Below are 95,949 nucleotides of genomic sequence, written 5' to 3'. Positions count from 1 at the left end.
TTTCGTCTTTTCATCGGTTCCCTGATGACATTATCTCGGGTTGTCAATAACGTTTACTATAACCATTTGGCTTGATCGAGTGAAACAAGATTTTTATTACGGGTTATTTGCGGTTTGTTGTACTAGACGTTTTTGTTGCAGGCAAGAACCAAAATTTTGGGAGTCTGACCTATGGCTGATAAAAGGCGAAGGATAACCGGGCGACGTTCAGGACATACATTTGCAGCCAAACCGCACAATATATTTAGAGCGGATTGTAAAAACAAGATTCCATCGGCTGCCTCTGTACTGAGCCATAAGGCCGCGCATTTACTCGACAATCTTATTGCTCAATATGATGGTAAGAATAACGGTGACTTATCAGCTGCCCCCAAAATCATGAAGCTGTATGGCTGGAGTTCGCAGGGTTCGGTATATAACGGGTTAGTTGAACTGTTAGGCTATGGCTTCATAGAACAAACAAGGCAGGGCGGCAAAAATCAGTGTTCACTTTATGCGGTAACTTGGCATGCAATTGATGAGTGCAACGGTAAGCTGGATGTGAATCCAACAAAGGTGGCCTCCAACTTATGGAAACCTGAAAATGCGGGAAAAATTGACCGGCGTTTTGTGGAGGCTTGGAATAAACAGCAGCAAAAGTCGCAGTTGAACACACCGCTAAAATTAAAAAGTGTTGACGTCATGAGGACAAATGATGTCGCCATTAGGACAAGTCATTAAATAGGGCGCATAAAATGTTAATGGTTTATTCGCTATTCGGACAAGTCACGGTATTTTCAAGCTGCTTTCATGTCGCTATTAGGACAGCTTTATAGATATACCATACATATAAAGAAGATAAATAGGAACTGACAAGGTAAGCGAAACTGTAAACATAATCTGCAAAGATAAATTGAGTCCAACTAAGACTCGAACTTCATTAACGATTAGAGGCAAATAATGGCAAAACGAAAGCAACAAAATTTACTCAAGGGCAATGCTACCCACAGGCGAACCGAAGGCGATTATATGTCCACCCTGCTCGACACGGTGACGTTGGATGATTGGCAGGATGTTGTTAGCAGCACCTTGACAGCAGCCAAACAAGGCGATGCTCAGGCGCGGGGGTGGCTGGCTCAGTATCTTGTCGGCAAGCCCGCAGGTAAAGCCCCAACGCCATTAACGGTAGTGGTTCAGCAACTTAATGGTGACAATCCATTGGTTAATCGCTTATCAAAAACAGTGATTGATCAGCACAAATACCCGTCTTTGCATGAAGATGATGCCTGGGAAGATCAAATTAAAGCCATTATCGCGGCGGAATTAGCGGAAAAAATACCTGAAATTAAAACCATCGTCAGCCCTCAACCAGCAAGGCTTTCAGCGGATTTAGACGGCAACCAAAGCAGTTGATTTGACTAATGATTTCGGAAAAAATAATAAAAGGGTGGCGATATGGGCGGTTTCGGTAGCGGTAGAAAATTTGGCGCTGACTGCACGGATGATTATCGGTCGATTGATGTCAGACGCTGGCAGCGTGATGGTTATCTGATGCCAGGGCAGCACCTTGATTGTCAATGGACGCGCAACGGTGAGAAGGTCGCTGCAATCAGCGTTAAGGTTGAAATTGGGCAGCTACGTTTGATTTATTCCTACCGAAGAAATGGCGACGACTGGGAAAGTCTGGATTATCCAGTATGCCTACAAACCACAGCTTGCAATTATGGAGGGGAACGCTACTGGTTCACCTGTCCGGCGGCTGGTTGCGGTCGGCGCGTGGCCGTGTTGTTTCTAGGCGGTAAAATCTTCGCTTGCCGACATTGTTACCGACTAGCCTATAAAAGCCAGCGGGAAGCATGCGATGATAGAGCCACCCGTAAAGCTGACAAAATCAGGGATAAACTAAATTGGGAACCGGGCATTCTAAATTTACCCGGCGACAAACCCAAAGGGATGCACTGGAAGACCTATCTTCGTCTGATGGAAGAATATAAGGATTATGCAAATCAGGCTTTGTTGGGGATGACTGCAAAAATGAGAATCGTGAATAACAGGCTGTGGGCTTTGTGTGACCGGCAGTGATGTGTTTCCAGTTGCCGCCCTAAGGCAGATGCAGGATATTTCTTGAAGCCAGGGGGCTTTAAGCCTACAATTCATTAAAAATTACGCCCTGGAAATCTGGCTTTTCCATCAGAAAAGTTGACGAAATCCGGGGTTTTTTATGGGCGAATCTCCCGCTTTTAGGGTATTGGCCGCTTGATTTAAACACTGAAATACCCTTAAAGAATTAGGAACTACCGTGGCTTATCTTGAAGACAAATTCAGCAAGTTCAGGACAAAACACTCCGGGATATTTTACTGGCGGAAGTAAAAAAGCTCAAGAAAGGGAAACAGTTCGGCTTGGTGTTTGAAGACCATGTACCGGAATTGGTTTCTGTTTATAGTGCACCTATTCGGCTTTGTTCTACAGTTGTCTTAAAGAATGGTGGCCTGTTTGAAACCTTCCGTGTCAAACGCATTAAGGAAGGTGATGCGCTTTTAAGCAGGAACGACGATGGCAGCGAATGCGTTTATACACTAGACAAGTTGGTGGTAGTGCAACGGTTCGCGCCGCGCTCTTCCATCATTTCATCAATATGTCGATAACTCAATGGATACGCTACGTTCCAGCGAATCCATATCATGGATGTGCATGGTGATATAGAGCTTAAAGGCGTTTCATCCGTTCGATTTTTTTAAGTCTACTGAATACGGCTTAAATCCATTTGTTGTCAGCCCTGATCCTCATTTTGGCGGCTTCAGGAAACGCGTCCAGGATTTCATTGCAACCATAAATGGCTGCCGGCCAATAGGTTCAAGGCAAGAAACCGTTATGCGCCACCTGATTACCGATCTTTACGCAGCCAATGGATTCTTTAGCAATAACCATAAATCATGGGTCATCAATGACGGCTTTACACGAAAGTATCCAAAAAATACCCCACTATGGATGATGCTTGCTGATACGCTTTTGCGAAACTCAAGCACACAATCATGGGTGGTGATACAAGGTCAGGTCGCGCCTTAGAAGAACTTAACAAAGTAACCACCAAAATCTATCGTATTTCCAAACAGCAAAGCATTCCTGGGGAGACGCCTGATCACGATCTCATGGAAAAAGCCATGACGCATCGAAGCGATGCCAAAAAATACTTCATGGAAACCATTGAAAACCTTGAAACCGGCAAAGAGCTGGAAGACTTCGTTAAGTATGAATCCAAAGAAGTGCCGTAGGGCGAATTAAATGAGTAAATCCGCCCAACCGTAATGGTTGTAAAGATGTTCCGTGCATCGTAATACGCATTTTCGGTGAACGCCGCAGTTGTCGGATTACGCCGCGCAGAGGACAAATAAGACGATATTCAGTGTGTTTGCGCGGCTAATCCGCCCTACATTTGATCCGTCTTACGGCCTTGTAGCGGTTGCTGCCATCGAGTATTTGGCTTTGGTACAGCCAGATCGGATCAATCAGGCCGTTGGAGGCAATGTCGTTTCTCAGCTCGGTGTATTCCGCCGGCTGCATCAGCCGAAACAGGGCCGGCAATGGTGGGCCTCTGAAGCTCAGCGCAACTCAGAAGATTAAAAAGTCCAGCCTAGATTGAGCTACTAAGAGATAGCGATTGCCAGAGAGTGAGCTTACTCTTAGGGTATGTTTATCCTAAAGCAGTCGCTGACATTTCCAGAAGTGCAAATGCTCAGAAAACATAATCCTGTTGCTCTCCCCATATTGTCGTATATAAGCTGTTTATCTTGCCGGGGAAAAGCTCCATGCCCTCCCATTCCGCACTGCTTTTCCGTTCAGTGTAATAGCCCTGAAAGTGACAAAATCTGCGGTTTTGATCAGGTTGGGAAGGATAGTGACGTCGTTATATGCCGTATAGGTCACGTAATAGGTAGCCTCATCGTTATCATCGACGAATCTTACAAAACGCGCATCTTCAATTTCGCTATGCTCACTTTCGGATGCCGGGAACAGTAGCGTTCGGAATTCTGTGGTCGGGGTTAAACTTAAATTCATAATTGGAATTAGCCAGCCATTTTATTATACCAACCTTATCGTTTTTTATTGTTGTCATCGCAATAGCGAGTGATGGATTCGCATAAATTGTCGAAAGTAAAGTTTTCAGATAATCCTTCCAATATTTCAGCGCCGGTTTTATCGGTTGCGTTAATTTTATTTAATTTCAATTGAAAAACGTGGCAGTCATAGACTGGACTCAGTTGCAGTTCAAGGTCTCTTGATTGCTCAAACGCCGCTCCTTCATGCTATCAAGGCGTATGGACACCTCCTTGAACGGGACTTTAACCTGTTAGCTAAATTACTGTTACTGCAATCGCCTGCCCTTTTTGGATTTTTCAGTGCAAATTCTAAATTAATCTATCCTTAAAACAGATTAATTAACAGAATCAAAGTGCGCCGATGTTGAAATCAGTTTTAAAAAAAGAAAATTACTATCCCCAGCCGTCATTAGACGAAACAATTTCGCCGGCCAAACAACCAGTAAACCAAGCAAAATTAAAGCCTAAGCAAAAAACAACATCGCCGTTACTCAATTTCCCAAGCGCACCAACGCTTCAAGTGGTATCCAGGCAACGAGTCGCTGATTATGGCGAGGTTTACACCAACCCGCGTGAAGTCAACGCAATGCTGGATTTGGTCAAACCTGAAACCGAGCGCCTGGATTCCACTTTTTTAGAGCCCGCTTGCGGCACGGGTAATTTTTTAGTGGAAATTCTTAGCCGCAAATTGGCCGTTGCCGCCAGGCAATATCAAAAATCGCAATTGGAATACGAGCGCGCTGCGGTTTTAGCGATAAGCAGCCTGTACGGCATAGACATACTGGCCGACAATGCGGCGGTTTGCCATGCCCGCTTATTTGAGGTGTTCAACAGCCAATACAACGCCCACTACAAAACTAAATGCAAACAAGCCTGCGGCAATACGGTGCGCCATATATTCAGGCGTAATATCTTGCAGGGCGATACGTTGAGCTTTAAAACCAGCGCTGGTAATCCCATTATCTTCTCGGAATGGAAATTTCCCTTTAACGACAGCCGCATCCAAAGGCGCGATTATCTGTTTGAACAAATGTGCCGCTCAGCAGACGGCTTGGCCCCGCCCGTTAAATCTTACTCGCCCAGCCATTTTCTGGAGTTGGGCGATGCGGAATAATCTACCGCCGTCTCGGGTTCGGCAACCGAGTGAAAAGCCGGGGCAGATGTTGTACGACTCGGCTACATCGATTCCTGATCGCCTGTCTATAGGACAGCCTCATATTGAATCTGTGGAAGAACGTCTTGTTGCATCCGTTCATTCTGAGCCTGTCGAAGAACAAACACCCAAAATAATCAACTACAACCCCGATGTGCTGACCTGTCTGGCTAACCTAAGTAACGATGAAGTTTTTACCCCGCCAGAGTTGGTGAATCAAATGCTGGATTTACTACCCAGGGAGCTATGGCAAAACCCGGATGCCAAATTTTTAGACCCCGTCACCAAATCCGGCGTATTTCTGCGTGAAATCGCCAAACGCCTGAATGCCGGTTTGGCAGAACATATCCCGGACCTGCAAACCAGGCTGAATCATATCTTCACTCAGCAACTATATGGCATTGCTATTACTGAACTCACATCGCTGTTGGCGCGGCGCAGCGTGTATTGCACTAAAAAAGCCAACAGCGCCTATTCCATTTGCACAACGTTTAATACGGAACAAGGCAATATCCTGTTCAGCCCTCTTGAACACACCTGGCGTAACGGCAAATGCACCTACTGCGGCGCCAGCCAGGAAGTGTATGCGCGTGATGCGGGCCTGGAAAGCCATGCCTACCAGTTTATTCATACCGAACAGCCAGCTTACCTATTTGGAAAAGACATGAAATTTGATGTGATTATTGGGAATCCGCCGTATCAGCTAGGCGATGGTGGAGCTGGGACTAGCGCTACGCCTATTTATCAATTATTTGTTAAGCAAGGTATTAAGTTAAATCCAAGATTTTTAATAATGATTACTCCTGCACGATGGTTTTCGGGCGGCAAAGGGTTGGATGATTTTAGAAAAGACATGCTAAATGATAGTCGCATACGAGAAATTCATGATTTTCCAGATTCTTCAGCCATTTTTCCTGGTGTGCAAATCAAGGGTGGAATTTGTTATTTTCTATGGGAAAGAGACCAGAATGGGTTTTGCCGTGTTTCTTCCTATGGCACTGAAAAGCTAGCTTCAGTGATGGAGAGGCCGCTACTAGAAAAAGGTGCTGATAGTTTTATACGATATAACGAGGCAATTTCCATAGTGAAGAAGCTAAAAGCGGTCAGTTGCGAATCAATAATGCCTCAAATTAGTTCAAGAAAACCTTTTGGTTTACCAACAACTTATAAAGGGAAAAGCCAACCTTTTGATGGCTCTATAAGACTTTATCAAAATGGTGGGCTTGGATATGTTGCAAAAGATGTCATAGCCACCAATATAGAAATCATAAATAAATTCAAAGTACTGATTCCAAGGGCGGGCAGCGGTAGTGATTCATTTCCACATCCAATATTGGGGAAGCCCTTTGTGGTCGAGCCAAATAGCGCATGTACTGAAACATATATTGTTGCTGGTAGCTATGATAATGAGATTCAAGCAAATAACCTTGCTTCGTATATAAAAACAAAATTCTTTCGGTTCATGGTGTTGCTAACAAAATCAACTCAAGATGCATCGTCAAAAGTTTACAAATTTGTACCAATCCAGAATTTTAGCGAAAGCTGGACAGACGAAAAACTCTATGCAAAATACGGCTTAACTACCGAAGAAATCGCCTTCATTGAATCCATGATCCGCCCAATGGTATTGGCTGATGAGTAATGTGTTATTTCCGCCGCTTAACCCACCCAAAATCTACGCCTACGCTGATAGCCGCTTTGCGGGCTGCCTGAAAGTGGGCTACACCACCAAGAGCGTACAGGAGCGGATTGCCGCGCAATATCCTGTATTGTTGCCTAATCAATCATACCAAATAGAATTGGATGATTGTGCCATACGGAATGATGGCAGTTTTTTTACCGACCACGATGTGCATCGTGTACTCACGCGCAAACAGATTCAGCGCAAAAATGGCGAATGGTTTGAATGTAGTCTGGATGCCGTTAAAGCCGCGATTGTTGAGGTAAAAACCGGCAAGCGCCATGAAGATAGCCGGACGTGGAAGTTTGGCATGCGCCCAGAGCAAGCCGCTGCTGTGGATAAGGCGATGGCTTATTTCAACAGCTTTAAACAGGATAAAGCAAACAAGGACAAAACGCCGCATTTTTTATGGAATGCCAAAATGCGATTCGGCAAAACCTTTGCCACCTATCAATTAGCGAAACTTATGGGCTGGAGAAAAATCCTCATCTTATATGCTTCGGTTCGTTTCAGGATTATTTGGGTAAAAACAAAGCTGGCGGCATTAAAGCTAAAAATGAATGGGTACATACCACCAATTGGGATTGTGTGGCCTTTGATGAATATCACTACGGCGCATGGCGGGAAACGGCCAAAGAATTGTTCGATGCGGAAAATGCCAATGAAATCGGCGAGGGGCTGGATTATTTCGACGAAGCCAATATGCCGATCACCACCAATGCCTATTTGTATTTATCCGGTACGCCATTTCGGGCGATTTCATCCGGTGAGTTTATAGAAGAGCAGATTTATAACTGGACCTATTCAGACGAACAACGCGCCAAGGAAAATTGGCAGGGCGATAAAAACCCTTATGCCGGTTTGCCGCGCATGGTGATGCTGACCTATCAACTGCCCGATACGATTCGAGATGTCGCCATGAAGGGTGAGTTTAATGAGTTCGACTTAAACGAGTTTTTTAAAGCGGAAGGTCAAGGCGTTCTCGCCAGATTCAAATACGAAAGCGAAGTGCAAAAATGGCTGGATTTAATCCGTGGTGCGTTTGCCGAAACTACGATTGATATTTTGAAGTTGGGCGCAGAAAAACCGCCCATGCCGTTTTCTGATGTGCGCTTGCTGAATGTGCTGTCGCATACATTCTGGTTTTTACCCACGGTGGCGGCGTGCCACGCCATGAATAATTTAATCGGGCAAAAGCATAACAAGTTTTATCAGGATTATGAAGTGATTGTGGCGGCGGGTACGGCTGCCGGGATAGGCGTGGCGGCGTTACCGCCGGTTAAAAAAGCCATGGGCAATCCGCTTAAAACCAAAACCATTACCTTATCTTGCGGCAAGCTCACCACCGGCGTATCGGTTGCGCCGTGGACGGGCATGCTGATGTTGCGTAACGTCACCAGCCCTGAAACTTATTTTCAGGCGGCTTTTCGGGTGCAAACACCGTGGATATTGCGTGGTCATGATGCCAATGATCCCAATAATGAGCTCATCGTTAAAAACGAATGTTATGTATTTGACTTTGCCCCGGATAGAGCTTTACGCCAGATTGCCGATTACAGTTGCCGTCTGAATGTGGATGAAAGCAACCCCGAAGCCAAAGTAGCCGAGTTTATCCACTTTTTACCGGTGCTGGCCTATGACGGCAGCTCCATGAAACAAATCAACGCCGCGGGCATTTTGGATATGGCCATGAGCGGCACCACGGCCACCTTATTGGCGCGGCGTTGGGAAAGCGCGTTGCTGGTCAATGTAGATAATGGTACGCTGGAAAAACTGATGCGAAACGAAGCAGCCATGAAAGCCTTAATGCATATTGAAGGTTTTCGTACCCTGAACCAGGATATTGAAACCATCATCAATAAATCCGAATCGGTAAAAAAGGCTAAGGCGGAAGCCAGCGAGCGCGATTTAACCAAGGAAGAAAAGAAACAAATGACGGATCAAGAAAAAGAATATAAATCCAAACGCAAGGAAATCCAGGAAAAACTCATTAAATTTGCCACCCGTATTCCGGTGTTTATGTACCTGACCGATTATCGTGAACGTAGTTTAAAAGATGTGATTACCCAGCTTGAACCTGACCTGTTCAGAAAAGTGACAGGGTTGACGCAAAAAGATTTTGAATTGTTGGTGAGTTTGGGTGTGTTTAATAGCGGGCTGATGAATGATGCGGTGTATAAATTCAAACGTTATGAAGATGCGAGTCTGGAATACACGGGGATTTCCAAACATGAACAGGCTGATGTCGGTTTATACGACACGGTTTTAAATGCAACGGATTATCAGGACAGTTTTGAGCCTTTGACGTTTTGAGGGTGTCCTGAATTTTGTGTAAACGGAATTCAGATTAACGTTCAGGCATCCTGCTGGAAACAAGATATTAAATGGATTAAGGGCCGCTTTCCGGTTTTGAACATGCTGACATCCGGCGATTCGGGCGATCTTCTGTCGCCTGACGAGGAAGATTCAAACGATCACCGGCCAATCTTTGATACATCGAACATTATTTCCGGAAAGCATGTGCTGTATGTAGGGCTTGATTCCTTGTCGGATTCCATTGTTTCGTCGGCTATTGGATCCATTGTATTGGCTGATTTCGCATCGGTCGCGGGCATGATTTACAACAGCGGCAAGAAATTTGGGCGCATCTCAATGTTCGTTGACGAGGCTGCGGAAGTGGTGAATTTGCCGTTTATCCAGATTCTCAACAAAGGTCGTGGCGCCGGATTCCAGGTCGTCATGGCGACGCAAACCTTGCCGGATATTGTGGCAAGACTGGGCGACGAGGCACGCGCACGGCAGGTTATCGGTAACTGCAATAATTTGATCACCTTGCGCATCAAGGACGGGGAAACACAAAAGTTTGTTGTTGAGACCTTGGGGCAAACGTACATTAAAACCGTTCAACAGAGCATTTCCAGCGGCGTGTGTGGGCCGAAAACTTTGCTCACTATTCCGGCAATAGCGGACAGTCATTAATGTTTAGCGAACACGATCTGTTTTCTCAGCACTTACTGGGACACCTCCCTAATTATCATTACATCGCATCAATATCTTCTGCTCGATAGTTAAGGCGACAGAACCGATTGAGTGGCGATCTTCTAACCGGAAGAATGAAGAGTAATACCTTAAAAATTAAGGCAGGGTAATACTGGCTTTTGTGTGCTGTGAATAGCTACTTTTGATGATATATTTTTTCAGATGTAACCCCGGCGTAACCCCGGAAATAAAAAAGCTCTTAGATTAAAATCTAAGAGCTTGATTTTATTGGAGCTGGCGATGGGAATCGAACCCGCGACCGGCTGATTACAAATCAGCTGCTCTACCGACTGAGCTACACCAGCAAAGAGCGCGTATTATACACAACAATTTTTCTTTGGCTAATTTTTTAGGTGTTATTTTTAGCTTTTCCTGCGCTATTTTCTCGGCCTGTAGGCTAATTGCTGGAACAATTATGCAAGCAAAACGGCGTAGTGGATATGAATGGATGAGTTGCAATAAGCTGTAAGTTTAGCGATGTGTAAAGAAAATGCTTATTAATTGCTGTGATGAGTTTTTTCCCATGCTTAAAGGGGATAGCTACAATGGCTAAGGCGTTTAATGAAATAGCTAAAAAATTCAGCTGGCGTAAAAAAATTAAAATTTTATTACTTCATGCAAAGTACTGGCATTATGTTTTTTGATATCCTTTAAAAAAGTCGGAAATTCAATCTGATATTTTTGCTCAAGGGCAAGGGCTCTTGTTCTTAAGTACTTCATTGAAAATAAAGGGAAATTTTCATTGAAAGCCAGGCAGATGATATTGCCCCGGCCCTGCACAGGCAGGAACAAGATTTTCCAGTTAAAAATGCGCCCTATCCATAAAGCGCAAGTTTGAAACAAGGGATTGCCGGCGCCTCCCCATAAATTGATTACCAGCAGGCCGTCTTTTTTTAACAAGAGTTTGCAGGCATCAAAAAAAGCTTCGCTACAAAGTGATTGAGCCATGCCGTCATGATCAAACGCATCGATCAACAGCAGGCTATATCGTTCCTGGTGGGTTTCGGTTCGTGGCCGTACATATTGGCCGCCATCGCCGATGATGATTTTCAGGCGCGGATCATACGGTAAGTTAAAGTAACTGCGCGCTATTTTAACCACGCTTTTCCGGGATTCTATTGCTTTTAAACGGCAGTCCGGGAAATGCTGCAGTAAATGTCTGGTTAAGGAGCCTCCGCCCAGACCGATAATCAACACCTCATCCGCTAACGAATCTTTAAATAATAACCAGCTGGTCATTGCCCGCACATACCCCAATACCAGTTTATCGGGATTGGTCAACAGCATGCTGCTTTGCCTGGAATCAGAGCCAAAGTGTAATGATCTGACGCCCTCAATCTCGACAATTTCTATGATTCCGTCCTCATCGTGGCTTTGGTGGACCACCCGGCCATTGTATTTGTGCATAAAAGGGTAAAAATTAAAACGTAACCTGAATTATACATGATGCCTGAGTTTAACTTGCCAGGCGTTTGCTGTCATTTTGGCTTTTTACATAACCGTTATTTAAGCAGGATTGAAAAATAGCTATAGTCCCGATTTTAGATTTATAAGCTTTAATATTCATTTGTAGCCAGTTCGAGTAAAATCCGCAATTAAATTCCGTTAACATAATTGAGGAGCACCATGAAACAGATTCTCTTCCTGGCAATTTTGCTGTCTGCTGCAGCGGCCTTCGCCAATGATCCGAAAAATGAATGGCATAACACCGTATTGACCGATGCCACGATTAAAAAAATTCAGGATGCCAAATATCAATATAAAAAGTGTGTGGGCGAAGAAATGCAAAAATCCATTTATCAGCAACAGGAAAGCCGGATGGCAACCGAAGCGATTATCAAGCAATGCGAGCCGGTTTTAGCGCAAATCCGGGCAGTCTATTTAGCTGAAAAGGTGCCGGATAGCGTTGCTGACCGTCATTTAAGACAAATGCGCGTCCAAGCTACGCGCAATGCCTTGCAGGGCTTGATGTTCGCGGAAGCCGCCCGTAAATCAGGACAACAATAGTCATTTCCCAAGGCCTATAATGAATACTCTTTACGCAGTTGATTTATCGCTAAGACCCACCACATTTGATTTCTGGCACGTCTGTTTGGCGGGCGCTGTGGTTTTGCTCTTATCGCTGTTAGTGGTGTTATTGCTGAGCATGGTAATCAGCTTGTCCCGCTCGAGAAAGAAAGCGGCTGAACAGGCTATTCAAAAAGCTGCGCGGCCTTTGGAGCCGGAAGTCAAAATAGTGGAAAAAATTGTTGAGGTTGAAAAAATTGTGCCTGCGCCCGCACCTGAACCTGTGGTATTAAAGGAAGCAACGCCCGATGCCGCGTTGCAATTGCTCGGCCTGTTGCAAAAAGAAGCCCGCTTTATCGATTTTATCAAGGAAGAGGTTTCAGCATACAGCGATGCCGATATTGGCATTGCCGCCCGTGTTGTTCATGAAGGCTGTAGTAAAGCCATCAATGAACATTTTAGCCTGGCGCCTGTTCGCTCGGAGCAGGAAGGCAGCAGAATAACCCTGCCGCAAGGCTTTGACGCTGCAACAGTCCGCCTGACAGGGAATATTGTCGGCGCAGCGCCTTTTACCGGAACACTTATTCACAAAGGCTGGCAGGTTACCGGTATCAGACTGCCGAAGCTGACAGCGGGCCATAATGCCAATATTGTCGCCCCGGCAGAGGTGGAGTTATGACGGATGAATTCAACCCTGAAAATCCGGCAGCATCAGACGAACTTGCACATCCGCAGGCCATGACTTCTGAAATTCAAGCTAACAGCAATGGGCCCCGGTTTTCTGTAGGTATTGACCTGGGCACCACGCATTGCGTGTTGTCCTATGCCGAGCTCGGTAACCTGGTCGATGATGAGCTCGCGCTGCAAGTGATGTCCATACCCCAGTTGACTTCACCGGGCATGGTTGAAGAACAATACCAGCTGCCGTCTTTTCTTTATCAGGCGCACGAAGCTGAACTTCCAGAAGGCTCGACGGCTTTACCGTGGGCAGCCAAACCGGATTATCTGGTCGGCGAAATAGCCCGCAATCTGGGCAGCAAAACCCCGATTCGTCTGGTCGCCAGCGCTAAAAGCTGGTTATGTCATGCGGGCGTGGACTGTAAAGCGCCTATTTTGCCGGCTGATGCGCCTGAAGAAGTTGAGCGCGTCTCGCCTTTCCAGGCAACCACAGCCTATTTGCAGCATATGCGCGATGCCTGGCAAAGCCTGCATCCTGCTGCGCCCTTAGAGCAGCAGGATGTCGTCATTACCGTGCCTGCATCATTTGATCCGGCCGCCCGCGAATTAACCGTTGAAGCAGCGCGCGTTGTGGGGCTTGGGCAAGCCATCCTTCTGGAAGAACCGCAGGCCGCGCTATACAGCTGGATCGAAAAAAGCGAGGGCGATTGGCGCAAACATGCAAAAGTGGGCGATATTATCCTGGTAATCGATATAGGCGGCGGCACTACCGATTTATCACTCATTGCCGTCACCGAAAAAGACGGTAATCTCGAATTGACTCGCGTCGCCGTCGGCGATCATATCTTGCTGGGCGGCGACAATATGGATTTGGCTTTGGCCTATACGGTTAGAGCCAAGCTTGAAAAAGAAGGCAAACGATTGGAACCCTGGCAAATCCAGGCATTAACGCATAGCTGCCGCGATGCCAAAGAAAAAATCTTCAGCAACGACGATATTGACACTATTCCCTTGATGGTCGCCAGCCGGGGCTCCTCCCTGATCGGCGGCACTTTGCGTACCGAATTAACGCGTGACGAAGTCAACCGGATACTGGTTGAAGGTTTTCTGCCTAAAGTTGCCGTCAGTGAAAGACCGGTAAGCCGCACCCGTACCGGCTTAAGAATCGCCGGTTTGCCGTATGCCCAGGATGCCGGAATTACGCGTCATTTGGCGGCTTTTCTGGCCAAACAGCAAAATGCCGCTGATGATCTCAAAGATATCAATCTGCCCGGGCATGCGAGCTTCCTGCATCCCACCGCCGTGTTGTTTAATGGCGGCGTATTAAAAGCCAACACCTTGGCTGAACGGTTGATGGAGGTTTTGAACTCATGGCTCACAGCAGAACAAGCGCCCGAAGCAAGATTGCTGGCAGGCGCCGATCTTGATTTGGCCGTGGCCAGAGGCGCTGCTTATTATGGCTTTGTACGCAAAGGCAAAGGCGTTCGTATAAGAGGCGGCACGGCGGCTTCCTACTATGTGGGCATTGAAAGCGCCATGCCCGCGGTGCCTGGTCTGGCGCCTGAAATCCAGGCCTTATGCATCGCTCCGTTTGGTATGGAGGAAGGCACTCGGGAGGAATTGCCCGATGATGAATTCGGTCTTGTTATCGGCGAGCCGGTACGTTTTCGCTTTTTTGCTTCCAATAGCCGGCGCGAGGATAAAGTGGGTATGCGTCTGGATTACTGGAGCGATGAAGAACTTACAGAACTGGATGAAATTGAAATTACCTTGCCGGAAGCAGGCCGAAAAGCTGGCGAAGTCGTACCCGTGCATCTGTGCGCCGCCGTAACCGAGGTGGGCACGCTGGAATTGCAAGCTGTTTCGCAAAAAGATGAAGGCCGCTGGAAAATTGAGTTCGATGTCAGAGCCGGTGAAGAGCCTGTTGAATAAGCGAAAGTAAGGAAGGCTCATTAGCTTGATATCGAAACCCGGAACTTGTGCTTTTTAAGCAGAAAAGACAATATCGTATTGTTTCATTAACCGGGCAACCTCTTTTCTCGAGAGCTCATGCACCGGCAGACACAAGTTGCCTGGGCTTAATCCCCGTTCCTGAAGAGATTCTGTTTCGATATAAATATCGTTAACTTCAACTATTTCCAGGGTTTTGAAAATAGCTGCGGTATCCTTCATGCCGCTGCTTGTCGGCTGCTGTCCTTTTTTTAGCTGAAACACGGCGTCATCCAGCAATAAAAGACTGACCGGCTGATCAAAGGCAGCAGTCGTCAAAATAATATCGAGCATTTCCTGAACCCGGGCGCCGCTATAAGGAGGTTTATGCACTACAAATAAATAGGTTTTCATGTCAGCTCAACCAAATACAATAAAACGGTCTGCTTCCAGAGTGGCTTCAACCAGCTGGCCCAAACCGGAAATACGGAAGCCCTCAGCCAGATCCTGGTCTTTTTTACCCTGCCTTTGAGCCTCATCAGAACATAATAATCCGCGTCTTTGGGCTGCAGAAATACATACCACCAAATCAATGCCATGGCCTCTCGCCAATTCACTCCACTGAGCTGTAAACTGAAGTTCATCATCCGGGGGCGTGGCATGCTTGAAAGCATGGTAAATTCCCTCATGATAAAAAAATACCCGGAATATTTCATGCCCCTGCCTCAAAGCCGCAGTAATAAACTGGTATGCAGTATGACCCGCATTTGCTCCATAAGGGCTGGTATTTATTTGAATGGCAAATTTCATTGGCTTGGATTGTTGCATTTTCCTGGTTGTGTTTATTGGCGATGATTTATAATTGATATTGGATATTTTATTACGACCTATTGGCGAGATGAATTTGTTGGAGTTTTAAATACAGATTTCTCACCCGGAAACATGCGCCTCTCCTATGATTTTATTTTTATAACAGCGTTAACTTCGCTGCCTTTATAGCCTTGAGGTCTAACGCTTGGCTCCCTTTACTATAAGCCTTCTGCCAAGCTTGTGCATGAATATGTTCAACGGCCCGGAGCAGGAACCCAGCCGGCCTTTTCAAGTCTTATCGCCATGAAAATTAAACGCTTAATTGTACCGTTGGCTTTGAGCCTTGCCCTTTTCCCCGCCTCCCGGCAGGCCGTTGAAAATACCAGAATCGAATTGCCCGACATGGGAGACTCCTCCGGCTCCCTGATTACACCGGCCGAAGAAAAAGAGTTTGGCGAGGCCTTTTTCCGGAGCCTGCACTCACAGGTTTCAATTAACCAGGATGCTGAAATTCAGCAGTATATTCAATCCATTGGGCAAAAGCTCGTCGCCAGCAGCGATGCCCCCGCCAACCCGTTCCATTTTTTTGTGGTTATGGAAAATGATATTAACGCTTTTGCCGGTCCTGGCGGCTATATTGGCGTTAATTCCGGATTGATTTTAATAACCGAAGCCGAAAGCGAATTGGCATCCGTTATGGCGCACGAAATTGCTCACGTTACCCAACGTCATTTATACCGCGCCTATGAAGCCAGCAGCCGCTTATCGATTCCTACGATGGCCGCAACCCTGGCGGCTATTTTATTGGGCACTCAATCTCCAGCCATGGGACAGGCTGCCTTGATAGCCATTCAGGCGGGCAGCGTTCAGTTTCAAATTAATTTCACCCGTGAAAATGAAGCGGAGGCTGACCGGGTCGGCATGCAAACCTTGGCAAGCTCCCATTATGATCCGCGCAGCATGCCCACTTTCTTCGAGCGCTTGCAGCAATCCAGCCGCTATTACGGCCAGAATATTCCCGAGTTTTTAAGAACTCACCCGGTTACTACCTCACGTATTTCAGACTCGCGCGGACGCGCCGAAAACTATCCTTATAAGCAATATCCTGACTCGCTCGCCTATCAATTGGCTAAAGCAAAAATTCGGGTTTTGACGGCCACCGATATTGCTGATGCTGTTAAATATTTTCAAGCGCGATTAACGCAGGGCACAACTGAACAACGCGCTGTGGCCCGCTACGGCCTTGGCTTGTGTGCGCTTAAATCGGAAAAATTCAAGGATGCCGAGACTATTTTTCAAAAGCTGGCAACTGCCTACCCCGACCAGGAACACTATGCGGCAGCGCTCGCCCATACCGCACTTGAATCCCGAAATTACACTACAGCTCTGGCCCGTTATAAAAATCTGGTTCAACAATTTCCGGATAACGAAGCCATTAAACTGGACTATATAACAGCACTGTTAAAAACCGCTAATCCTGAACAGGCCCGAAAAAACCTGCTCACCTTAACTTCCAAAACTAAACAGTTACCCGTCTATTCTCAACTGTTAGCCCAGATTTATAGCGATTTACATCAACCGGCTGAATCCCACCGCTATCTGGCTGAATATTACTATGCGACAGGACAAACTAAAGACGCCATATTACAAATAAGACTGGCTCAAAAATCAAAAGGTCTTAATTTTCATCTATCCTCTATTCTGGGTGAACGGCTCAGTTTTTTTATTGACGAGGAAGAACAAGCCCGACGAAATCAATAAAAAACCCGACTATGACGGCAAAGTCACATTCACATTCCTGAATATTAGCTGAATATATAATCCTAATAATGCACTTTTTGCCTGTAATTTCCTTTATTAGAAGTCACTAAAATAACTTAACAGTTTGTATTTAATACTTTTTTTTAAATTATATAATTTTTTTTTTGAAAATCGGCTTTTTTTATAGACACTGGTATTTTATTAGATATACAATGTGCCAGCTTTAAGGAGTGAGCCCGGTTTAATTACCGGCTAAGAGGAGGGTAGCCTACTAGGCTAATGCTGATAATAATAATAAAATGAGTAATACTGCTTGAGTTAAGTTGTACAGGCAACACTAAAAGTACAATGAAATAATAAAAATAATAAAACTCAACATGCCCGCTTTATGCGGGCTTTTTATTGCCGCGAATTTTATCGCAAGGGATGTGAAGGCTTGTTACCATTGCCAGAATTGAGCTTCCCTGCTCATCTTTAATACTTTAAATACTCAAGCGAATGCCAAGCCAGCCGGCTCTTGGCGCTCCCGGCGATACAAATCTGCCATTGTCAAAGCCGGGCAATACCTCAGCAGCATTTCCATAAACGCCGAATGAATTATAGTTTTTGTCGAAAATATTATCGAGTTTGCCGAATACGGCGAAATGCTTGTTCACCTTGTATTCTGCTGTCGCATTAAACAGCCAGTAGCCGGCTAAATGAGGGGTGGTATTGGCTTCATCGCCTCTAAAGAACTGATCGCCGTTATACATGCCGTTAATGCCCAGAGAAAAACTCCGCCATAAATCAACAGCTATCGAAGCCTTAAAGATGTGCTCCGGAATAGTGGGAATTCTGTCGCCTCTGGCAACATTTATCGTCTGTGAATTATCCAGCGGATTCTGGACTGCGAAACCATCCAGAAATCTGGCGTTTAAGTAAGTATAGTTTGCCGAAAAATGCCAGTCGTCAATGCGGCTGAATAACTGCGGGTAATTAACCGAGGCTCCGGCCTCTACGCCATAGCGCCGGGTTTGCCCGACATTGCTGAAAAAACCTTGGCTGGCAATGCCTCCCGCCCGGTGAAAAATAATGTCGTTATGGTTGACTGTATTGAAATAGCCGAGATTCCATTTAAAATTGCCTCTGCCTGTTAAGCTATCCAAATCACCCCTGAATCCGCCTTCCCAGGTTTTGGCGACAACCTGAGCCAGAGGAGGATCGGAAATAAAGGCATTCGGCAATTTACAGGGCTTGTCAGAATCTGCGCAGCTTAATTCCATGGGCGTAGGCGCTCGGGACGACTCGCTGTAGCTGCCGTATGCGCCGAGGTTATCAATGATCTGATAGCTAAGCCCGGCAGAAGGGTTAAGCCGGTCAAAAGAATGTTTACCGCTCAAATCGTCGGTTTCTCCATCCCGTATGTATTGATTCTTAAGGTCTATATCGATATGGTTATAGCGCCCTGCAAGGGTTGCGGTTAATTTGTCGGTAATGGAAAAACTATCCGTGAGGAATACGCCGATGGTCTCGGTGTTGATATTTAATCTTACCTTCGATTCATCCACAAACACGCCGCTGCCTAGCGTTCCCCTGTCATCGGTCAGCCGGCCCAATTCCGTATCCGATCTAAAATGCACTTCGGCATAGTTATAGTCCGCCCCGACGGTCAGATGGTTTTCATGCCTGAACAAGTCCTTATTAAACACTGTCTGCAAGCTTCCGCCGCGGCTGCGCATTTGGGTTGCGCTGGTGTTGTTGGTTGCGCCTTCCACGGCGTTGCTGGCGGATACATTATTACCGTTTGTATCTGCAACAGTTTCGTCATCGTCGTCGCATAACAATGAATCATCAAACGAGCAGTCAGCAAAATCGCTGTTATCACCGTTAAAGGTTTTGATCCGGTTTTGCCGGAAATAAGCATTGCCGCTGAGCTCAAGATCATCAGTCAGCGCGTAGCTTCCCGACAATTCAGAGAAAAACAGGCGGGTAACGGTCTGGTCAAAATGGGTAAAAACAGCCTTTCTGTCTTGAGCCTGCAATTGAACCGGGGCTGCGCCATTGCCCCTTAAATCATTGTCATTAGCTGCCAGAGTTAAATCCACAGAACCTTTATCGCCGCGCCAGCTTAAAGTACCCAACACCTGTTTAGCTTTTGATGGAGAAAAATTTCGCCACCCTTGTTCGTCAAAATTATGCAAGTCCAGAAAATAACCCCAGGACCCGTTGTTCCAGCCGCTCATTAATTCTTCCGCGTGTCTGTCCCATGAGCCGCCGTATATTTCCAGCTGATGCCCTGGCGAGGAAAATCCGGTTTTAGTCTTTATTGATATCGCCCCTCCCAGAGTGTTCAGACCATATACCGGATTGGAACCCGGATATAAAGACATTGAATCAATTGCACCTTTCGAAAATAAATCCCAGTTGACGCTATCACCAAAAGCTTCATTAAACCTCACACCATTCAGATAGACAGATAAACCTTGTGGCAAGCCCAAAATCGGCGACGCCACAAAACCGCGGTAATACACATCCGGCTGCAGGGGATTATTTTGCGCTTCGTTAATATGAACGCTGCCCAGGTAGCGGTTTATATAATCAGCCAGCGAAAGGCTTTGGGCTTTTTCCAGTTGTCTGGAAGAAACAGTTTGAATGGCGGCCGGTATCTTGTCTTCAGCAATATAGCTGCTTCCCAGGGGTGTAACTCCGGTAACTTTAACTTCTTCCAGCAACACCGCCGGCTGATCTTTAGCCATCACAACCGTCAGGTCCAACAAGCTGACCAATCCAAATATCCCACAGGCGATTTTTTTCATACCCTACTGTCACTTAAAGGTTTTAATGGCTGCCATCATAGCCAAAGCAGTGAATAATCAATAGAAGCGCGGCAGGAAAAGGAAATATTCACATTTCACCTGATACTGCCGTTTTCTATCCTGTCAACTCAAGCAGGAGGATTTTGAATTTGCAATGTGGAAAAGCACGCTTGGAAAAGACACAGAACGCTTACGTTATTAGCGGATTTGCAAAGATGTTCGAAGCTGCGGTGATTCTGGAAATTAAAAAAATAAAAAACTCTGACCGGTCAAAACCCTGCCAGAGTTTAAAAAAATCCTTGAAAAAAGTAAATCTTATAAGATAGGCTTGCTCTTAAATAAAAGAAAGCCGAAATTTATTTCAATGATAATGTCTCAGCTCGACCTATCAGCTCAATTGCCAACTTGTCTTCTTTCAACAACCAGCCAATTGCGCGCTGGATGTCATTTTTACTGACACCTGTTTCATTAGTCACTTTAGTTACGCTAGTCGGTCCATGTTTTTCCAGATATTTCCAGATTTTCCCCGCAGCATCACCAATTGTATTAGCCATTTAAGTCACCTTTTGATTGTTGAGTAAAAAATTAAGGGGTTTTAGCGTGATAGTCAGGAAGCACTATATTTAACTCAAGTGTTTCCTGGTTATCGTCCTGTTCAAAATTAACGGATATGGCTTCTTGCCCTACATTAACGTACTTCCGGATAACTTCAAGCAATTCCTTTTGCAATTCAGGAAGATAGGAAGGTTGATTTCGAGAGGATCTTTCATGGGCCACCAGAATTTGCAGCCGCTCTTTTGCAAGAGACGCAGAACTGGCTTTGGAAATTCTAAAATAATCCAGCAGACTCATTATCTACCCCCGAAAAGCTTTGCAAAGAGCCCTTTTTTCCCATCAATAAATCGATGGGGTTTATCCTCGCCTAAATATCGGGCAACAATATCCACATAGGCCTGACCCGCATCGCTTTTTTCATCAAGAATAACCGGGATCCCCGAATTTGACGCGTTTAAAACTGATTTCGATTCAGGAATAACGCCTAATAAATGCAGTGATAATATTTCCTGTACATCATCGACGCTGAGCATTTCGCCTAGTTTCACTCGGTCGGGCGAGTAGCGTGACAGTAGCAGATATTCCCTGATAGGCTCCTGATTTTGTTCAGCCCGGCGTGATTTACTGGCTAATATGCCCAGCATACGATCTGAGTCCCTGACTGAAGAGACTTCCGGATTAGTTACGACAAAGGCATCATCGGCAAAATACATGGCTAAATGAGCGCCTTTTTCAATGCCAGCCGGCGAGTCGCAGACTATGTATTTAAAGTCTTTGGACAAGTCTTCCAGAATCTTGCCTACGCCCTCCTGACTAAGCGCATCCTTATCGCGCGTTTGTGAGGCCGGCAGGATATAAAGCAGATTGCAGTTTTTATCGCGAATCAGGGCCTGATTAAGACTCGCTTCGCCATTGATGACATTGACAAAGTCATACACTACGCGCCGCTCGCAGCCCATGATCAAATCAAGATTCCGCAGTCCTACATCAAAATCAATCACGGCTGTTTTATGACCTTTTTTTGCAAGCCCCATGGCTATGGCGGCGCTGGTTGTCGTTTTACCCACGCCACCTTTACCGGATGTTACGACTATGATTCTTGCCAATTGCTTTTCCTCTACGGTAATAATATTACTAAATATCTTTAATAATTATAGTGTGGTCTTGTAAATAGACCTGGACAGGCTTATTGCGGCTAATAGCCTGCATATCTTCGCTGATTTTATAATCCCCGGCGATTGAGATCAGTTCTGCCTGCAAATCGGAACAAAAAATACGCGCCGCCTTGTTGCCTTGCACGCCCGCCATAGCGCGACCTCTCAAGGTGCCGTAAACGTGGATATTGCCCTCAGCCAAAATTTCGGCTCCGGCACTGACTTGCGCCAAAATAACCAGGTCGCCTGAGGCGTAAAGCCGTTGACCGGAACGTACCGGATGCGTAATCAGTATAGTTGTGCCTGGATCAGTTATCGGTTCCGGAACAGGCGGGGTAATAGTTTTCCGTTTTTGAGCTTCGGCAGTCGCACTGCTGCTGGTAACAGAGTAAACCGGAATTTGCAGAGCTAATGCCTTTTTATTTTGCTTCAGGTTACCGCCGCGTATGCCTACTGGCAATAAGCCCGGTTCGCGAAGAATTTCCATTAGCGCTGCGATATCAAGGTCGAGATCTTTTTTATTGAGCTCCTGCACATCCAGCACTAAAGGAGAATTTCTGAAAAACTCCGGGGCCAAACTGATTTTTGCCTGGAGTTGCTGCTCTATAACTGCCAAATCATTACTGAACAAGATTAAAACGGGCACGGAAAAGGTACTGCTTTTAAATTCCAGCGCAAGGGGATTATAAGGCGTTTTTTGAGAGTCTACCGACATCGGTTGAAACTGTTTAGGCAACTAAAAAATAAATTCTAGCATTGCTTATAAAAAAAAGCATTTTCAAGTTGTTAATAACAGCATAAATAAAGCCAGACTTTCCCGCCCCTGAAAAATCAAATAACATATTATCTGCATTTATTGGCTGTTTTTGGCTTAAGAACCAAGGCCCTGAATTTAAACGGATTTACTTCAGTATCAGGTATATTGCTCGAAAATGAGGCATGAGTAAGAATACTTAATTATACACATTTAAAATCGTTTGTTTTAAGGCATGCCGATTCGGATCATAACGCTACCCTGTCCAGGCGTCTTGCAATCTGTTTTATTTTCCTTTAACTTAACTCTACATCCGTAAAGGCTAGGGGTGCTTCGATATTTGTCTGAGGCTGAGAGAGACCCTTTGAACCTGACTCCGGTTAATACCGGCGTAGGAAAGCCCATCTTCCCTGCGCCTTGTTGCTTTAAATAGTTGGAGATAAGCATGAGCGCTGTCATTAAAGATATTAATTTCACAACCGACGCCGCTAGCGTCAAAATCGATTCCTACCCCGCTTCGGAAAAAATTTATGTTCAGGGCAGCCGGCCTGACATACAAGTTCCGATGCGCAAAATCACCTTGTCGGATACGCCTGCACACTTTGGCGCTGAAAAAAATCCGCCGCTGTATGTGTATGACACCTCGGGCGTTTATACCGACCCCAATGTCAGCGTCGATTTAAAAAAGGGCTTGGGCTCCATTCGTTCAGGCTGGATAGCAGAAAGAAACGATACTGAAGAACTAACCGGCCCCAGCTCCGAATTCGGCCGTCAACGCCTGAACGATCCGGCTACCGCCAGTCTGCGCTTTGAGCATATCCGCAACCCGCGGCGCGCCAGAGCCGGCGCTAACGTGACGCAGATGCATTATGCCAGACAGGGCATTATTACGCCCGAAATGGAATTTATCGCGATTCGCGAAAACCAGCTTATGGATGAAATGCGCGATTTATGGAAAGACCAGCATCCCGGCCAATCCTTCGGCGCATCGATTCCATCCGTTATCACGCCTAAATTTGTTCGTGATGAAGTAGCCCGGGGCCGGGCCATTATTCCGGCCAACATCAATCATCCGGAACTGGAGCCTATGATTATCGGCCGTAACTTCCTGGTCAAAATCAACGGCAACCTGGGCAATTCAGCCGTTACTTCATCGATTGACGAAGAAGTTGAAAAAATGCTCTGGGGCATACGCTGGGGCGGCGACACCATCATGGATTTGTCCACCGGTAAAAACATTCATGAAACCCGCGAATGGATTCTGCGCAATTCGCCTGTGCCTATCGGTACCGTGCCTATTTATCAGGCGCTGGAAAAAGTCAAAGGCAAAGCCGAAGACCTGAGCTGGGAAATTTACCGGGACACTTTAATTGAACAGGCCGAGCAGGGCGTCGATTATTTTACGATTCATGCAGGCGTCCGTCTGCATTATGTGCCGCTGACCGCCAAACGCATGACCGGCATCGTTTCGCGCGGCGGTTCCATTATGGCCAAATGGTGCCTGGCCCATCACACCGAAAGCTTTCTGTATACGCGCTTTGAAGAAATCTGCGAAATCATGAAGGCCTATGACGTGTCCTTCTCGCTGGGTGACGGCCTGCGCCCCGGTTCAATTTATGACGCCAATGACGCCGCCCAATTCGGCGAACTGGAAACCCTGGGCGAGCTGACCAAAATCGCCTGGAAACACGATGTGCAAACGATGATCGAGGGGCCTGGACATGTGCCTTTGCATATGATTAAAGTCAATATGGAAAAGCAGCTGGAAGAATGCGGCGAAGCGCCTTTTTATACCTTGGGCCCGCTGACTACCGATATTGCTCCCGGTTACGACCATATTACCTCAGCCATCGGCGCCGCCAATATCGGCTGGTACGGTTGCGCGATGCTCTGTTATGTCACCCAAAAAGAACATTTGGGCTTGCCCAATAAACAGGATGTGCGCGAAGGCATCGTGACCTACAAAATTGCCGCCCATGCCGCGGATCTCGGTAAAGGGCATCCCGGCGCGCAGGCGCGTGATAATGCCATGTCCAAGGCGCGTTTTGAATTCCGCTGGGAAGATCAGTTTAATATCGGTCTCGATCCTGAAAAAGCGCGTGCATTCCATGATGAAACATTGCCAAAGGAATCCGCGAAAATCGCTCATTTCTGTTCCATGTGCGGTCCGCATTTTTGCTCGATGAAAATCAGCCAGGATGTTCGGGATTATGCTGCTGCAAAAGGTATTGAAGATGAAAATGAAGCGCTAAAAACAGGCATGGATGAAAAATCCAGGCAGTTTCTTGAAAAAGGCGCTGATATTTATCAAAAAGTCTAAAGTTCAAAGATTAGCGATTTCCACGGTCTTCGCTCATCGTTATACATAAATGTCACGAAGCCCGTCATTCCGGCAGAGCCTGCCCCGGTCAGAAATTGCCGGGGGATTGCCGGACTAATGCGCCGGGAGCGAATTAGGACGTGCGCAGCACGGGGCGAAGCCCGAACCGCAAGGAGGCGGTGAGCAATCCAGGCTACATGGATGTATTTAAGTTCGCCATCCCTGGCACTGGATTCATGCGGGGGCTTTCCTGCCCCGCACCCCAAGGGGTCAATGCCAATCTGTTCCAGACAGATTGGTCCCGCTTCCCGGCGGGTATGACGAGTTACCCGCGTAATTATGTATAACGATGAGCGGTCTCCTCCGTGGGAGTCTATAAATCTTTAAAACATAAGTTTAGCCGCCGTAATGATTTTTATAATCTTCAATTGACCTTCTGATCACTTCATGCGCTTCCTCGCGGCCATAGACATTGGTTATTTCACAGGCGCTGATTTCATCAGGAAGATTTTTATAAGTCAGAAAATAATGTTTCAAGCGGTCGATATAGGACTGGGGGCAATCCGATACGTCATTCCACTGCCGGTAAAACTCGTCGCCTTTCATTACCGCAATAATCTTGTCATCCGCCTCGCCCTTGTCCAGTAAGCGAAATCCGCCGATCGGAATCGCCTGCAGGATAATATTTCCATGTGTTACGCTGCGCTCGCTCAAAACGCAAATATCAAGCGGATCACCGTCGCCTTTGGCAACTGTTTTGCCCGACTTAAGGGCGGCAAACTCGGCAATTTTTTCAGCGCAAAAGGTTTGCGGAATAAAGCCGTAAAGAGTCGGCACTGTGCTGGAAAATTTTTGCGGCCGGTCAATTTTAAGATAGCCGCTGCTTTTATCGACTTCATATTTAACCGTATCGGACGGGACAATTTCAATGAACGCAGTCACGACTGAAGGCGCCTCATCGCCCGTTTGAATGCCATGCCAGGGATGTGCCTTATGTTGTATATTCATGGGTAATACCTGTAAATGATTAAAAATAAATGGTTTTTCCCCATAACGGAATATTCCTGAATCAGTTTTCTACCCGGAAGAGTGCAGAAAAAAGACCTGGGTCAAAAATTAAAACAGTTAGGCCCACTATTCCCTGTGCCTTGTTGCTGCCGCGAATCATGTCTGACTCCTAAACAGCGTGTTTATGCACGCATCTATTAAGCCTTCGCATTGCGTTGGCGCCGGTTATTATTCATAAAACAAAGGTTAGCAATCTTCAGTCAATTACCTGCACTTATCAAATTCGTCAGCTTGTAATGCAGGGTGCGATGGAATATAAAACAACAGCGGCTTTTGTTTTATGTGAGGATTTTCAAGCCGGTATTGTAGCATATTGCTTTAACTATTAGGTTGTAGCAATTACTGTCTAAAAAGTTGGGCGCCTGCTTTTCGGCCTGGGGCAATAAAGGCTGGGCCCGTATGATCGGTGAGACAAGGGAAAGACCCTATGGGATAATGACAGCTTTTCATGTTAACCGGATTTCATGCAATTCCCTATCAAACATTTGCCAGCGCGAGCAGCCTGGCTCAGAATTCATCTTTACCTGGCGCTGAGCGCGGGTTTCTTGTTCGCGTTGATGGGACTGACGGGCAGCATCAGCGTTTACCGCGTAGAACTGGATGAGTTGTTTAATCCGCAACTGGTTATCGAAGAGCCGCAGGGCAACTACCAATCGCTGGATCGGATTATGGTATCAGTACACAAGGCGCATCCGGACCGCTACGGCTCCTGGACCTTGGAAATGCCCGGATCCTCTCACGGCATGATTACCGTCTGGTATGACAAACCCCGGGAGACCGTCTTTGAGCTATATGCGCCGCTCATGGTCTCTGTCAATCCCTATACCGCAGAGGTAGTTGCCAGCCGTTTCTGGGGACAAACGGCCGCGACCTGGCTGCTTGACCTGCACACGCAGCTTCGACTGGCTCGCTTTGGCTGGAATGCAGTGGGCATTTTGGGGTTATTGCTCATGATTTCAGTAGCTACCGGACTTTATTTATGGTGGCCTGGAATAACAGGACTGCGATCAGCGTTAAAAATACGGCATCGGGCCGGAATGATCCAGTTTGCCTTCGATTTACACCGACTAATCGGCCTGCTTAGCGCACCTGCCTTACTATTGCTTGCGTTCACCGGCTTTCTTCTGATCTATCCGTCTGTCCCGGAATCCCTGACCGGCTCATCCGGTATGGAGCACGGCGAAACCGGCCGCACCATTCCCAGCACAGCGATTCCCAACAATCATCCCGTCGGCCTGGAATCAGCGGAGTTTATCGCCCGCGGCCCGTTTCCGCGCGCCCAGCTAAGACGAGTCACAACGCCTGCGGGTAACGCCGGCATTTATCGAATCAATTTGCGCCAGGACGGCGAAATCAATCAGCGGCATCCTTTTACAACGGTTTGGGTGGATCGCTGGAGCGGGCACATCAAGGAAGTGCGCAATCCAGCCGGTTTTACTACAGGAGAAACGATTGCCACCTGGATATGGCCTTTGCATACCGGCGAGGCTTTAGGTGCTAAGGGCCGCTTTCTCTGGTTTGTTGCCGGTCAAAGCGTGTTTGTACTGTATGTCAGCGGCTTGCTGCGCTGGCTATACCGGCGCGGTATGGTTAAAGACCGGGATGTAAACCTTGCCGCGCTGAAGCCGCATTTTTACCGGCTGATAAAAATGACCCGCAGCATGAGTTTGAAACTTTTTCATCTGATATACCTACTGATACAAAGGATAATTCAATACGCGCCCATTATTAGGAAAGGATGGGCAGCATCATTTCTAGGGCTAAAGCGGATGCTTTTGATTGCGAAGACGCATCGCCAGCGGCCAGGCAAAATCAACTAGAAATAACAGCCAATGGTTTTGAAAAAGCTTTATCCCTCCATGAAAGGAGTCGTTTTAAAATTGGAAGTGAAAAATTTCATAAATGAATCAAATGCAAACCATAAAGTCTGATATTCCGTGAAATGGAAAGGCTTTATGGCCAAAAGCCCGTAAAATAACTATTGCTATATTAATTCCACGCTTATGACTCCATCCAAACCTGCTGTTCAATTGATCGATCGCTTTGGCAGAAAAGTTGATTATTTGAGAATTTCGATTACGGATCGATGCGATTTCCGCTGCGTCTATTGCATGGCGGAAGACATGACGTTTTTGCCGCGCGCGCAGATTCTGACGCTGGAGGAAATTTATACGCTGGCTAAGGCATTTGCTGAATTAGGGGTGAAAAAAATCAGGGTGACAGGCGGCGAACCTTTAGTCAGAAAAGGCGCGTTAGAGCTGCTGCAAAAGATCGGCAGCATTGACGGCCTGAATGAACTGGCGATCACGACGAATGGTTCTCAGCTTGAAGCAATGGCGGCATCCTTAAAGGAAGCAGGTGTAAAACGCATCAATATCAGCCTGGATACACTCGATGCTGATAAATTTAAAGCCATAACCCGAACCGGGGATTTACAGAAAGTGCTTAACGGCATTCAGGCCGCCAGGTCAGCCGGATTTGAGGGTATAAAAATCAATGCAGTCATACTAAAAAATAGAAATCATCTTGAAGTTAATGACCTGGTGCAGTTCGCTGTTAATAACGGTATTGATATCAGCTTTATTGAAGAAATGCCGTTGGGCATAGTTAATCAGCATGACAGATCAGAAGCCTATTATTCCAGTGATTTGATCAAAGCCGATCTGGCCCGGAATTTTTCTTTGCTTGTTAGCGCTGAAAAAACCGGCGGGCCTTCAAATTATTTCAGGATTTCAGGCAGCCAAACCCGCGTCGGCTTCATTTCTCCCCACAGCGAGAATTTTTGCAGCACCTGCAACCGGGTCAGACTGACTGTGGAAGGACGGTTATTGCTGTGCCTGGGCAATGAACACTCCGTTGATTTAAAGAAAGTGATGAGGGCTAATCCCGGCGATATGGCGGTATTAAAACAAGCCATTATCGAGGCCATGCTGATTAAACCTGAAAAGCACGAATTCAATATCCACGAGCAACCGGTTATCCTGCGGTATATGAATATGACAGGCGGCTAATACATTCACCCTACTGCTTCAGAGTCTTATATGGCAAACATTACAAAATCCGGTAAGACTGTGCCATGCAACACATTCTGGAGTATTCCGGCTGAACAGCAATTGAAGCTGTTAGCCGTGACGCCTCAAGGTCTAGCCAGTAAAGAAGCAAATCGGCGCCTAAAGCGTTATGGCGCCAACCGGCTTAATAGCAAAAAGCCAAGGGGAAATTTGCGGCTGTTTTTTGCCCAGTTTAAAAGTTCCATTATTCTCATACTCCTTTTTGCCACCGGCTTGTCATTTTTCTTACATGACAGGCTGGATGCTGCGATTATTTTAACGATTGTACTGATCAGCGGATTGTTAGGATTCTGGCAGGAAAAAGGGGCCGCCGGCGCTATAAAAAAACTGCTCGAGATCGTGCAAATCAGAGTCAGCGTGCGTCGTGACGGGACTGCAACGGAAGTTGCCGCCGAAAGTTTAGTGCCTGGAGACATTATATTGCTTAAGGCGGGCGGCATTATTCCGGCAGATTGTTTGATTCTGGAATCCGCTAACCTGTTTGTTGATGAAGCCATACTGACCGGTGAGAGTTATCCGGTCGAAAAACTGCCTGGCGTGTTGCCGGCAAATACCGCGTTAAGTCAGCGCATTAACGCCTTATGGATGGGAACGCATGTGCAAAGCGGCGATGCAACAGCGCTGGTGGTGGCAACAGGGCAGACAACCGAGTTCGGCAAACTTTCACTGCGCATCAAGTTAAAAGCGCCTGAAACCGAGTTTGAGAGCGGCATCAGACGCTTTGGCTACCTGCTCATGGAAATCACGCTGATACTGGTTATGCTTATTTTTGCCGTGAATGTCTATCTCGAAAAAGCGGTGCTGGACTCGTTTTTGTTCGCGCTGGCGCTTGCCGTCGGCTTAACGCCGCAATTACTACCCGCAATTATCAGCATTAATCTGGCTCATGGCGCCAAGCGTATGGCCGAGCAGAAAGTCGTCGTCAAACAATTAGCCTCAATCGAGAATTTCGGCAGCATGAACGTGCTGTGTTCGGATAAAACCGGCACCTTGACGGAAGGCGCTGTGCATATGCGCGGTGCGTTTGATCTGTCGGGCAATGCCAGCGACAGGGTGTCATTTTATGCCTATCTTAATTCTGTTTATGAAACCGGATTCAGCAATCCCATTGACGAAGCAATCAGGCAATATCGGCAGTTCGATATAAAAGACTGCAAAAAGCTGGCGGAAATTCCCTATGATTTTTACCGCAAACGACTAAGCCTGTTAATTTCAAAACGGGGCGAAAATATCTTGATCACCAAAGGCGCGCTGACCCATGTGCTTGCCGCCTGCTCTGAAGTGGAAAATGCCGATGGCTCACTGCTGCCGATAGCATCTGCGAGTAAGCAAATCCAGCAGCGTTACAAAGATTTCAGCCGTCAGGGATTCCGCACCCTGGGACTGGCCTATAAGCTCATGGATGCCCAGGCACGAATTGATAAGACGGACGAGACCGGAATGCGATTTTTGGGCTTTCTGTTATTTTTCGACCCGCCCAAAGCAGACTGTGCCGAGACCATCAAGCAATTGCGCGAACTGGGCGTGACGCTCAAAATCATTACCGGCGATAATCGTCTGGTAGCGGCCACAGTCAGTAAACAACTGGGGCTTGCAGAACACGAAATACTTACCGGCCCGGAAATTGAGCAAATGAGCGGCAGGGCCTTGATGAATAAAGTGGCGGACGTTGATTTATTTGCCGAAGTCGAACCCAACCAGAAAGAACGCATTATCATCGCCCTGAAAAAAGCCGGTTTTGTGGTCGGCTATATGGGCGATGGCATTAATGATGTATCCGCGCTGCATGCCGCCGATATCGGCATTTCTGTCGAAAGCGCAGCGGATGTGGCCAAAGAAACGGCTGAAATTGTGCTGCTGGAAAAGGATTTGGGCGTACTGGTTCAGGGCGTTCGCGAAGGGCGCATCACTTTCGCCAACACCTTGAAATATGTGTTCATGGCAACCAGCTCCAACTTCGGCAATATGTTCAGCATGGCGGGCGCCTCCTTATTGCTGCCCTTTCTGCCGTTATTACCCAAGCAGATTCTGTTGACCAATTTACTCACGGATTTTCCGGAAATGACCATAGCCTCGGATAATGTCGATGCGGAAATGGTCTCGCAACCGCGTCGCTGGGATATCAAGTTTATTCGTAAATTTATGATCACGTTTGGCTTCGTCAGTTCCCTGTTCGATTTTATGACTTTCGGCCTGCTCTGGCTGCTGGATGTCTCCATAGAACAATTCCGCACCGCCTGGTTTCTGGAGTCAGTCGTTTCGGCTGCGCTGATCGTCTTTATTGTGCGCAGCAGGAACTCTTTTTTTAAAAGCCGGCCGGGCAAATATCTGCTTACTGCAACCTTCCTTATCATCGTTGTTACCCTGGCTTTACCTTACACCCCTATTGCGCATTTGGTAGGCTTTCAGCCATTGCCGCTTTCTTTACTGGCCCTGCTGGGGTTAATTGTTATGCTTTACCTTACTACAGCGGAGCTTGCAAAACACATTTTTTACCGTCTGGTAAAAATATAAGGTCATTTTGATTTTTAGCCATTGGCCCAAAGCAATAAAAATTATAACCGGAGTTTAATCATGAGCATACAAAGCGAACTACAATCTACAATTGCTGATCTGGTCGTCAAGGGTAAAGGCCTGCTCGCGGCCGATGAGAGTCAGCCTACCATTGCCAAACGTTTTAAAGAAATTAAGGTCGAATCCACCGAGACAAGTCGCCTGGCCTATCGTCAATTGCTGCTCACTACACCCGGTTTAGGCGAATTTATCAGCGGGGTTATACTGTTCGAAGAAACCCTGGGGCAAAGCACAGCTGACGGAAAGCCATTACTTCAAATAGCGGTCGAACAGGGCATAGTGCCGGGCATCAAAGTCGATAAAGGCACTGTATCGCTGGCCAATGCGTGCGGTGATTTGGTGACCCAGGGGCTGGACGGTCTGGCTGACCGCTTGTCGGATTATAAGGAAAAGGGCGCGCGTTTTGCCAAATGGCGCAATGTTTATACGATAAGCGCGCATAATCCGACTCAACTCGGCATGGACGCCAACGCCGAGGTGCTCGCTCGTTATGCCGCCATTTGTCAATCACTGGGACTGGTGCCCATCGTTGAACCGGAAGTGTTACTGGATGGCGACCACACGATTGCCTGCTGCTTTGAAGTAACAGAAGCTGTTCAGCATTCAGTATTTCATGCCCTGCACCGGCATCGCGTACAACTGGAATATATGCTGCTCAAACCCAGTATGGTCTTGCCGGGCAAAGACTCCCCGAGCACAGCCAGTCCGGAAGAAATCGCCGAAATGACGCTTGTCCAGCTGCGCCGGTCAGTACCGGCTGCCGTTCCCGGCATTAATTTTCTTTCCGGCGGACAAACACCGGAGGAAGCCACCCGGAATCTTAATTATATAAATACTATGGCCGGCAATGCGCCGTGGTTATTAAGCTTCTCCTACGCACGCGCATTGCAGCAACCGGTATTGCAGGCCTGGCAAGGAAAACCGGAAAACATTGCGGCCGCGCAAGATACGCTTTACAAGCGCGCCAAGCTTAACAGTGCTGCCTGTTTGGGAAGTTATACGGCGGAAATGGAAAAAGAATAAAACTCCGGTTCATGTAACCTAAAATCATATTCTATATGAGTCAACAATCAACTGAGTCAAGCATGACGAAAAAACCTGATAAAAAAATAAGCTGCGAAGAGGATTATAAAAAGACTCTGAGACAGTTACAAATTGAGCTGGTTAAACTTCAAAACTATATTATTAACAATAACGATAAAATCCTGGTCCTCTTCGAAGGCCGGGACGCCGCGGGTAAAGATGGCGCTATCAAGCGCATCATCCAGCATCTTAGCCCGCGGGAAACGCGCACTGTAGCCCTTGGCAAGCCTTCTGACCGGGATATAAGCAGATGGTATTTTCAACGCTACACCCGCCATCTTCCGGCTGCCCAGGAATTGGTTTTATTTAACCGCAGCTGGTATAACCGTGCCGGTGTAGAGCATGTGATGGGTTTTTGCACGCATGAAGAATATCATGAGTTCCTTGAAACCGTGCCCGGTTACGAACAGATGCTGGTGCGGTCGGGTATCAAATTGCTGAAATATTACCTGGATATCAGCCGCGATGAACAAAAAAAACGGCTTAAGGCAAGACAGCAAGACCCGCTCAAGCAATGGAAGTCAAGCCCCATCGATAAAGCCGCCCAAAAATACTGGGACGAATACAGCCAGGCCCGCAACGTAATGTTCGCCAGAACCCATTATTTGACGGCGCCGTGGACAGTAGTCAGATCTGACTGTAAACAATCCGCCAGGATCAATGTAATTAAGGATATGCTGTTTCGTCTTGACTATAAGGGCAAGGACGAAGCGCTGGTGCTCCCGGATGCGGATATCGTTTTCAATTATGCAGAAACCTATTTACAAAAGGGATTGATCGCTCCCTGAACTTAAGCAGTACGTGGAGCTGTGTCACTCATTATCTAATAAACAATGGAAGTGACAAGATATAAACCGCCTGAGCCTAATCTTAGTGGTCTTGCCATAATGTTAATTTAACTGGAAAAAATGCTTGATAGCAAGGCCTGCGCCCGGGTTAGGGGTTAAGCGGATCATCCTGATCCAGCGACTCCAGGCCTTTGGAATAATCGTTGAATTGGTGCTTGGTGCGCTGGTGTTGTGGTAACGAAATACAGAGTTGGATACATGGGGCATAGAGAAGGAAGAAAGTCGGAATTTATCAATCAACGAAGATGGCATGATACATGATTGTGTAAGAAATACTGACACCATTTCAAATTGAATCCATATAATCTGTCAGAATTTTTTACAAATGGCCGGTCTTTATTGACAATTGCTTTCTTAAATCAAGCAACCGCTTATAAATACATAACGAATGGTGATTGTAAGACCAGCTAATTTTCCGGAGGGGCGGGCGCTAACACGGGTAACGGTTCCTGGAATATAAATAGCGGCACATTTTGATCCTCAAGGTAGCCAAAGCCCCTTACACCCATATCCGATAGTATTAGGTGGGGTAACTGATCAAGTTGTTTCTGCAGTCTGTACTAAGCCTGAACCTTAGACACTTTTTATGCATCATGAATTTTTAGCTGGTCCGGTAGTATTGGAGTGATGTGAGTTTTAGTGACCCGAACCAGGAATGCCATGCACTAATTAACCATGTTAAACCACCGGCCAAGCCGTAGATGATATAGCTTAACTGGAAAAAATGCTTGAGTGTAAGTCCTGCCTCCAGACTCTAGGCTGGCTAGTTGCTTATGCGGCAATCCCGTGGTGCTGGGCACCCGCGACCTCAGCCAGTTCGTCGGACGACGTGAATTCATTTAGATCGTTGTCAATGGTCTTACTGTCAGAACTTTTTACAAGCCCGTCTGCCGACCGTTCTGTTTTAAATCCAAGTAATTGAAATTATGCTTGTTTTTATATAGGGCATTGTTATTGCCTATATCTTATAGCCCAGCAGGTCTTTAGGCATTTTAGATTTTCTGTCAATAAGCTTTAAGCTTTCTCTTCATAATCCATCATTCAAAGGAGACGATTATGCATATGTTACTTTCACGCTGGTTTATTATTATTCTTTGGGGATTCCTGATAGTACCGATGTCGGCAAGCGCCGTTCCGCTCACCTTTTCAAGCGCCGGGGCCAATGCCGCAGCCATTCAGGGTAGCGTAGATGACTTCCGCGCGGCGCTGGGCGATCCTAATAACGGCAACGCTACGGGTCCCCTCGCTGCGGGCCGCCGCGAAATCAACTGGGATGGCGGCGGCAACAACTTCACTACAACAGCTCCGGTAACACCGTTCAATGTGTTCCGGAACACCCGCGGTGCCCAGTTCACCACACCCGGGACGGGGCTTACGCAGGCCCCTCCTACCGCCGATTTGGTTCAAGACCCAACAGGAACGGGGGGACTGGCCGGGCTGTTCAATAATCCTACATACGGCGCCATCTTCAGCACCTTTAGCGCTGAGCGACTGTTCGCCCCGGTAGGCAGCAATATTACGGACGGGCTCTTCTTCATTCCGGGCACCAACGGCGCTGCTTCTGCAACGGTGTCAGGATTCGGCGCGGTTTTCAGCGATGTAGATCTGGCTGATACATCCTCGATCGAGTATTTCGATCTGGGTGGGAGTTCGCTCGGCACATTTTCTGCTGATACCTTTGATAATGGACTGTCTTTCCTGGGGATTCAATTCACCGATGAGCTGATCTCCAGGGTGAGGATCACCACGGGCAATAGCAGCTTGGGTCCGAATGATGGAGCGGGGATTGACGTGGTGGTCTTGGATGATTTTCTCTACTCTGAGCCTCAGGCAGCGGCAGTCCCGGAGCCTTCCACCTGGCTCTTATTAGGTATCGGGCTGGCTGGATTTGGGTGGAGATGCAGAGACCTTGAAAGCTGGACTTCCAGAACCAGTACGTCAGTTTGCTGAAAATTGTGAGTCCTTACTTTAGGAGCCATTTCTGCCTAAAGAGGAATACGGTCTTTGAATGAAAACCTCCACTCTGTACAAGCGATTAAGTTATATCACCCCCGGCAATGTCGGGGGCTTATTATTGGCGACCCTTCACAGGAGCCAGTACAGGAATTGCCTAAAGGCAAGCAACGTTTCTACAGGAGCCACTGTGACTAACGCTTATCCTCCAAGGCATCGCGCCCGTGCTTGGTCAGACTCTTGGATAGCGAGCCAGCGCCAATCCTATCACGGGTATATAGAAAATTCCGCATTCGCAATGAAAGGCGTAATGTATCGCCGATCAACAGTTGAGCTATAGAGCTAGCTGGGTCTGAAAGACCGGAGATTATTGAATTTCGTAATTTATCTGCAAAACGATATCAGAACCTAATAATCTGGAAACTTCAGGATTTCAAGGACAAAATAATTTTCGGCAGAGCGCCCGCGGATATTTGGCAATGATGGGAGGGGTATTTTGAATTTGGCAGCGCACGGGAGCCAGATTGCTCATTTCTTCAATCATTAAACCCTCATCAATAGCGGGCTGTCCATAGTGTTATTTTAGAAGTGCTGAAGCCGGGGTAACGGATTTACTCGTGCTCATTGTCAATGAAGCTAATGCACAGCCCTCCACCGTTGAATAATTACCAGTTTTCCAAGGGCGGCCCTGAAAATCCCCGCCAACTAATCATTATCCTGACGGCAAACGGGTGAGCTCCATATCGCCAAGAGCGCCCAGTAAGGCTTGATACAAGCAGATACATATCGTTTAGATTTAATGCAGTGATCCGGCAAGAAAGTTTACTGTATCAGGAAATATTAATGCTGGACTAATTTCTTTTTCCCCTTGCGTGTATTAACGCACATAACTCCTGCCCCTTTTATCGTAATCTAAAGTCATTGATACAAATAAGAAATGCCGTATGAGTTATGCTCATAAGGAATTCCTCCTTAAGTTTTTTGATTTCATTAAAAATTTGGGTAAAAGAGCAAACTCAAGCAAGAAAACCCTACGATAATTCAAAAAATTTTCAGCCATAAGTCCTTGCCTTGCTTCAATAAGTGAAAACAAGCCAAGCGTATTTGTAACTATTAACTTTTACATTCCATTAAAAACCATGAACCCGGAAGATGATTCTCTACGAGCGCTAGATCAGGCATGGCAAGAAATAGACAGCTTGCCTGCAGAGCAGGCTGCAAGGCAGGAAGCTGTCATTCCCGTCATTGAGGAACAGCTTCATATTGAAAAAAAAGTCAGTAAAGCGGGCACGGTGCGTATTTCAAAACAGGTCACAGAACATGAACAAACCGTAACCATACCCCTGCTGGAGGAGGAAATACAGGTGGAAAGGGTAGCTGTCAATCAATTTGTTGATTCACCGCCTCCAGCCCTTAGATATGAAGGCGACACCATGATCATTCCAATAATAAGGGAAGTGGCTGTATTAGAAAAGCGCCTGATGCTCGTTGAAGAATTACACATAGTTAAACGTCAGAATCAAAAGCAGGAAACCCGACAAGTGACGTTAAGGAAAGAGGAAGTAGCGGTCGAACGCAGCAACGCCAAGGCTTCAGATCCTGACAAGGAATAAAATGAAGAGCTGATAATCATTTAAATCAATAAATTTCAATTTATGAGGTAACCATTATGAAACAAACAGTAATAGGTATATTCAATGACGCTTCAGATGCAAAAGATGCCGTACAACAACTTTTGGATAATGGTTTTTTACGGGCGAATGTTGACATTTCGTTTCAAAAATCCGATCAGGATCAGGGAAGTATTCGCAATTTTTTTGGCTCTCTGTTTGAAACAGACGAGGCAAATTCATATGCTGAGATAGCGGGTCGAAGTGGAGCCATCGTCACAGTTCATGCGGAATCAGAGGAGGAAGCATGGCGCGCCGGAGAAATTCTGGATCAAGCAGGCGCTGTGGACATGGGCGAGCGAAGCGGCCAAACCGCCTATGCGGCATCTGAAACGCCTGGTTACGCCGCATCGGAAACGCTTGCTGCTGAACCCGCTCGCGAGGAAGCCACTATTCCGATTATTGAAGAACAGTTAAATGTAGGGAAAAAGGAAGTTGAAACAGGCAGAACAAGGCTTCGCAGCCGAATAATTGAACGCCCTGTGGCAGAAAGCCTCAGGCTTCGCGAAGAGCATGTGCATGTGGAAAGAAATGCTGTGAACCGGCCGGCGACCGAAGCCGATCTGTCCAGTTTTAAGGAAGGTGAAATAGAACTTACCGAACATGCTGAAGTTCCGGTAGTGGCTAAAGAGGCGCGTGTAGTCGAGGAAGTTCGGGTTGGCAAAGATGTAGACGAGCGCGAGGAAACCGTAACAGATACAGTGAGAAAAACTGAAGTTGATGTAGAAGAAACAGCCAGCGATAATTTACGCAAGTAGTAGCGATTGTCTGCCAGTCAATTAGTAATCAGTATAAAAAGCGGCGGATAGTTAGCTGCCGCTTTTTTATTATTTTTAGACTGATTAAAACGTCTGAACTTTAAATGAATGTCATTAATGAGCGTAATCATCAGTAGCAAATACTGGCAGCGCTGAACAATCCTGTTTGTAAAGGGCCTTAACTTTAAGGTCCTGCCGATCGTTAATTCAAGATTCAGCTTTTTCTTTCTCTGCCGCTATGCCGCCATCCGCCCTCATGCGGAGTGAACTTTAACCCTGCGGTAACGGGCAATGGCAAATTATCTACAGGAGCCGGCAATGAGGTATTCATTTAGCCATGGAAAAAGAGGGCTGAAAAGCAAGCGAATAGCTTAGATTACGCAAAAACTGACAGACATTTATAATTTCAGCATGAGCAATACACCGACCGGCAATAAAGCCCTGGATTCAGGCATTACCCTTATTAAAGCATTATCTGAAACAATCGCTTATGCTCATGAAGTCGCGTCCGTGCGCATGGTTGAAACGCACATTTCCTGGGTGCTGCTGACCGGTGAATATGCCTACAAAATCAAAAAGCCCGTTAACTTCGGTTTTCTGGATTTCTCTAGCCTGGAAAAGCGGCGGTTTTTCTGTCATGAAGAATTAAGGCTAAACCGGCGGCTGGCGGCCAATTTGTATCTTGAGGTGGCGCCGATAACAGGAAGCCCCGATCATCCCAAAATGGACGGCGCGGGTGAAGCGATTGAATATGCCGTCAAGATGGTTCAGTTCCCCTCAGGACACTTGCTGAGCGAGTATGCAGAACGGGGGACGCTGGGCAAAAATGAAATCGATCAAATGGCCGCTATCATTGCTGATTTTCATGAAACGATTGAAAAGGCGGCCACAGATTCCCCTTACGGAAATAGTAAAGATATACGGCACTGGTTTGACGAGAATTTTGACCTTATCGGGCCGCTGCTTGAACATGGCAGTCACAAACGGCAATTAGACGCTATCCGGCTATGGGGCAATGATGAATGGCGAAATAAAAAAGCGCTAATGCAACAGCGCAAGCAGCAGGGAAAGGTGCGCGAATGCCACGGCGATCTGCATCTGAGCAACATGACTGTTATAAACGGTCAGATAACGCCGTTTGATTGTATTGAATTCAATCCGCTGCTGCGCTGGATCGATGTCATCAGCGAAGTGGCTTTCGTAATTGTTGATTTGCTGTATTTTGGACATGAACCTCACGCCTGGCGCTTTCTTAATCATTATCTTCAACACACGGGTGATTACGCAGGGCTGGCGCTGTTGCGCTACTACCTGGTTTATCGCGCGCTGGTACGCGGCAAGGTTGCATTATTGCACATGGCCCAGCACCGCAATAACGCTGCTGTTTGCAAAAAAGCGCTTGATGAATACAGTCTTTTTGCCAATCTGGCTGAGCGTTTTACCAGAGAAAGCCGGGCAGTTTTAATTATTACGCATGGCTATTCAGGTTCAGGCAAGTCCGCTTTTGCAAGTCAGCTTGCTGAAAAAACCGGCGCCTTGCAAATACGTTCGGATATAGAGCGCAAACGGCTGTTCGGCTATCGTGCCCAGGAAGCTACGGGCAGCGGCATTGACAGCGGGCTTTATACGCCAGAGGCCGGGCTGCAAACTTACCAGCGTCTTGCCGGGCTTGCCAAGGCTGTGATTGAGGCAGGTTTTACTGCGATTATCGATGCGGCTTTTCTTAAACTCGAGCAGCGCGCTCTGTTCAGAAAGCTCGCCTCTGACTGCGGCGCGCCGTTTTTTATTATCGATTTTCAAGCCTCCGATGAAGAATTATTGAGGCGTATCAAACAACGTCAGCAACAACAAAACGATGCATCGGAAGCCACCAGTGAAGTTATCCGGCGACAGCAGCAATCAGGGCAGCCTCTGTCAGAGGAAGAACACGATTATATAATTACTATTGATACCGAAAGCAGCAATGCCCTGAAAACGCTGTTAGATCATTTCGCTTAATGGCTCTAAGCGGGAAATAGTTCAGTTTAATGAGGCTTTTAGCGGGCGAAAATAATCCTTGAAAATAGAGGATCATGCCTTAAATAGTTTGCCTGCCCAGCAAGAAGATAAACAGCTTATAGGCGCCATTGTTGAAGTCCATGGACCCGTGGTAATTACTGAGTGTATCTGGCTGCCCGCGCTGCATCAGGCTTTATGCACCTGTTTTGATCATATCACCTATGTTTTCGAGGTTCATCCGCATCTTGATGAGTGACTGTCAAGGCTGTTATGCGGTCTTTAAAGCATACCTTGACCGATTGCGAGGCCTTTTTTCAGGGCGCCATACTCACTTGTCCTGAGCGCAATGTTACATGCAGGTAAGCGTGCAGGCGCTGTCATGAAACAATTCACACTGAACCTGTTTGATGCGACGCACGAACAGCGAATAGCGGGCGTCACTACCTTTATCGGCGAAGACGCTTCGGGCAGTTTCGGCATTCAGCCCAATCATGCCCGGTTTATGACCACTCTGGTTTTCGGGCTGGCGCGTTTTCGCCTGGCCACTGAAGACTGGCGCTGTTTGGCCCTGCCCGGTGCGGTTGTCTACTTCAACAATGATGAATCGACGCTGGGTACCCGGCATTTTCTGGTAGATACCGATCCTGAACGAATCAGCGCCTTATTGGAGCAGCAATTGATGAGCGAGGAAGAAGATCTGCGCTCGACCCGCGACAGCCTGCATTGAATGGAGCAGGCCATGCTTGAACGCATGTTGGCTCTTGAACGCAAGGCGGTGTGGCTGTCATGAATAATCAATACCCCGCTCTCAACGCCGCTCTGCAGAAGCGGCGTCCGGCGCAATCAGGCTGGCGATTATAAATACAGTGAAGGCCTGCTGCATGGATTTATCCGCTCGTGTTATAGAAACCGCCAAGCTTGGCATTCGGCGCGGAAGAGCGTATTTTAAGGAATGCAGGCAAGCAGCCCGCGCGCTGAAAGACAGATAGCGGCCGACTTAATGGTGCGGTGGAACAGAACGATTGAACAACAGCGGTAAAAAATTGGAATTTTTTAGCTTGCCCAATTTATCTCTCTGTTTATATTGAACTATAAGTTTTAAAAATTCTCTGTTTAAAATCCCTTAAAAATAGTGAATATCAGGATGAATCTGGTTATCATGACATTTTCTAGGGGTTTTTATACCCGAAAAACCATAAATCCTTTCTATTTATTAGCTTGTACATGTTTTCATTATGAACAGTAACAAGTTATTGACAGCAGCTATATTGAAAATTCCTTTAGTTTATCTTAGAGCTCCTCTATGCCTGGGATTAAATAGATGCCTGCCAATGTAAATTGCTACAGATAAAATGATTCGTTTTAAATATTTTTTCAGCAATATCTATATAGCCTCCATACTGGGGACTGCGGCTATCTCGCTTATCTTGAAATATCTCCAGTTTATTTTCGGCGGTCCCCCTCAATTGCTGCTTTTTTTAATGGTGACCGCTTTCGCCAGCTGGTGCGGGGGATTAAGGGCGGGACTTTTCATTACCCTGTTGAGTGCCGCAATAAGCACTTATTTTTTATTCGAGCCTCACAATTCATTTTATATCGCTCAACCCATCGAAATATTGCGCATCTCGCTATTGATTGTCGTGGGTACCATATGCAGCCTGATCATTTCACGCTTATATAAGCAGGAGAAACAGGCTTTGCAAACAGTCATGGAACACGAGAAACAGCTTAAGCATGAAATCTCTGAGCGCAAGCGGGCTGAAGAAGGCCTGCGCAAAAGCCAGATCGATCTGAACCATGCCCAGGCGGTCTCCCATATCGGCAGCTGGCGTATGAACATCTGCACTAATATAGTCGAATGGTCTGACGAAAATTTCCGCATTTTTGGCATCCGCAATAGCACACCCTTAACTTATCAATCATGTCTTGAGAGAATCCCCCCGGCAGACCGGAAGTTAGTCACTAAGGCATGGCAAGACGCTCTTATCGGCAAGCCCTTCGATATTGAACATCGGATAATAGTAAACCACAAGATCAAATGGGTGCGCGAGTTGGCTGAACTCGAATTTGACGAGCATGGCGCCGTGATCGGCGCATTTGGAACAACTGAAGATATTACCGATATTAAAAACAGTCAGGAAGCCTTGCACTATGAACGAAGCTTCTTCAGACAAGTCATCGATGCAGTGCCCAGTGTGATTTTTGTCAAGGACCGGGAAGGGCGCTACCTTTTAGGTAATCAGGCTTTGGTCCAATCCTGTGGCGCCACCACGGAAAGCTTGATCGGTCTGACCGAGGCGAGCTTCAATACCAACGCCGATGAAGTGGCTTACTTCCATCGATGCGACCTCGAGGTTATAAACACCCGCAAACCCAAGGTCATCCCGGACGTAAAAGTCACGCATGCCGATGGCTCTTCACACTGGTACAACACGGTCAAGATTCCGCTGATTGACGACGATAAGTGTAACAAAGTGCTCGTTGTGGCAACCGATATTACCGAGCGCAAACGCGTCGGTGACGCATTACGTCAGGCGGACCGCCGTAAAAATGAATTCCTGGCGATGCTGGCCCACGAACTGCGCAATCCGCTGGCGCCCATCTGCAATGCCGTACAGTTCCTGAAAATGCATGAAATGTCGGATCCCAAGCTGATATGGAGCCGTGATGTTATCGATCGTCAGGTGACCCATATGTCGCGATTGCTCGATGACTTGCTGGATATAACCCGTATTATGCGCGGAAAAATCACTCTGAGGCCTGAGCGTATCGAACTTGCCGACCTTGTAAGTAACGCATTGGAGACCAGTCGCCCGCTGATTGAATCGCGTGAGCAAACCTTGACTGTCTCGCCGATCAAGACGCGGCAGTGGATCCAGGGCGACCTCGTCCGATTGACGCAAGTGCTGTCTAATCTACTGAATAACGCCGCCAAGTATACGCCGAAAAACGGTAATATCATGCTAAACATAAGGCGCGAAGGCTCTGAGGCCGTCATTGAGGTGCAGGACAGCGGCAACGGCATCTCCCCCGATTTTCTGCCGTATGTTTTCGATCTTTTTACCCAGGCCGACCATTCCCTGGCCCGTTCTCAAGGCGGCCTTGGACTTGGCCTGACGCTGGTCCGCAAACTGGCCGAAATACACGGCGGCACAGTCACGGCAGCCAGCGCGGGCGCCGGCCTGGGGAGCACTTTTACGGTGCGGCTGCCAGCCTCATCGGGCAAATTATCTGCTCCCAAATCCACGCCGGCAAAATCTGCGCTGCCAATATCCAAAATCCGCATTCTGGTCGTCGATGACTATCCTGCCGGGGCCGATAGTCTGCAGATGCTGTTGCAAGAGCAAGGGCACAAGGTCGAAACTGCCGATTGCGGCATGAAAGCGCTTGAGCTGGCCCAGATTTTTCACCCGCAGATCGTGCTGCTGGATATTGGCCTTCCCGACATTGATGGCTATGAGGTCGCCAAACGGCTGCGCTTATTGCCTGAGACCCGCGATGCGATGCTGATTGCCTTAACCGGCTACGGGCGGACTGAAGACTATGAGCGCTCGTACTCGGCCCAATTCAATCATCACTTGCTCAAGCCCTTGGATTTTGCAAAATTATCCGCCTTACTGACTTCTTTTCATCAAGCCGAAAGGCCCCATCAGGATAAAGTGAAGCCCTAGCGTTGCTCCCGCCCATTTTGAATATAACGCGGCCTCATGCAGATGAACAGGTTATCGGCGAGCTACTCGTGCAGAGGCAGGCGCAGAGGCAGCATGGAGGAAAGAGCGAAGCCGTGACGTTGATAGAAGCGCTGGGCTGGCTCATTAGCGCAATCGGTTAATAAGGTGATGCGCCTGCATTTATTTTTGCGGGCAAACTTGATGGCGTTTTCAAGCAAATACGAGCCCACTCCCAAACCGCGATAGTCAGGGGCTATGATCATATCCTCAAGCAGTGCAACCCTGGCGCCCAGCGCGGTCGATACGGTATAGAGAAGACAGACCATGCCGGCGATCTCGCTGCCTTGACGAGCGACAAGAACATGGCCGATTTCCGGGCTGTTGATTATGCGGGCAAGGCCCCGGCTCTGCGCTTCGTGATCGGGCGTAAACTCCAGTTCCTGAGCAAACAGGCAATCCAGCAATCCGCAGAGCGCCGGAATATCGGTTAAAATTGCCGGACCTACTTGCGTCGCCGTTTTACTCATGGCTCTCTGCGTTTAACCGGAACAGGAAGGAGTCCGCGCTGCACTATCGGGTAAACAGCCGCAAAAACCAACAGGACACGTTGCATTCAGGAATATTTTCTATCATAAAAAACGGTCAGGCAGCCATCCCCTGTTTACGCCTTCACGGAAACACCAGGCCGGCGTTGTTTCGCTTTTATAACTCCAGAAAAACCAGCCCAGGTATTTTTCAAATGTCGCAAGCTGGGCGGCGGCATAGGCGCGGTAGGCGACAGTCGTTTGAAAGTCGTCCATACCTTGCAGAGCATGGTTGAATGGGCCGTCAGCCCACAGCGATACCTCTTTTAAATTGATGCCCAGACTCCACTCGCCTGCATACGTCCATAAGCCGCGGTCGCGATTAATCTCATCTGCTTCGTTTTTCCAGTCGACCACAGTCTTTTGGATATGCCCGTAAATATCAAGGTCTATGTCTTCGCGGACAAAGCATTGATAGCGGTGAATATCGAAGACCACATTGCTGAATTCCGGTTCGGTAAAAAAACCCGTGTATTCAGTGTAGGGACGGAAGCCGTCATTGAAAACCACAGCAACCTCTTCAGGCTTGCAATAGTTGCGGATTCGATAATAGGCGTCGGTATAATATTTTTTCAGCAGATCGGTAGGAATATCCCAGCGCGGTTCGTTCAATACTGCGATAGCATGCAAGGCGGGCCGGGTGTGGTAGCGTTCGGCCAGCCGTTCCAGCACGAGCAATGAATAGTTAATATACTCCTCTTTGGTGTGCCATTCGCAAATATCCTTGATACCGCCGTGGTCAAAGCCGTTCTGGCAGCCGGGAGCGGCATGCAGATCCAGCACGACATGCAGGCCGAACTCCTCGGCCCAGCCGAAGGCGCGGTCCAGTATGTCTGTGCCGCCGGTCACAAAAGGATGCGCATACTCGCCATAAGCCCTGTGGTAAGGGTAATCCGGCCCGAATAGCCAGTGGCCTATCGGAATGCGCACGGCGTTAATGCCGGTTTGAGCAATCCAGGCAAAGTCAGCGCGGGTGATAAAGGTGTTCCAGTGATGTTTCAGTGTATGCTTGGCGCAGGCACCCAGTTCTACACAGTACGAAGTTTCATCCGTTGCTTGCAGACCGTCAAAAAGGCTGGGCACCATCCATTTTTCAATAACCAGCCAGCTGCCAAGATTAACGCCGCGCAGTTTTTTGCCGAATTTGTTGTCAAAATAAGTATTCATTTTATTACCTGTCAGATTGAATAGTAGCGAAACCGGAAGTTTTATAAGGTAATTCGCCGCTGATGAAGCTTCTCCACGGTCGGCTGATTGGTTATCGTCAGCAGCGTCGCCCCGGGCAGTTCCTGACAGATCACCTGGAACATCGCGGTTTCGCCATCTGGAGTAAGCGAATCAAAGGCTTCCTGCAATAAAATCCACTTCGGCCGCTGCAGCAGCAGCCTTGCCAGCCCCAGGCGTTGCTGCTGCTCGCGAGGTAGCGACTTATCCCAGATATCAACCTGATCAAGTTGTTCCGCCAATTCCTTCAAACCGGCAAGTTCCAGCGCCTGCACAAGCGCAGTTTGACTGACCGGTTCGCCGGCCGACGGATAGCAAATCGCGGCGCGCAAAGTGCCGGTCGGCAAATACGGCCTCGGCGGCATAAAAAACATCGGCTCGTCATCAGGCACAACAATGTGCCCCGAGCCCCACGGCCATAAGCCTGCTATCGCCTTGAACAGCTTCGAGCCTGTAAAGGCATTGCCGGCAATAAGAACCCGCTCCCCTGCCTTTATTTCGGCGTTTAATTCTGAAACACAGACGACACTATCGAGCCTGAAGATGCATAAATCCTGAAAACGCAAGACGGAATCCTCGCCTTTTTCGAGCACGATCCGGTGCGGGTCGGTTCGCGCAAGCTCCAGTTCCAGATCGTCCAGCGCCTTCATCAGGCTCAGTACGCGCTCGACCGATGCGCGCCATTGCGCAACCGTGGACATATTATCGACCGGCCACGATAATGCGGAAGTCATTTGCTGAAATGACTGCACCGATTGCATTAATGCGCCCAGCGTAATACTTCCGAGAATATAGCGGGGCGCAGAGACCAGCACAGGAAATGCCATCGACAAGACCGAATAGCCGGAGGTGAACAGCATAATATTCGACAACGCATGAGTTTGCCGGTTAAAGGCGCCGATAATATCCTGAAACAGTCTGAAAAAACGCTTTCGCTCGTCCGCCTCGCCATGAATCAATGCTATTGCCAGCGAATTTTCGCGGGCGGTCACGAGATTGAACCGGAAATTAGCCTCTACCGTTTGCCGGCTATCTGTCGCGTTAATTAAGGGTTTGCCGATACGCCAACCCAAAAAAGACGCTACAACCGCGTAAATAACTGCAATCCAGACGAGATGTCCGTAGATGGGAACTTCAATCAGCCCCAAATCAACAATTATTTTACCCGACAGGGTCCAGAGCACGGCTGTGAAACTGATCAGCACCAGCACGCTGTAAAACAGCGAGTGGCAAAGCGCAATCCCATCCTCGGTAGCAATACGAATATCCTCGGCAATGCGGCCATCAGGATTGTCATGATTGGCTGACTGTATATGCGTTACCTGATAATGATGCGCCTTATCCATCCATTGACTGGTAACGCGATCGGTCAGCCAGCCGCGCCATTCCACCTGCAAACGGCGCTTGATTTTTAAATGGGTAGCAGTGGCGGCCATAGTGGCCGCAAAAATCAGAATAAGCAGGGCAGTCTGTTTTAATAACCTGGGCATCGAATGCTGCTCAAGGGCATTGAAAAGCGCCGCGCTCCATTCGGTAATGACCACGGCGATACCTATCTGTATGACTGTAAGGACAATCATAGCCAGCGTCTGCCTGCGAATTGCGGCTTTGTTGTCAGAGTTCCAGAAAGGGCCGGCCAGGCGTATGAAGCGAATAAAAAATCCATTTGAATAGCGCATGCACTGGGCTCCGGATAGTCAGAAAAAATAGTAAGGCAAGCGTCATATAACTGACCAGATCGGTGGGGGCGTTCTTGAAGCGCTCATAAACAGGTTTGATGCGGATCAGGTATAGTCAGGTGTAGACTGATAAAGACTGCGATGCTGGCTGGATTGCAGCTATCATTGAAAAGGACCAGGCGGTCTCGGCTTCGTGTCTGCGATCATCTGTCTGTGTGAGAATGCTCCCTGATTATTTTTCCTCATCATCCAGAACCTTGTCGTAAATCTCGCCGAGGCTGAGAACGCAGCCTATGCTTTCCAGGGGCACGGAAGCTTCAAGCCCGACGGCTTCCGTTAATATCCAGACATCCCCTTGCCGCATATAGCGCTCGATACTGGGCTGGTCTTGCGAAACCAGCAGATATTCGCGCAAGGTAGGTATTTTACGATAATGGGCGAATTTGCTGCCCCGGTCATACGCTTCGGTGGAAGGCGACAGCACTTCAATCAGCAAGGTAGGATTGAGCAAGGTATCCACATGCGCATCTTCAAATTGCGGTGACCCGCAAACAACCGCGATGTCGGGGTAATGGTAGCTGCGCGCTTCGGCAGCCTTGACGCGCATATCGTTGATATAGGCTTCGCAGGGACGTTTTTTGAGTTGGCTTCGCAATTCTCCGGCAATATTGACCGTTATCAGATTATGTTTCCGGCTTGCGCCGGTCATTGCATAAATCTCACCGTCGTGGAATTCGCTTTTACAGGATGCGCTGCGTTCCAGCGCTAAATAGTCTTCGGCGGTGTAGTGAGTTTGTGTTAGTACGGAGGACATGCATCACCTCGCTGGGGAATAGTTTGTTAAAGATCAAGCATATCATAGCTTTTATCAGCACGATGCGATATGGGAAATGGCGTTAAGATTTCGCTCCGGCATCATGAATGGGTGGTGTGTATTCAACAATATTTTAACGCTTCACATGTACTTTAATTTAAAAAGTCCGGATAATCTCCAGCCTTGTAAATGACTCAGCAACTATGGAATTCAAGTTAATTAATACGGACGGTCACGCGCGGCGCGGCCGGCTTGCTTTTGCGCGCGGCCTGGTAGAAACGCCGATTTTTATGCCGGTCGGCACATACGGCGCAGTCAAGTCCTTAACGCCCGGGGATTTAAAAGGTATCGGCGCGCAAATTATTCTCGGCAATACTTTTCATTTACTGCTTCGGCCCGGCATGGAGGTTGTAAAAGCTCACGGCGATTTGCACGGTTTCATGCGCTGGGATAAACCCCTATTGACCGATTCCGGCGGCTTTCAGGTATTCAGCCTCGGCGCCTTAAGAAAAATCACCGAACAGGGCGTGGTTTTCAAGTCGCCTGTCAACGGCAGCTCAATTTTTATGGGGCCTGAAGAATCCATGCGGGTGCAGCGCGATCTGGGTTCCGATATCGTCATGATTTTTGATGAATGCACGCCGTATCCTGCGACGATTCAGGAAGCGGCGGATTCCATGCGCCTGTCCTTGCGCTGGGCAAAGCGAAGTAAAGCCGCTCATGACGATAACGCCTCGGCTTTATTCGGTATTGTTCAGGGCGGCATGTATGAAGCATTGCGCCAGGAATCTATAGACGGCCTTGTTGATATTGGTTTTGACGGTTATGCCATAGGCGGTTTGTCAGTGGGCGAGCCTAAAGATGAGATGATGGCTGCGCTGGATGTGATTCATCCTGAAATGCCTGTCAATAAGCCGCGCTATTTAATGGGCGTAGGCACGCCTGAGGATTTGGTGGAAGGGGTCAGGCGCGGTATTGATATGTTCGATTGCGTAATGCCGACGCGCAATGCCCGCAACGGTCATTTGTTTACCCGTTTCGGCGTGGTGAAAATCAGGAACAGCCGCTATGAGTTTGATACTAATCCTCTGGATGAAGCCTGCGGCTGTTATACCTGTCAAAATTATTCACGGGCTTACTTGCGGCATCTGGATAAATGCCAGGAAATGCTGGGCTCGCGGCTCCATACCATTCATAACCTTTATTATTATTTAAGCCTCATGCAGGATTTGCGTGAGGCGATCGAAAAGCAGGAGTTGGACAGTTTCGTCAGGCAATTTTACCAACAACGAGGAAAAGCCGTCCCGGATGTGGCATAATAATCAACTTTTTTATTTAATTACGAACAACCGAGGACAACAATGAGTTTTTTTATCTCTGACGCACTTGCTGAAGCCGCGCCTGCCGCGCAACAACCCGGCATCGAAGGCATGCTGTTTCCACTGGGTATTCTGGTATTTTTCTACTTTTTGTTTTTGCGGCCGCAATCCAAGCGCGCCAAAGAGAAAAAGCAAATGATGGCGACCTTGACTAAAGGCGCTGAAGTCGTTACCTCCGGAGGCATTTTGGGTAAAATAGTCGATCTGGATGATAACTTTCTCAAAATTGAAATCTGCGACAATACCTTTATTCGAGTACAGCGCCATAGCGTGGAAAGTCTCATGCCGAAAGGCACTTACAAGGCCATAACTAAAAAAGTTTGAAATTTTAATATACGCCTTTAGTTATACGCATAGCTGGCAGGTAAACGCTTGTTCAAGCCAGGCCCGGTTTAATTGTTGGAATAGAATAATGCAAAACCATTTCCCCCTCTGGAAAAACCTATTAATCCTGATTGTTTTTGTTGTCGGGATTATTTATGCGTTGCCTAATTTATACGGTGACGATCCTTCTGTTCAGGTGTCATCCACGCGAGCCGCGCCGATAGCACAGGAACAGGCAAACCGCATCGAGTCAGCGCTTAAAACCGCCGGACTGGAGATAAAGTCTCTCGAAATTAAAGCCGGGCATGTTCTGGCCCGTTTTAACAATACCGATGATCAGCTCAAGGCGGCTGATTTGCTGCGGGACGAACTGGGCAGCGATTATACGGTTGCCTTGAATCTGGCGCCTACGACACCGGCCTGGCTGCAGACTCTGGGCGCTCAGGCGATGTATCTGGGCCTGGATTTGCGCGGCGGCGTGCATTTTCTGCTGGAAGTGGATATGGATGCGGCGCTTAAACAGGCGGAGGATCGTTATACCGATGATATTCGTCAGGCATTAAGGGCGGAAAAAATCCGCTATCTGTTGGTATCCAAGGATAACGGCGCTATTAAAGTCAAGCTGAAAGCGGCAGACGATAAGCCTGCTTTCTTAGCTCTTCTGAATAAGGACTTTCACGATCTCGATTTAACCGAGCCGGAAGATCAGACTGAAATAACGCTAAAAATCTCTGAAAAAGAACAACGGGAGATTAAAAAGTTTGCCGTGGCGCAAAATATGACTACCTTGCGCAACCGCGTTAACGAACTCGGCGTTGCCGAACCTGTGATACAGCAGCAGGGTGAAAACCGTATCATGGTTCAGTTGCCTGGCGTCCAGGATACGACGCGCGCCAAGGAAATTCTCGGCACTACCGCGACTCTGGAATACCGTCTGGTTGATGTCGAACATGATGTGCAGCAGGCTGTTGCCGGACATGTGCCGGTGAGCAGCCGCTTGTATTATGAAAAAAACGGCAATCCGATTCTGCTGGACAGGCGTGTGATTGTGACCGGCGATCAAATTGTCGATGCCTCCTCGGGGATTGACCAGGACGGCCGTGCCGCCGTATTTATCTCTTTGAACGGCGTCGGCGCGGCGAAAATGGGCAAAGTGACCCAGGCCAATATAGGCAAGCCGATGGCGGTGGTCTTTATTGAATATAAAGTCGATACAAAAACAGTTAACGGCCAGAAAATCCGTCATAAGGAAAAAGTAGAAAAAGTCATCAGTGTGGCGACCATCCAGGGGGCTTTCAGCAAACGTTTTCAAACTACCGGTCTGGACAGCCCGCAGGAAGCGCGTAATTTATCACTGCTGTTAAGAGCGGGAGCACTCGCGGCGCCGGTTGATATTGTTGAAGAACGTACCGTGGGCCCGAGCCTTGGGCAGGATAATATCAATAAAGGCATGCTGTCTTTTGTTGTCGGTTTTGCCTTGGTGGTGCTGTTTATGGCTGTCTATTACAAGATTTTTGGTATGATTGCCAATGCCGCGCTGGCGTTCAACGTGATTATTGTCGTGGCTATTTTATCGATGTTGCAGGCAACGTTGACTTTGCCCGGAATTGCCGGAATTATCTTGACAGTTGGTATGTCGGTGGATGCCAATGTATTGATATTTGAGCGGATTAAAGAAGAGCTCAGAAAGGGTAATACCGTACAACCGAGTATATTCATTGGCTTTGATAAGGCTTTTGCCACTATTCTCGACTCTCACTTCACTAATCTAGTGGTAGCTGTTGTGTTGTTCGCCTTTGGTACGGGCTCGGTCAAAGGTTTTGCCGTGACTCTGATTATCGGTATTTTGTCATCCATGTTTACCGCAATTACCTGTACGCGGATGATCATTAACTGGACATATGGTAACCGTAGAGTTGAGAAATTATCCATTTAATCGATGATTCATAGACTTTATCTCACCTAAAAAAGAATTTAGACATGCTTAAAAAAAATATAAACTTTATAGGTAACCGGAAAGTAGCGCTGATATTTTCCGCCGTCCTGATGGTTATCTCAATCGCTTCACTGGCTGTACGCGGGCTGCAGATGGGCATTGACTTCACCGGCGGCACGCTTATTGAAGTGGGCTATAAACAGGCGGCGGACTTAACGGCATTGCGCAATACCCTGGACAAGGCGGGCTTTACTGACGCTACTGTCCAGAACTTCGGTACGACAAAAGATGTACTGATCCGGTTGAAGTTGCATGAAGGCATTAGCAGTGCGGAATTAAGCGGGCAAGTGCTTTCAGTCATTAATAAAAATACCGCAGAGCCCGCAAGCTTGCGCCGTGTTGAATTCGTGGGGCCGCAAGTGGGTGAGGATTTGGCCCAGGATGGTTTCTTGGCATTGTTGTATTCAACAATCGGTATTTTGATTTATATTGCCTGGCGTTTTGAATGGAAATTTTCTACGGGCGCCATCATTGCGACGCTTCATGACGTTATTGTTACGATGGGATTTTTTTCAATTTTAGGCCTGGAGTTTGATTTAACAGTGCTAGCCGCTGTTTTGGCTCTTATCGGTTATTCCTTGAATGATACTATCGTGGTATATGACCGCATCCGGGAGAATTTCAGGCTGTTAAGAAATAAATCGACCGAAGAGATTATGAATATTTCCATTAATGAAACGTTGAGCCGTACGATTATGACTTCCGTAACTGTCATGTTGGTGCTGGTTTCTTTATTCTTTTTGGGTGGCGAAGTTATTCATAATTTCTCCATCGTACTTTTGTTCGGCGTTATTTTTGGCACTTATTCGTCTATTTTTATTGCCAGTCCGGCGGCGTTGATGTTGGGCATCAGCCCTGAGGATTTAATGCTACCGGTAAAAGAAGGCGCGACACTGGATAGCAGGCCTTAAGCTGCCAGGTTCTTCGAAATACACCCACTGATCGGGTATAATCGATTATTTATATGTTTATTCCTTATTCATACTGGAGTTTTAAAAAATGGCGATAGAACGCACTTTCTCAATCATTAAACCCGACGCTGTAGCAAAAAATGTAATAGGGGAAATTTACAGTCGTTTTGAGAAAAACGGTCTAAAAATTATTGCCGCAAAAATGCTTCATCTAACCAAAAAGCAGGCAGAAGGTTTTTATGCTGTGCATAAGGACCGGCCTTTCTTTAATGATCTGGTGGCGTTTATGATTTCAGGGCCGGTCATGATGCAGGTGCTGGAAGGCGAAAATGCCGTAGCCAGACACCGTGAAATAATGGGCGCCACAAATCCTGAAGAAGCCGCCGCCGGAACGATTCGCGCGGATTTTGCAAACAGTATTGATGAAAATGCGGTGCATGGTTCCGATGCCGCAGAAACCGCCAAGGAAGAAATTGCTTTCTTTTTTTCAGACCATGAACTCTGCTCCCGCACCCGTTAAACCTAAAGCTGTCAATCTGCTGGATTTCGACAGGAAAGGCCTCGCAGCCTTTTTTGCCGGGTTGGGTGAAAAACCTTTCCGGGCTACACAAGTGCTTAAATGGATTTATCAGGAAGGCGTCGAAGACTTCGACCAGATGACCAATTTCAGCAAACCGCTGCGCGCTTATCTGCATGAGCATTGCCATATTGCCGCGCCCGAGATTGTGGTGGAACAAATTGCCGGCGACGGCACCTGTAAATGGGCCTTGCAAACCAGCTGCGGCAATCGGGTGGAAACCGTTTTTATTCCTGAAGAGGAACGCGGCACCTTATGCGTGTCCTCGCAAATCGGCTGTGCGCTGGCTTGCACTTTTTGCTCCACTGCCCGGCAAGGCTTTAACCGTAATCTGACCACAGCGGAAATTATCGGCCAGGTGTTTGCCGCGCAAAAACGCCTGGGTGCGGAAAAAAAAATCACCAATGTGGTTATGATGGGCATGGGCGAACCGCTGCTTAATTTTAACAATGTTGTGGCGGCAATGAATCTGATGATGGATGATTTCGCCTATGGCCTCTCCAAACGCCGCGTAACCATCAGCACTTCCGGCGTAGTACCGGCCATGCACCGCCTGACGGAAGTCTGCGATGTCAGCCTTGCCGTGTCTTTACATGCCGTGACCGATGAATTAAGGGATCAACTGGTTCCCATCAATAAAAAATATCCGTTAAGGGAATTAATGGAAGCCTGCCGCGCTAACGCAAAAATAGCCCCGCGGCGCACAGTTACCTTTGAATATGTCATGCTGGACGGCATTAACGATTCCATGCAGGATGCGCGCGGCTTAATCAAATTATTAAAAACTGTGCCGTCAAAACTTAATTTAATACCGTTTAATCCGTTTCCGGGTTCGATTTACCGGTGTTCAAGCAGCGCAACGATTAATCGTTTTAAAACAATGTTAAATGACGCCGGCATAGTGACTACAGTTCGAAAGACGCGCGGTGAAGATATTGATGCGGCCTGCGGGCAGCTGGTGGGGCAGGTTGAGGATAAAAGCCGCCGACGCTTTGGGAATAGATCAACGGGTTCAGAGCGTGCCGCCTGAGTTCGCCGGCATGTTTAAACGGTTTACAATTTTTTTGCTTTCAGCGGTCTTGATTGCCTGCGCTTCTTCGGCCGGAAATGGCGTTAAAAACGACAATACCTCTGCGGATGTCTATTTGCAGCTGGGCATTCGGTATCTGAGCCTGAACAAGCTGGAAGTGGCCAAAGAGAACTTGCAGCAGGCGCTGAAGAAAGATCCTGACAACACCCAGGTTCATAACGCCCTGGCTTTTTTGTATGAAAAAATAAATGATTATGATCTGGCCAGAGACCACTATGAGATTGCTTTGAAACAAACGCCGGATGATCTGGGCGTGCAAAATAATTTCGGCCGGTTTTTGTGCGAGCGCGGCGAATTTGAAAAAGGTATGGCGTTATTGACCTTAGCGATTTCCACGCCGTTAAATGACCGGCAGTGGCTGGCCTTAACGAATGCCGGACGCTGTCAATCGGGAATGGGACAAAAACAAAAAGCCAAAGCCTATTTCAAGCGCGCGCTGCAGTTAAATGACGCGTATGCGCCGGCATTGCAGGAAATGCAGAAAATCAGCTACGAAAGCGGTGAGTTCTGGGCGGCAAAAGGCTATTTGCAAAGATATCTGCGGGTTGCCGCTCACACGCCTGAATCGTTGGGGCTGGCCGTGAAAACCGAACGCGCGCTGGGCAATGAGGAATTGGCCAGGGGATACCAAAATTTATTACTCGAAAAATTTCCGCTTTCAGATGAAGCAAAACACCTTAAACCTGCTCTGCAGTAATCCTCTGCATTAACTCATGGCCCAGATAATACAAGCAATCCGCGGCATGCATGATGTTCTTCCCGGGCAGACGCCGCTCTGGCAGTATGCAGAGCAAATAATCAGAGAAGTTCTTGAAGCCTATGGCTATAACGAAATCCGCCTGCCCATTGTAGAAAAAACAGAGCTTTTCAAGCGATCAATCGGCGAAGTGACCGATATTGTCGAAAAAGAAATGTACACGTTTGCCGACCGGAACGGCGATTCTTTAACGTTGCGGCCGGAAGGGACGGCCGGCTGTCTTAGAGCCTGCCTCGAGCATGGGTTATTACATAATCAGGTGCACCGGTTGTGGTATTACGGGCCCATGTACCGTCATGAGCGTCCGCAAAAAGGACGCTATCGCCAGTTTTTCCAGTTAGGCGTTGAAACCTACGGCATGTCCGGACCCGATAGTGATGCTGAATTGATTCTGATAAATGAGCGTTTATGGAAAAGACTGGGCATCCAGGATAAGGTTCGATTGCAGCTTAATTCCCTGGGAACCATTGCCGAGCGGGTGCAGTATCGCGACAGGCTGGTTGAGTATTTTCAAAAGCACACGGATCAGTTGGATGAAGACAGTTTGCGCCGCCTGACGACAAATCCGCTGCGGATCCTGGATACAAAGAACCCAGCCATGAAACAGGTGGTCGCCAATGCGCCGGAATTGATGGATTATCTGGGCGAGGACAGCCGCACTCATTTTAATGCCTTGACTGCCACCCTGGATAATCTTGGCATTGGCTATGAAATCAATTCCAGACTTGTGCGCGGCCTCGATTATTACAGCAAAACGGTTTTTGAATGGGTAACCGATGAGCTGGGCTCGCAAGGCACTGTTTGTGCGGGCGGGCGCTATGACAGCCTGATAGAACAGCTGGGCGGAAAAGCCAATCATGCGGTAGGTTTTGCCATGGGCATGGAGCGCATACTGGCGCTGATGGAGACTATCGATAACCTTCCTCTTGCAAGGCCTGTTGATGTCTATATGATCCGGGTAGGCGACCTGGCGGAGCAGGAAGGCATGCGTTTTGCTGAAGTGATCAGGAATGAAATGCCCGGCTTGAAACTTCAGGTAGGTATGGATGGCGGCAGTTTTAAAAGTCAGTTTAAAAAAGCCTACAAGACCGGCGCTGACTATGCGATTATTCTGGGCGATGATGAAGTCAGCAGGGGCGAGGTCGGTGTTAAATTTTTGCGCACTGGAACTGCTCAGGAACCTGCGCAGCAGACTATGTCTCAACAGGAGGCAATCAGGTTTCTGCGCGAGCAACTGCAGCTTAACCAGTATCGGACGCCGGCAATTCGTCAGGACGCAACCGCTTCATTAAAAATATAAAATAGAGATAAAAAGTGGAAATTTACGATACCGAAGAAGAACGGCTTGAAGCCTTTAAACGATGGTGGAAAGAAAGCGGAAAATCCATCATTATGGGTCTGGCTGTGGGCTTTGCAGTAATTCTGGGCTGGAATTATTGGCAGGATCATCGGAAAGATCAGGCTGCGCAGGCTTCTGTCCTGTATGATCAGCTGCTTAAAGCGGTTGAGGCGGACCAAAAAGATACGGCGGAAAAGCTGGCTGAACGCCTGCAAAAACAATTTGATGGAACTGAATATGCGCTATACGGTGAGTTATTCCGGGCAAAATTAAAAGTCCAGCAAGGGGATTTTACGGCTGCTAAGGAAATTCTGAAGAAAATTGCGGCAAGTTCCAATCCGGAGCTGAAAAATGTCGCCACGCTCAGACTGGTGCGCTTAATGATGGCGAACGGGGAATATGAGCAGGGGCTGCAGTTAATCGCCGGCGTTGATGCCGCGGAAACTTCAAGTTTTGCGGGGGCTTATGATGAATTGGTAGGCGACTTGTATGTGGCCCTGGATCGTCTGGATGAGGCGCGCACTTACTATCAGAAGGCGTTAAGAAACGGCTATCAGTCACCCTTGCTGCAACTTAAAATTAATGATCTGACAGCGCCTGAACAGCTTGAAAATCAAAAATAATGCGTCGGCTTATTCTGGTATTGATTTTTTTGGGCTTGACAGGCTGTGCGGCCGTGGATACGGTTAAAGATTCCATTTCGGGCATTTCGGATTATTTTCTCGGCGGTGAAGATAATGCCGATCCCCCGAACCCATTAGTTGAGTATAAGCCCGAGATTGGCATAGATGTAGCCTGGAAGGAAAGTATCGGCGTGGGCAGCGATGAACAATCCCTGAAACTGATTCCTGCAGTCGGTGCTGAAAAAATAATTGCCGCTGACAGGGAGGGGCTGGTGCAGGCCAGAGACCTAAAAACCGGCAAACTCATTTGGGAAGCAGAAACTGAAATTCATTTTTCCAGCGGACCTGGCCTCGGTAACGGCACTGTAATTATGGGTTCCAGTGATGCCGACGTTACCGCATTAAATATGGATAACGGCAAGTTGCTGTGGAAGTCGACCGTATCCAGCGAAGTGCTTTCTGTTCCGGTCATTGCCAAAGGCATTGTTTTAGTCCGCACTACAGATGGCTCAGTCGTCGCTCTTGACGAGAAGACCGGTGAAAAACTGTGGAGCTATGAGCATAACGTACCGGCGTTAAGCATACGCGGAGCCGGTACGCCTGTAGTTGTGGAGGATAATGTAATTGATGGCTATGATAACGGCAAGCTAATGGCGCTGCGCCTGGTGGACGGCAAGTATGTCTGGGAAACCAGTATTGCTATCCCGACCGGGCGCTCTGAAGTTGAAAGACTGGTGGATCTGGATGTTGATCCGATAGAGGTCGGCGGTGTGGTTTATATTGCCAGCTATCATGGCGGAGTAGGCGCTATCTCCGAACTGGATGGCGATATATTGTGGCGCAACGAAACTATTTCTTCATATACAGGTTTAAGCTATGACGGGCGTTATCTCTACCTGTCGGATTCGGAAAGTCATGTATGGCAGCTGGATCAGCGAAACGGCGCATCGTTATGGAAACAAAAGGAGTTGCATCAAAGAAAACTGACGGCCCCTGCTGTTTATGAGGATTATGTGGTAGTAGGCGATTTTGAAGGCTATGTGCATTGGCTGTCCACTACTGACGGCAGACAGCTTGGGCGTGTGCAAATTACCGATAGTCCTATCGATGTCAAGCCTGTTGTCGTGGATAATATTGTTTATGTTTATGCAAAAGACGGCACTCTTGCCGCTTTAAAAGCCCGGTCACTTTAACCATGTTGCCTGTTATAGCCCTGGTAGGGCGGCCCAATGTGGGCAAGTCCACATTATTCAATTACTTAACCCGCAGCCGGGAAGCTCTGGTTGCCGATTTCCCCGGCTTAACCAGGGACAGGCAATATGGACGCGTGAAAGGCGGTGATCGAGCCTGTCTGGTGGTCGATACGGGTGGAATTGCCGATGATGCGGAAGGCATAGAAAGTTTTGCCAGAAAGCAGGCGCAGATAGCCCTGGGGGAGGCTGATATCGTGCTGTTCATGGTGGATGCGCGGGAAGGTCTTAGCGCCTCGGATAAGGTTATTGCGAATAGCCTTAGAAAATTAAATAAACCCGTAGTCCTGGTTATTAATAAAGTCGACGGCATTGACGCCAATGTAGCGTCTTCAGACTTTTATTCACTGGCTCTCGGGGAACCTGTACAAATTGCCGCCTCGCATGGCAGGGGAATACCTGAATTACTCGCCAGAATTAATCCACTGTTGCCGCCTGCTGAAGAAGCGGCCGATGAAAAACACAGCGGCATCAGCATTGCAATTGTCGGCAGGCCTAATGTCGGCAAATCGACCCTGGTCAACAGGCTGCTGGGCGAAGAAAGAGTAATCGTATTTGATGAGCCCGGGACTACGCGCGACAGTATTTATATTCCATTTGAACGTAACGGCAAGCTGTTTACTCTGGTCGATACTGCCGGCATGAGGCGACGGTCCAAAGTCTCGGAAGCTATCGAGAAATTCAGCGTTATCAAGACGCTGCAGGCGATTGAAAAATCCAATGTAGTGATTTACTTAATTGACGCCAGGGAAGGCATTACGGATCAGGATGCTCATTTGTTAGGCCTGGTGCTGGAAGCCGGAAGAGCTTTGATTATCGGTTTGAACAAATGGGACGGTTTGACTATCGAACAGAAGGAGAGCGTTAAGCGGCAGCTGGATGTCAAGCTGGCATTTCTGGAGTTTGCCGAAAAACATCCGATTTCCGCGCTGCACGGCAGCGGCGTTGGAAAGTTGTTTGATGTGGTCGAAAAATTGTATGAATCGGCAATGCTGGATATGTCAACGCCGATGCTTACCAGAATTCTGAAAGAGGCGACTGACGCGCATCAGCCCCCGCTAGTGAACAATCGCCGCATCAAGCTGAAATATGCTCATCAGGGCGGGCGAAATCCGCCTGTGGTAGTTATTCACGGGGTGCAGACAGAGGCATTGCCAAATTCTTATAAACGTTATTTAATAAATTATTATCGTGATAAATTGGCTTTGTCAGGAACTCCGATACGACTGGAATTTAAATCACCGGTCAATCCGTTTCACGGGCAGAAAAACAAGCTGACAGAACGGCAATTACAAAAACGTAAACGTCTGGTCAAGCATATTAAAACTACAAAATAAACTAAATGACATGGGCAGGGAAAGGAAAACAGCGCAAAAAATGTTTCCATGAGTGCCGGTGAAGTTTGACGATGCAACTCTGCGAGGAAATCCAATGGCAACAATTACATTTCAAGGCAATCCATTACATACCTCCGGCGAATTGCCTGCCAAAGGCGCCAAAGCGCCTGACTTTAAACTGGTGAATGGAAAATTACAGGATGTTACTCTGGCAGACTTTGCCGGCAAAAAGAAAATACTGAATATCGTACCCAGTCTGGACACGCCGACCTGTGCCGCTTCAACTCGCAAGTTCAACGAGAAAGCATCGAGCCTGGATAATACCGTTGTTCTGATTGTCTCTTCCGATTTACCGTTTGCTCAGGGCCGTTTTTGTGAAGCTGAAGGCTTAAAAGATGTCATTCCCTTATCCACCTTCCGTTCAACTTTTGCTGATGACTATGGCGTAAAACTGCTCGATACCATGCTTGCCGGCTTAACCGCCCGCGCTATTGTAGTTATTGACGGGAACAACATCGTTACTTATACCCAACTGGTCAGTGAAATAGCGGATGAGCCCGATTATGACAAGGCTTTGGCTGCGCTGTAAGTCCCGTAACAATTTATATCCTTAGCTCCTGAGCTCCTGAGCTCCTGCATTATGTGCTTTCCGGCTCAACCCGAGTAGCTTCACAGCCTTTTTGATAAAACACAAACGAAGGCGGATAAGGAGCGATGTCAATTGTTAACGTGGTTTCTTTTCCGAAAGTAGTAACAGCGCCAGCTACGGCACTCCGGAAATTGCTGGTCAACTGCTTGGCCAGCTTCTCTTGAGCTTGATCTTCTCCCAGCGAAAAAGGGTCTTCGGCCAGGTTAGTGGCGTTAATGGCGTGCTGCAAGACTTCTGTCGAAAACGCCTGGATTTTTCTTTCGAAATCACTAAATACTTTAGGGCCTTTTTCGCGTTTAATGCGCTCTATATCGCTCGGATCGGCATAAATCAGAAATTCCCCTTTAGCCCCCTGAAAATCATTTTTACAGGCGGCGCCATCCATTACTCTGACCAGATTCAAAGTCTTATGATCTTTAATTATGGTAAGCGGCGGATTTGCGCCGGCCTGGTATAGCGATTGATCAGGCGGTGCTGCCGGTGAGCCTTTTGCAGTTTGCCTGACCTCTTGAGTTGAACACGCCGTCAGGGTGATAGCTATTATACTAGCCAAAATTGTTATGCTCGTCTTCATAAAATATGCCTGCTGCTGAGTGTCTGTGGAGGTATGGGGTGATATGGCTAAACCAGGAAATAGTATAATCTCTCGCCCCATTCGAGGATAAAAAAATAAGGCAGTTTATGCATTTTAAGGTAAAAAAACAGGTAGGCTTTTGATTAAAATGATTATATTATCCAGCCATTCATGAAAAGCCTGCGCTATTTATAACTAAAAGTTTATAACTATAAATGCCGGCTCGACTGCCGGTTCTCAGGCAGCGGCTTTGGCGCTAATAAAAAACCGGCTATTGCCCTTTTCCTCAAGCTGGATGCCATTATCAAACCAGATGACCTGATTGCCCGGCTTTTAGTTCCTCAATTGGGTACACTCTTTTAAATCAGTAACTTAGCTCTTGATCAATAACTTTCCCTTGCAGGATCAAAGAAAGGAAGGCAGCGCCTGTGTTATGAATATGAACACATTCTCAGGACCGCTGAGAGCACCGATAGTGTTGCAGTTCGCGCATTGCCATTTTTTGATATGAGTCATTGTTCAGTTTTACCCAAAGATTCATGATGAAATAGCCGTAGGGCATTTTCGGCCCTTGGTCGGAATAGGCGATTTCATAAAAATGTTTTTTCTCATTCTGATGATGACCGATATGGTTGGAAAGCCCGATTAAAGCATAGCTGGTCAGCCAGGAGTTATTGACCCAGCCATAGCTATGGCCGTAGCGCCCATCTTCAAGCCCCCAATGTTGAAAATAATTGACGGCCTCCAGTATGCGAACGGCCGCAAAGGCCTGGTATAAAAACATGAAGGCGGCAATCCAGCCAAAAAATACGGTTATTGAAACAACCAGTATCAATTCAGCCAGCAGCCCATGCAATACCCGATTATGAAGGCTTTTTAAACTGCCCCACGGATTTTGGGGAAGTCCCAGTCTATCCTGCTCGGAGCGCCAGGCGTAGCGTAAATTGCCGGTATAAATCCGCTTCCAGTAGTCATGAAAACTTTCGCCCAGATGCGGCATGGCAATATCCTGCGGCATGCCAATATTCAGGTGATGTCCGCGCTTATGGGTGATGACAAAATGTTCATAACAGACGCTGCATAACAATAATCGGCCCAGTTGCTGCATAGGCCATTGGGGACGATGGATCAGCTCATGGGCGACGACGATTCCTGACGTTCCCGAGCTAGTGCCGACCAGAAATCTGACCGCAACCAGATTGGCCAAGCCGACTATTGCCGCCCCTGATGAAGTCCACTCTAATCGGCTGATATAATCCAGCATTAAACCTACATTTACCATCTGCAAGACAGCGAGGCCGTATAAAATGCCATCATAAAATCCATTTTTAACACTTTGTTGTTGCTGCGTTGTTACTTCAGGGCTGAGCCAGTCAGCCAGCAGGACTGTCCAGAACGGTGTTGTCCAGGCCAGCGCTCCCTCAATACTGTGAGGCCCGCTTAGCAGAAAAAAGAAAACGCTGACCGGTAAAATAAAGGGGAGCAAATGGCTCAATCGTATCAACATCTGTCAACTTGTCATTTTTAATGATGACTTGGGCCAGCCAGTCATTTGCTTTAATAAATATCGGTATATCAATGTCCATTTAAAGTTTCTGCCGACTGTTTGCAGTGAACAATAGCCGGTATGGATGCGCTGCCAGTGACGCTGCATTTCCGACTCTCCATGAGAAGCAGAAATATCATCCAGATACAACTGGACAGCTTTCTTTGCCAGGGCGGTATGTCCCGAAGCAATGTTATCTATGGAAATATGTATGCTGACAATAGCAGGATCGATGCCCCAAAACTTTAATTCATCAACTAACTGCATATAGACCCTGCCCAGGCCGCTTAACTCGATGGCCATATTCAAACCTAATAGCTCGGGCAGAAAAGCAGCCGGGAATTTTGAAATGGCTAGTAAATAGACCGGGATGTCGAAAGCGCCGGCTATGAAACCCGGATATTCAATAAACTGCCGGCTATGAATCGGCGGCACGCTTATGTTCAGGCTATTCAGTAAGCGCTGATAAATATAAGGATGATTTTGTTCGAGCCGGCCATTGCCTGTTTCGTCCTCATAAATCCTGAATAAAATAGCGGCTATGGCAGGGTGGGAATAGCCTAGCTGATTAACATGCTGCAGCCAGCAGCCGTCGGTTAAAATTGTAGGCGCAAACTGTTCAATTCCCCATAAATAGGCTTTCCTTGATAATTTCGGTGATGCTTCAAGCGGTTGGTAAGCCTTGATTTCGCGCTGATAAATCGCGTCAATATACTCTTCAAAAACCTGATGGCTGTATGGCTTGAATGGCAAGCGATTCAGGAGTTTTGCCACTTGTAAAACACGCTGCACTCTCCGTCTCGCCGTCGCCAATACTTCCGGGTATAAGTCGGCGTTTACCAGATAATAATAAAGCTCTCTGGTATTCAGCCTGGAGTAGTTAATATTGGCGTAATCGATATGGGAGCAGTTAATAATCGGCGAGCATTTTTTTTCATCAAACGGCAGCGGGTTTTTAACTTCCATCATAACCGCTGCCGATTTATCCTGACTGGGTATTTCTGAATTTTCAGACCCTAGCCAGATTTTCAGCAGTTCTTTTTCAGATTCAGTCAAAACCCCGAACATGGGGCCGTTGAAATCAAACAGCTTAAGTAATGGACTGTCGGCAGGATTTTGTGTGTTGATATACGGAGATTGTTTTAAGACGGTAAGAAAGTTTTCGCTGTCAAATGGAGATTGTGAAAACCAGTCATCCAGAGATTTGCCGGCCAGTTGAATTTTCGCGTGATGTCCGAAAGCAGAAGAGGCTTTGTATTGCAGCAATTTTGCCAGCGCCTGCCGGGTTGATAAAGGATTTTCCAGCTGCTGTTTTAAATGCCGATAACAACGCTCCGTCTGTTGCTTGTAAAGCCAAAAACCGGTCTGCATGCGCGGCCATAAGGATTCCGTGCGTTCAGCAAAAATCTGTAAATAATCCCTGACCGCTTCAATGATGAAGGGAATCTGAGCGCTCAACAGCTTCTGCCGGCCTGTCAAAAAATGCATCAGGCTGGATTGCGTTTGCAGCTTTTGCGCAGGAAAACAGTGTTCTAGCAGGGTGCGGGATTGACAATAAGCCAATGTAAAGCCCAGTATTTCGGGAAAAAAAACGCGCGGGAAATGCGTCAGAGCAAGCTGGATGCTTGCAAACTCAAAGCTACAGTCGCTAATCTGTTCCTGGCGGGCAAATGCCCAGGTATGCAAAGCCGGCATCTCTATACCTGCCGTTAGTAATAGTGATTGATATAAAACCTTATACGATTCTCGATTCGTTAACCTTGAATAGACAGCCATCAGCTTAACGGCCATTTGAGACTGACTGCTGGCCGCCTGGGAAATAGCCTGCAGCCAGCAGGCTTCAGTCAAAATAACCGGCGAGGATTGCAACAAACAGGCGTTCAGATTTAATTCAACCAATCCTGGATCAGGTAACGGCATACTCAGGGTAACGCCGATAGCATCGGGGTGATATGGTTCGGAAAAATTTATCGGGTATTGCTTGTTTACTTCTGTTAAATGCTGGCGGAGGTAGTGATAAGCTAGCGGAAGAGCGGCACAGTGTTCACTGATATGGATCAGGGTATAAAACAGCTGCCGGCTGTCCTGTTGATAATTTAACGCCGACTTACAGGCCCGGCTGGAAAAAGCCGCTTGCAAGGATGGATTAAAAGGATTCAATTCATTCAATTGATTCATCAGGAGATTTGGTAATTAGATAATCATTTATCACTAACACATCCAGTCCGGTGGTCAAAAACACGGCAACAGCATCTTCCAGCGAATGGACTAACGGCTTGCCCATGACATTAAAACTGGTATTCAGTAAAACGGGAATTTGAGTCAACTGGTAAAAACTGTTCAGCAGATGATAAAAGCGCGGATTCCAATCTTCTTTGACAGTTTGCAAGCGTCCGGTTCCATCGATATGACAAACTGCGACAATACGCTCGCGCATGGCTTTCTTGATTGACAGGGTTTTATCCATATAGGGCGACTCCTGGTAATTTTCAAAATAATCCGCAGCATACTCATGCAAAACCGAGGGCGCGAACGGGCGAAAACTTTCTCTAAATTTAATTTTTTGATTGATGTGATCCCGGGTGGCGGCCGATCTCGGGTCGGCAAGAATAGAGCGATTCCCCAGCGCTCGGGGACCGAACTCGGCCCGGCCTTGTATCCATCCGACCAGTTTTCCTGTTGCCAGCAGTCCGGCGGTAATATCACAGACGCTGCCGGGTAAGTGTTGAACATGCAGCGAGCGGTTGAACTTTAAAAAGCGTTCCATAGCGTCACTGGCAATACTTGAACCCGTATAAGACGTCAGCAGTTTTGGCTGTTTACGATGATTGGAGTGCTCCGCATAATAGGACAGCCACGCGGCCCCCAGCGCACAGCCGTCATCGGCGGGCGCAGAAGGAATATATACCTGTCTGAACGCGGTGCGGCCGGTAATTTGCCCGTTGAAAGAAGAGTTCAGGGCGCAGCCTCCGGCCAGTGCGAGATTTTCACACTGCGTCACTTCATAAAGATGATTTAATAATTTGGTTACCAGCTCGGCAAAAAAAACCTGGCCGGTATAAGCACAGTCAGCCGCCTGTTCTATCGGCCGGTCTTTTGGCCGTCTGAAACGCTCCAGCCGGGTCAGGCTCTGGAACAAGGGCTTGGCTGGATGTTTGCAATCGAAGCCGTTAACGCAGATTACGGATTGCAGCAGTTCATAAAGCTCCTGGTCAAATTTGCCATAAGGCGCGAGGCCCATGACTTTCCATTCTTCGCCTTTCAGCCAGTCAAAGCCGCACAGCTCGGTGATCTTCATGTAATACAAACCGAGACTGCCTGTGCCTATGCCTTTGGTTTCATGCAGGCGTTCCAGTTTTTGATGGTTGTAGCGGTAAAAGGCCATAGCGCCCTTTTCACCATAGGAATCAATAACCGCACAGGCGGCCTGATCGAACGGGCTGCTGTAACAGGCTGTTGCGGCATGAGTCAGGTGATGATCATAGTCGGCAAAGGCGATTTTGCAGCCGGGGTAATATTCCCGAATGATACGCACCAGGTTAATGCCGGCGGCAAGGATACTGTTGCGCTGACAGGCCATCATATGGTGCAACTGGTAATTTTCCAGCGGGGAACGGAGTTTTTTAATGCCGGTTTTTAATAGGCCGGGCGCTGAAAGAAAGCCTAGGCGGGAAACTGCGGACTCATAAACAGGCCGTTTTTTGCGCCAGTTAATAGCAATAACAAATTCGTCGGGGGCGGGGCAATACTGCTTTAGTAAATCCGGAACCAGAAATAACTGGTCAGGCTCGCAGTTTAATGCGCGCTTGTTTTGCAGATAACGCTCAGTCGCCTCGGCAAACAGCACGTCTCCCTGAGCATCAATGATAGCCAAAGCCGAATCATGATAGGTAACCGACAGACCTATATAATATTTATTCACTCCACCCTCGCCTCAATCCCTTGCATTTTTTATTATAATCAGCAATAGATTTTCTATTGCTGATTTAGTTGCATAATGTAACATCTTCACTATTACATAGCCCGCTCCAAGGTCAAGTTTTATGCAAGAAAAGACTTTAACAACCGATCATCCTCTTTCCCGGATGTTAATGGTTTTTTACGGCCTGCCGCATTTGACGCATGCCATCGTCGCCTTGCCGCTGGCGCTTTTTATCCCGTCTTATTATGCTGATGAATTAGCCTTGCCGATGGCATCGGTGGGCCTGGCGATTGCAGCCTCAAGACTGCTGGACATTATTTCAGATCCTGTCGTCGGGATAATCAGCGACAGGCTGCAGACCCGGTGGGGCAGGCGCAAACCCTGGCTTGCTTTGGGGACGCCCTTATTGATTTTATCGGCATGGATGGTTTTTGTTCCAGGTGAAGGCATTTCCGTCGCTTATCTGTTCGGATGGACCAGTCTGTTGTATCTAGCCTATACCTTCGTGGATTTACCGTATAAAGCCTGGGGAGCCGAACTCTCAACCCATTATTCCGAACGTTCGCGCGTGACTGCCTGGCGGGAAGCCTTTGGCGCCTTTGGGCAGATTCTGTTTTTGGGCACTTTAATGGCGATGGCCCTTAAAGACATTACCGATGTTCGCTTGCAACTTTTAGCCATTGCCATTCTCATCGTTATCAGCCAACCCTTACTGGTGACAGTGACTTTATGGAAAGTGCCGGAACGAATGCCGGAAGTTTTGGCCGGAAGTGAACAGACGATCAGCAAAGGCTGGCAGGCGCTGGCATTATTAGGAAAAAACCGCGCTTTTTTACGCACCCTTGCCGCCGTGGTTTTATTCGGCACAGCCGTCTTAATGCAAGCCACCTTGCACCGCTTTGTTTTAAATCATATTGTCAAGGCGCCGGACCTGTTTGCGCCCATGATTCTGGCGGAAAACATCGGTTCCATACTGTGCTTGCCGTTATGGATATGGATTTCCGACCATATCGGCAAACATCGGGCGGTATCGCTTGCAGCCTTATGGATTGCGCTGTGGAGTGTTTTCCTGCCGGTTGTAGGAGAAGGCGACAGCGTATTGTATGTAACCTTGATATTGCTGCGGGGCAGCAGCCTGGCTTCGATTTTCTTTTTATCAAGCTCGATCGGCGCGGACGTAGTTGACTACGATACCGTAGTCTCGGGCAAACAGCGAACCGGTTTGTATTTTTCGGTATGGGGGATGGCGAGCAAGCTTTCAATCGGGCTGGGGGTAGTACTGGGCACTTCATTGCCGGCGTTTTTTGGTTTTAATCCGGCTGAAACAACCCATACAGCAGCGGCCATAAGCTCGTTAATGGTTATCTACGGCTGGCTGCCTTGCCTGATTTTGGTCCTGGGAGTGCCGTTTTTGTGGAATTTTCCGATAGACAAGAAACACCAGCAGGAACTCCGCAATAAAATTACCGCTGCTTTAATGGTTGAAGACCTGTCATCCACCGGCAAATAAGCCTTATTTCAATAAAGAATAAGGGGCCATACGCGAGCCTATTGATATGATCTAATTTAAAATTTTTTTGAACATGGTTTCATAATCTTTTTTTGAGATTACTCCGCTTACGCCGACGCGTGAATGCGTGGCATCCAGAAAATAGGTTCTGGGCAATTCGCCATACCATTTCGGATCAATTTCAAAGCGAAGTTTCTGGGTATTATCTTCAGCGTAAATCCAGTTTTCAATCCCGGATAATTGATTTTTTTCCAGTAGCTGCTGAATTTCACCGGTTGCCGATAAGTCATCAGTGGCCAGCATGATCATTTTAAGTTCCGGCCTGCTCTTATGAATACTGCTCAGTAGCGCCATGTCTTTCAGACAGGAAGAACAATCTACTGACCAGATTACCAGCATGAAGGGCCGGTTGGCGTTGTTTGCCAGCATTTGCTGATAACTGCCGGAGGTAAACGCTTTCAAGTCCGAATTCCCGGCAAGTGCAGAAATGTTGGTCGCGGCTAGAAAAATAAAAACCAAGCCTGAAAATATTTTTTTAAGTGACATGATTAGACCTTTATAAAGTAGTGGACGATTCAGTTCAGGGGAAGCAAGCGATAACCTTTGGTCTTGCTGTTCCACGAAACGAAAATACCTTGATTATTGCTCAGCAAAAATGGAAAGTCGGTTTCATCTGTGGCTTCTGCTATTGCCCTGGGCGGCAGCCAGGTCTGACCGCCATCGTGGGATTGCATAACCATAAGCTGTGTTTTGACGCCGTCAAACTCAGTCCAGGTTAAGACAACGTGTTCACCTTGAGCCATGATATCAGGATGGCTGGGCAGTTTTTCCGAATTGCCAAAAGACAAGGGATTTGAAAAATGCTGTCCCTGGTCGGATGAATAGGCATAGAACAAACCTTGACGGACGCTGCCCTGGGTAAACCAGGCGATATGGTATCGCCCATCACTGATCGAAATGGCAGGACCATGCTCAGGACATGCCTCGATACGCCATTGATCAAAGGTAACCCGCCATGAAAGCGCTTCCTTGCCGCCAGTTGGTATTGTGATCAGACCATGATCACGGATGCCGCCGGGATAAATGAAGCGCGCCAATAACACAGGCTGCTCATTACTATCAAAGGCAGCGGCAATGCGGCAGCAATCGCAGACGGAATCGGACAGCTTTTGGGCAACCGGGCCAGAGCCGCTCCGGGCGTCGATAGTCGTGTAATAAATCGCGTTGCCAAGCTGTCGCCAGTCGCTGCGATCTCGTTCGTCATGCCAGAAGGCATAGGCCCGGCCGGACAGACTCAACGCCAGGCGGCCCTGAAAGGAGTTGGCTTCGGACGCTTTGTCGCTTAAGGGCGACGGCGTCGAAAAGCTGCGGCCGTTATCGGCGGATACACTGAAAAATAAAGCGACTGGCTGAGCCCCTTCAGCCGCATAAATGACAGTGATTCGGCCGGAACCATCCACGGCGATGCCGGGCCGGTTTTCGCCGCTCACCTTGATGGGCTGAGATTCCTTGTTGATGACGACAGGCGCACTGAAGGTTTTACCCAGGTCGGTCGAATAATCCACATAGACATGTTTTTTTTCCGGCACAATCCGCCACAATCGGCCGTCCGGTCCGAACGCGGCAGAGACGAACAGACCGCCGCCTTCAGGATAATGACTGTAATCGGCCGCTCCGGATTTTAGATAGTCCTGGTTGCCATGACTGCAAGCACTTAACGCTACCGCGCTGATCAGCAACACTGTAGAGGCGGCCTTAGCCGCCCAGGGTGTAAAGGGGTAACTGAAGCCGCCTTTAAGGAAACCTCCTGAAAATCCCTTTCCCCTGGTTTTATTAGTGATACGAGCAGCTCTTTTTATAATGGGAAAATCAGGCAAATTTATCATTTAATCATTAAATCAATTCAGACTATGCAAAAATATTAGAATACGGCTACGAAGCGATAAGTAATCCGGTAATCAGGATCGGTCTGAAAGCCGTTATGATCCGTAACTATCGGCGCTCCTATTGATAGCGCGGTGTTCCAGCTTTTGCCTCCCGAGTACCTGACGCCAGGTGAAATAAAAACGCTATGGCCACCGGAATTGGGATCTTTCAAGCCGTCTGTTTTTTGCTGATCCTGCCACTCGCCGTTAAGTTCCAGGACAGCTGTCCATGGCGCATTGTTGCTGGAAGAAAAAAAGGCGTTACGGACTGGAGCGCCGAAAGCATAGGAAAGCGCAAAGTTATAGCCGAAAATATCGCCGAGGTCGGTTTTTTGTGCGCCTTGGGTCGCTACGGTATAAAGAACGCTGGTATCAAACGAGAACGACCCCATCGCACGAGTAAAAGAAAGACCTGCAGAAGGAGACCAGGCGCCGCCGGGTTGATGGTGGGTTTCGAAACTGTTGCCTTGATTATTCTGCACACCTGTTTCACCTGTCGGTGTTTTAAGCGCGATCACCAGAGAGGCATGATTTAAATTATCAGCACTATGAAAAAACCGATACTGGCCAAATACAGAGACATCCCCAAAACCGCTGGGATCACCCTGCTTATTAACGGCATCGCCCTCTTCATTCGGCGAACGTACGCCGGAACGCAAGACATAAGGAATTCTCAGGCCCAGAGTCAGATCGTCGGTAATGCCATAGGCCGCAAAGACCGATGGTATTAATAAAGTATTTACGCTGTGGACATCGCCATGGGCTTCATCCACTGCATTATTCTTGATGTCGAGCAAAGTGGCATCCGAGGCGCTGTCAAGGCTGATAAACTGGGCGATCAAACCGCCTGCCCACATGCCTGTGGGAAGTGTTACAAGTTGACGCGCGCGGATTCGGCAAAAGCCTGGCCGCCTGCCCACATGCCTGTGGGAAGTGTTACCCCTGTTTGCGTGATAATGGGCGATGCGGTGCCAATGCCGAAGCCCAACGAGCCATGATCGGCCAGAACTGCGCCGCTGTATGTGGCGACTAACAAGATTAGGCTTACCGCCAGAGGTATTTTTTTCGATTGATTCATAAATAATCCTGATAATTATATTTTTAAGTTCGGTGAAGGTGTGCTGCAAAAATTTCAGGCGTCTTTATCTGAAGCAGAAAAAGAAACATTGATTTATTGTAAGTTACCCCGGTATTTTACTATATCGGCAGGCTCGCTAGAAAAACCCTGAAACGGGCGGCTACAAAGGCTGATTAGTTAAAAATGAGAAGAATTTACCCATCCAGGTATTTAGATGGAAAATATGACTGACCCCTAAGTCAATGATAAGCAACTATTATACCTGATAGTCTTTAATGCTGTTTGTCCAGTGACTGCGCGCTTATCATGCTCTGCTGAGGGGCGGGAACATAATGATAAGATAAAAAGTGCGTCAAATGACCTATTCCCGGCGTGTTAAATAACATAGTTTAATTTAGGGTGCGTTTGCAGCAGTTACCTGCCTGATCGGATGCAATCAGAAATTCGATAAAATCAGGGCAGTGTTTATTGAGACAGTGCTGTCAATTCGGGTTAGAATATCACTACAAAATCAGTTGGGTAGAGCTGTTTATATGGCCTTGCTCGTGGCTGGGACAGCTTGCGGACTGGAAGTGCAGGGTCGAGCAGGCGTAAATAATGATAATTAAAAGACTAACAAGAGGATAGCGTGTGGCTGAGATAACTGAAGTACCAAGCCCTTTTTGCGGTATTGGAACGGATGATCTGACCATCCAGGTTGACGGGGTATTGCTTAAAGTGACCAAAAACGGCTGTACGGTCAATACCCCGGCTTTTGAACAGGGCATTACCGATACCCGTCCTAGAGTGGATGGAAAGGAAGTCAATCTGGGAGCTGCTGTAGCCAAAGCGGCGGCATTGCTGAAGGCCGCCAATCAGCCTGTTATTGGCGGCTGCGCAACCGATGTCAGTGGTATGCGGGCCTTGCTGGCATTGGCTGACCGCATTGGCGCCGTGGTAGACAATATGAATTTTACCGGCGCCAGGCGCAATTTTCTGGTATTGCAGGATTCCGGCTGGATAAATACGACATTGACGGAAGTTAAAAATCGTTGTGATTTGCTGTTGGTAGTGGGCGTGGATATTGAAGCTTTTGCACCGCGTTTTTTTGAGCATTATTTATGGAATGAAGCTTCCATGTTTCTGGATGATACTGGCAAGCGCGAGGTTATTTATTTAGGCCAGGCTCCTTCCGGTAATGCCTCGACTTCACCCAATGGGAAAAAAGCGCAGGTTTTTGAATGTCCCCTGTCCGCCTTACCCGAAGTTGCGGCCGTGTTAAGGGCGCTGGTCAAGGGTAATCCGATTCGGGAGGCATTGGCAGGCGGAGTTGCCGTAGCCGATTTACAGGCTATCGCCGATAAGCTCAAGGCCGCAAAATACAGCGTTGTTACCTGGGCTGCAGGGGCTTTAGCCTATAGTCAGGCTGAATTGACAGTACAGACGCTTTCTGAAATGGTTAAGGACCTTAACAGCCAGAACACCCGCAGTTCCGGCTTGACCTTAGGCGGTAAGGAAGGCGATCAGACCGCCAATCAGGTTTGCGGCTGGACTACCGGCTATCCGGCGCGTATGCGTTTTTCCAGCGGTTTTCCCGAATATGATCCTTATCTGAATGATGCCAATTTTTTGCTGGACAACGGTGAAGCCGATGCCTTTGTTTGGGTGCAGGCATTTAATGCCGGCGCCGTGCCGCCAGTAACAGCTGTACCTACCATTGTAGTGGGCCGCTCCGGAATGACTTTTGAAAAAGAGCCGGATGTGTTCATACCGGTGGGGACGCCCGGTATCGATCATGCCGGTCATGCCTACCGCATGGATAATGTGGTGGCGATTCGTTTGAAAAAGCTGCGCGATTCCGGTTTGCCCACTACCGCTCAGGTTCTCAGCGCTATTGAACAAGCCTTGTAGCCAGAAAATGCCCGTGCATTATCGGCACTCTTAGTTCCTGTAATTTGGAGAAAAAATGCTAATAAAATTAACAGGCGGCACAGTTTATGATCCTGCCAGCGGGATTGATGGACAGCAGCAAGATATTTACATTCAGGACGGGCGTATTGTTAATAAACCCGTTGAGGATATTCAGGTTGACCGGGAATATGATTTAAAAGGCAAGACAGTCATGGCCGGGGCAATTGATATGCACACCCATATTGGCGGCGGTAAAGTCAATATTGCCAGAACGTTAATGCCGGAAGGTCACCGCGCTGATCCGGTCGCCCGTACGCACAGCACCCGCTCCGGTTGCGGTCATGCCACGCCCAGTACTTTTGTGACCGGATATCGCTATGCTGAAATGGGCTATACCACCGGTTTTGAACCTGCCGTCCTGCCGACTAATGCGCGTCAGGCCCATATGGAAATGGCCGATATTCCGATTCTGGATAAGGGCGGTTATATCATGCTGGGCAGTGATGATTATCTGCTGCGCATGATGGCAGCCAAAAAAGATCAGAAAGCCATTAACGATTATGTGGCGTGGACTATTCATGCGGCTAAAGGCATTGGCGTCAAGGTAGTGAATGCGGGCGGCATCAGCGCCTTCAAATTCAACCAGCGCAGGCTGGATCTGGATGAGCAAAACAGCCATTACGGCGTAACGCCGCGCGCCATCCTGAAAACCCTGGCGACCGCTGTTAAAGAACTGGGTATTGCTCACCCCTTGCATGTGCATGGTTGTAATCTGGGCGTGCCCGGAAACATGAATACTACGCTGGATACCATTCAGGGCATCGGCGGCCTGCCCTTGCACTTGACTCATATTCAGTTCCACAGTTACGGCACGGAAGGCGATTTCAAATTTTCATCGGGTGCTGCGCAAATTGCAGAGACCATCAATAAAAACAAGAATATTACGGTTGATGTCGGCCAGATCATGTTTGGTCAAACTGTCACGGCTTCCGGCGATAGCATGATTCAATTTATCAATCATAAACATGCCAGCCCGAACAAATGGGTGACAATGGACATTGAATGCGATGCAGGCTGCGGCATCGTGCCGTTTAAATACAAGGATCAGAACTTTGTCAATGCCCTGCAATGGGCGATTGGCCTCGAAACCTTTCTACTGGTTGATGACCCGTGGCGTATTTCGCTGACCACCGATCATCCGAATGGTGCGCCGTTTACCAGTTATCCGCATTTGATTCGCTTGTTGATGGATAGAAGTTTTCGTAACGAGGTGCTATCGACAATACATCCGGAGGCTCAAAAGATGACTACCCTGGCGTCAATTAACCGCGAATACAGTTTGCAGGAAATTGCGATTATGACGCGTGCCGGCGCCGCCAGATTGATTGGTTTAAAAGATCGCGGCGGTTTAGGTTCAGGCAACTGGGGGGATGTTACTGTTTATACCGACAATGCCGACCGGCAGCTTATGTTTGAAAAACCGGCTTATGTTTTCAAGGACGGTGAATTAGTCGTAAAAGACGGCAAGATTGTTCATACCAAATGGGGTACAACGCATGTGGTTAAGCCGGACTTTGACGTCTCGGTGGAAAAAGATTTAAGGAAATATTTTGACCGTTTTCTGACCATGAAGCTGGATAACTTTAAAATCAGCGATGATGAAATTACCGAGGATGGACGCGGCAGTCTGACGGTACATCCGACGAAGGGAGAAGCTGTCTGATGAATATTAATGGGGTAGCGATAGATGCAACATTTGCCGAAGCATTTCCGATGAAAGCGACACGAGCACTCATCACCGCACAAAATGAAAAATGGGCGCTGATTGCAGCGCAGACAATGACCGGCTTTGCCACATCAGTGATAGCCTGCGGTTGCGAGGCCGGCATTGAACGTGTGTTGGCTCCATCTGAAACACCCGATGGCCGCTCCGGCGTTTCTATCATGATTTTTGCGATGGGCGGCAAAGGATTGGCTAAGCAGCTTGAAACCAGGGCAGGGCAATGCGTATTAACTTCGCCGACTTCGGCATTATTTTCCGGAATTGATGGCGGCACACGAATACCTCTGGGTAAAAACCTGCGTTATTTTGGCGATGGTTTTCAGGTAGCCAAGCTCATCGACGGCAAACGCTACTGGCGTATTCCTGTGATGGACGGCGAATTTCTAACCGAAGCGACTACGGGTCAGGTGGATGCAATAGGCGGCGGCAATTTTTTAGTATTGGCGCAATCGCAGCCGCAAGCGTTAGCGGCCTGTGAAGCGGCGATTGAGGCAATGCGCAAAATTCCCAATGTGATTATGCCTTTTCCCGGCGGCATCGTGCGTTCCGGCTCCAAAGTCGGTTCCAAATACAAAGCGTTAAATGCCTCGACCAATGATGCTTTCTGTCCGACTTTAAAAGGCATGACCAAAACCGAACTCTCAGCCGATATCGAATCAGTGATGGAAATTGTTATAGATGGTTTAGCCAAGGAAGATATTGATAAAGCCATGCGGGCTGGCATTCAGGCGGTATGCGATTTGGGCGCTGATAATGGCGTCACGCGCATTAGCGCAGGCAATTATGGCGGTAAATTGGGGCCGTTCCACTTTCACTTACAGGAGATTATGGCATGAGCGGTCTGACGTTTACGCTGAAGTACCGGCCTGATCAGCGGGTGGATATGTCGCCGCTGGTTTATCAAAAACTGGCAAAGCTGGAGCCTGCTGAAATTGCTTCACTTACTTTACAGAACGGCAAGCGCAAGAGTCGCGTGGATGAACTATTTGGCATTAGCGGTTCTGATGCAACAAATATGGTAATAAAAAACAGTTTTGGAAAGCTTGACTTTATCGGCCGGGAACTGGAAGGCGGCAGTATAAAAATAGAAGGCGATGCTGGGGCTTATCTGGGTTTAGGTATGAAATCCGGCGCTATTAAGGTATCGGGCAATGCCGATATTTTTGCCGGCTGCGAAATGAAAAACGGTTGTCTGGAAATTGCCGGCGACGCCGGTGACTTTTTGGGAGCCGCTTTGCCCGGCAATAAAATGGGCATGAAAGGCGGAACCATTCTTGTTAAAGGTAATGCCGGCGAGCGCGCCGGCGATCACATGCGGCGCGGCAATATCCTGATTGAAGGCAATGCCGGGGATTATTGCGGTTCAAGAATGACAGCCGGAACGATTGCGGTAATGGGACAAACTGGCCAGTATTTAGGTTTCGCCATGCGCCGCGGCACGTTATTGTTATGGAATCCGCCGGCGCTGTCAGCCAGTTTTAATGATTGCGGCGCCCATACCCTGTCATTCTTGCCTATTTTGTTTGCGTCGTTTAAAAAGCTCAATTCCAGGTTTGCCGCTGCTTCCGCCGCATTTAATCGGGTACAGCGCTATGCCGGCGATATGTCGGAAATGGGGCGCGGTGAAGTTCTGGTTAAAATCACACACCCTGGATTCTAGTCGGGTAGAGTAATTTTATCTCGTCAAATTGAAGCATAATTCGCTGTTATGCTCCAATAGCACAGAAGTCAGGGCAATGTCAGACAGACCTTTAACGATTAATGGAACAGCAAAAAAAGCAGGCGTAGGGATTGAAACAATACGCTATTATCAGCGAATCGGGCTTATCGATCAGCCTGAAAAACCACTGTCCGGCTATCGTGTTTATTCGGAGGATACTATATCCCGGCTTCGTTTTATCCAGCGCGCCAAAGAACTTGGTTTTAGCCTTGCTGAAATTTCCCGCCTTTTAGCCCTGGGTGATGGCAGTTGCAGGGAAACCAAAGAACTTGCAGCACAAAAGCTTGAAATAATAAAAAGTAAGCTTCAAGATTTGCAGTCTATGGCCAGTACACTGGAAAAGCTTATCAAGTCCTGTGAATCCAATCAGGATCATCAGGGCTGTCCGATTATTACGGCTATTGCACAAAGATAAAACTTACTTGACTCTGTGCCAGGGTACAGACCTTATACTCCTGAACACAATTAAAAATTGGGGAGTTTAAAGTATGTCGGAAAAATTAAATATTTCTTTGATTGGCGGCTTGCTCGCAGGTATTGCCACTTCGCTGTGTTGTGCAGGTCCTTTGGTTTTATTGTCATTGGGTTTTAGCGGCGCATGGATCAGTAACTTGGCGGCACTTAAACCTTATCGTCCCGTCTTCATTGTTCTAGCATTGGCTGCATTAGTCGTTGCCTACTCACTTATCTATAACCGGGCACCCGATCAGATGTGCGGAAAAGGAAAGGTTTGTGCAGAACCCCCTGTTAAACGAACGTATGAAGGTATATTTTGGGGGGTGGCCGTGGTGGTTTTAATGTCTATTGCTTCGCCTTATCTTATTTCAATAATTTATGGGTAATAGTATGAGAAATAAGCTGGCTTTTTGGATATTGCTATCTATATCAGGAGTTTTATCCGCGGCAGAGCGATCGGTAATATTGTTTGTCCCAGGAATGAGTTGCCCGGTATGCCCTATTACGGTAAAGAAAAGTTTACAAAAGGTTGACGGGGTCAAATCAGTTAATATCCTTTATGAAAGTAAAGCAGCGGAGGTCTCTTTTGATGATAAAGTTACCGATATAAACAGTTTAATGAAGGCTACGGAAAATGCAGGCTATCCTTCACAGCTTAAAGAGGATAAAAAATAATGGAGAAAGAAATCATCCTTGAATCAACAATAACGTGTCCTGAATGCGGCCATGCAAAGACAGAAACTATGCCGACCGACGCCTGTCAATGGTTTTATAAATGTGAAAACTGTCATATATTGCTGCGCCCGAAAGCAGGAGATTGCTGCGTTTTTTGTTCTTATGGTACGGTGCCATGTCCGCCCGTACAAAAAGATAATAAAGGTTGCTGTCATTGATTATCTCAACAAATGCCTAATTCGTCATTCCGGCATGGATTACAGGAATCCAGGGCCCATGGAGGGGGCAAACTACAGGTTTATTTATTGCTAGGGACTTAACCTGCACACTATCATGCCATCAGTATTAACAACAAGCAGTCATAATCGCGACGCGGCCGGCTTAAAATATGTTTATCCGGTACTATCCAGGCGAGCGGGCGGCTTGTCTATCGGCATTAATTTTAATACCAATAATGCCTGTAACTGGCGCTGCATCTACTGTCAGGTGCCTGATCTTAAAATTGGCGCTGCGCCCGAAATGGATTTTCAGCTATTGGAAGATGAATTAAGGTTTTTTCTTGATGATGTGTTAAATGGCGATTTTTACGAGCGCTTTCACATGCATGAAGATCAGCGGCTTATTAAGGATATTGCCATTTCCGGAAATGGCGAGCCGACCAGTCTGAAAGACTTTGCCCGGGCTGTGACACTGATTGGACAAGTAGCAACTGAAGTGGGAGTTTTGCCGCCTAGTAATTTCGTGCTGATTACGAATGGCAGCCTGATACATCAGTCTAAAGTTCAGGAAGGCTTAAAAAGATTAAAGGAATATGGCGGAGAAGTCTGGTTCAAGCTGGATAGCGCTACCAACCAGGGCAAGGCATTTATAAATAATACTGCTCAAAACAGTCGGGCCGGTCTGGAAAATCTACTGCTCTCAGCAAAGCTGTGTCCGACAAAATTGCAGATATGCCTATTTGACTATAATAAACAGGGATTATCCAGCACCGAAAAAGCAGCGTTTCTGAGTGTGCTAAAAATGCTTCAGGCAAATAGTAGTTTGCAAACGGTAATGTTATATACGATAGCGCGGACCTCATGGCAACCTGAAGCTGTTCACCTGAGTCCACTGTCGGCAGCAACGATGAGCGCGTTTGCTGAAGAAATCAGGCGTTTGGGTTTTGATGTATCAGTGAATATTTGATTTAGGCTTTGATGAGCACTAACCAGCGGCATTTTTACAGTCAGAAAACCTATTTGACTCCCGGTCAGGTTTTCAATCCCTCACAGTTCAAATAATAATTTCCTTGGCATCCAATTAACCGTGCAGTGGAATAATAGAATACTTATGGCCCGCAGCATCGGTCATCTGCGTCAAGGCGACCCGCTGCGCCCTGTCGTCAAATTCGACGTTTGCGGCCTCGTTGTGTTGAGCTTCTTACTTTAGCCTAACCTGCGGCCGCTGAAAACTCAATATTGCTTATCTGGTTAAGTATAGAACTGGAGTATTTTTGCCGTTTGATAATGCCCAAGGCTGGACAATTTGTTGAATTTATGGCTTGTTGTATGACCAAGGATTTGTTTATAATAAGAAGTTAATCATGCGAATGTGGCGGAACTGGTAGACGCGCTGGATTTAGGTTCCAGTAGGTAGCCCTGTGAGAGTTCGAGTCTCTCCATTCGCACCATAAGATTCATGCTATAAATTAAAAATTACCGACTTATATCGTTAATTTTACATATCCTTTAGCCGTTTGCCGGTATCTTATACAAATTCTATTTTAAATTATTTGAGGTAAAGAAATGCAAATTTCTGTCGAAAAGACATCCGAATTAAGCAGAAAAATGACTGTCAGCATACCTGAAGAAGTTGTACAGGAGAAAATGGCGTCGCGCTTAAAAAAATTGGCGCGCGAAGCAAAAATCGATGGCTTTCGTCCCGGCAAAGTGCCTCAGCATGTAGTTAAAAAAATGTTTGCAGAACGGGTGCGCGGTGAGGTTGCCGGCGACCTGATCCAATCTACTTATTTCGAAGCCTTGCAAGATCAGGATTTAAAGCCTGTCGGCCACCCGCACATTCACCCGTCGGATGAGGCTGAAGGTTTCAAATATACGGCCGAGTTTGAAGTTTATCCTGAAATTTCCCTCGAAGGCATTGATCAACTTGAAGTCATTCGCCCGCTTGCAACTGTTGAAGAAGCGGATGTGGATAACATGATAGCCAAGTTACAGGCGCAAAAGAAAGAATGGCATGCCGTGGAGCGGGAAGCCCGGGACAATGACCGCCTGACAATAAGTTTTTCAGGCATTTCTGAGGGCGAGAACTTCACAGACGGAAAAGTTGAGAACTATCAGGTAGTTTGTGGCGCAAAACAAATGATTCCGGGTTTTGAAGAAAATCTGCTTGGCCTCAAGGCGGGCGCTACTAAAACTTTTGAAGTGTTTTTTCCGGAACAATACGGGAATGAAAAGCTGGCCGGCAAGGCTGCTGAGTTTGAAGTTGAAGTTATTCAGGTTGAAGAACCGGCTCTACCGGAAATCGATGAAGCGTTTATTAAAGCCTATGGTATTGATGAAGGCTCCCTGGATGCTTTCCGTAAAGATGTTAGAGCTAACATGGAAAGAGAACTCGAACAGGCATTGCGCAGCAATCTGAAAAATGCAGTACTGGATGCCTTGTATAAAAAAATTCCGGTTGCGGTGCCAAATACTTTGCTGGACCAGGAAATTGAAAACCTGATGAAGCCTTATAGGGAAACCGCTAAAAGACAGAAAGTGAAGCTGGAAGACTTGCGCTTGCCGAGAGAGGTATTTGAAGAACAAGCGAAACGCCGCGTGGCTCTGGGATTGCTCCTCGGGGAAGTCATTCAAAAAAATAACATCAAGCTGGATAGCGGCAGAGTACGTTCTACCGTAGAAGACCTGGCGAAAAGCTATGAAAGTCCTCAGGATGTTGTCAGGTGGTATTTTTCAGATGAAAGCCGCTTAAAAGATGTGCAGCAAATGGTGCTGGAGGAGCAAACAGTCGAAGCGCTGGTTGCGCAGGCAAAAGTGTCAGATGAAACAGTAAAATTTAATGATGTCATGGCTAACCAGAACAATAAGGAATCCTAATGTATAAGAAACAGGTAATAGATCAGGCAATTGCACCGCAAGCTGCAGGCGGATTAGTGCCTATCGTTATAGAACAGACGGCGCGTGGCGAGCGTTCATTCGATATTTACTCCAGATTATTAAAGGAGCGGGTTATTTTTCTGGTTGGCCAGGTGGAAGATTATATGGCTAATCTGGTCGTTGCCCAGCTGCTTTTTCTTGAATCGGAAAATCCTGACAAGGATATTCATCTTTATATAAACTCTCCCGGCGGATCAGTAACCGCCGGTATGTCAATTTATGACACCATGCAATTTGTTAAACCCGATGTGAGCACTTTGTGCATTGGCCAGGCAGCCAGTATGGGCGCATTGCTTCTAACAGGAGGGGCAAAAGATAAACGTTATTGTCTGCCTCATTCAAGAATGATGATCCATCAACCGCTGGGCGGTTTTCAGGGACAAGCTTCTGATATAGATATTCATGCCCGGGAGATTCTGTCAATCCGGGAAAAACTGAACAAAATCCTGGCTCACCATACCGGTCAACCGTTAGACAAGGTGCAGATAGATACGGATAGAGATAACTTTTTAAGTGCTAATGGGGCGGTAAGTTATGGTTTGATTGATAAAGTATTATCGAGTCGAATCACGGCTTCTGAAAAATAACCGTTGGTATCTTTGTCGATTTCGATATATTCTTTATATTATCGACAATAAATACATCACATCGGGATGTTTGCAGGAGTCCAAATTTATGAGTAATGACAAAAACAGCAAAGACGACGATAAGTTGCTCTATTGTTCCTTTTGTGGCAAAAGTCAGCATGAAGTAAGAAAGCTTATTGCCGGGCCATCAGTTTATGTATGTGATGAATGCGTTGAACTCTGTAATGACATTATTAAAGATGAATTGCAGGATGATTCTGCTTCCGGCGCGGACGAATTACCCAAACCAAAAGAGATAAAAAAAGAACTCGATGAATATGTTATCGGACAGGAACGAGCGAAGAAAATTCTGGCGGTAGCAGTTTATAATCATTATAAACGTTTGCGCAGCAAGTCCAGAAAAGATATGGTTGAGCTAGCAAAAAGCAACATCCTGTTGATTGGACCTACCGGTTCAGGAAAAACATTGCTGGCTGAAACATTAGCCCGGTTGCTTGATGTGCCTTTTACTATTGCCGATGCAACCACGCTGACAGAAGCGGGTTATGTAGGTGAAGACGTAGAAAACATCATTCAGAAAATACTGCAAAAATGCGATTATGACGTTGAGAAAGCTGAAACGGGTATTGTTTATATTGATGAAATTGATAAAATTTCCAGAAAATCCGATAATCCCTCCATTACCCGTGATGTTTCAGGGGAAGGCGTTCAGCAGGCTCTATTAAAATTGATTGAAGGAACCATCGCTTCGGTTCCTCCCCAGGGCGGCCGCAAACATCCCCAGCAGGAATTTTTACAGGTAAATACGGCTAATATACTGTTTATAGTCGGAGGCGCATTTGCCGGTTTGGATCGTGTTATTAAGGCCCGTTCTGAAAAAGGCGGGATAGGTTTCTCAGCGGAAGTAAAAACCAAGGATGAAGCAAAAAATGTCGGGCAACTGTTTGCCGAAGTTGAATCTGAAGATTTAATCAAATACGGATTAATTCCGGAATTTGTGGGACGTCTTCCGGTTATTGCAACCTTGGAAGAGCTGGATGAACAGGCCCTGGTACAGATATTGACTGTGCCTAAAAATGCGTTGATCAAACAATATCAGCATTTATTTGAAATGGAAGGCGCTGAACTGGAATTTCGCGAAGAATCATTGCATGCAATCGCCCGCAAATCAATGGAAAGAAAAACAGGCGCACGGGGATTAAGGACAATTGTCGAAAATATCTTGCTGAATACCATGTATGAGTTACCGTCAGCAGATAATATTTGCAAAGTCGTAGTAGACGAAAGTGTTATTGTAGGCGAATCCGAGCCCTTTCTGGTTTATAAAGCCGAGAAGAAAAAAGCCTCGGCAGAATCATAAGGCGGAGATAAAAAAGGAGCTTTTTTCCAAGCTCCTTTTTTTTGCGCTTTGGAGTGCAATATTACTATTTTAGCTGCTCTTTATCCCTTGCTATTTTAATTAGCATCCCCATAATCTTAATTCAACGCAATTTGTTAAAGGTTCCGTGTTATGGAAACGCATAAAGTGAAAGAGTTACAACGCCCCGGTAATTTAATTCCTGTTTTACCCCTTAGAGATGTGGTGGTTTATCCGCATATGGTAATTCCTTTATTTGTCGGCAGAGAACGGTCTATTGAGGCCCTGGATGCCGCCATGAAGGATAACAAACAGATATTGCTGGTGGCCCAAAAAGAGGCGGAAGTTGATGAGCCAGATTTTACTGACCTTTATGAGGTCGGTACGCTTGCCAATATTTTGCAGTTACTGAAGCTTCCTGATGGAACTGTCAAGGTGCTGGTTGAAGGCAGCCAGCGTAGCCAGGTCATTGGCTATAAAGAGACAGACGGCTTTTTTTCAGCTGTCATAATGAAAATTAATGATGTTATGGAACTGCCTGAACAGGAGCAGGAAGTATTACAACGAACCGTGATCACTTCGTTTGACCAATACGTCAAGCTGAATAACAAGATTCCCCCCGAAGTACTGAATTCTCTGGCCGGCATTGATGACCCCAGCCGACTGGCCGATACGATGGCGGCTCATATGACTTTAAAAGTTAATGAAAAGCAGGCCATACTTGAAACCGCAGATATCGAGAAGCGCCTGGAAGATTTGATGACTTTAATGGAAGGGGAAGTCGATCTTCTGGAAATGGAGAAGAGGATTCGCGTACGCGTCAAGCAGCAAATGGAAAAAAATCAGAGGGAATATTACCTGAACGAGCAAATGAAAGCGATTCAAAAAGAGCTGGGCGAAATGGAAGACGTACCTAACGAAATTGAAGAACTGGAAAAGAAAATTGAAAATGCGGGGATGTCCAAGGAAGCAAGAACAAAGGCGGATGCGGAGCTTAATAAACTTAAATTAATGTCGCCCATGTCGGCCGAAGCAACAGTGGTGCGTAATTATATTGACTGGATGATTACTGTGCCCTGGAAGAAAAGAACCAAAGTGCGGCATGATCTGAAAGTTGCCGAGCAGGTTCTGGAAGCCGAACATTATGGCCTGGAAAAGGTCAAGGAGCGCATCCTTGAGTATCTTGCCGTGCAACAAAGGATAAAGCAACTGAAGGGCCCTATCTTGTGCCTCGTAGGTCCTCCGGGTGTAGGTAAAACCTCGCTGGGTGAATCCATTGCCAGAGCCACCAATCGCAAATATGTACGAATGTCATTGGGGGGCGTAAGGGATGAAGCGGAGATTCGCGGGCATCGCCGAACTTATATAGGTTCGATGCCCGGCAAGATTCTGCAGAATCTGGCTAAAGTGAAAACCCGGAATCCGATGTTTTTACTGGATGAGATTGACAAAATGGCGGCTGATTTTCGAGGCGATCCGGCGTCGGCTTTATTAGAAGTGCTGGATCCTGAACAAAATCATACTTTTTCCGACCATTATCTGGAAGTGGATTTTGATTTGTCTGATGTAATGTTTGTGGCTACTGCGAACACCATGAATATTCCTCCGGCTTTGCTGGACAGGATGGAAGTCATACGTCTGGCCGGCTATACGGAAGATGAAAAGATCAATATCGCTCTCCGTTATTTGATTCCCAAACAGGTTAAAAATAACGGTCTGGAAGAGCAGGAAATTGAAATTTCAGAAGCAGCGGTCCGGGATATGATTCGTTATTATTCCCGGGAAGCCGGCGTGCGGAGCCTGGAGAGGGAAATTTCCAAAATCTGCCGTAAGGTCGTTAAAAATCTATTGCTGACACGGGAGCAAACCAAAATACTGGTTGGTCCCGAGAATCTGGATAAATATCTCGGAGTTAAACGTTTTAATTATGGTCTTGCCGAGGAACAGGATCAAGTCGGCCAGGTTACAGGTTTAGCGTGGACAGAAGTTGGCGGAGAATTATTAACCATCGAGACAGCGGTAATCCCGGGAAAAGGAAAACATTCGACTACCGGCAAGCTTGGCGAGGTTATGAAAGAATCAATTGAAGCCGCCATGACAGTGGTAAGAAGTCGTTCGGAAGTCCTGGGTATAGACAATGAGCTGTTTCAGAAAAATGATATTCATATACATGTACCCGAAGGCGCAACGCCGAAAGACGGCCCTAGTGCGGGCATAGGTATGTGTACGGCTATTATTTCGGCACTGACTAAAATACCGGTGCGGGCCAGCGTCGCGATGACCGGTGAGATTACCTTGCGCGGTGAAGTATTGCCTATTGGCGGATTAAAGGAAAAGCTTCTGGCTGCCCACAGAGGCGGAATCACAACAGTTTTGATTCCTTCAGAAAATGAAAAAGATCTGGTTGAGATACCTGAGAATATAAAGCGAAATCTGGACATCAGAGCGGTGCACTGGATAGATGAGGTTCTGCAAGTAGCTTTGCAATATATGCCGGTTCCCGTTCCTAAAAAGGAAAGCGACGAACAGGCTAAAAATGAAGCTGATGCCGGTAAACTCATAAAGCAGGGTCTTACTGCCCATTAAAATCGAAATGCGATTTCGAGCTTATATCCTGAAACCGCAAAAATCGCGGCTTCCAGGGGGTTTAGAACTTGACACTCCGTAAGTGACATTGATATAAAGTGACATGTTTCTTGTGTTGCCAGAGATTGTACATGAGCTAACATACTGATTTTTGATGAATACCAATAAAAATGATTTCCTAAGGGGGGAATAATGAATAAATCGGAACTTATTGATGCTATCGCAGAGTCTTCAGACTTGACTAGAGCGGATGCCGGGCGTGCTTTAGATGGATTTATTAACGCCGTTACAACCGCGCTAAGCAGCGAAGATCCAAAAGATAGAAATGTCGCTCTGGTCGGATTTGGAACCTTTGCTGTAAAGGAAAGAGCGGCGCGTAAGGGCCGCAATCCCCAGACCGGCGAAGAGATTACAATAAAGGCCGCAAAAATTCCTGCATTTAAAGCTGGAAAATCTTTAAAAGATGCAGTAAACTGATTTTCTTTAGTCGGGTGCTTAGCTCAGCTGGGAGAGCATCGCCCTTACAAGGCGAGGGTCGGGGGTTCGATCCCCTCAGCACCCACCAGACTTGGAGTGGTAGTTCAGTTGGTTAGAATACCGGCCTGTCACGCCGGTGGTCGCGGGTTCGAGCCCCGTCCACTCCGCCAAATCACAAGCCCCGAACCGTCTGGTTCGGGGTTTTTTTTTGAGTAAGATTTTGAGTAAGATTAGGTTGATTCAACAGGACAGAGCCAGATATGCTGACAAAAATTAGAGAAAAAGCACAAGGTGCTTTTGCATGGGGAATTTTAATAGTTATTTGTGTCCCTTTTGCGTTATGGGGCATCAACAATTACCTGGATACCGCAAAAGAAGCTCCAGTGGCATCGGTGGGCGATAAGGATTTTTATCAGCGCGATGTTAATAGAGCCTATGAACAATACAGTCAGACTCTCCAGGGCATGGCGATTGATGAGCAAGCCTTAAAAGCACAAGCTTTGGATAAGCTTATAAAAGATGAAGTCTTATTGCAATATGTGCATAAAGAAGGCCTGGTTGCGAGCGATGATACCGCGCGTGAGTTTATAAAATCCTTGGCCTATTTTCAGGTAGATGGCAAATTCAGTGACAAGCAATATAAAGCCTTGCTGAGCTCACAGCGCATTTCATCCTCTGAATTTGTGAACAGAATCAAAAATGCCCTGATCATGGAACAGTTTCAGCGCAGCATTATCGACAGCAGTTTTGCATCGCAAGAGGATATTGAAAATTTCTTTAAAATTCAGAATCAGCAACGCGATGTCAGTTATGTGACTGTTACTGTACCAAAATTGTCAGAACGGCCCACCAACGAAGAGATTGCGTCATATTATCAACAGCACCAGGATTTATATCGAAGACCTGAACAGGTTGCCATTGAATATGTAGAGTTGTCGTTGGCAGAGGTAGCTAAGACTGTGGCTGTCACCGAGGATAAACTGAAGGCTTTCTATGAAGAGCATAAAGATGAATATAGCACGCCGGAGCGCAGAAAAATCAGCCATATTCTAGTTGCCATTAATGATAAGACTGATGACAAGACAGCACTGGAGAAGGCCCTTAAAATAAAACAGCAACTGGCGAATAAAGACTTTGCAACTGTAGCATCAACAGTTTCCGATGATAAACTGTCGGCAAAAAACGGTGGCGATTTGGGGCTGCTTACCCCCGGCGTAATGGAAAAACCGTTTGAAGAAGCAGCAAGCGCTTTAAAAGCCGGGGAGGTATCGAATCCTGTTAGGTCAGCATTTGGCTATCATTTGATTAAAGTAACCGAATTAATACCGGGAAGTATCAAGCCTTTTGATGCAGTTAAGGAGGATGTGAAAAAGGCTTATCAAAAAGCTCAGGCGGAAACCGCCTTTTATGATGCAGGTGAAAAATTAACCGAAATGAGCTATGAGAATCCCGATAATTTGCAAACAGTGGCAGAAGCTTTAGGACTTACCATTAAAAAAACGGCATTGTTCAGCCGCGATAAAGGCGAGGATATTGCAAATGATCCCAGGATTCGTGAGGCAGCATTCTCTGAAGACGTGCTGAAAGGCAATAACAGCAGCCCCGTAGAATTGGGCGCCGACCGGCTGCTGGTAGTGCGGTTGCTGGAACACAAACCGGCCGCTACGCCAGGTTTAAATGAGGTTAAGCAGGAAGTGGCTGCGGCCATTTTAAAAGACAAAGCCAAACAACAAAGTATGGAAAAAGCCCGGCAGATTAAATCGCGTTTGCAGGCCGGCGAGTCGCTTGAGTCCAGCGCCGCTGAAAATAAACTGGAAGTAAAGAAATTAACCGGATTAACACGCAGCAAAAGTGAGTTGCCTGAACAGTTGAACGAGGCTATTTTTAAGGCGGCGAAACCAATGGGCGGTAAACACAGCGTTTTTATAACTGCATTACCTTCCGGCGAACAGGTAGTAGTAAGCTTGTCCCAGGTGAAAGAAGGGGTCATGAGCGAAGAGGATAAGAAACAGCTGGCGCTGGCTAAAAAGAATATCGCCAAGGCTTTCGGTCAGACTGAATTCAATGCCGTAGTGGGCAGTTTGCAGGCAGAAGCTGATATATCGGTCAGGTCCCAGGCTGAACTGTCAAAGGCTCAATAACTGATTTTAGCCGCTAAAAAAGGGAGCTTAAAGCTCCCTTTTTTAGCGGCTAAAATTTCAAGCCTGCGATGTTATAGCCTGCGTCCACATAAGTGATTTCTCCGGTAATACCCGAGGCAAGATCTGAACAGAGAAAGGCAGCAGCGTTGCCAACTTCCTCAATAGTGACATTTTTCTTTAACGGCGATGAATCGGCCGCCTTGCTGAGCATGGATTTAAAATTATTAATGCCGGACGCCGCCAGCGTCCTGATCGGGCCTGCCGAAATGGCATTGACTCGAGTGCCCTCAGCGCCCAAAGCCACAGCCATATAACGGACATTAGCTTCCAGACTTGCTTTGGCCACTCCCATGACATTGTAATTAGGAATAACCCGCTCAGCGCCCAAATAGGTTAATGTCAGCAGCGAGCCGTTGCGCCCCGCCATCATGCCCCGGCCGGCTTTGGCCAGCGCCGTGAAGCTGTAGGAACTGATATCGTGAGCAATTCTGAAATTCTCTCTGGTAGTGGCGTTGACATAATCGCCATCCAGAGCGTCGCGAGGCGCAAATGCCACGGAATGAACGATACAATCCAAACCATCCCAGTGTTTGCCCAGTGCTTCAAAAACAGTGCTTATGTGCTCGTCCATACCGACATCACATTCAATGGTTATTTTGGAGCCACACTGTTCAGCCATTTCTTCGACCCGGCTTTGCAATTTTTCATTTTGGAAGGTAAAAGCCAATTCAGCGCCTTCGCGATGCATGGCCTGAGCAATTCCCCATGCGATAGAACGATTACTGGCTAAACCCACAATCAAGACCCGTTTGCCCTGCATAAAACCCATTATCATCTCCCGGTGTGTTTATTGTTACAATAGAATTTCAAGTATCTATGACCCTTTTATTGATGTCCAGTCTTTTGTCCATGAAGATGTGCCTCTGCCATGCTCGCTTGCTAGTCCTGCTCGTAGTTGCCGTATTTTTGAATGCTTGCGATTATTCAGAGCTTAATAACCCTTATCCCAAAGAAAATGAAAATCTGCCGATTCTATATCAATCATTTTCAGAACGGCCCAAGCATTTAGATCCGGCGGTCGCCTACAGTGAAAATGAATATGCCTTTATTGCACAAATTTATGAGCCGCCCTTTCAATATCATTACCTGAAACGCCCTTATCAACTGGCGCCGTTAACAGCCACCGGCATGCCTGACATTAAGTATCTGAATGCGCAAGGGCAAAAACTGGAGGAGGGAGCCAAGATCAGCGAAATTGCTTTTACCGACTATGTAATTGAAATTCAGCCTGATATCCGCTTTCAGCCGCATCCGGCGCTGGCAAAAGATAGCCAGGGCAACTATCTGTACCATCGCTTGACCGGTACCCAAATCAATCAGCTTGACAAACTGACGGATCTGGAATCTACCGGCTCGCGCGAACTTACTGCCGAAGATTATATTTACCAGATCAAGCGACTTGCGCATCCTAAAGTTCAATCGCCCATAGCCGAAATCATGAAAAATTATATTGTCGGCTTTGATGATTTTTCCAAACAAGTCAGCGACAAGCAAAAGCCTGATATTAAAGATCTGCCAATAGCAGGCGTTCAGTCCATCAATCGTTATCAATACCGCATACGGATTAAAGGCAAATATCCGCAATTTATTTTCTGGCTGGCCATGCCTTTTTTTGCGCCTATGCCGTGGGAAGCGGATGTATTTTATGAACAGCCTGGTTTAGCTGACAAAAACATCACGCTGGACTGGTTTCCGCTCGGTACGGGCCCTTATTTTCTGGCCGAGAATAATCCCAACCGGCGCATGATGTTAACCAGAAACCCGTTATTTCATTCGGAAACCTATCCTTCCGAAGGCGAGCCGGAAGATAAGGAAAATGGCTTGTTAAAGGATGCAGGAAAAAAACTGCCCTTTATCGATAAAGTTGTTTTTATGCTGGAAAAAGAAACCATTCCCTACTGGAACAAGTTTTTGCAAGGCTACTATGATGCTTCAGGCATTGCTTCGGACAGTTTTGACCAGGCCATACAATTTACCGGCAGCGGCGAAGCGGCTTTAACGCCTTCCATGCAGGAAAAAGGCATCCGGCTGCAAACGGCAGTGGAAACCTCCATTTTCTATATGGGTTTTAATATGCTGGATGCAACGGTAGGCGGAGACAGCGAAAAAGCCAGGAAGTTACGTCAGGCCATTTCCATTGCTGTTGATTATGAAGAATATATCTCCATTTTCCGGAATGGCCGGGGCGTTGTCGCGCAAGGCTTGATACCGCCCGGTATTTTTGGTTACGCGGAAGATAAAGCCGGCATTAATCCCTATACGCACGACCTGGCGAATGGCACGGCGCAGCGTAAAAAAATCGCTACAGCGCAGCAGTTGATGGCGGAAGCAGGCTATGCCAATGGCATTGATCCCAAAACGAAAGAGCCGCTAATTCTGCATTTTGATACGACTTCAGTCAGTATTGACGACCGCCCCAGCATGAACTGGTATCGTAAACAGTTTGAGAAACTGGGTATCAAGCTGGTTATTCGGGCGACCGATTACAACCGCTTTCAACAGAAAATGCGCACCGGCAATGCCCAGTTATTCGTCTGGGGCTGGAATGCCGATTATCCTGATCCGGAGAATTTCTTTTTCCTGTTGTATGGCCCTAATTCAAAAAGCAGGCACGGCGGAGAGAATGCCGGCAATTATCAGAACCCTGAGTTTGACCGGCTATTCGAACAAATGCGCAATATGGACAACAGCCCACAGCGTTTTCAGATTATCCAGCAACTGCAGGAAATCGTTCGGCATGATGCGCCCTGGGTTTTTGGCTTTCATCCGAAAGATTTCGGGCTCTATCATGGCTGGTATAATAATCTTAAGCCCAATCTAATGGCCAATAATCGGCTTAAATATACCCGCATTAATACTGCTGTCAGAGCAGAAAAAAGACGAGAATGGAACCAACCGGTGATTTGGCCGTTGGGTTTGGCTTCCGGTTTGTTTGTGCTGATGCTAATGCCGGCGGTGAATGCTTACCGCCGTCGGGCCAGGGAAACGCTGCAATGAGCCGCTATATCATCCGCCGAATTCTATATGCCTTCCCCTTGCTAATGGGCGTAAATATTTTAACCTTTGTGCTGTTTTTCATCATCAACAGCCCCGATGATATGGCGCGCATGCAGCTGGGCCAAAAGCATGTGACCGAAGAAGCGGTGGCAAACTGGAAACAGCAGCACGGCTATGATTTACCGTTATTATGGAATTCTGAGGCGCAGCACCAGGAAAAACTCACCAAAACCATTTTTTACCAGAAATCCGTTGGATTATTTCTGTTTCGTTTTGGCGTTTCGGATAGCGGCCGAAATATCGGCGCGGATATTAAAGAGCGCATGTGGCCAAGCCTTGCCGTAGCCTTGCCCACTTTGCTTGTCGGGCTACTGGTTGATATCAGTTTTGCCTTGATGATGGTGTTGTTCCGCAACAGTTACCTGGAGCACGGGGGCATAGTCCTGTGCGTTATTTTAATGTCTGTTTCCTCATTGTTTTATATTATCGGCGGCCAGTTTTTGATCGGCAAATTATTAAAGCTAGTGCCTATTTCCGGTTATGACGGCGGTTTCGCGGCGTTGAAGTTCCTCATATTGCCTGTGCTGATCGGCGTGTTTTCGGGCATTGGTTCAGGAGCCAGATGGTATAGAACCTTGTTTCTGGAAGAAGTCGAAAAAGATTATGTGCGGACCGCACGGGCAAAAGGGCTGACTGAAACGCAAACCATGTTTCGGCATGTATTGCAAAATGCCATGATTCCGATTCTGACCGGCGTAGTGGTAATTTTGCCGCTGCTGTTTATGGGCAGTCTGATCATGGAGTCTTTTTTCAGTATTCCAGGGCTTGGCAGCTACACGATTGATGCTATTAATAGCCAGGATTTCGCCATCGTGAGGGCAATGGTGTTTTTGGGATCGGTGTTATATGTCATCGGCCTATTGCTGACGGATATTTCCTACACGCTGGTGGATCCGCGAGTGAGACTGTCCTGATGGTTATACTGTGGACTGACGCGTTGATATTTATCCTGATTCTGGTCATTTTGCTGCTGGCATTTTATCTGCGCGGCAAAGACCATATTAAACGTCCGCTGCAAAAAATAAGCCGCAGTAAAGTGGGCATGGTTTCATTGGTAGTGTTGATATTTTTTATATTGATCGGCCTCCTCGATTCTGTGCATTTCAAACCTGGTGCCGATAAAGGCAATGAAATTATCAGCCTGGTGGATTACTGGGCAACGCCGCTTCGTAAACATGGCGAGAAAACCTATTCAGCGCCTTTTGCAGCGACGCTTTACAGTAAGGAAATAATGACCTCGGCCGATGGCGCTTCCCAATGGGCTTATCCGCGTCTGCAATTTGGCGGCGCCCATTTAAATAATCCCGAGATGGAAAAAATTCCCGATATATTGCAAAAAACCTTCTATGGTTTTGCTCAAGGCGCAGGATTGTTAACTTTTTTTATGATTCTATTGTGGAGTTTTTTGAAAGAGCAGCATAAACGCTTAATGAAAAGCTCAACAGCTAAAGCGGTTTGGATTGTAGTATTTTTTATCGTTTCACTGACTTACACATTAATCCATTTATCGGCCTATTATCATGTTTTCGGCACCGATAAAGTAGGCGAGGATGTGTTTTACCAGGCGGTAAAAAGCATTCGCACCGGTTTGGTGATCGGCACCTTGACTACCCTGATCATGCTGCCTCTAGCCATAATTTTCGGCATCCTGGCCGGTTTTTTCCGCGGCTGGATAGACGATGTCATTCAGTATATATACACCACGCTCAACTCCATTCCCGGCGTATTGCTGATAGCCGCGTCGATTTTGATGGTGCAGGTATATATGGCCAATCATGAAGAGGCGTTTACGAGCGTTATCGTGCGCGCCGATATGCGGCTGCTGTTTCTCTGCATGATTCTGGGCGTGACCAGCTGGACCGGTTTATGCCGGCTGCTCAGGGCGGAAACCCTGAAGCTCAGGGAAATGGAATATGTTCTGGCGGCGCAGGCCCTGGGCGTTAAACGCCGGATGATTTTATTGCGCCATATCCTGCCCAACGTCATGCACATTGTGCTGATCTCTGTGGTGCTGGATTTCAGCTCGCTGGTGCTGGCCGAAGCGGTTTTATCCTATATCAATATCGGCGTCGACCCGACCACCTACAGCTGGGGCAACATGATTAACGGCGCACGCCTGGAAATGGCCCGCGAACCCATCGTCTGGTGGTCTCTGTCCGCCGCTTTTATCTTCATGTTCGCCCTGGTGCTGGCGGCTAATTTATTCGCCGATACCGTGCAGGATGCGTTTGATCCCAGACGCAGCGGGAGTGAATAAATAACTCATGCTTTTGCCGACACTATCTGAAACTATAATTATTCGTTTTCCGCAAAAAGCGGATAATTACCCGGTTTTCCAACGCTTTATTTTAAACCGCCTCTGCTACCGGTTGCTGAGGAACTGTGCAAGGATTTGAAAATATCAAGGGCTTGTTTTAATGACGCTGAAGCACCTTCGGCATCGCCTTTTTGAGCTTGACGGCGGGCATTTGTAATGGCGTTAGTGCCCCGCTGTGTTTTCACTTCAAGACTGCCGCCAATGATATCTTTAGCGGATTGACGCGCGGCTTTCATGTGTTCTTGAGCCGTGCCCAAATCGCTCGCATTGACTGCTTCCAGAGCCGCTTCCAGGTGGGTGATAGTAGCGTTAATAGGTTGCGGGGCAGCTGCTTGGGCAACAGCCACAAAGTTGGTATGAGTGATTGCCGATAAAGACAGCATTAAAAAGCTTGCCGCCAAGATTTTTTTTATAGTATTCATAATCTTATAAACCTCTCAATGATATTAATTGCCACATAAATAATAAGAGCCGTTGGTGAATCAAATTATTTCAAGCAAAAAACTAATGATGATTGTACGACTGCTTTTCTTTATTTTTTATTAAGGTCCAGATTAAACCACATGAATGTGACCTTAAAACATAAACTTTATTGCATGCCTGAAATAAAAAAGGATGCAGTTTATTAGCTGATCAATCCATGATTCTCGTGATCTGATCATATGGAAGCCACGCTTTCGGGCTATCAGACAGGATATATGCCTGATTTAAAAGCAGAAAACTTGATTTTGCAACAATGTCAGGAAAATTAAATTTTCCTTGAGAGGGACCTGCAAAGGATAAGGATTACGAGCAACGGGATCAGAATCTAGGTAAGCAATAAGTGTTGAGCAGCTGCAGCTTACTCAATAATCTCCCGCACCAGGGAAGTGGCATAACTTCCTGACGGCAGCGCAAAACCAATTTCAATAATGTCGTCATTGACAAACCGCCATTGTAAATCCTGCACATTCACCCTTAACGCCCGGCGATCCCTATCAACTGCGCAATCAATCAAGCCTTGGGCCAGCTCGGGATGGTCTTCGATAATATTTGTCTCAATAGCCAGTGCATCGGCTGAGACACCGTCATTGCCTTTGCCCCATAATGCGCCGGTTGGGTGTATTTCTTTTGCATCAACTCGCCGGATAATGTCCTGATCGGGATAGCCTGATTTAAAAACGCTATGCGACAAATCAAATACATAGGTATCACCCGGAACAGGCTGGTTCCACAAATGCTGTGTTACGCGTGCAGCTAAAATCCGGTTAAACAGAAAAGAGCGGGCCGCTGATAAATAGATGCTTCGCTGCTCGCGTTTAACTTTCATGCCTTGAAACAATCCTAACGCTTTGCTGACATTTTCGCCTTCAGTGCCAAAGCGCTGAGGGCCAAAGTAATTGGCTATGCCATTGGCTTTGATCAATTCCATCTGTCGAATGGTTTTTTCTCTATCGCCTTGCCATTCCCGAATAATCATCCTGAAGCTATTGCCGGACAACACGCCGCGCTTGAGTTTTCTGTCATGGCGGATGGCATGGAGCACTTTGATGTTATCTGTTTCAAACTGCCTCCAGTCAGGCTCCTGTTTGCCGGGCAACCAGGCGCTGAACCATTGCGTAGTGACGGCATGCCGGTCTTTTAGCCCTGCGAAGCTTACATCGCGCTGCCTGACCTTGGCAAATCTGGCCAATTGCCGGGCAACAAATTCGGTATTTTCGCCGGTTTTTTCTATCCGTAAAAAGACGTGTTCGCCCGCGCCTGAGGGCTCGAAAGACAGATTTTCCTTAACGATAAAGTCTTCTGGAAAAGTGCGGATTTTGCCTTGGCCGGAAGGTTGGCCGTAGACATAAGGCCACACAGGGATTTCAATATTCTGCATTAGGGAAGAGGGCGGGAAGGTGGTTATTTATATTCCTTGTCGAAGAACTATTTTTCAAGCAGGGCAATTGCCTGTACCGCAATCCCTTCTTTGCGGCCTTCAAAGCCAAGCATTTCCGTCGTTGTCGCTTTAACATTGATGCAGTCACTATTCACTTTCAGGTCAGCTGCAATATTACGGCACATGGTTGCTGTATGCGGCGACATTTTCGGAGCTTGCGCAATGATAGTGATGTCGGCATTAACCAGGCTATAACCTTTTTCCTGCACGATGCCATAGACATGACGCAATAGGACCCGGCTGTCAGCGCCTTTGAATTCAGGATCGGTATCGGGGAAATGCTTGCCGATATCACCTAATGCAGCGGCGCCCAATAATGCATCGCACAGCGCATGCAGAACGACATCGCCATCGGAATGGGCTTCCAGGCCCTTTTCATAGTCTATTTTTACACCGCCTAAAATGATTGAGCGGCCTTCGTTAAAACGATGCACATCATAACCCTGACCTATTCTGATCATTGTTGCTCCAGATAAAATTGTGCCAATGCCAAATCTTGGGGACTGGTAATTTTTATATTATCAGCACGGCCTTCGACGATTTTCGGCTGCAGGCCTTGTAATTCCAAAGCGCTGGCTTCATCGGTTATGGCCGGATTGCCTTGCGCCGCTTCCAGCGCGGTTTTTAACAGCCCATAACGGAACATTTGCGGCGTTAAAGCCCGCCAGATATGACGCCTGTCCAATGTGCCGAGTATGCAATTATCCTGGACATTTTTTAAGGTGTCATGTGACGATAGGGCAAGAATGCCGCCTACCTCATCGTTTACCAGCGAGTCAATGAGATGACCTATATCCGCCGTCGTGATGCAGGGCCTGGCGGCATCATGGACCAAAACCCAGTCATTATCCGAGGCTATTGCCCGTATCGAGTGCAGGCCAGACAGCACGGAATCCGCGCGCTCCTTGCCGCCCGGCGCGATTATTATCTTTTTATGAGCAGCTACTTCAAGGCCAGGCCAGTAAGGATCTTCTGCTGAAATTGCAACCGCGATAGCCGTAAAAGCATCAGCATCGAGCAAACGCAATAACGTATGCTCGATGACTGTTTTACCGGCAAGTTCCAGGTATTGTTTGGGCCGGTCTGCGTTCATGCGTTTGCCAACACCGGCGGCAGGCACAACAGCCCAGAAATTTATTGAATTGGTCATCGATAAAATAAAGGCGTCATGTGAAAAAGTATGTTTACCATTTTTATGGGCTGTTTATTATGCGGGTTGCTAATCTCCGGCATTCGTATTCGCCAGGCTGGGAGCTGGAACCGTATGCAAAC

Annotated in this window: 84 protein-coding genes, 4 tRNA genes, 1 pseudogene and 1 riboswitch; of the genes and pseudogenes, 60 read left to right on the top strand and 29 right to left on the bottom strand. The window is 47.3% G+C overall.

The features are described from left to right. The first annotated feature begins 171 nt into the window (after positions 1-171). The 4 genes from HUX64_RS05645 to HUX64_RS05630 all read left to right on the top strand — a co-directional run bounded on the left by HUX64_RS05645 (position 172) and on the right by HUX64_RS05630 (position 3,252). A complete protein-coding gene (locus HUX64_RS05645) occupies positions 172-720 on the top strand; it encodes a hypothetical protein (protein ID WP_174625253.1) in 549 nt (182 codons plus the stop codon). Positions 721-939: 219 nt separating this feature from the next. Then, on the top strand, positions 940-1,392 hold the full coding sequence (locus tag HUX64_RS05640) for a hypothetical protein (RefSeq protein WP_174625252.1): 453 nt from the start codon (positions 940-942) through the stop codon (positions 1,390-1,392). Positions 1,393-1,434: 42 nt separating this feature from the next. Continuing rightward, positions 1,435-2,061: a hypothetical protein gene (locus HUX64_RS05635; RefSeq protein WP_174625251.1), complete on the top strand. Its 627-nt coding sequence runs from the start codon at positions 1,435-1,437 to the stop codon at positions 2,059-2,061. A gap of 951 nt (positions 2,062-3,012) precedes the next feature. Continuing rightward, complete coding sequence (locus tag HUX64_RS05630) at positions 3,013-3,252, top strand: hypothetical protein (RefSeq protein ID WP_174625250.1); 240 nt, start codon at positions 3,013-3,015, stop codon at positions 3,250-3,252. Positions 3,253-3,763: 511 nt separating this feature from the next. Here HUX64_RS05630 and HUX64_RS05625 read toward each other — a convergent pair. Next, positions 3,764-4,036 (bottom strand): glycoside hydrolase family protein, encoded by a 273-nt coding sequence (locus tag HUX64_RS05625; protein ID WP_174625249.1) that lies wholly within the window; start codon positions 4,034-4,036, stop codon positions 3,764-3,766. Positions 4,037-4,438: 402 nt separating this feature from the next. On the opposite strand from HUX64_RS05625, the gene HUX64_RS05620 reads away from it, so the two are divergent. The 3 genes and pseudogenes from HUX64_RS05620 to HUX64_RS20365 all read left to right on the top strand — a co-directional run. After that, on the top strand, positions 4,439-5,191 hold the full coding sequence (locus tag HUX64_RS05620) for an SAM-dependent methyltransferase (RefSeq protein WP_217426437.1): 753 nt from the start codon (positions 4,439-4,441) through the stop codon (positions 5,189-5,191). Beyond that, entirely contained in the window at positions 5,181-6,872 is a 1,692-nt protein-coding gene (locus HUX64_RS05615) for an Eco57I restriction-modification methylase domain-containing protein (RefSeq protein ID WP_217426436.1), read from the top strand. The genes HUX64_RS05620 and HUX64_RS05615 overlap by 11 nt, the downstream gene beginning before the upstream one ends. Beyond that, positions 6,865-7,113, top strand: a pseudogene (locus tag HUX64_RS20365) (GIY-YIG nuclease family protein); the annotation flags it as partial. The gene HUX64_RS05615 and the pseudogene HUX64_RS20365, both read left to right, overlap by 8 nt. Here the strand turns inward: HUX64_RS20365 and HUX64_RS19580 are convergent. After that, positions 7,015-7,314: a hypothetical protein gene (locus tag HUX64_RS19580; protein ID WP_246246916.1), complete on the bottom strand. Its 300-nt coding sequence runs from the start codon at positions 7,312-7,314 to the stop codon at positions 7,015-7,017. The pseudogene HUX64_RS20365 and the gene HUX64_RS19580 sit on opposite strands and share 99 nt — an antisense overlap. 116 nt (positions 7,315-7,430) lie before the next feature. Here HUX64_RS19580 and HUX64_RS19575 point away from each other — a divergent pair, with 116 nt between their 5' ends. Together HUX64_RS19575 and HUX64_RS05605 are read left to right on the top strand one after the other, a co-directional pair. Next, positions 7,431-9,224, top strand: coding sequence for a hypothetical protein (locus tag HUX64_RS19575; RefSeq protein ID WP_246246915.1), 1,794 nt, complete (start codon positions 7,431-7,433; stop codon positions 9,222-9,224). Between the two features lie 102 nt (positions 9,225-9,326). Then, positions 9,327-9,890, top strand: coding sequence for a TraM recognition domain-containing protein (locus HUX64_RS05605; protein ID WP_174625248.1), 564 nt, complete (start codon positions 9,327-9,329; stop codon positions 9,888-9,890). Positions 9,891-10,179: 289 nt separating this feature from the next. Here the strand turns inward: HUX64_RS05605 and HUX64_RS05600 are convergent. Next, positions 10,180-10,255, bottom strand: a tRNA-Thr gene (locus HUX64_RS05600). A 292-nt stretch (positions 10,256-10,547) separates the two neighbouring features. Next, complete coding sequence (locus HUX64_RS05595; RefSeq protein ID WP_174625247.1) at positions 10,548-11,357, bottom strand: spermine/spermidine synthase domain-containing protein; 810 nt, start codon at positions 11,355-11,357, stop codon at positions 10,548-10,550. A gap of 219 nt (positions 11,358-11,576) precedes the next feature. Between HUX64_RS05595 and HUX64_RS05590 the strand changes: the two genes are divergently transcribed. Genes HUX64_RS05590 through HUX64_RS05580 form a run of 3 tightly spaced genes read left to right on the top strand, consistent with a single transcriptional unit; the run spans position 11,577 to position 14,567 of the window. Further along, a complete protein-coding gene (locus HUX64_RS05590) occupies positions 11,577-11,957 on the top strand; it encodes a hypothetical protein (RefSeq protein WP_174625246.1) in 381 nt (126 codons plus the stop codon). Positions 11,958-11,976: 19 nt separating this feature from the next. Then, positions 11,977-12,636: a DUF2760 domain-containing protein gene (locus tag HUX64_RS05585; protein WP_174625245.1), complete on the top strand. Its 660-nt coding sequence runs from the start codon at positions 11,977-11,979 to the stop codon at positions 12,634-12,636. 59 nt (positions 12,637-12,695) lie between these two features. Then, positions 12,696-14,567: an Hsp70 family protein gene (locus HUX64_RS05580; protein WP_174625263.1), complete on the top strand. Its 1,872-nt coding sequence runs from the start codon at positions 12,696-12,698 to the stop codon at positions 14,565-14,567. Positions 14,568-14,621: 54 nt separating this feature from the next. Here the strand turns inward: HUX64_RS05580 and tusC are convergent, their stop codons facing one another. Then, positions 14,622-14,978: a sulfurtransferase complex subunit TusC gene (tusC, locus tag HUX64_RS05575; protein WP_174625244.1), complete on the bottom strand. Its 357-nt coding sequence runs from the start codon at positions 14,976-14,978 to the stop codon at positions 14,622-14,624. Between the two features lie 6 nt (positions 14,979-14,984). Further along, on the bottom strand, positions 14,985-15,374 hold the full coding sequence (gene tusD / locus HUX64_RS05570; protein ID WP_174625243.1) for a sulfurtransferase complex subunit TusD: 390 nt from the start codon (positions 15,372-15,374) through the stop codon (positions 14,985-14,987). Between the two features lie 303 nt (positions 15,375-15,677). Between tusD and HUX64_RS05565 the strand changes: the two genes are divergently transcribed. After that, the gene (locus HUX64_RS05565) at positions 15,678-17,135 is read left to right on the top strand and encodes a beta-barrel assembly-enhancing protease (RefSeq protein ID WP_174625242.1); all 1,458 of its coding nucleotides are present in this window, start codon (positions 15,678-15,680) and stop codon (positions 17,133-17,135) included. A gap of 482 nt (positions 17,136-17,617) precedes the next feature. On the opposite strand, the gene HUX64_RS05560 is transcribed toward HUX64_RS05565, so the two are convergent. The 5 genes from HUX64_RS05560 to minC all read right to left on the bottom strand — a co-directional run bounded on the left by HUX64_RS05560 (position 17,618) and on the right by minC (position 22,354). Continuing rightward, positions 17,618-19,930, bottom strand: coding sequence for a TonB-dependent receptor (locus HUX64_RS05560; RefSeq protein ID WP_174625241.1), 2,313 nt, complete (start codon positions 19,928-19,930; stop codon positions 17,618-17,620). Positions 19,931-20,286: 356 nt separating this feature from the next. After that, entirely contained in the window at positions 20,287-20,484 is a 198-nt protein-coding gene (locus HUX64_RS05555; protein WP_174625240.1) for a winged helix-turn-helix domain-containing protein, read from the bottom strand. Positions 20,485-20,515: 31 nt separating this feature from the next. Beyond that, positions 20,516-20,782, bottom strand: coding sequence for a cell division topological specificity factor MinE (minE, locus tag HUX64_RS05550; RefSeq protein WP_174625239.1), 267 nt, complete (start codon positions 20,780-20,782; stop codon positions 20,516-20,518). Continuing rightward, positions 20,782-21,591: a septum site-determining protein MinD gene (gene minD / locus HUX64_RS05545; protein ID WP_174625238.1), complete on the bottom strand. Its 810-nt coding sequence runs from the start codon at positions 21,589-21,591 to the stop codon at positions 20,782-20,784. The genes minE and minD overlap by 1 nt, the downstream gene beginning before the upstream one ends. Before the next feature lie 28 nt (positions 21,592-21,619). Then, a complete protein-coding gene (gene minC, locus HUX64_RS05540; protein WP_174625237.1) occupies positions 21,620-22,354 on the bottom strand; it encodes a septum site-determining protein MinC in 735 nt (244 codons plus the stop codon). Between the two features lie 353 nt (positions 22,355-22,707). Next, positions 22,708-22,808: riboswitch (TPP riboswitch) on the top strand. Between the two features lie 30 nt (positions 22,809-22,838). Here minC and thiC point away from each other — a divergent pair. Next, positions 22,839-24,713 carry a phosphomethylpyrimidine synthase ThiC gene (gene thiC / locus HUX64_RS05535; RefSeq protein WP_174625236.1) on the top strand — a complete coding sequence of 625 codons (1,875 nt, stop codon included), beginning with the start codon at positions 22,839-22,841 and terminating at the stop codon, positions 24,711-24,713. 396 nt (positions 24,714-25,109) lie between these two features. Here the strand turns inward: thiC and HUX64_RS05530 are convergent, their stop codons facing one another. Then, on the bottom strand, positions 25,110-25,721 hold the full coding sequence (locus HUX64_RS05530) for an inorganic pyrophosphatase (protein ID WP_174625235.1): 612 nt from the start codon (positions 25,719-25,721) through the stop codon (positions 25,110-25,112). 545 nt (positions 25,722-26,266) lie between these two features. Here HUX64_RS05530 and HUX64_RS05525 point away from each other — a divergent pair. The 12 genes from HUX64_RS05525 (at position 26,267) to HUX64_RS05470 (ending at position 43,407) form a co-directional block, all read left to right on the top strand. Continuing rightward, positions 26,267-27,601, top strand: a complete 1,335-nt coding sequence (locus HUX64_RS05525) for a PepSY-associated TM helix domain-containing protein (RefSeq protein WP_246246914.1) — start codon at positions 26,267-26,269, stop codon at positions 27,599-27,601. Between the two features lie 183 nt (positions 27,602-27,784). Continuing rightward, positions 27,785-28,792 (top strand): GTP 3',8-cyclase MoaA, encoded by a 1,008-nt coding sequence (gene moaA / locus HUX64_RS05520; protein WP_174625233.1) that lies wholly within the window; start codon positions 27,785-27,787, stop codon positions 28,790-28,792. A 30-nt stretch (positions 28,793-28,822) separates the two neighbouring features. Continuing rightward, positions 28,823-31,366, top strand: coding sequence for a magnesium-translocating P-type ATPase (mgtA, locus tag HUX64_RS05515; RefSeq protein ID WP_174625232.1), 2,544 nt, complete (start codon positions 28,823-28,825; stop codon positions 31,364-31,366). A 60-nt stretch (positions 31,367-31,426) separates the two neighbouring features. Then, positions 31,427-32,449, top strand: coding sequence for a class I fructose-bisphosphate aldolase (locus HUX64_RS05510; protein WP_174625231.1), 1,023 nt, complete (start codon positions 31,427-31,429; stop codon positions 32,447-32,449). Between the two features lie 62 nt (positions 32,450-32,511). Continuing rightward, positions 32,512-33,297, top strand: coding sequence for a polyphosphate kinase 2 (gene ppk2 / locus HUX64_RS05505; RefSeq protein WP_174625230.1), 786 nt, complete (start codon positions 32,512-32,514; stop codon positions 33,295-33,297). A gap of 1,116 nt (positions 33,298-34,413) precedes the next feature. After that, positions 34,414-35,307 carry a PEP-CTERM sorting domain-containing protein gene (locus HUX64_RS05500; RefSeq protein ID WP_174625229.1) on the top strand — a complete coding sequence of 298 codons (894 nt, stop codon included), beginning with the start codon at positions 34,414-34,416 and terminating at the stop codon, positions 35,305-35,307. 1,142 nt (positions 35,308-36,449) lie between these two features. After that, complete coding sequence (locus HUX64_RS05495) at positions 36,450-36,923, top strand: YsnF/AvaK domain-containing protein (RefSeq protein WP_174625228.1); 474 nt, start codon at positions 36,450-36,452, stop codon at positions 36,921-36,923. Between the two features lie 56 nt (positions 36,924-36,979). After that, the gene (locus HUX64_RS05490) at positions 36,980-37,738 is read left to right on the top strand and encodes a YsnF/AvaK domain-containing protein (protein ID WP_174625227.1); all 759 of its coding nucleotides are present in this window, start codon (positions 36,980-36,982) and stop codon (positions 37,736-37,738) included. A 411-nt stretch (positions 37,739-38,149) separates the two neighbouring features. Beyond that, on the top strand, positions 38,150-39,736 hold the full coding sequence (locus HUX64_RS05485) for a bifunctional aminoglycoside phosphotransferase/ATP-binding protein (RefSeq protein ID WP_174625226.1): 1,587 nt from the start codon (positions 38,150-38,152) through the stop codon (positions 39,734-39,736). 58 nt (positions 39,737-39,794) lie between these two features. Beyond that, positions 39,795-39,992, top strand: coding sequence for a hypothetical protein (locus HUX64_RS05480; RefSeq protein WP_174625225.1), 198 nt, complete (start codon positions 39,795-39,797; stop codon positions 39,990-39,992). Between the two features lie 123 nt (positions 39,993-40,115). Then, entirely contained in the window at positions 40,116-40,463 is a 348-nt protein-coding gene (locus HUX64_RS05475) for a F0F1 ATP synthase subunit delta/epsilon (RefSeq protein WP_174625224.1), read from the top strand. A 625-nt stretch (positions 40,464-41,088) separates the two neighbouring features. After that, positions 41,089-43,407 carry an ATP-binding protein gene (locus HUX64_RS05470; RefSeq protein ID WP_174625223.1) on the top strand — a complete coding sequence of 773 codons (2,319 nt, stop codon included), beginning with the start codon at positions 41,089-41,091 and terminating at the stop codon, positions 43,405-43,407. Between the two features lie 62 nt (positions 43,408-43,469). On the opposite strand, the gene HUX64_RS05465 is transcribed toward HUX64_RS05470, so the two are convergent. The 4 genes from HUX64_RS05465 to HUX64_RS05450 all read right to left on the bottom strand — a co-directional run bounded on the left by HUX64_RS05465 (position 43,470) and on the right by HUX64_RS05450 (position 47,708). Continuing rightward, positions 43,470-43,934 (bottom strand): GNAT family N-acetyltransferase, encoded by a 465-nt coding sequence (locus HUX64_RS05465; protein ID WP_174625222.1) that lies wholly within the window; start codon positions 43,932-43,934, stop codon positions 43,470-43,472. A gap of 102 nt (positions 43,935-44,036) precedes the next feature. Then, the gene (locus HUX64_RS05460; RefSeq protein WP_174625221.1) at positions 44,037-45,158 is read right to left on the bottom strand and encodes a glycoside hydrolase family 5 protein; all 1,122 of its coding nucleotides are present in this window, start codon (positions 45,156-45,158) and stop codon (positions 44,037-44,039) included. A gap of 41 nt (positions 45,159-45,199) precedes the next feature. Continuing rightward, positions 45,200-46,894 carry an ABC transporter ATP-binding protein/permease gene (locus HUX64_RS05455; RefSeq protein ID WP_174625220.1) on the bottom strand — a complete coding sequence of 565 codons (1,695 nt, stop codon included), beginning with the start codon at positions 46,892-46,894 and terminating at the stop codon, positions 45,200-45,202. 232 nt (positions 46,895-47,126) lie between these two features. Further along, positions 47,127-47,708, bottom strand: coding sequence for a Uma2 family endonuclease (locus HUX64_RS05450; protein ID WP_174625219.1), 582 nt, complete (start codon positions 47,706-47,708; stop codon positions 47,127-47,129). 203 nt (positions 47,709-47,911) lie between these two features. On the opposite strand from HUX64_RS05450, the gene tgt reads away from it, so the two are divergent. From tgt to tpx, 12 genes are all read left to right on the top strand, one after another. Continuing rightward, positions 47,912-49,027, top strand: coding sequence for a tRNA guanosine(34) transglycosylase Tgt (gene tgt / locus HUX64_RS05445; protein ID WP_174625218.1), 1,116 nt, complete (start codon positions 47,912-47,914; stop codon positions 49,025-49,027). Positions 49,028-49,069: 42 nt separating this feature from the next. Further along, positions 49,070-49,411: a preprotein translocase subunit YajC gene (yajC, locus tag HUX64_RS05440; protein WP_174625217.1), complete on the top strand. Its 342-nt coding sequence runs from the start codon at positions 49,070-49,072 to the stop codon at positions 49,409-49,411. Between the two features lie 88 nt (positions 49,412-49,499). Next, positions 49,500-51,347 carry a protein translocase subunit SecD gene (gene secD / locus HUX64_RS05435; protein ID WP_174625216.1) on the top strand — a complete coding sequence of 616 codons (1,848 nt, stop codon included), beginning with the start codon at positions 49,500-49,502 and terminating at the stop codon, positions 51,345-51,347. Positions 51,348-51,391: 44 nt separating this feature from the next. After that, complete coding sequence (secF, locus tag HUX64_RS05430) at positions 51,392-52,318, top strand: protein translocase subunit SecF (RefSeq protein ID WP_174625215.1); 927 nt, start codon at positions 51,392-51,394, stop codon at positions 52,316-52,318. An 88-nt stretch (positions 52,319-52,406) separates the two neighbouring features. Then, on the top strand, positions 52,407-52,838 hold the full coding sequence (gene ndk / locus HUX64_RS05425; protein WP_174625214.1) for a nucleoside-diphosphate kinase: 432 nt from the start codon (positions 52,407-52,409) through the stop codon (positions 52,836-52,838). After that, on the top strand, positions 52,813-53,925 hold the full coding sequence (gene rlmN / locus HUX64_RS05420; protein ID WP_174625213.1) for a dual-specificity RNA methyltransferase RlmN: 1,113 nt from the start codon (positions 52,813-52,815) through the stop codon (positions 53,923-53,925). The genes ndk and rlmN overlap by 26 nt, the downstream gene beginning before the upstream one ends. Further along, on the top strand, positions 53,822-54,682 hold the full coding sequence (gene pilW / locus HUX64_RS05415; protein WP_246246913.1) for a type IV pilus biogenesis/stability protein PilW: 861 nt from the start codon (positions 53,822-53,824) through the stop codon (positions 54,680-54,682). The genes rlmN and pilW overlap by 104 nt, the downstream gene beginning before the upstream one ends. A 16-nt stretch (positions 54,683-54,698) precedes the next feature. After that, positions 54,699-56,042: a histidine--tRNA ligase gene (hisS, locus tag HUX64_RS05410; RefSeq protein WP_174625211.1), complete on the top strand. Its 1,344-nt coding sequence runs from the start codon at positions 54,699-54,701 to the stop codon at positions 56,040-56,042. Between the two features lie 14 nt (positions 56,043-56,056). Next, positions 56,057-56,704, top strand: a complete 648-nt coding sequence (locus tag HUX64_RS05405) for a YfgM family protein (RefSeq protein WP_174625210.1) — start codon at positions 56,057-56,059, stop codon at positions 56,702-56,704. Further along, entirely contained in the window at positions 56,704-57,897 is a 1,194-nt protein-coding gene (gene bamB, locus HUX64_RS05400) for an outer membrane protein assembly factor BamB (protein ID WP_174625209.1), read from the top strand. The genes HUX64_RS05405 and bamB overlap by 1 nt, the downstream gene beginning before the upstream one ends. Before the next feature lie 2 nt (positions 57,898-57,899). After that, positions 57,900-59,291, top strand: a complete 1,392-nt coding sequence (der, locus tag HUX64_RS05395) for a ribosome biogenesis GTPase Der (protein ID WP_174625208.1) — start codon at positions 57,900-57,902, stop codon at positions 59,289-59,291. 94 nt (positions 59,292-59,385) lie between these two features. Continuing rightward, a complete protein-coding gene (gene tpx / locus HUX64_RS05390; protein WP_174625207.1) occupies positions 59,386-59,880 on the top strand; it encodes a thiol peroxidase in 495 nt (164 codons plus the stop codon). A gap of 49 nt (positions 59,881-59,929) precedes the next feature. On the opposite strand, the gene HUX64_RS05385 is transcribed toward tpx, so the two are convergent. The 4 genes from HUX64_RS05385 to HUX64_RS05370 all read right to left on the bottom strand — a co-directional run bounded on the left by HUX64_RS05385 (position 59,930) and on the right by HUX64_RS05370 (position 65,982). Further along, positions 59,930-60,514, bottom strand: a complete 585-nt coding sequence (locus tag HUX64_RS05385) for a hypothetical protein (RefSeq protein WP_174625206.1) — start codon at positions 60,512-60,514, stop codon at positions 59,930-59,932. 451 nt (positions 60,515-60,965) lie between these two features. Then, positions 60,966-62,009, bottom strand: a complete 1,044-nt coding sequence (locus HUX64_RS05380; protein ID WP_246246912.1) for a fatty acid desaturase — start codon at positions 62,007-62,009, stop codon at positions 60,966-60,968. A 15-nt stretch (positions 62,010-62,024) separates the two neighbouring features. Further along, positions 62,025-64,238, bottom strand: coding sequence for an iron-containing redox enzyme family protein (locus HUX64_RS05375; RefSeq protein WP_174625204.1), 2,214 nt, complete (start codon positions 64,236-64,238; stop codon positions 62,025-62,027). After that, the gene (locus tag HUX64_RS05370) at positions 64,222-65,982 is read right to left on the bottom strand and encodes a carbamoyltransferase family protein (RefSeq protein ID WP_174625203.1); all 1,761 of its coding nucleotides are present in this window, start codon (positions 65,980-65,982) and stop codon (positions 64,222-64,224) included. Before HUX64_RS05370 ends, HUX64_RS05375 begins: the two co-directional genes overlap by 17 nt. Before the next feature lie 121 nt (positions 65,983-66,103). Here HUX64_RS05370 and HUX64_RS05365 point away from each other — a divergent pair, with 121 nt between their 5' ends. Further along, a complete protein-coding gene (locus tag HUX64_RS05365) occupies positions 66,104-67,492 on the top strand; it encodes an MFS transporter (protein WP_174625202.1) in 1,389 nt (462 codons plus the stop codon). A 51-nt stretch (positions 67,493-67,543) separates the two neighbouring features. Here HUX64_RS05365 and HUX64_RS05360 read toward each other — a convergent pair whose 3' ends face one another. The 4 genes from HUX64_RS05360 to HUX64_RS19140 are packed head-to-tail and all read right to left on the bottom strand — an operon-like array spanning position 67,544 to position 70,495. Continuing rightward, positions 67,544-68,038 (bottom strand): TlpA family protein disulfide reductase, encoded by a 495-nt coding sequence (locus HUX64_RS05360; RefSeq protein WP_174625201.1) that lies wholly within the window; start codon positions 68,036-68,038, stop codon positions 67,544-67,546. A gap of 29 nt (positions 68,039-68,067) precedes the next feature. Further along, the gene (locus HUX64_RS05355; RefSeq protein ID WP_246246911.1) at positions 68,068-69,378 is read right to left on the bottom strand and encodes a sialidase family protein; all 1,311 of its coding nucleotides are present in this window, start codon (positions 69,376-69,378) and stop codon (positions 68,068-68,070) included. A gap of 35 nt (positions 69,379-69,413) precedes the next feature. After that, the gene (locus tag HUX64_RS05350; protein WP_217426434.1) at positions 69,414-70,259 is read right to left on the bottom strand and encodes a transporter; all 846 of its coding nucleotides are present in this window, start codon (positions 70,257-70,259) and stop codon (positions 69,414-69,416) included. A gap of 29 nt (positions 70,260-70,288) precedes the next feature. Further along, the gene (locus tag HUX64_RS19140; protein ID WP_217426433.1) at positions 70,289-70,495 is read right to left on the bottom strand and encodes a hypothetical protein; all 207 of its coding nucleotides are present in this window, start codon (positions 70,493-70,495) and stop codon (positions 70,289-70,291) included. Between the two features lie 630 nt (positions 70,496-71,125). Here HUX64_RS19140 and HUX64_RS05345 point away from each other — a divergent pair. The 18 genes from HUX64_RS05345 to HUX64_RS05265 all read left to right on the top strand — a co-directional run bounded on the left by HUX64_RS05345 (position 71,126) and on the right by HUX64_RS05265 (position 87,322). Beyond that, on the top strand, positions 71,126-72,385 hold the full coding sequence (locus HUX64_RS05345; protein WP_174625200.1) for a formylmethanofuran dehydrogenase subunit B: 1,260 nt from the start codon (positions 71,126-71,128) through the stop codon (positions 72,383-72,385). Between the two features lie 55 nt (positions 72,386-72,440). Further along, positions 72,441-74,108 (top strand): formylmethanofuran dehydrogenase subunit A, encoded by a 1,668-nt coding sequence (locus HUX64_RS05340; RefSeq protein ID WP_174625199.1) that lies wholly within the window; start codon positions 72,441-72,443, stop codon positions 74,106-74,108. Further along, positions 74,108-75,004 (top strand): formylmethanofuran--tetrahydromethanopterin N-formyltransferase, encoded by an 897-nt coding sequence (gene fhcD, locus HUX64_RS05335; RefSeq protein WP_174625198.1) that lies wholly within the window; start codon positions 74,108-74,110, stop codon positions 75,002-75,004. Before HUX64_RS05340 ends, fhcD begins: the two co-directional genes overlap by 1 nt. Further along, on the top strand, positions 75,001-75,828 hold the full coding sequence (locus HUX64_RS05330) for a formylmethanofuran dehydrogenase subunit C (RefSeq protein WP_174625197.1): 828 nt from the start codon (positions 75,001-75,003) through the stop codon (positions 75,826-75,828). Before fhcD ends, HUX64_RS05330 begins: the two co-directional genes overlap by 4 nt. Positions 75,829-75,904: 76 nt before the next feature. Continuing rightward, positions 75,905-76,303, top strand: a complete 399-nt coding sequence (locus HUX64_RS05325; protein WP_174625196.1) for a MerR family transcriptional regulator — start codon at positions 75,905-75,907, stop codon at positions 76,301-76,303. A gap of 73 nt (positions 76,304-76,376) precedes the next feature. Further along, positions 76,377-76,730, top strand: coding sequence for a mercuric transporter MerT family protein (locus HUX64_RS05320; protein WP_174625195.1), 354 nt, complete (start codon positions 76,377-76,379; stop codon positions 76,728-76,730). Positions 76,731-76,734: 4 nt separating this feature from the next. After that, positions 76,735-77,019, top strand: coding sequence for a mercury resistance system periplasmic binding protein MerP (merP, locus tag HUX64_RS05315; protein ID WP_174625194.1), 285 nt, complete (start codon positions 76,735-76,737; stop codon positions 77,017-77,019). Then, the gene (locus HUX64_RS19570) at positions 77,019-77,237 is read left to right on the top strand and encodes a GDCCVxC domain-containing (seleno)protein (protein ID WP_246246910.1); all 219 of its coding nucleotides are present in this window, start codon (positions 77,019-77,021) and stop codon (positions 77,235-77,237) included. Before merP ends, HUX64_RS19570 begins: the two co-directional genes overlap by 1 nt. Before the next feature lie 115 nt (positions 77,238-77,352). Continuing rightward, a complete protein-coding gene (locus HUX64_RS05310) occupies positions 77,353-78,204 on the top strand; it encodes a radical SAM protein (protein WP_174625193.1) in 852 nt (283 codons plus the stop codon). Between the two features lie 399 nt (positions 78,205-78,603). Then, positions 78,604-78,688: transfer RNA gene (locus HUX64_RS05305), tRNA-Leu, on the top strand. Between the two features lie 115 nt (positions 78,689-78,803). Then, entirely contained in the window at positions 78,804-80,114 is a 1,311-nt protein-coding gene (tig, locus tag HUX64_RS05300; protein WP_174625192.1) for a trigger factor, read from the top strand. Continuing rightward, entirely contained in the window at positions 80,114-80,761 is a 648-nt protein-coding gene (gene clpP, locus HUX64_RS05295) for an ATP-dependent Clp endopeptidase proteolytic subunit ClpP (RefSeq protein ID WP_174625191.1), read from the top strand. The genes tig and clpP overlap by 1 nt, the downstream gene beginning before the upstream one ends. A gap of 88 nt (positions 80,762-80,849) precedes the next feature. Continuing rightward, complete coding sequence (gene clpX, locus HUX64_RS05290) at positions 80,850-82,121, top strand: ATP-dependent Clp protease ATP-binding subunit ClpX (protein WP_174625190.1); 1,272 nt, start codon at positions 80,850-80,852, stop codon at positions 82,119-82,121. Between the two features lie 150 nt (positions 82,122-82,271). Beyond that, entirely contained in the window at positions 82,272-84,704 is a 2,433-nt protein-coding gene (lon, locus tag HUX64_RS05285; RefSeq protein ID WP_174625189.1) for an endopeptidase La, read from the top strand. 192 nt (positions 84,705-84,896) lie between these two features. Further along, positions 84,897-85,181 carry an HU family DNA-binding protein gene (locus tag HUX64_RS05280; protein ID WP_174625188.1) on the top strand — a complete coding sequence of 95 codons (285 nt, stop codon included), beginning with the start codon at positions 84,897-84,899 and terminating at the stop codon, positions 85,179-85,181. A gap of 12 nt (positions 85,182-85,193) precedes the next feature. Further along, positions 85,194-85,269 (top strand) — tRNA-Val (locus HUX64_RS05275). A gap of 5 nt (positions 85,270-85,274) precedes the next feature. Further along, positions 85,275-85,351, top strand: a tRNA-Asp gene (locus HUX64_RS05270). A gap of 90 nt (positions 85,352-85,441) precedes the next feature. Next, complete coding sequence (locus HUX64_RS05265; protein WP_174625187.1) at positions 85,442-87,322, top strand: SurA N-terminal domain-containing protein; 1,881 nt, start codon at positions 85,442-85,444, stop codon at positions 87,320-87,322. 49 nt (positions 87,323-87,371) lie between these two features. On the opposite strand, the gene HUX64_RS05260 is transcribed toward HUX64_RS05265, so the two are convergent. Beyond that, complete coding sequence (locus HUX64_RS05260) at positions 87,372-88,151, bottom strand: enoyl-ACP reductase FabI (protein ID WP_174625186.1); 780 nt, start codon at positions 88,149-88,151, stop codon at positions 87,372-87,374. A gap of 47 nt (positions 88,152-88,198) precedes the next feature. Here HUX64_RS05260 and HUX64_RS05255 point away from each other — a divergent pair, with 47 nt between their 5' ends. From HUX64_RS05255 to HUX64_RS05245, 3 genes are read left to right on the top strand one after another with little or no spacing between them, the layout of a single operon-like run. Continuing rightward, positions 88,199-90,379, top strand: a complete 2,181-nt coding sequence (locus HUX64_RS05255; RefSeq protein WP_425484244.1) for an ABC transporter substrate-binding protein — start codon at positions 88,199-88,201, stop codon at positions 90,377-90,379. Beyond that, positions 90,376-91,353, top strand: coding sequence for an ABC transporter permease (locus tag HUX64_RS05250; RefSeq protein ID WP_174625184.1), 978 nt, complete (start codon positions 90,376-90,378; stop codon positions 91,351-91,353). The genes HUX64_RS05255 and HUX64_RS05250 overlap by 4 nt, the downstream gene beginning before the upstream one ends. Further along, positions 91,353-92,696 (top strand): ABC transporter permease, encoded by a 1,344-nt coding sequence (locus tag HUX64_RS05245; RefSeq protein WP_174625183.1) that lies wholly within the window; start codon positions 91,353-91,355, stop codon positions 92,694-92,696. Before HUX64_RS05250 ends, HUX64_RS05245 begins: the two co-directional genes overlap by 1 nt. 86 nt (positions 92,697-92,782) lie before the next feature. Here HUX64_RS05245 and HUX64_RS05240 read toward each other — a convergent pair whose 3' ends face one another. The 4 genes from HUX64_RS05240 to ispD all read right to left on the bottom strand — a co-directional run bounded on the left by HUX64_RS05240 (position 92,783) and on the right by ispD (position 95,827). Beyond that, complete coding sequence (locus tag HUX64_RS05240; protein ID WP_174625182.1) at positions 92,783-93,178, bottom strand: hypothetical protein; 396 nt, start codon at positions 93,176-93,178, stop codon at positions 92,783-92,785. A gap of 419 nt (positions 93,179-93,597) precedes the next feature. After that, a complete protein-coding gene (gene truD, locus HUX64_RS05235) occupies positions 93,598-94,617 on the bottom strand; it encodes a tRNA pseudouridine(13) synthase TruD (RefSeq protein ID WP_174625181.1) in 1,020 nt (339 codons plus the stop codon). Positions 94,618-94,664: 47 nt separating this feature from the next. After that, positions 94,665-95,138, bottom strand: coding sequence for a 2-C-methyl-D-erythritol 2,4-cyclodiphosphate synthase (gene ispF / locus HUX64_RS05230; RefSeq protein WP_174625180.1), 474 nt, complete (start codon positions 95,136-95,138; stop codon positions 94,665-94,667). Beyond that, positions 95,135-95,827, bottom strand: coding sequence for a 2-C-methyl-D-erythritol 4-phosphate cytidylyltransferase (gene ispD, locus HUX64_RS05225; RefSeq protein ID WP_174625179.1), 693 nt, complete (start codon positions 95,825-95,827; stop codon positions 95,135-95,137). Before ispD ends, ispF begins: the two co-directional genes overlap by 4 nt. Positions 95,828-95,949: the final 122 nt, after the last annotated feature.

Source organism: Candidatus Methylobacter favarea, from assembly GCF_902806695.1.
GTDB lineage: Bacteria > Pseudomonadota > Gammaproteobacteria > Methylococcales > Methylomonadaceae > Methylobacter_B > Methylobacter_B favarea.
Note: the sequence above shows the minus strand (reverse complement) of the source record. Positions and strands in the feature narration are given on the sequence as shown.

Excerpts from the sequence above, each read along its gene's own strand:
- HUX64_RS05645 (WP_174625253.1), top strand. The coding sequence starts at position 172 with ATGGCTGATAAAAGGCGAAGGATAACCGGGCGACGTTCAGGACATACA.
- HUX64_RS05640 (WP_174625252.1), top strand. The coding sequence starts at position 940 with ATGGCAAAACGAAAGCAACAAAATTTACTCAAGGGCAATGCTACCCAC.
- HUX64_RS05635 (WP_174625251.1), top strand. The coding sequence starts at position 1,435 with ATGGGCGGTTTCGGTAGCGGTAGAAAATTTGGCGCTGACTGCACGGAT.
- HUX64_RS05630 (WP_174625250.1), top strand. The coding sequence starts at position 3,013 with ATGGGTGGTGATACAAGGTCAGGTCGCGCCTTAGAAGAACTTAACAAA.
- HUX64_RS05625 (WP_174625249.1), bottom strand. The coding sequence starts at position 4,036 with ATGAATTTAAGTTTAACCCCGACCACAGAATTCCGAACGCTACTGTTC.
- HUX64_RS05620 (WP_217426437.1), top strand. The coding sequence starts at position 4,439 with ATGTTGAAATCAGTTTTAAAAAAAGAAAATTACTATCCCCAGCCGTCA.
- HUX64_RS05615 (WP_217426436.1), top strand. The coding sequence starts at position 5,181 with ATGCGGAATAATCTACCGCCGTCTCGGGTTCGGCAACCGAGTGAAAAG.
- HUX64_RS19580 (WP_246246916.1), bottom strand. The coding sequence starts at position 7,314 with ATGCGGCGTTTTGTCCTTGTTTGCTTTATCCTGTTTAAAGCTGTTGAA.
- HUX64_RS05605 (WP_174625248.1), top strand. The coding sequence starts at position 9,327 with ATGCTGACATCCGGCGATTCGGGCGATCTTCTGTCGCCTGACGAGGAA.
- HUX64_RS05595 (WP_174625247.1), bottom strand. The coding sequence starts at position 11,357 with ATGCACAAATACAATGGCCGGGTGGTCCACCAAAGCCACGATGAGGAC.
- HUX64_RS05590 (WP_174625246.1), top strand. The coding sequence starts at position 11,577 with ATGAAACAGATTCTCTTCCTGGCAATTTTGCTGTCTGCTGCAGCGGCC.
- HUX64_RS05585 (WP_174625245.1), top strand. The coding sequence starts at position 11,977 with ATGAATACTCTTTACGCAGTTGATTTATCGCTAAGACCCACCACATTT.
- HUX64_RS05580 (WP_174625263.1), top strand. The coding sequence starts at position 12,696 with ATGACTTCTGAAATTCAAGCTAACAGCAATGGGCCCCGGTTTTCTGTA.
- tusC (WP_174625244.1), bottom strand. The coding sequence starts at position 14,978 with ATGAAAACCTATTTATTTGTAGTGCATAAACCTCCTTATAGCGGCGCC.
- tusD (WP_174625243.1), bottom strand. The coding sequence starts at position 15,374 with ATGAAATTTGCCATTCAAATAAATACCAGCCCTTATGGAGCAAATGCG.
- HUX64_RS05565 (WP_174625242.1), top strand. The coding sequence starts at position 15,678 with ATGAAAATTAAACGCTTAATTGTACCGTTGGCTTTGAGCCTTGCCCTT.
- HUX64_RS05560 (WP_174625241.1), bottom strand. The coding sequence starts at position 19,930 with ATGAAAAAAATCGCCTGTGGGATATTTGGATTGGTCAGCTTGTTGGAC.
- HUX64_RS05555 (WP_174625240.1), bottom strand. The coding sequence starts at position 20,484 with ATGGCTAATACAATTGGTGATGCTGCGGGGAAAATCTGGAAATATCTG.
- minE (WP_174625239.1), bottom strand. The coding sequence starts at position 20,782 with ATGAGTCTGCTGGATTATTTTAGAATTTCCAAAGCCAGTTCTGCGTCT.
- minC (WP_174625237.1), bottom strand. The coding sequence starts at position 22,354 with ATGTCGGTAGACTCTCAAAAAACGCCTTATAATCCCCTTGCGCTGGAA.
- thiC (WP_174625236.1), top strand. The coding sequence starts at position 22,839 with ATGAGCGCTGTCATTAAAGATATTAATTTCACAACCGACGCCGCTAGC.
- HUX64_RS05530 (WP_174625235.1), bottom strand. The coding sequence starts at position 25,721 with ATGAATATACAACATAAGGCACATCCCTGGCATGGCATTCAAACGGGC.
- moaA (WP_174625233.1), top strand. The coding sequence starts at position 27,785 with ATGACTCCATCCAAACCTGCTGTTCAATTGATCGATCGCTTTGGCAGA.
- mgtA (WP_174625232.1), top strand. The coding sequence starts at position 28,823 with ATGGCAAACATTACAAAATCCGGTAAGACTGTGCCATGCAACACATTC.
- HUX64_RS05510 (WP_174625231.1), top strand. The coding sequence starts at position 31,427 with ATGAGCATACAAAGCGAACTACAATCTACAATTGCTGATCTGGTCGTC.
- ppk2 (WP_174625230.1), top strand. The coding sequence starts at position 32,512 with ATGACGAAAAAACCTGATAAAAAAATAAGCTGCGAAGAGGATTATAAA.
- HUX64_RS05500 (WP_174625229.1), top strand. The coding sequence starts at position 34,414 with ATGCATATGTTACTTTCACGCTGGTTTATTATTATTCTTTGGGGATTC.
- HUX64_RS05495 (WP_174625228.1), top strand. The coding sequence starts at position 36,450 with ATGAACCCGGAAGATGATTCTCTACGAGCGCTAGATCAGGCATGGCAA.
- HUX64_RS05490 (WP_174625227.1), top strand. The coding sequence starts at position 36,980 with ATGAAACAAACAGTAATAGGTATATTCAATGACGCTTCAGATGCAAAA.
- HUX64_RS05485 (WP_174625226.1), top strand. The coding sequence starts at position 38,150 with ATGAGCAATACACCGACCGGCAATAAAGCCCTGGATTCAGGCATTACC.
- HUX64_RS05475 (WP_174625224.1), top strand. The coding sequence starts at position 40,116 with ATGAAACAATTCACACTGAACCTGTTTGATGCGACGCACGAACAGCGA.
- HUX64_RS05470 (WP_174625223.1), top strand. The coding sequence starts at position 41,089 with ATGATTCGTTTTAAATATTTTTTCAGCAATATCTATATAGCCTCCATA.
- HUX64_RS05465 (WP_174625222.1), bottom strand. The coding sequence starts at position 43,934 with ATGAGTAAAACGGCGACGCAAGTAGGTCCGGCAATTTTAACCGATATT.
- HUX64_RS05460 (WP_174625221.1), bottom strand. The coding sequence starts at position 45,158 with ATGAATACTTATTTTGACAACAAATTCGGCAAAAAACTGCGCGGCGTT.
- HUX64_RS05455 (WP_174625220.1), bottom strand. The coding sequence starts at position 46,894 with ATGCGCTATTCAAATGGATTTTTTATTCGCTTCATACGCCTGGCCGGC.
- HUX64_RS05450 (WP_174625219.1), bottom strand. The coding sequence starts at position 47,708 with ATGTCCTCCGTACTAACACAAACTCACTACACCGCCGAAGACTATTTA.
- tgt (WP_174625218.1), top strand. The coding sequence starts at position 47,912 with ATGGAATTCAAGTTAATTAATACGGACGGTCACGCGCGGCGCGGCCGG.
- yajC (WP_174625217.1), top strand. The coding sequence starts at position 49,070 with ATGAGTTTTTTTATCTCTGACGCACTTGCTGAAGCCGCGCCTGCCGCG.
- secD (WP_174625216.1), top strand. The coding sequence starts at position 49,500 with ATGCAAAACCATTTCCCCCTCTGGAAAAACCTATTAATCCTGATTGTT.
- secF (WP_174625215.1), top strand. The coding sequence starts at position 51,392 with ATGCTTAAAAAAAATATAAACTTTATAGGTAACCGGAAAGTAGCGCTG.
- ndk (WP_174625214.1), top strand. The coding sequence starts at position 52,407 with ATGGCGATAGAACGCACTTTCTCAATCATTAAACCCGACGCTGTAGCA.
- rlmN (WP_174625213.1), top strand. The coding sequence starts at position 52,813 with ATGAACTCTGCTCCCGCACCCGTTAAACCTAAAGCTGTCAATCTGCTG.
- hisS (WP_174625211.1), top strand. The coding sequence starts at position 54,699 with ATGGCCCAGATAATACAAGCAATCCGCGGCATGCATGATGTTCTTCCC.
- bamB (WP_174625209.1), top strand. The coding sequence starts at position 56,704 with ATGCGTCGGCTTATTCTGGTATTGATTTTTTTGGGCTTGACAGGCTGT.
- der (WP_174625208.1), top strand. The coding sequence starts at position 57,900 with ATGTTGCCTGTTATAGCCCTGGTAGGGCGGCCCAATGTGGGCAAGTCC.
- tpx (WP_174625207.1), top strand. The coding sequence starts at position 59,386 with ATGGCAACAATTACATTTCAAGGCAATCCATTACATACCTCCGGCGAA.
- HUX64_RS05385 (WP_174625206.1), bottom strand. The coding sequence starts at position 60,514 with ATGAAGACGAGCATAACAATTTTGGCTAGTATAATAGCTATCACCCTG.
- HUX64_RS05375 (WP_174625204.1), bottom strand. The coding sequence starts at position 64,238 with ATGAATCAATTGAATGAATTGAATCCTTTTAATCCATCCTTGCAAGCG.
- HUX64_RS05365 (WP_174625202.1), top strand. The coding sequence starts at position 66,104 with ATGCAAGAAAAGACTTTAACAACCGATCATCCTCTTTCCCGGATGTTA.
- HUX64_RS05360 (WP_174625201.1), bottom strand. The coding sequence starts at position 68,038 with ATGTCACTTAAAAAAATATTTTCAGGCTTGGTTTTTATTTTTCTAGCC.
- HUX64_RS05355 (WP_246246911.1), bottom strand. The coding sequence starts at position 69,378 with ATGATAAATTTGCCTGATTTTCCCATTATAAAAAGAGCTGCTCGTATC.
- HUX64_RS19140 (WP_217426433.1), bottom strand. The coding sequence starts at position 70,495 with ATGAATCAATCGAAAAAAATACCTCTGGCGGTAAGCCTAATCTTGTTA.
- HUX64_RS05340 (WP_174625199.1), top strand. The coding sequence starts at position 72,441 with ATGCTAATAAAATTAACAGGCGGCACAGTTTATGATCCTGCCAGCGGG.
- fhcD (WP_174625198.1), top strand. The coding sequence starts at position 74,108 with ATGAATATTAATGGGGTAGCGATAGATGCAACATTTGCCGAAGCATTT.
- HUX64_RS05330 (WP_174625197.1), top strand. The coding sequence starts at position 75,001 with ATGAGCGGTCTGACGTTTACGCTGAAGTACCGGCCTGATCAGCGGGTG.
- HUX64_RS05325 (WP_174625196.1), top strand. The coding sequence starts at position 75,905 with ATGTCAGACAGACCTTTAACGATTAATGGAACAGCAAAAAAAGCAGGC.
- HUX64_RS05320 (WP_174625195.1), top strand. The coding sequence starts at position 76,377 with ATGTCGGAAAAATTAAATATTTCTTTGATTGGCGGCTTGCTCGCAGGT.
- merP (WP_174625194.1), top strand. The coding sequence starts at position 76,735 with ATGAGAAATAAGCTGGCTTTTTGGATATTGCTATCTATATCAGGAGTT.
- HUX64_RS19570 (WP_246246910.1), top strand. The coding sequence starts at position 77,019 with ATGGAGAAAGAAATCATCCTTGAATCAACAATAACGTGTCCTGAATGC.
- HUX64_RS05310 (WP_174625193.1), top strand. The coding sequence starts at position 77,353 with ATGCCATCAGTATTAACAACAAGCAGTCATAATCGCGACGCGGCCGGC.
- tig (WP_174625192.1), top strand. The coding sequence starts at position 78,804 with ATGCAAATTTCTGTCGAAAAGACATCCGAATTAAGCAGAAAAATGACT.
- clpP (WP_174625191.1), top strand. The coding sequence starts at position 80,114 with ATGTATAAGAAACAGGTAATAGATCAGGCAATTGCACCGCAAGCTGCA.
- clpX (WP_174625190.1), top strand. The coding sequence starts at position 80,850 with ATGAGTAATGACAAAAACAGCAAAGACGACGATAAGTTGCTCTATTGT.
- lon (WP_174625189.1), top strand. The coding sequence starts at position 82,272 with ATGGAAACGCATAAAGTGAAAGAGTTACAACGCCCCGGTAATTTAATT.
- HUX64_RS05280 (WP_174625188.1), top strand. The coding sequence starts at position 84,897 with ATGAATAAATCGGAACTTATTGATGCTATCGCAGAGTCTTCAGACTTG.
- HUX64_RS05265 (WP_174625187.1), top strand. The coding sequence starts at position 85,442 with ATGCTGACAAAAATTAGAGAAAAAGCACAAGGTGCTTTTGCATGGGGA.
- HUX64_RS05260 (WP_174625186.1), bottom strand. The coding sequence starts at position 88,151 with ATGGGTTTTATGCAGGGCAAACGGGTCTTGATTGTGGGTTTAGCCAGT.
- HUX64_RS05255 (WP_425484244.1), top strand. The coding sequence starts at position 88,199 with ATGACCCTTTTATTGATGTCCAGTCTTTTGTCCATGAAGATGTGCCTC.
- HUX64_RS05250 (WP_174625184.1), top strand. The coding sequence starts at position 90,376 with ATGAGCCGCTATATCATCCGCCGAATTCTATATGCCTTCCCCTTGCTA.
- HUX64_RS05245 (WP_174625183.1), top strand. The coding sequence starts at position 91,353 with ATGGTTATACTGTGGACTGACGCGTTGATATTTATCCTGATTCTGGTC.
- HUX64_RS05240 (WP_174625182.1), bottom strand. The coding sequence starts at position 93,178 with ATGAATACTATAAAAAAAATCTTGGCGGCAAGCTTTTTAATGCTGTCT.
- truD (WP_174625181.1), bottom strand. The coding sequence starts at position 94,617 with ATGCAGAATATTGAAATCCCTGTGTGGCCTTATGTCTACGGCCAACCT.
- ispF (WP_174625180.1), bottom strand. The coding sequence starts at position 95,138 with ATGATCAGAATAGGTCAGGGTTATGATGTGCATCGTTTTAACGAAGGC.
- ispD (WP_174625179.1), bottom strand. The coding sequence starts at position 95,827 with ATGACCAATTCAATAAATTTCTGGGCTGTTGTGCCTGCCGCCGGTGTT.